At 46.1% G+C, this 115,343-nt stretch carries 69 protein-coding genes and 1 tRNA gene (2 of these 70 only partly in view); 30 read left to right on the top strand and 40 right to left on the bottom strand.

The genetic code is table 11. The features are described from left to right. Positions 1-32 carry the 3' portion of a hypothetical protein gene (locus ACMA1I_RS07610; protein ID WP_337067700.1) on the top strand. Its footprint begins 118 nt before the window's first position, so 32 of the gene's 150 nt are visible here — the last part of the coding sequence; the start codon falls outside the window, past its left edge; the stop codon is at positions 30-32. Between the two features lie 474 nt (positions 33-506). Here the strand turns inward: ACMA1I_RS07610 and ACMA1I_RS07605 are convergent, their stop codons facing one another. Continuing rightward, entirely contained in the window at positions 507-1,580 is a 1,074-nt protein-coding gene (locus ACMA1I_RS07605) for an ATP-binding protein (protein WP_337067699.1), read from the bottom strand. Between the two features lie 1,172 nt (positions 1,581-2,752). On the opposite strand from ACMA1I_RS07605, the gene ACMA1I_RS07600 reads away from it, so the two are divergent. The 4 genes from ACMA1I_RS07600 (at position 2,753) to ACMA1I_RS07585 (ending at position 9,287) form a co-directional block, all read left to right on the top strand. Then, entirely contained in the window at positions 2,753-3,145 is a 393-nt protein-coding gene (locus ACMA1I_RS07600) for a hypothetical protein (RefSeq protein WP_337067698.1), read from the top strand. 136 nt (positions 3,146-3,281) lie between these two features. Further along, positions 3,282-4,412 (top strand): efflux RND transporter periplasmic adaptor subunit, encoded by a 1,131-nt coding sequence (locus ACMA1I_RS07595; protein ID WP_337067697.1) that lies wholly within the window; start codon positions 3,282-3,284, stop codon positions 4,410-4,412. Between the two features lie 249 nt (positions 4,413-4,661). Beyond that, the gene (locus ACMA1I_RS07590) at positions 4,662-7,802 is read left to right on the top strand and encodes an efflux RND transporter permease subunit (RefSeq protein ID WP_337067696.1); all 3,141 of its coding nucleotides are present in this window, start codon (positions 4,662-4,664) and stop codon (positions 7,800-7,802) included. Between the two features lie 36 nt (positions 7,803-7,838). Further along, complete coding sequence (locus ACMA1I_RS07585) at positions 7,839-9,287, top strand: TolC family protein (RefSeq protein ID WP_337067695.1); 1,449 nt, start codon at positions 7,839-7,841, stop codon at positions 9,285-9,287. A gap of 387 nt (positions 9,288-9,674) precedes the next feature. Here ACMA1I_RS07585 and ACMA1I_RS07580 read toward each other — a convergent pair whose 3' ends face one another. The 5 genes from ACMA1I_RS07580 to ACMA1I_RS07560 form a co-directional block, all read right to left on the bottom strand. Continuing rightward, positions 9,675-12,038 (bottom strand): DUF4982 domain-containing protein, encoded by a 2,364-nt coding sequence (locus ACMA1I_RS07580; RefSeq protein ID WP_414703880.1) that lies wholly within the window; start codon positions 12,036-12,038, stop codon positions 9,675-9,677. A 664-nt stretch (positions 12,039-12,702) separates the two neighbouring features. After that, positions 12,703-13,746: an arabinogalactan endo-beta-1,4-galactanase gene (locus ACMA1I_RS07575; protein WP_337067693.1), complete on the bottom strand. Its 1,044-nt coding sequence runs from the start codon at positions 13,744-13,746 to the stop codon at positions 12,703-12,705. 48 nt (positions 13,747-13,794) lie between these two features. Next, on the bottom strand, positions 13,795-15,300 hold the full coding sequence (locus tag ACMA1I_RS07570) for a RagB/SusD family nutrient uptake outer membrane protein (RefSeq protein ID WP_337067692.1): 1,506 nt from the start codon (positions 15,298-15,300) through the stop codon (positions 13,795-13,797). Between the two features lie 10 nt (positions 15,301-15,310). Then, on the bottom strand, positions 15,311-18,382 hold the full coding sequence (locus ACMA1I_RS07565) for a TonB-dependent receptor (RefSeq protein WP_337067691.1): 3,072 nt from the start codon (positions 18,380-18,382) through the stop codon (positions 15,311-15,313). Positions 18,383-19,474: 1,092 nt separating this feature from the next. Continuing rightward, a complete protein-coding gene (locus tag ACMA1I_RS07560; RefSeq protein WP_337067690.1) occupies positions 19,475-23,590 on the bottom strand; it encodes a two-component regulator propeller domain-containing protein in 4,116 nt (1,371 codons plus the stop codon). Positions 23,591-24,696: 1,106 nt separating this feature from the next. Here ACMA1I_RS07560 and ACMA1I_RS07555 point away from each other — a divergent pair. Further along, on the top strand, positions 24,697-27,120 hold the full coding sequence (locus tag ACMA1I_RS07555) for a T9SS type A sorting domain-containing protein (protein WP_337067689.1): 2,424 nt from the start codon (positions 24,697-24,699) through the stop codon (positions 27,118-27,120). A 1,325-nt stretch (positions 27,121-28,445) separates the two neighbouring features. Here the strand turns inward: ACMA1I_RS07555 and ACMA1I_RS07550 are convergent. From ACMA1I_RS07550 to mltG, 4 genes are all read right to left on the bottom strand, one after another. After that, positions 28,446-28,530, bottom strand: a tRNA-Ser gene (locus tag ACMA1I_RS07550). Between the two features lie 167 nt (positions 28,531-28,697). Further along, positions 28,698-29,669 (bottom strand): YihY/virulence factor BrkB family protein, encoded by a 972-nt coding sequence (locus ACMA1I_RS07545; protein ID WP_337067688.1) that lies wholly within the window; start codon positions 29,667-29,669, stop codon positions 28,698-28,700. Then, entirely contained in the window at positions 29,666-30,079 is a 414-nt protein-coding gene (locus ACMA1I_RS07540; protein WP_337067687.1) for a thioesterase family protein, read from the bottom strand. Before ACMA1I_RS07540 ends, ACMA1I_RS07545 begins: the two co-directional genes overlap by 4 nt. Before the next feature lie 177 nt (positions 30,080-30,256). Further along, entirely contained in the window at positions 30,257-31,327 is a 1,071-nt protein-coding gene (gene mltG / locus ACMA1I_RS07535; protein ID WP_337067686.1) for an endolytic transglycosylase MltG, read from the bottom strand. A 395-nt stretch (positions 31,328-31,722) separates the two neighbouring features. Between mltG and ACMA1I_RS07530 the strand changes: the two genes are divergently transcribed. Beyond that, positions 31,723-32,349, top strand: coding sequence for an L-threonylcarbamoyladenylate synthase (locus ACMA1I_RS07530; protein ID WP_337067685.1), 627 nt, complete (start codon positions 31,723-31,725; stop codon positions 32,347-32,349). A gap of 61 nt (positions 32,350-32,410) precedes the next feature. Here the strand turns inward: ACMA1I_RS07530 and ACMA1I_RS07525 are convergent, their stop codons facing one another. Continuing rightward, positions 32,411-33,316, bottom strand: coding sequence for a lysophospholipid acyltransferase family protein (locus ACMA1I_RS07525; protein ID WP_337067684.1), 906 nt, complete (start codon positions 33,314-33,316; stop codon positions 32,411-32,413). A 263-nt stretch (positions 33,317-33,579) separates the two neighbouring features. On the opposite strand from ACMA1I_RS07525, the gene ACMA1I_RS07520 reads away from it, so the two are divergent. The 4 genes from ACMA1I_RS07520 (at position 33,580) to ACMA1I_RS07505 (ending at position 39,782) form a co-directional block, all read left to right on the top strand. Then, positions 33,580-34,182: a WbqC family protein gene (locus tag ACMA1I_RS07520; protein WP_337067683.1), complete on the top strand. Its 603-nt coding sequence runs from the start codon at positions 33,580-33,582 to the stop codon at positions 34,180-34,182. 118 nt (positions 34,183-34,300) lie between these two features. Continuing rightward, complete coding sequence (locus ACMA1I_RS07515) at positions 34,301-36,889, top strand: ATP-dependent Clp protease ATP-binding subunit (RefSeq protein ID WP_337067682.1); 2,589 nt, start codon at positions 34,301-34,303, stop codon at positions 36,887-36,889. A gap of 169 nt (positions 36,890-37,058) precedes the next feature. Beyond that, entirely contained in the window at positions 37,059-38,618 is a 1,560-nt protein-coding gene (locus tag ACMA1I_RS07510) for an acyl-CoA carboxylase subunit beta (protein WP_337067681.1), read from the top strand. Between the two features lie 93 nt (positions 38,619-38,711). Further along, positions 38,712-39,782, top strand: a complete 1,071-nt coding sequence (locus ACMA1I_RS07505) for a M42 family metallopeptidase (RefSeq protein WP_337067680.1) — start codon at positions 38,712-38,714, stop codon at positions 39,780-39,782. Positions 39,783-39,873: 91 nt separating this feature from the next. Here the strand turns inward: ACMA1I_RS07505 and ACMA1I_RS07500 are convergent, their stop codons facing one another. The 5 genes from ACMA1I_RS07500 to ACMA1I_RS07480 form a co-directional block, all read right to left on the bottom strand. Then, the gene (locus tag ACMA1I_RS07500; RefSeq protein WP_337067679.1) at positions 39,874-41,457 is read right to left on the bottom strand and encodes a carboxylesterase/lipase family protein; all 1,584 of its coding nucleotides are present in this window, start codon (positions 41,455-41,457) and stop codon (positions 39,874-39,876) included. A 156-nt stretch (positions 41,458-41,613) separates the two neighbouring features. After that, positions 41,614-42,507, bottom strand: a complete 894-nt coding sequence (locus ACMA1I_RS07495) for a chlorophyllase/cutinase-like alpha/beta fold protein (RefSeq protein WP_337067678.1) — start codon at positions 42,505-42,507, stop codon at positions 41,614-41,616. A gap of 259 nt (positions 42,508-42,766) precedes the next feature. Beyond that, positions 42,767-43,069 (bottom strand): nuclear transport factor 2 family protein, encoded by a 303-nt coding sequence (locus tag ACMA1I_RS07490; protein WP_337067677.1) that lies wholly within the window; start codon positions 43,067-43,069, stop codon positions 42,767-42,769. Between the two features lie 600 nt (positions 43,070-43,669). Further along, the gene (locus ACMA1I_RS07485; protein WP_337067676.1) at positions 43,670-44,185 is read right to left on the bottom strand and encodes a DUF4304 domain-containing protein; all 516 of its coding nucleotides are present in this window, start codon (positions 44,183-44,185) and stop codon (positions 43,670-43,672) included. Positions 44,186-44,339: 154 nt separating this feature from the next. Continuing rightward, entirely contained in the window at positions 44,340-44,579 is a 240-nt protein-coding gene (locus ACMA1I_RS07480; protein WP_337067675.1) for a tyrosine-type recombinase/integrase, read from the bottom strand. Positions 44,580-44,653: 74 nt separating this feature from the next. Here ACMA1I_RS07480 and ACMA1I_RS07475 point away from each other — a divergent pair, with 74 nt between their 5' ends. Beyond that, entirely contained in the window at positions 44,654-45,463 is an 810-nt protein-coding gene (locus ACMA1I_RS07475) for a helical backbone metal receptor (protein ID WP_337067674.1), read from the top strand. 258 nt (positions 45,464-45,721) lie between these two features. Here ACMA1I_RS07475 and ACMA1I_RS07470 read toward each other — a convergent pair whose 3' ends face one another. Next, positions 45,722-46,951 carry a 3-phosphoshikimate 1-carboxyvinyltransferase gene (locus ACMA1I_RS07470; RefSeq protein ID WP_337067673.1) on the bottom strand — a complete coding sequence of 410 codons (1,230 nt, stop codon included), beginning with the start codon at positions 46,949-46,951 and terminating at the stop codon, positions 45,722-45,724. Then, positions 46,948-47,985 (bottom strand): 3-dehydroquinate synthase, encoded by a 1,038-nt coding sequence (aroB, locus tag ACMA1I_RS07465; RefSeq protein WP_337067672.1) that lies wholly within the window; start codon positions 47,983-47,985, stop codon positions 46,948-46,950. The genes ACMA1I_RS07470 and aroB overlap by 4 nt, the downstream gene beginning before the upstream one ends. Before the next feature lie 444 nt (positions 47,986-48,429). Here aroB and ACMA1I_RS07460 point away from each other — a divergent pair, with 444 nt between their 5' ends. Together ACMA1I_RS07460 and ACMA1I_RS07455 are read left to right on the top strand one after the other, a co-directional pair. Then, complete coding sequence (locus tag ACMA1I_RS07460; protein ID WP_337067671.1) at positions 48,430-49,746, top strand: M20/M25/M40 family metallo-hydrolase; 1,317 nt, start codon at positions 48,430-48,432, stop codon at positions 49,744-49,746. Between the two features lie 292 nt (positions 49,747-50,038). Next, complete coding sequence (locus ACMA1I_RS07455; RefSeq protein WP_337067670.1) at positions 50,039-51,499, top strand: hypothetical protein; 1,461 nt, start codon at positions 50,039-50,041, stop codon at positions 51,497-51,499. Between the two features lie 87 nt (positions 51,500-51,586). Here ACMA1I_RS07455 and ACMA1I_RS07450 read toward each other — a convergent pair whose 3' ends face one another. From ACMA1I_RS07450 to ACMA1I_RS07435, 4 genes are all read right to left on the bottom strand, one after another. Next, complete coding sequence (locus tag ACMA1I_RS07450) at positions 51,587-52,348, bottom strand: DUF6503 family protein (RefSeq protein ID WP_337067669.1); 762 nt, start codon at positions 52,346-52,348, stop codon at positions 51,587-51,589. A gap of 235 nt (positions 52,349-52,583) precedes the next feature. Further along, the gene (locus ACMA1I_RS07445) at positions 52,584-53,249 is read right to left on the bottom strand and encodes a YceI family protein (RefSeq protein WP_337067668.1); all 666 of its coding nucleotides are present in this window, start codon (positions 53,247-53,249) and stop codon (positions 52,584-52,586) included. A 222-nt stretch (positions 53,250-53,471) separates the two neighbouring features. Continuing rightward, positions 53,472-54,137, bottom strand: coding sequence for a YceI family protein (locus ACMA1I_RS07440; RefSeq protein WP_337067667.1), 666 nt, complete (start codon positions 54,135-54,137; stop codon positions 53,472-53,474). Between the two features lie 41 nt (positions 54,138-54,178). After that, a complete protein-coding gene (locus ACMA1I_RS07435) occupies positions 54,179-54,628 on the bottom strand; it encodes a MarR family winged helix-turn-helix transcriptional regulator (RefSeq protein ID WP_337067666.1) in 450 nt (149 codons plus the stop codon). Positions 54,629-55,105: 477 nt separating this feature from the next. On the opposite strand from ACMA1I_RS07435, the gene ACMA1I_RS07430 reads away from it, so the two are divergent. From ACMA1I_RS07430 to ACMA1I_RS07395, 8 genes are all read left to right on the top strand, one after another. Beyond that, a complete protein-coding gene (locus ACMA1I_RS07430; protein WP_337067665.1) occupies positions 55,106-56,353 on the top strand; it encodes an ROK family protein in 1,248 nt (415 codons plus the stop codon). Positions 56,354-56,581: 228 nt separating this feature from the next. Further along, a complete protein-coding gene (gene nagB, locus ACMA1I_RS07425) occupies positions 56,582-58,501 on the top strand; it encodes a glucosamine-6-phosphate deaminase (RefSeq protein ID WP_337067664.1) in 1,920 nt (639 codons plus the stop codon). 136 nt (positions 58,502-58,637) lie between these two features. After that, on the top strand, positions 58,638-59,513 hold the full coding sequence (locus tag ACMA1I_RS07420) for an ROK family protein (RefSeq protein ID WP_337067663.1): 876 nt from the start codon (positions 58,638-58,640) through the stop codon (positions 59,511-59,513). A 1-nt stretch (position 59,514) separates the two neighbouring features. Further along, complete coding sequence (locus tag ACMA1I_RS07415; protein ID WP_337067662.1) at positions 59,515-61,866, top strand: family 20 glycosylhydrolase; 2,352 nt, start codon at positions 59,515-59,517, stop codon at positions 61,864-61,866. A 151-nt stretch (positions 61,867-62,017) separates the two neighbouring features. Further along, entirely contained in the window at positions 62,018-63,310 is a 1,293-nt protein-coding gene (locus ACMA1I_RS07410) for a sugar MFS transporter (protein ID WP_337067661.1), read from the top strand. An 87-nt stretch (positions 63,311-63,397) separates the two neighbouring features. Then, positions 63,398-66,055 carry a glycosyl hydrolase 2 galactose-binding domain-containing protein gene (locus ACMA1I_RS07405; RefSeq protein ID WP_337067660.1) on the top strand — a complete coding sequence of 886 codons (2,658 nt, stop codon included), beginning with the start codon at positions 63,398-63,400 and terminating at the stop codon, positions 66,053-66,055. Positions 66,056-66,782: 727 nt separating this feature from the next. Further along, positions 66,783-69,077, top strand: coding sequence for a family 20 glycosylhydrolase (locus ACMA1I_RS07400; protein ID WP_337067659.1), 2,295 nt, complete (start codon positions 66,783-66,785; stop codon positions 69,075-69,077). Positions 69,078-69,712: 635 nt separating this feature from the next. Continuing rightward, on the top strand, positions 69,713-72,013 hold the full coding sequence (locus tag ACMA1I_RS07395; RefSeq protein WP_337067658.1) for a GH92 family glycosyl hydrolase: 2,301 nt from the start codon (positions 69,713-69,715) through the stop codon (positions 72,011-72,013). Positions 72,014-72,764: 751 nt separating this feature from the next. Here the strand turns inward: ACMA1I_RS07395 and ACMA1I_RS07390 are convergent. The 10 genes from ACMA1I_RS07390 to ACMA1I_RS07345 all read right to left on the bottom strand — a co-directional run bounded on the left by ACMA1I_RS07390 (position 72,765) and on the right by ACMA1I_RS07345 (position 92,815). Beyond that, positions 72,765-73,799, bottom strand: a complete 1,035-nt coding sequence (locus tag ACMA1I_RS07390) for a sialidase family protein (RefSeq protein ID WP_337067657.1) — start codon at positions 73,797-73,799, stop codon at positions 72,765-72,767. 31 nt (positions 73,800-73,830) lie between these two features. Beyond that, positions 73,831-74,922, bottom strand: coding sequence for a family 10 glycosylhydrolase (locus tag ACMA1I_RS07385; RefSeq protein ID WP_337067656.1), 1,092 nt, complete (start codon positions 74,920-74,922; stop codon positions 73,831-73,833). Then, positions 74,919-76,091 carry a carbohydrate-binding family 9-like protein gene (locus tag ACMA1I_RS07380; protein ID WP_337067655.1) on the bottom strand — a complete coding sequence of 391 codons (1,173 nt, stop codon included), beginning with the start codon at positions 76,089-76,091 and terminating at the stop codon, positions 74,919-74,921. The genes ACMA1I_RS07385 and ACMA1I_RS07380 overlap by 4 nt, the downstream gene beginning before the upstream one ends. Positions 76,092-76,212: 121 nt before the next feature. Then, positions 76,213-78,609 carry a glycoside hydrolase family 3 N-terminal domain-containing protein gene (locus ACMA1I_RS07375; protein WP_337067654.1) on the bottom strand — a complete coding sequence of 799 codons (2,397 nt, stop codon included), beginning with the start codon at positions 78,607-78,609 and terminating at the stop codon, positions 76,213-76,215. 128 nt (positions 78,610-78,737) lie between these two features. Beyond that, positions 78,738-80,609: a glycoside hydrolase family 35 protein gene (locus tag ACMA1I_RS07370; protein WP_337067653.1), complete on the bottom strand. Its 1,872-nt coding sequence runs from the start codon at positions 80,607-80,609 to the stop codon at positions 78,738-78,740. A 745-nt stretch (positions 80,610-81,354) separates the two neighbouring features. Beyond that, positions 81,355-82,827, bottom strand: a complete 1,473-nt coding sequence (locus tag ACMA1I_RS07365) for an alpha-L-fucosidase (RefSeq protein WP_337067652.1) — start codon at positions 82,825-82,827, stop codon at positions 81,355-81,357. A gap of 235 nt (positions 82,828-83,062) precedes the next feature. After that, the gene (locus ACMA1I_RS07360) at positions 83,063-84,517 is read right to left on the bottom strand and encodes an alpha-L-fucosidase (protein WP_337067651.1); all 1,455 of its coding nucleotides are present in this window, start codon (positions 84,515-84,517) and stop codon (positions 83,063-83,065) included. Between the two features lie 782 nt (positions 84,518-85,299). Further along, a complete protein-coding gene (locus ACMA1I_RS07355; protein WP_337067650.1) occupies positions 85,300-87,768 on the bottom strand; it encodes an alpha/beta hydrolase-fold protein in 2,469 nt (822 codons plus the stop codon). Positions 87,769-87,880: 112 nt separating this feature from the next. Further along, complete coding sequence (locus ACMA1I_RS07350; RefSeq protein ID WP_337067649.1) at positions 87,881-89,443, bottom strand: SusD/RagB family nutrient-binding outer membrane lipoprotein; 1,563 nt, start codon at positions 89,441-89,443, stop codon at positions 87,881-87,883. A gap of 39 nt (positions 89,444-89,482) precedes the next feature. Beyond that, the gene (locus ACMA1I_RS07345) at positions 89,483-92,815 is read right to left on the bottom strand and encodes a SusC/RagA family TonB-linked outer membrane protein (protein ID WP_337067648.1); all 3,333 of its coding nucleotides are present in this window, start codon (positions 92,813-92,815) and stop codon (positions 89,483-89,485) included. Positions 92,816-94,507: 1,692 nt separating this feature from the next. Here ACMA1I_RS07345 and ACMA1I_RS07340 point away from each other — a divergent pair. Continuing rightward, a complete protein-coding gene (locus tag ACMA1I_RS07340; RefSeq protein ID WP_337067647.1) occupies positions 94,508-95,575 on the top strand; it encodes a LacI family DNA-binding transcriptional regulator in 1,068 nt (355 codons plus the stop codon). A gap of 38 nt (positions 95,576-95,613) precedes the next feature. Here the strand turns inward: ACMA1I_RS07340 and ACMA1I_RS07335 are convergent, their stop codons facing one another. From ACMA1I_RS07335 to ACMA1I_RS07320, 4 genes are read right to left on the bottom strand one after another with little or no spacing between them, the layout of a single operon-like run. Continuing rightward, positions 95,614-96,396, bottom strand: coding sequence for a copper homeostasis protein CutC (locus tag ACMA1I_RS07335; RefSeq protein ID WP_337067646.1), 783 nt, complete (start codon positions 96,394-96,396; stop codon positions 95,614-95,616). Beyond that, on the bottom strand, positions 96,377-97,354 hold the full coding sequence (locus tag ACMA1I_RS07330; RefSeq protein ID WP_337067645.1) for a N(4)-(beta-N-acetylglucosaminyl)-L-asparaginase: 978 nt from the start codon (positions 97,352-97,354) through the stop codon (positions 96,377-96,379). Before ACMA1I_RS07330 ends, ACMA1I_RS07335 begins: the two co-directional genes overlap by 20 nt. A 53-nt stretch (positions 97,355-97,407) precedes the next feature. Continuing rightward, complete coding sequence (locus ACMA1I_RS07325) at positions 97,408-99,711, bottom strand: GH92 family glycosyl hydrolase (RefSeq protein WP_337067644.1); 2,304 nt, start codon at positions 99,709-99,711, stop codon at positions 97,408-97,410. 37 nt (positions 99,712-99,748) lie between these two features. Continuing rightward, positions 99,749-101,176 carry a glycoside hydrolase family 125 protein gene (locus ACMA1I_RS07320; protein ID WP_337067643.1) on the bottom strand — a complete coding sequence of 476 codons (1,428 nt, stop codon included), beginning with the start codon at positions 101,174-101,176 and terminating at the stop codon, positions 99,749-99,751. 278 nt (positions 101,177-101,454) lie between these two features. Here ACMA1I_RS07320 and ACMA1I_RS07315 point away from each other — a divergent pair, with 278 nt between their 5' ends. Next, positions 101,455-102,204: a DeoR/GlpR family DNA-binding transcription regulator gene (locus ACMA1I_RS07315; RefSeq protein WP_337067642.1), complete on the top strand. Its 750-nt coding sequence runs from the start codon at positions 101,455-101,457 to the stop codon at positions 102,202-102,204. Positions 102,205-103,001: 797 nt separating this feature from the next. Here the strand turns inward: ACMA1I_RS07315 and ACMA1I_RS07310 are convergent. The 4 genes from ACMA1I_RS07310 to ACMA1I_RS07295 all read right to left on the bottom strand — a co-directional run bounded on the left by ACMA1I_RS07310 (position 103,002) and on the right by ACMA1I_RS07295 (position 108,026). Further along, on the bottom strand, positions 103,002-105,290 hold the full coding sequence (locus tag ACMA1I_RS07310; RefSeq protein ID WP_337067641.1) for a GH92 family glycosyl hydrolase: 2,289 nt from the start codon (positions 105,288-105,290) through the stop codon (positions 103,002-103,004). A gap of 331 nt (positions 105,291-105,621) precedes the next feature. After that, positions 105,622-106,131, bottom strand: a complete 510-nt coding sequence (locus ACMA1I_RS07305; protein WP_337067713.1) for a YceI family protein — start codon at positions 106,129-106,131, stop codon at positions 105,622-105,624. Positions 106,132-106,292: 161 nt separating this feature from the next. Further along, a complete protein-coding gene (locus ACMA1I_RS07300) occupies positions 106,293-106,742 on the bottom strand; it encodes a MarR family winged helix-turn-helix transcriptional regulator (protein ID WP_337067640.1) in 450 nt (149 codons plus the stop codon). Between the two features lie 291 nt (positions 106,743-107,033). Next, a complete protein-coding gene (locus ACMA1I_RS07295) occupies positions 107,034-108,026 on the bottom strand; it encodes a dipeptide epimerase (RefSeq protein WP_337067639.1) in 993 nt (330 codons plus the stop codon). Between the two features lie 1,187 nt (positions 108,027-109,213). Between ACMA1I_RS07295 and ACMA1I_RS07290 the strand changes: the two genes are divergently transcribed. The 6 genes from ACMA1I_RS07290 to mdh all read left to right on the top strand — a co-directional run. Then, entirely contained in the window at positions 109,214-110,569 is a 1,356-nt protein-coding gene (locus ACMA1I_RS07290) for a pitrilysin family protein (protein ID WP_337067638.1), read from the top strand. A 114-nt stretch (positions 110,570-110,683) separates the two neighbouring features. Beyond that, complete coding sequence (locus ACMA1I_RS07285; protein WP_337067637.1) at positions 110,684-112,345, top strand: M16 family metallopeptidase; 1,662 nt, start codon at positions 110,684-110,686, stop codon at positions 112,343-112,345. Between the two features lie 215 nt (positions 112,346-112,560). Further along, positions 112,561-113,565, top strand: a complete 1,005-nt coding sequence (locus ACMA1I_RS07280) for a cytochrome c (RefSeq protein ID WP_337067636.1) — start codon at positions 112,561-112,563, stop codon at positions 113,563-113,565. Positions 113,566-113,861: 296 nt separating this feature from the next. Further along, entirely contained in the window at positions 113,862-114,359 is a 498-nt protein-coding gene (locus ACMA1I_RS07275) for a methylated-DNA--[protein]-cysteine S-methyltransferase (RefSeq protein ID WP_337067635.1), read from the top strand. 90 nt (positions 114,360-114,449) lie between these two features. Beyond that, positions 114,450-114,881, top strand: a complete 432-nt coding sequence (locus ACMA1I_RS07270) for an RDD family protein (RefSeq protein ID WP_337067634.1) — start codon at positions 114,450-114,452, stop codon at positions 114,879-114,881. Positions 114,882-115,029: 148 nt separating this feature from the next. After that, a protein-coding gene (gene mdh, locus ACMA1I_RS07265) for a malate dehydrogenase (RefSeq protein WP_337067633.1) crosses the window boundary here: on the top strand, positions 115,030-115,343 show its 5' end (the start). 628 nt of this gene lie beyond the right edge of the window; only the first 314 of its 942 coding nucleotides appear in the window; its start codon is at positions 115,030-115,032; the stop codon falls past the right edge of the window.

The following is a 115,343-nucleotide window of genomic DNA, read 5'->3' as shown; positions in this document are numbered from 1 at the left end:
GCCACCACACTTACCAACCTCCTCACCAGTAAAGGAAATTGTCTTCTAGATAAAGGAAGGAGAAATGACAGATGAAAAACTCGAGTGGGTGCTATACCAGCTGTTGCCTATTTCGACCTCTTCTTCTCTAAAGAAGCTGGCACATCTAGATACAGATTTAAGCTTAGGCATCCAGGCCTGATGCTGTTTATATAATTGCATTACACTATGGCAGCAATATCGTATTAAAATTAAGTTGAGGTATTCTGATAAAGAAGGAGTCAATGCAGCCACCTTTATTTCTCACTTTTAATCAAGTTGAATTTTAAAGTTTTAGATTAGCTACAGTTGGTTTGATAGGGTGGTCGGTGGCTTTTCTTTTCAAGGGCCCTCTGCAGAGTACTCTATACCCCGTAACCGCCTATTGCCAGCCAAAGCAACGTAAGACTAAGTCAAATAAAAGGCACTGTCTGTGATCATAGCTACGGCCTATAATGATGCACCGCCTTTCATACAGCCAATCCCAGCTATCTGAAGTATACTGTAAAAGTTGTCCCTTCCCCCACCTTGCTCTCCACCTCAATCGTGCCGCCCATGTCCTCTACCATGCCTTTGACGATGAACAAACCGACACCGGTGCCCTCCACATTGTCATGCAGCCTGGTGTAGCGGTTAAAGATGGCCTGTTGCTGGTCTTCCGCTATGCCCACACCATTGTCACAGACTTTCAGCAGGATGTACTCCCCTGCCTTCTCTGTTGTAATGGTAATCTCTGGTTCGACAGCCGGCTTTCTATACTTAATGGCATTTGAGAGCAAATTGTAGAGGATGCTCCTTACCTTCTTTCGGGAGAAGCTGATCTCCGCTTCCCTGATCTGAGTGCTGATCGTTGCCTGGGTCTCCGCTATCTTATCCCTTAGGGCCAGCTTGGCGTCTTCGATCACATTTTCAAAGTTCACGCGCTCAGGCGCTTTGGCAAACTCCGTGTCATTCTCAATGTCAGCCAGTTCTTCCACAGTTCTACGCAGGTTGACCACAGATTCGCTCAACATATCGATGATCAGCCTGTTGTCCTCTTCACTTTTTGGTGTCTCTCTTAGTATTCTGATCAAGCCCTCTATGTTGGAGAGTGGCCCTTTAATGTCGTGGGAGAGGGAATGGATGATGTTCTCGTAGTTCCTGTTTAGCTTCTCGTACCCTTTCAGGATCTGGATACGGTCGTTGATATCGATAAAGGTGATAATGACACCGTTTGTCCTGTTTTCCTTTTTTACGATGTAGGGCAGGATGTTCATCTGATACCATACCTTATCGGTTGTCTGGATCTCCTTCTCTAAATCCTTGCTGCTCTCAATCACCTCTGTGATGTTCTCGACGATGGTCGGGAAGCGGATGTTGCTGGACAACTCTTCTATGTGCCTGCTTACATCGCCGGCTGAAAGCTTGAAGTGCTTCATGGCGGCAGGTGTGAATTTTCGCAGGATCATGTCAGCATCCACAAATAGTTGTGGGATGATTGTATTGTTGAAGTAGTTCTCGAGTTCATCGTTCAGCTCAATAAGCTTTTCGAGTTTACCTTTCTTGTTAGATGGATCTCCCATTTATAATGCCTGAATAATGCCTGTTATCTATTTAATTTTGTAAAGGTACCAATACAGTAGAGTTATGCACTCTAATTTTGAATAAGTAACTATTCAAAGCGAGTTTGTTATGATAATGACCAAAACAGGTAAGCATATAGGTACCCCACTACTACAGTGGCAGCATTCTTTTGCTTGTGATTTACCTGCTGTGATAAAGTGAAGGCGATTGGGACCGCCTGGGGTAAGCGCAGGTCTGAATCACTGTTAAGTACCACTATTGATACTATAGCGTAAATCAACGCAAAGCACTCCAGAAGAACGTAAGGGGGCAAGTTGATAACTAATAGCGTATACGTCTCCACAATTCACTCGGCTTGTCTAAACAACTGCCTCCTTATTTCTCCTCCAATTCTAGCAACGGAAGCGCCAGATTTGCCATTACCTGTGGACCAAGGTGGTAAGCTGCCGGTTGAATCATCCACTTATGGTTTACGTAAACAGTGAAAGTAAAAGCGTCTTAAGAACAGTAAAATGAGTCCGACACCATGGGCAAGAAGAAGGGTATGAGTGACATGAAAAAAGGGGTGCTCCTTTTCGTGGGGGCAATTATCGTGCTGGCGTTGATCCTGTTCGTTGACATATTACAGTGACTTAAGCCCGCTAATAACCGCAACAGCTAATAGACAGTTTATCTCTTGTCTCCTCTATAAGCGTGTACCTAGAGCAATTTTTAATAAAAACCATCGGTAGCCCCGTTACAAACTGCTGAGAAAGAGAAGGGCAATTGCCCTGAGTCGGAAGCGTGAGACACGCCCCAGACTACGCAAGAGGCGATGTACACGCTCGTAGGTACCCAGCCGGCCATCCACGATCCACAGCGGAGGAGCGTAAGATAGCGAAGATAAGCTGTGATTCGTTCAACTTGGTTCTTTTATAAAATTCCATTTTGGTTCTATATGAAAATTAATCATGTCAAGTATAAAATGGTAATAAGCCATGAATATCATTCTCCCGTTTATGTGTATAATCTCTGATTTCACAGTAAGTTAAGGATACCGATGGCATAGAAACCATAATTAACTTTTTATTAATTTAGACATAAGACGCAACCTGTTATTGATTCTGTACCTCAATTTTATTAGTTTTGAGGGATTCACAATACAACCTATCTAATTCTCATACATTTTCCGATGTTCTGGCAAAGGTTTAACTGGCTGATATTATCATTATTCATCATTCAGGCATTCCTACCCGCGAAGCACTTTGTTAACTCGGCTTTTCACTATTCACAGCCTGCCTTCGTTTCGGGTGCTATTGCTCATCAAGAAGAAGATGACGCTTCGCCACTGGAGCTAATGTTCGAGGAGTATCTCGATTTTATTGAAGAATTGCCCAAAAAAGATCTGGGCAGAGTCGGCAAGACCAGGACAGTAAAACTATTGCCCGAGCCTCTCCTCAAACAGGTTTATGCCGCCTCTCTTCAACATTTTATTTCTAAGGCAAGCATACCCCTTGCTTATAAACCTATGGGCTTCCTGCTGTCGGAGTACCATGGCTACCTTTTCCGACTAACGCCTTTTTGATTTCTCCCCCCTCTTCGTCCTAGCGACATCCCTTCTATTTATCAGGTACTTTTGTGCAGTGTAAACTTTTGTTTGCTTTGTGAAGAAGTGCCTCGGATTTCTATTGCCTATTCCTTAAAATTATTCAAGTTAAGATATGAACCTCACTAATATATATTTGGTGGCAGTTAGTTTATTTACCTTAGGCTGCACCGCTCAGGGCCAGACTGAAACTCCATCAAAAGAAACTCCTGCTTTACCTGTTACAAAACTTATCACAAAAGACACCACATTACAGAACGACTATGTATCTGACATTCAAGCAAAAAAGCACGTAGAAATTCGTGCCAGAGTAGATGGTTTTTTGGAACAGGTATATGTAGACGAAGGGCAGGAGGTGAAGAAAGGCCAACCACTTTTCAGGGTAAACTCGGCCGAGTACGAAGCTGAGTTGACTAAAGCAAAAGCTAATTATAACAATGCGGTAGCCGAGGCGCTCGCTGCAGAACTAGAAGTTAAGCGGGTGCGCCTGCTTGTAGACAGTGCCGTAATCTCAAAGTCTGAGCTGGAAGTTGTCAAAGCCAGACACAGAGCAGCAACAGCCAGAATCGAAGAAGCCCGGTCGGCTCAAGACAACGCCGCCACCCGGCTCTCTTATACGTTCATCAAAGCCCCTTTTTCAGGTATCATTGATCGTATTCCGCTAAAAGCCGGAAGCCTTATTAGCGAAGGCACCCTGCTCACTACCTTATCGGACCTGCAGACTGTTTATGCTTATTTCGAGGTTTCGGAGAAAGAATACCTTACTTATGCGAAAGCGCTGCAGAATGGCTCCGATAACAGGAGCAGCCAAGTACAGCTAATATTAGCTGATGGCACTCCCTATCCGCTTATGGGTGAAATTGAAACGATGGAAGGTGTATTCGAACCTAACACAGCCTCTATTGCATTCAGAGCATCCTTCCCAAACCCTCAAAAACTGCTCAAGCACCACTCCAGCGGTAAAGTAAGACTTTCAAGCGCAGTAGACGACGCCCTGCTGGTCCCACAAAAGGCCACATTTGAAATTCAGGACAAGAATTTTGTGTATGTTCTTGATAAAAACAACCAAGTCAGGATCAGGAATTTCGAGCCGCAAGCCAGGCTATCCCATTTCTACATTGTGGCGTCTGGTCTGAAAGAAGGAGAAAGCGTGGTTTACGAAGGCGTGCGCTCGCTTAGAGAAGGAATCAGCATTGAGCCTGAGCTTGTTCAGATGGATAGCCTCCTTGTTGCAAACCCTGGGTAAATCTTCCTCATCCGAAGCATAAACGCGCTCCTATTACATAATCTACTTGTCACCGCCTTTTTCCGGCAGGTTTCTAGAAAGGTATGCCCGGTGCTCTGCTGCTCATCTACGGCAGAGGCTTCAGAGGCATGCCCCTCTGGTCCGGTAGAGAGAAGAGTCTGCAAGAGATGGTGTTTAAACATTTAAATAAAGTCAGAACAAGCCGCCCTGCTCCTATCTGGGCAGCAGGGAAATACAACCTAAGGTTTCATGTTAAAAATATTTATACAAAGGCCGGTTCTTTCACTGGTCATCTCCTTATTTTTTGTCCTTCTGGGCATACTGGCAATCATCCAATTGCCGGTTACACAATTCCCCGAAATTGTGCCACCTTCCGTTACTGTTACAGCTAAGTACACTGGCGCTAACGCCGAAGTCTGCACCAATGCTGTGGCCACTCCCCTGGAGCGAGCCATAAACGGTGTACCCGGCATGACTTATATGTCGTCAGTATCGAGCAACAATGGCGTTACACTTATTCAAGTATTCTTTGAGGTAGGTACAGACCCCGATTTGGCGGCAGTTAACGTGCAGAACCGGGTAACGACTGTACTGGACGAGCTGCCTGAAGAGGTGATCAAGGCTGGCGTAACCACTGAAAAAGAAGTGAACAGCATGCTGCTGTACCTGAACCTGATGAGCGATGACCCAAATGCAGACGAAAAGTTTGTATACAATTTCACCGATATTAACGTGCTGCAGGAGTTAAAGCGGATCGACGGCGTGGGTTTCTGCGAAATTATGGGGTCTCGTGAATACTCGATGCGGGTATGGCTGAAGCCGGATCGGCTGGTAGCCTACGAGGTATCGCCCGACGATGTGATTAACGCCATACGGGCTCAAAACGTGGAAGCTGCCCCCGGCAAAGCCGGAGAGAGCTCTGGCGGCTCCTCGCAGATGCTCCAGTACGTGCTACGGTTCACTGGAAAGTTGTTCGAGCCATCGCAATACGAAGAGATCGTTATCCGCTCTAACCAAGATGGCTCTGGTTCTGTGATCCGCCTGAAAGACGTGGCCGACATTGAGTTCGGCTCCATGGACTATGGCATGATTTCCAAGACAGACGGACGACCTTCCGCCTCCATCATGATCAAGCAACGCCCCGGCTCCAACGCCAAAGAGGTGATCGAGAACGTGAAACTGAAAATGGCGGAACTGAAAGAAGCCTCCTTCCCGCCCAGCATGAAATACAACATTGCCTACGATGTGTCCCGCTTCCTGGATGCCTCTATGGAAGAGGTGCTCTGGACACTGATAGAAGCGTTCCTGCTTGTGTCCATCGTGGTATTTATTTTCCTGCAAGATTTCCGCTCTACCCTGATTCCGGTACTGGCGGTTCCGGTATCGCTGGTAGGCACTTTCTTTTTTATGCAGCTGTTCGGCTTCTCCATCAACCTTCTCACCTTGTTCGCAATGGTGCTTGCCATTGGTATTGTGGTTGATAATGCCATTGTGGTAGTGGAGGCCGTGCATACCAAAATGCATGAGAAACTCATGCCAGCCAGAGAGGCCACCTTGGAAGCTATGGGAGAGATAAGTGGGGCCATTGTGGCTATTACGCTAGTGATGTCGGCGGTGTTCGTTCCCGTTGCCATGATGGACGGACCAGTAGGCGTATTTTACCGGCAGTTCTCCCTTACGCTGGCCATTGCCATTGTGATTTCGGGTATAAATGCCCTTACGCTAACCCCAGCGCTTTGCGCCATCATGTTGAAGAACACGCACACAAACCATAAAAAGAAAAGTTTGCTGCAAAAGTTCTTTGGCAAATTTAACAGCGGCTACAATGCGGTCGAAGGTTCATACAAGGGTATTATCAGTCGTATGGCGGGCCGCAGAGCCGTTACCCTAGGCCTTCTGGTCCTATTCCTGGTTGGCACTTGGGGCATTACCAAGGTGCTTCCAACAGGCTTTATCCCAACAGAGGACCAGGGCATGATCTACGTGAACGTAACCACACCTCCCGGGGCTACCGTGGAGCGAACCGAGTTCGTGCTCGACAAAATTCAGGAAGCGGCACAGAAAATAGATGCCGTGGAGAATGTATCTACACTCGCCGGCTTCAGCCTCCTGACAGATGCTGCAGGCGCCTCTTATGGCATGGGCATGATTAACCTGAAAGCCTGGGATGACCGTACCGCGTCTGTGGAAGCCATTATTGCGGAGTTGGAGAAACAGACTGCTAACTTAAATGATGCCAGCATCGAATACTTCCCTCCTCCAACCGTACCTGGCTTTGGAAACTCGAGCGGCTTTGAGTTACGGGTGCTGGCAAGAGACAAAACGGCAACCCTGGCAGAGACAGCCGAGGCGACCAACAACTTTATAGAGGCTATGCAGGAGGCGCCCGAGGTGAGCACCGCATTTACCAACTTCGACCCGAGCTTCCCGCAATACATGATTCATGTTGACAAAGACATGGCCGCCAAAAATGGCGTGACGATAGACAATGCAATGGGTACCCTCCAAACACTGATGGGAAGCTATTATGCCTCCAACTTTATTCGGTTTGGCCAGATGTACAAAGTGATGGTGCAGGCATCGCCCGGGTACAGAACAAAACCTGACGATGTATTGAAAATGTATGTTAAGAACGAATGGGGTGAGATGGTAGCTTTTTCATCGTTTGTAAGTTTGGAACGGGTATATGGCCCTGAACAGTTAACACGGTACAACATGTATACCTCCGCTATGATTAATGGAAGTGCCGCCGCCGGTTACAGCAGTGGCGATGCCATCAAGGCCATTGAGCGCGTGGCGGAAGAATCACTGCCAAAGGGGTTTACCTACGAGTGGTCTGGCATGACCCGTGAAGAGATTCTTTCCGGAGACCAGGCAATTTATGTTTTCCTTATCTGCCTTATTTTTGTTTACCTGCTGCTAGCAGCGCAATACGAAAGTTTCCTGCTGCCCTTACCAGTGATCTTGTCTTTGCCTACAGGGGTATTTGGTGCCTTCCTGACCTTACAGCTACTGGGGCTGCAGAACAACATTTACGCCCAGGTTGCCCTCGTGATGCTGATTGGTCTGCTTGGCAAAAATGCCATCCTGATCATTGAATTTGCTATTCAGCGCCAGAAGGAGGGACGTACGGTGCTCCAGGCAGCAGTAGACGGAGCGGTTTCCCGTTTCAGACCTATCCTGATGACTTCGTTGGCCTTTGTTGCCGGTTTGATACCACTGTGTATAGCATCTGGTGCGGGCGCCATGGGTAACCGTTCTATTGGCTCGGCAGCGGCAGGTGGGATGCTCTTCGGAACTATCTTCGGAATCCTGCTTATTCCAGGCCTGTATGTGCTGTTCGCCTCTATCGGGCGCAGCAAAAAGGCAAAAACATTACAGTCAGCCTAGTTATCCTCTCAAACCAAAATCTTGATTTTTAGCTTTATGTATTTTAATAGAATTCTATATAGATTAATGGCTGGCCTGGCGCTGGCGGCATTTATGAGTGCCTGCAAGGTGGCCGCTCCGGCACCTTTGCCCGCCACTCCGGCTCTTCCTTCTTTTGGTGCCGGAACTGAATCTACCAGCCTGAGTGACTTGCATTGGAAAGATTTTTTCAAAGATCCCATTCTGATATCCCTTATTGACACGGCCCTGCAACGAAACCCAGATATGCTGGCTGCCGCGCAGCAGATTGAAATAGCAAGAGCCAATGTGCAGATGGCGCAGGGCGCGTTGTTGCCACAGATTTCAGGTGTAGGTGCTATAGGAGTAGAACGATTCGGTAAATATACCATGACAGGCGTGGGTAATTATGACACCAATCTTTCAGAAAATATCAGCGAAGACCAGAAAGTGTCAGACCCGCTGGTGCCAGACTACTTTCTGGGTTTCCGCAGTTCCTGGGAAATAGACCTCTGGGGTAAACTCCGTAAATCAAAGAAGGCAGCGATGGCGCGGTTTCTGGCCTCCGAAAAAGGAAAGCAGTTGGTAGTAACCTCTCTAATTGCGGATGTGGCGCACCTATATTATCACCTGCTGGCCCTCGACATGGAGCTGGAAACGCTAAACCGCCACATAGAACTTCAGCAAATCGGGGTGAAGCTGATTAAGGTTCAAAAAGAAGGTGGCCGGGCCACAGAGCTTGCTGTGCAGCAGTTTATGGCCCAGTTGCTGAATACTAAAGGTCTGAAAGTGGAGAAGGAACAGGAGATTGTGGGGGTAGAGAATCAGCTGAACAGGTTGTTAGGGCGTTTCCCGCAGCCCATCGTACGCGGAGGATCGCTTTATGAACAGGAACTTCCAGAGGAGGCCCGTGCCGGGGTCGCGTCGGAAATATTGCGCAGACGACCTGATATCCGTATGGCAGAATTAGAGTTAGTGGCAGCCAAAGTAGATGTAGAAGCGGCCCGGGCAGCTTTTCTTCCATCACTTACCCTATCTCCGTATGTTGGCTTTAATGCCTTTAACGCTTCGCTGCTGTTTCAGCCTGCTTCCCTGGCGTATGGGGTATTAAGCGGGCTCTCTGCTCCCCTGCTTAACCGGAATCACCTTCAGGCTGCCTATAAGAGCTCTGATGCGAACAGAATACAGGCTTTCTCGGCTTACCAAAATTCGATCTTAAATGGTGTGCAGGAAGTTATGACTAGCCTAAAGGAGATCGAGAACTACAAGAAAGTGGCCGCGCTAAAAGAGGAGGAGGTAAATATGCTGCACAAAGCGGTAAGGGCATCGAACAACCTTTATGCTGTTGGCTACGCCACTTACTTCGAAATTATACTGGCACAACGCAGTGTTCTGGAAGCTGAGCTTAATCTGACTAATACCCGCAAGTCTATTCTTCAGTCTACTGTAAGGCTTTATCGTGCCTTAGGTGGAGGCTGGCAAGAGTAGTATTGTTTGGGTTAAGTAAAGTAATATAGAGCTTGGTTGAGAAGAGTTTCATGTTTTACAGTTGTCCCAAATGTTACTGCCTTTAAAACAGCGAGGAATTGATACAAGCTGGAGCTGTCTGCCCCACCATATTTCTGTCTAATTCCTAATCGACAGGCCCACAAAAGGTCGAAATAATGAGAAAAAGCCTCGAATTATTTCGATAATAAAATAGCTTATTGACAACAAACAAGAAAAGGCTCTTCACAACGGAAAGCCTTTTCTTGTTTTATAACCTGTGCTATGTTCAATAGTGTACCTAAATGAGCAGAGGCCTGAATAGCCTATAGCTTTATTTATCTGGAATTGTTAGAGAGCTAAATGAATCACTATATTCATTAAGTATGATTATTCAGACTTTAACCTAATCTCCGCACCCTTCAGATTTTTGCCTTGAACGGATAATTTTATCGCACCCGGCGTTTCAGAAGATTGAACAAGTACTACCAGTTTCCCACTAAATAACTTCATAGTGGGCAGATGGAACTGCTCCAGAGAAGTGGCATCTCCGTTGCAGGCCGCGCGGTAGCTACCATTGCCACTCACACTAAATTTTAACTGATTGGTGGCAGTAGGGCAAGGGTTACCGTTTTTATCTACAACAGATACGGTAACAAAAGAAATATCTTTCCCATCGGCGGCGATCTGGCTACGGTCTGGTTCTAGTATTATTTTGTAAGGCTCGCCTGCTGTAACCATTGTTTTTTCGGCTGCTGGTTTACCATCTTTGTCGTAAGCTACCACTTTAACAGTGCCTGGTTCGTATTTTACATCCATCCACATCAGGCGGTAATGGTGTAGCAGGCTGGAATCGTTTTTGCTTTGTACGCCCATACTCTTCCCGTTAATAAAGAGCTCCGCTTTATCGTAATTGGTATAAACAAAAATTGGTGTTGTTTGCCCTTCCCTGCCTTTCCAGTTCCAGTGGGGGAGAACATGCAAGGTTTCGTCGGCGGTGTTCCACTGGCTACGGTATAAGTAGTACCTGTCTTTGGGCAACCCAGCGAGGTCGTTAATCCCAAAATAGGAACTGCGCGATGGCCAGAAATTATCGTAAGGTGTAGGCTCTCCCAGGTAATCGAAGCCTGTCCATACAAATTGCCCAATTACCCAAGGCTTGGTGTCCTGCAGTATAAAATCATCTTCCGGAAGGTTCGACCAGCTGCAGTACTCCAAATCGTAAGACGAAGATTGATGATCGTCATAGGCCTTTCCAATTCCTTTTTCTACCGGAAACTTATATACACCTCTTGAACTTACTGTAGAACCAGTTTCAGAACCTAATATGAGCCCCTGCGGAAACGCTTTATAAGCTTCTTCATACAGATGTGTTCTATAGTTTAACCCCGGAATATCCAGTACGGCACCAAATCCAGATTGCATGGTCGCTTTTACCTGGTCCATTCCTACAGTTACCGGGCGGGTCGGGTCTTCGCGATGGAAAATTTCCTGTAACCACCTGGCCCGTTTTGCTCCTTCAGAGCCATGCTGGTCCGGCACCTCGTTACCGGAACTCCACATTACAATGCTCGGGTGGTTGCGGGTGGCATGCACCAAGTTTACAATATCTTTTTCAGCATCGGTTTCGAAGAAGCGGTTGTAGCCATTTCTCACTTTTGGCTTTGCCCATTCATCAAAGGTTTCGGCTAAAAACATAAAGCCCATTTCATCACAAAGCTCGAGCTGTTCGATAGATGGCATGTTGTGTGAACTTCGGATGGCATCACAGCCCAGGTCTTTCAGAATCTGTAGCTGCCTGCGTAAAGCGGCTTTGTTAACGGCTGCTCCAAGCGGGCCCAAGTCGTGGTGCAGGCATACTCCCTTAAATTTGCGGACTTTACCATTCAGGCTGAAACCGACTTCTGCCTTATAATTGATTTCTCGTATGCCAAAGCGTGTAGAGGTTTCATCTTTCAATGTATTATCAACAAACAACTGTGTTACGGCTGTGTACAGGTAAGGTGTTTCGGGGCTCCAAAGTTCAGGCTTATTTACAGCAATGTTCTGCTCAAATTTGTTTCCAAAAGGCATTTGTGTTTTATCAGAGGCAACTGTGTCTCCGGCTGCGTTCAGGATGTGCGTAACAAGGCGCGTATTCGCACCGGATACGCTGGTTTTAATGTTTACTTTGGCGACTTTATCAGAAATAAACGGTGTGGTAATGTACGTACCCCATTGATCGATGCTTTCCTGGTTTTTTACAATAACCTGCACCTTCCGATACAGTCCGGCACCCGGATACCAACGTGACGACAAGCCCTGATTGGATAACTGAACCGCCAGCGTGTTTTCTTTACCGGCAGCTACCTGCTTGCTGATATCGAAGTAGAAGTAATTGTAGCCATAGTTCCATTCACCTACCTTTTCGCCGTTCAAAAATACTTTCGGTTCGCTCATGGCACCTTCAAATACAAGCAATACCTTTTGCCCCGGCTTATAATGTGGCAGTGTAAATTTTTTGCGGTACCAGCCTTCTCCAATATAGGGAAGGGAACCGGTTCTGCCGGTTTTTTCAGTCGCCACCTTCTCGCCATTTTGCTCTATGGCCACTACCTGCTTGTCAATTTCCTTATCAAAGGGTCCGTAAATGGCCCAATCGTGTGGCACTGTAACTGTTTCCCATTTGCGATCATTAAAATCCTGCTGGTGTGCCGTTGTGCTCTGTCCTTTGTAAAACTTCCAGTTGTTACTTAGCTCGGTTGTAACTCTCACCTGGGCTACTGAAGCATGAGCAAGCAAAAAAATGAAGAAAGACAGAACCTTGGGTTTCAAAAACATAATGCGTGTGATTAAATACTTTTGTATAGAGTAGCAGCTCAGAAAGCTGTTTTTATTTCAATAATTTACTATTGTTATGCAAGAGATAAGCTGCTCTTGTTTTTGGTTCCGGCACTCTTGGCTACATCTTTTGCTATGCCTACTTGCTTTGGTTGGTGCATAGCTTTGGCTCTGAGCGCTCACGGCCGCGAGGCCTCGTCCTTGGTCATCGCCGCTGTGTTCCCTCCTCCCTTCGCTCCCGCTAAGGCTGCCTGCGGCACCGGATCTCACAAGGCGGTTCGAGCCAAGAACTGGTTTAAGTGTTCCGAGCAACGGCAGCGCCAGCAAGAGTATGCTTCTATGCTCCGGAAGGCTGTTTTATTTAGAATAATCTTCTTTCAGTTCTGATTCCTGATACATAGTATATCCTCCTCCTGCAAATAGCTGCTTAGCATAAGTTAATCATTCAAGAGCCAACAATTTAACCATTAAACAATTTAACAAACAGCTATAGATTATTTGAATAAAATTAGCCTTCCGGAGGTGTTTTGGGCTAAAAACTTATAAGGCCTTTTGATTGCAACAACTGTTAAAAGTTAGAAGCAGCCGGTATGGGAGGTTACTCCACCAGAAAGGCATCCATGGCTTTCGTTGGTCTTCCGTCTTCGCCCCAGGCACTTAGCGGGTACCTACTCCAGCTTCTTGCGCCTTGTGGTTCCCAGTAAATAACGCCCAGTCCTTTTCCTCCGGGTACTGCTTTTACTTTTTGCTGCACAGCCACCAACATATCATAGGTATTCTGCGGCTTGGTATCTTCACCGCCTACTTCTACCACCATCACATCTTTGCCATACCGGGCTACCAAGTCGTTCATGTTATTGCCCAGGTCATCAATAGAAAGTGTGTAATCAGGTTTTCCGGGTAACCAGAAAGGGTAATATGATAGCCCGATGATATCGTATTTCGCACCGTTTGCCTCGGCATTGTCGAACCATTTCCTAAACCGTGCATTATCATTTCCCCGATCAATATGAAGTATAACTTTTGATTTTGGACTTACGGCTTTTATGGCATCGTAGCCTTTGTTGATGAGCTGTGCCAGCTGAGGCCAGTTATCAGTACTTCCCTCCGGGTATATCATGCCACCTGGCGTTTCGTTGCCTACCTGCACCCACTCCGGCGTTACACCGGCTTTCTTCAGGTCGCTCATGACATCGTGCGTGTAGTCGTACACGTCGTTCAGTAACTGGGGGAAATCATGCCCCTCCCACGCGGCAGGCTTTTTTTGCTTGCTAGGGTCGGCCCAGCTGTCGCTGTAGTGGAAGTTAATCATCACGCGCATGCCCCATTTTTGTGCCCTTACGGCCATCGCAACAGTCTGTTCTTTGCTGTTGTGGCCGCTCGCTTTGTCGTCGGAAGGATTGACCCATGTTCTCAGGCGGATGGTGTTGATACCATGATCCTTTAAAATTTTAAAGCAATCCTGCTCCACCCCGTTATCATCGTAAAACTTATAGCCTGTCTCTTCCATCTGCTGCAGCCAGCCGATATCGGCTCCTTTTACAAAACTGTTCTGCGCTTTGCCTGATTTTAAAACACTGCAGCCACAGAAAACTATTATCAGGAAGAGCCCCAACAAGCCGTTAAACTTTGTCTTTGTCATTTTCTTTCTACTTAAATAAACGTCAGAATATTATTAACCAAGTACTCGCTAATAACCAGGATTTTGCTCTATTATTCCTTTTCCTTCTATCATCACATTGCTTGGAATCGCAAACCGGACCATGTGCGGCTGTGCATTGGTTTTGCCACGGGCAATTGCATTTGAAATAAACTGGCCGTGCCGTATTAAATCCTGCCGCCGAACACCTTCTGCGTAAAGTTCTCGTCCGCGTTCATCTAAAATAGTCTGGCGAAATGCTTCCTGGCTTAAGCCGGAGAACTCTGACACACCTGCTCTTCTCCTGATCGGGTTCACAAATTCATACGCTTCTGCCGGACCTCTCAGCTCGTTTATGGCTTCTGCTACGGACAAATATACTTCGCCTAACCGAAATACCACTAAATCCTGGCTATGCCCTGGCCCTGGCCCCTGTACATCAGTGTATTTCAAAGGAATAGCACCTCTTAAGCCGCTTCTGCCTACTGTTTGTCCGGACGTGTTAATATAACTTTCCAGCATAGTAGTTGTTCTGCGCAAATCGGTTGGTAAAAAGTATTTGTCGTAAAAGCTCCACGGCATCCAGTAAAGATACCAGCCTGTTGACCTTGTAATACTTCCATCTGTTGTGCTGGCAAAATCGGATGGCAGCACCTCTGTTACCCAAAAGCTAGCTTGTGCGGCATTGGTAGGCACGGCATAAATAATCTCTGGATTTGCCTTCTCATTAAATACGTTGGCATAATTATCCAGAAGCCGGTACTCCATGTTGATGATTTCTTTTCCGATGGCCTCCGCTTTGCTCCACTGTTTTGTGTGCATGTACAATTTCAGCAGCAGCATGCGGGCCACTCCTTTGGATACCCTTCCCCAGTTTTGAACATTGCTGTTGTGCATTTCCGCAAAGCCGGGCGTGGCTATGGCCTCCATCAGATCTTTTTCAATCTGGCCGGTATAAGCTTCTTCAGATAATCTCGGCGTAATGGCGTTATCGGTTAGTGTTGCCGGATCCAGTTTCACATTTACAGGCCCGAAGAAGTCGTAAATGTTATACATAATCCAGGCTCTCATCACCTTGGCTTCGGCAATATAATTGCTTTTGATGGTCTCGCTTACACTCGTCGATTTAGTCATTTTATCGATGGCATCTGTAGCCCGGGCAACGTATCTTATTTTAGAATAGGTTGTTTCCGGCGATCCCTGCCAGGTGGCCGGCCCCCAGGTAAAATTCCGAAGGTTTGGTTCGCCATCTGATTCCATGATGTCGGTGCTTAGCATACCACGGAGGAAGTAAGAGGTCTGGTCGGGGGAGTAAAACGAAGAGTACCAGGTATTGGCGCCGGGGTCCGGGTTTCCCCAGGCTGTGGTTAAAACAGAATACAGTGTAACAACAGCACCGTTAAAATCTGCCTCTGACGTAAAAAAATTATCTGGACTTAGCTGGCTGTATACTTTTGTTTCCAGTTCGTCTTTACAGGCTGTAGCTGTAAATAACAGCACGGCAGCCAGTGTCGTCACCTTTATGGTTTTTGATTTAATTTTATTTAAGATTTTCATGACCGGGGATTTAAAAAGTTACATTCAAACCAAAAGTAGTAGAGAGCGCCTGCGGATATGGGTTGGCCTGTGTAAATTCCGGATCATAGCCTCTGTACTTGGTGAATACTGCCACATTCTGCATATCTACAAATACACGTGCTGCGCTTATGGGCCTGCTGGCACCGAAAATGCTTATCGGGATGTTGTAGCCCAGTGTGATGTTCTTCAGCCTGACAAAGCCGCCTTTCTCCAGGTAAAAGTCTGAATTTCCGGATGCGTTCGCTCCTGCATAAGGGTTGTTGGCGATTCCGGGTAGCGTGCCGTTCGGGTTATCTGCCGTCCAGAGGTTTCGTATACCCACCAGTGTGTTGCGTGCATTCTGAATACCCAGTAACATGGGGTCGTAGAAGCCGGAGTAGTTGTTAAAGATTTCGCGGCCTAAGAACCCGTAGAAGAAAAAGTTCAGGTCGAAGTTTTTATAGATAAAGGTGTTGCCCAAACCCAGGTTAAAGCGCGGGTCGTTGCTTCCTAATTTTACCACATCATCAATATCGAGCTTACCATCGTTGTTTACATCTACATACTTCACATTACCCAGTCTGGCGTTTGGCATGTGGGCCGGAATATCTTCCACATTGTTGATGATACCGTCTGTTTTCCATCCGTAAATTTCCCTGATACGATCTCCTTCCTCAATATAGGGCGCTAAAGGAGTAACCGGGTTGCGCTCTACCCAATAGTTTTTGTAAGAAGAAATGTTAAAGGTGGTGGTCCAGGAAAGAGGGCCTTCTATGTTAACAAAGTTCAAGCTGAGTTCCACACCATCGCTGCGGGTGGTGCCCACATTTGCGTACTGAAAACCAACCGCGTTGTTAGATGGCAATGGGATAACATCCAGCAAGTCTTTGGCAGTTTTTCGGAAGATATCGAACGAGCCGGAAATTCTGTTGTTAAAGAAGGCGAAGTCCAGGCCCAGGTTCACGGTAATATCTGTTTCCCAGGATAAATTCGGGTTATCGACCTGGCTCAATGCTACACCGTTGTAAATAGTTTGCCCTATCAAGAAGGGACTTCCTACAGAATACAGAGCAATGGCATTATTTCCAGTAATTTCGTTACCCGAAGTTCCGTAGCCTGCCCGAAACTTGAGATCAGATAAGAAATTAACATCCTTCAAAAACGCTTCTTCGCTCAGTCTCCAGGCAGCTGAGATACCCGGAAAGAAGCCCCATTTTTTGTTTTCTGCGAACGTACTGGCGCCATCGTTACGGCCAGTAAAGGTAAAAATGTATTTATCTGCAATAGAATAATTCATCCGGATGAACTGCGATAGTTTTGTTCGCTCATTTCGGTAAGACTGCATATTGCTTCTTTCTTTGTTGCTGGCAGCACCCACATTGTTATACCCGAAAGCATCTGTAAAGAAATCAACTGCTTCCAGCCCGAAGCCATCGCTAAACGTTTTGTAGTAACCACCGCCCACTACTACCGACAAGTTATTCTGGCCAAAAGTCTTATTGTAAGTCAGGTATCCTTCGCCGCTATAGTTGCCAATTCTGTTTGAATTTATATTCGCCATGCCTTCCGGAAGGTTTGCTCTTCGCACTGCTCTTGGCAGATAAAAGTTACGTTGCGAGGTTTGGTTGTCGATGCCCAACACCACATTTGCTTTTAAATCATCTGTAATTTTAGCTTCTATGTTCGGAGCAGCAAAAAAGCGCTTCGTAGTAGATTTATCCTGAATAATCAAGAAAGCTGCAGGGTTGGTAATTAAAGGATCGTAGCTGGCGGCGTAGGAACCATCTTCGTTAAACACGCCTACTGTAGGAGAATAGGTATAGGCCGTTTGCAGCATGTTGTAAGCCTCAACCCCACCATTGTTAGAGCCGGTCGAGGCGTTATTGCTGTTAATCTGGCTTACGGAAAGGTTTAGATTTGCCTTGATCCTGCTACTGATCTGCTGCTCCAGGTTTATTCTGCCGGTATACCGCTTAAAATCGGAGTTTTGCAGAATGGCTTTATTGTCGAAAAAATTAAAGGAAGTAAATACTTTGGTGTTCTCGTTTCCGCCAGATGCAGAGATATTGTGTTCATGAATATGTCCGTTCCGCATCACCAGGTCGAGCCAATCGGTTCCTTCGCCGGCACCTGCTATAGCTGCTTCCGAAAAACGTGGCGTAAAAGGCGTAACAGTAGCGGGATCGCGTGTACCGTATGGTGCCAGATTATTATCGTGCAGGTACTTGTCTCTGGTGATTCGGTTATGCTCCTGCATAAATTGTGTGGCGTTTAACAGATCGAAGTATTTTTTTGGCGTTTGAAGCGTGTAGCTACCCCGATAGTCAGTAACAATACGCCCGGCCTTTCCTTTTTTAGTAGTAATCAAGATTACACCGTTAGCAGCCGCAGAACCATAAATCGCCGTGGCACTGGCATCTTTTAGAATGTCAATCGCCTCAATATCAGCAGGGTTTAGCGTGCTGAGTGGACTCCTGTCAACGCCGCCACTGTAACCCAGGTTATTGTTTCTGATGCCAGGTTCCGGCGCATTATTAGACAGAATTGGAACGCCATCTATTACGTACAGCGGCTGGTTGTTTCCTCTTGGCGATATGGCACCTCGAATGTTGATGTTCAGGCCACCGCCAGGCTGTGCACTTCGCATACTTAAGTTAAATCCTGCCGCCCTGCCCTGCAACAGGTTATCGATAGAGGCATTGGCTACCTGCGGCAAATCTGCTGTTTTAACAGAGGCAACAGAACCTGTAATATCTCTTTTTGACTGTGTGCCATACCCTACCACCACCACTTCATCTAAGGCTTTCGCATCAGGAACAAGCGACACGTTGATGGTGGTCTGGTTGCCAATGGCTACTTCTTTACTTACATAACCAATAAAAGAGAACACCATGGTGCCAGCCCCTGCAGGTACAGCCAAGGTATAATTACCGTCAATATCTGTAGATGTTCCTATAGTTGTTCCTTTCATTAAAACAGTTACACCAGGCAATCCCTCACCAGTTTCGTTTATAACCCGGCCGCTTACTGTAGTCCCCTGAGCCAGAACTCCTGTAACAGTAAAAAAGAAAAGTAAGAGCATGCAAAAAAGCTCCTTTCTCTTGTGTAAATAGCTATTCATAAATCCTTCTCCTTATTTATAGTAGATCAACTAAATTTCTAAAATCACTTTGTATAGGCATAAAACCTTGTTCTTAACATAAAACTAACATTAGTTATCCGGCTGTTAAAAAAATAAGGCGTCCGGCATCAGCTGGTAGGCCTTATTTTTTTAACAGTATTGTGCTCCGTTTTTGGCACCCTTGCTTTTATTTATAACAAGTAGAAAAACAGGAGGACCATACAAACGAGTAAGATGCCCACCAGATGCCTCTTCCATAAAAGTCGTTTCATCTGTTGTTTCTTTTTGTAAATGTAGGGTTTCAGAGAAAGCAGCAGGGGTAAATTTTCGGTTGAAATGGTATGACGAATTCATCAGAAAAGTGCAGAAGGTGTTTTAAATGGCCTTTTCATCATTCTAATTTCTTCACCTGTCGTTCCCATTTTTTCATCCTGAAAGGATTTTGTGGGCAAGATCCTTTAGCTGTAGCTATAGAACGTTTAGTCTAAGTTCACATAGCTGCTTTTCTTGCTGTGATTTTAGGCTGTAGCTGTTTCATAGCTGAAGTTCTTGTTCTTTTTGTCTTGATACAAAAAGAACCAAAAAAATCAAGACGATTTTGTCTAAAGGGGGTTCCTGCACCCCCACTCGCTGCACGCTCTTTAAAGAGGGCCCCTGCCCCCAACAAAAAATCGTCATTAGCTGCACCTGGCAGAGGTTATTGCTCTGTAGCTTTCTGTCGCAATACATAGTTTACAGTTTGCTACCGCACTAGTCAAATTATTCTAATGAAAATGGCCTTCCAGAGTTATTTTAGGGATTTTAGAGGCTAGACTACAGGTGTTATATTTTCCTGTAGACAAATACTTCCTGGTGCTTATGTTTTACTCAGACACACTCAGGAGCCGTGCACGCTGTGAGGGCTTTTCGATAACTCTCATCCAATCATTTAACCATTAAACCATCAAACAATTTTGCCATTCAACCTTCTAACCATCAGCAGCCAACCTAATTATTCTAATGAAAATACCCTTCCGGAGCATTTTATTGCTATCCTCTATGAGGCTCTTCTTTCTAAATCTGTTTGTTTTCTTCTGTATGCTGCTGCACTTCCAGATTGTTACCATAGGCCGAGGGAGGAACACCATATTTTTTTCGGAACTGTTGGCTGAAATAGCGGCGGTCGGAAAAGCCAACTTTGTAGCAAACATCAGTAACGGATAGGTGATGCTCTTTTAGCAGTTGTGCCGAACGCTTCAGTTTAAAATCGCGGATGAACTCCACCAGCGAGAGGCCTGTAAGCGCTTTCACCTTTTTGTAAACAACAGAATGGCTGATGCCCATTTCCTTTGAAATAAACTCCGCACATAAATTGTCATTGTCGAGGTGCTGGTCGAGTACAGAAGAGAGGTTGCTCAAAAATATCTGATCAGGCGAGGTGAGTGCTGTATTCTTTGGCTGGGTGAGCATTTCCAACTGAAACTTCTCGCGCAGGAGCTGCCGTGTTTTGAGCAGGTTTATAATGCGCGTTTTCAGCAGCACCTCGCTGAACGGTTTGGTCAGGTAATCGTCGGCCCCGGTTTCATAACCTTCTTTTTTATAGATAAAAGAAGTACGAGCCGTTAACAGGATAACTGGTATATGGCTTGTCCGCACATCTTTCTTCAGCTCTCTGGTAAGGGTAATGCCATCTTTTACCGGCATCATAATATCGCTGATTATGAGGTCAGGCATGTGGCTTACAGCCTGTTCAAAAGCTTCGGCACCATTAGCTGCTTCATACACCCGGAACATAGGCTGCAGGAGGCCAATCAGGTAACGCCGTATATCGGCGTTATCTTCTGCCACCAGTACACTTGCCTCGTTCAGGCTCTCCCCTTGTAGCTGCTGTTCGCCTGTAGCCGGAACCAGGTAATGGGCCAGGTTTTCGTGTATCTCCGCCTCCTCTACCTGATGCACCGCAGGCAGGTGCCTGTTGCCCTGCTGCAGCCGTACCGTAAACCTACTGCCTTTGCCTGGCTCGCTCTCTACAAAAACTTTCCCGGCATGCAGTTTTACAATCTTCTTTACAATAGAAAGTCCTATTCCAAATCCGTCTTCCTCTATCTGGGTATTGTTACTACTCTGGTAAAACCGTTGAAAAATCTTGTTCAGCTTTGTTTCTGAAATACCTTTGCCCGTATCGCTTACCTCCAGCACCACATGGTATTCGTGCGCTGCTACCTCTACACGAATAGCACCTCCGGCATCGGTAAATTTGAAGGCGTTGGAAAGCAGGTTGTATACCACTTTCTCCATTTGCTCTTTATCAAACCAAAGAGAAATAGATTCTTGGGTACAGAAGAAATGGTAATGAATGTGCCTGTTTTCGGCGTGGGTGCTAAAAGAGAGGAAGATTTCTTTTACAAAGCTTACAAAGTCGCTTTCAGATGCCCTTAGCTTTATTCCGCTCGCATCTATTTTGCTGAAATCGAGCAGTTCGTTTACCAGTTGCAGCAGATGCGAACTGTTTTTCCGTAATTCCTGGACCACTTGCTGCTTCGGAACAGCTTCGTTTACTGCGGCTATGCGGTTAATACTGCCCATCATCAGGGTAACAGGCGTTCGTATTTCATGCGACACATCGGTAAAGAACTGCAGCTTCAGGTTGTGCAGCTCCTGCTCTTTTTCCCGGTTCAGCCGCTCCAGGTCGAGCCGGCTTTTGAGTTTTTCCAGGTGAATGGTATACCGGTTAAAGAGGTAAAGCAGAAAGCCGAACACCAGACCGTAAAGCAGATAGGCCCACCAGGTTTTCCAGAAGGGGTTTTGCACTACCACCTGCATCTGCTGATATTCCTTGCTCCACTTTCCGCCAGGTACGCGGGCCTTTACCTTCAGCGTATAGCTGCCGGGGCTAAGGTTGGTAAAAGTGGCTTCGTGCTGCCTGCCTATCTCGCGCCAGTCCGTATCAAAGTTTTCTAATTTAATGGTGTACTCATAATCTGCAAACGGAAACCCTAATGCTGCAAACTCAAAGGTAACGAGGGAGTGGTTGTGCCGGAGCTGTATAAAATTCTCCTCTAGTATAGGTTTATCTAATATTTCAGTCTCATCTCCTGCTTTTACCTCTTTGTTAAAAAGTCGTAATCCTGTAAACTTTACCTGCGGTGCCTTTTCTTGAGGACTTATCCTTTTAGGGTCAAACGAAACAACGCCATCGTTGCCACCAAAATACAAGATACCATCTGCTTTATAAACTGCATTTATATGGTAGCTGCCATTTAGCTGGTTAAACTTTCTTAGGCGCTTTGTCTGGTGCTCGTACTGGTAAATGCCGCTCTTGGTGCTCAGCCAGATGTTGCCAGCCTCATCTTCTACCAAAGCAGTAACTACTTTTTCATGCAGGCCATCCAGCTTCTTAAACCGTACGACTTGCTTGGTGTGGGTATCGAGCCGCAGAAGGCCTTGCCCCCAGGTGCCAATCCAGAGGTAGCCGAGTGAGTCTTTTAATAAGCTAATGATGTTAAGCGTGGCCAGCGGTATCTCAGCCTCAGAAGCAGCTTTTAGCCCGTAAAATTTACGAGAACTGGTATCGAAATAATTTAGTCCGCCACCAAAGGTCCCAACCCAGAGGTTTCCTTTCCCATCTTCGGCCAAAGAAATGACATTATCGCTGCTGATGGTGTTGGGCTTGCGGGGCTCCCTGCGGTAGTTCGTGAATTTACCCGTTGCCTGATCAAAGTAGCTCAGCCCTCCGCCCCAGGAAGCTACCCAGAAGTTCCCATTCTCCTCTTCCACCACACTGCGTACATCGTTATAGCTTAATGAAGCAGAGTTATGTGTCTCGTGCCGAAACTGCTGGAGCTTCCCCTCTTCGGGGCTATAGATAGAAAGACCATCGGAGAAGGTACCGATAAAATAGCCTCCTGCTTTACGTTCTTTAATCAGGTGCACATAGTCACCTCCTACCTGTCGTCCTGGAAGCTTCTGAACTGTTGCAGTAGCGAGCTGCAACACATTCAAACCAAAGCCATCGGTTCCAAACCACAGCCGCTCCCTATCTTTAGAAACCGATAGTACCGGAGAAATATCTGTACCTGTAAAATCGCTATAAAAAAAATCCACCGCCTCATCCTTTCGCCTCAGAATATTTATACCATTCCAGACTGTTCCTATCCAGATGTTTCGTTGTTTATCAGCAAAAACAGCATGAATGGCGTTACTGGAAAGTGAATGCTGAATTGTATTGCTTTTAACAAATTGCTCGACCTGGGCTTTACCTGTTCCGGCATTCCTGACTTTGAGCAAGCCACTACCGTCTGTCCCAATCCAGAGTGTGCCATCCGGCTCCTCAAACAGAGCCCTTATGACAGCAATAGATGCCAGCTCCTTATCCTGCTCAAAAAAAGGTTTTATCAGGCCTGACTGACAATCAAAAAGCAGCAAACCTTCGCCAGAGGTTCCGAGCAGCACCTGGTTCTGGCCAAATGGCCGCATCACATAAATATACTTGGCCTTAAGCTCCTTACCAGCCACATTTTTTAGTGCATAAGAAACAAATTCCCGGCTCTTCGTATCGAACAGGTTTAATCCTCCGCCAAACGTACCTACCCACAGATTCTCCTGAGTATCTTCATAAATGGTCTTTACACTATTATGACTTAAGGAGGTAGCCACTGTAGCATCGGCAAGGTAAGATTCAAAAGAGCTGTCTTGCTCAATAAAGCGATTAAGACCATGTTCTGTGCCAATCCAGATTTGGCCGGCTGCATCCTCGTAAATGGTGTTGATTTCGTTTGATGATATGCTCTTCCTGTTTCCAGGCTGATACCTGAATGAGATAAAACTCTCTGACCGCTTATTCAATAGTTGCAGCCCATCCAGCGTACCGGCCCAGATGCGACCTTTTGAGTCAGTAAAAACTGTCGTTACATCGTCTGCTCCCAATCGGCCATTTGCCTGTGTGTAAAGCTTAAAAGTACTCCCGTCGTACCGGCTCAACCCGCTTTTAGTACCTATCCAGATAAATCCGTCCTGATCTTGGGTAATGTTGGAAACAGAACTACTAGGAAGATCCTTAGAATCGTTTATTTTATCAAACCTAGGCTGATTTTGCGCCTGCAGGCAACCAGGCAAAAGGCAAAAAGCGATGCACAAGGCCCATAAAAACCTTACCTGAACTCTTACCTGATTTGTAAAAGATTGATGCATTTGTTAAAGTTACTCGATCTTCAATCCAAATGCTTGCACAAGGTTGATTTATTTTTATAAAGATTAGTAGTTACACATGGTTAAACGAAGACTTTTTCATGAAAAGGAGAGTCTTTCTTTTTGTTATACCTGCCGAGTTAATTGGTATAGTTAGTAGCAGTTGTAGCTGTTACACCGCTTCTATTAAATTAGCCTGTATAATAAAACAAGGAACTCTGCTTTTTCTGTGTTTGTCATCTAAACTTATCTCCAGTTCCCCTGTCCCTGTCTCAGCTCCAGAATGGAAATAATAAGCCTATTTGCCCTGCTGTTAAAGTAAATGAATCAACCACGTCAAAAGAGGTGTTGCAAAATGCCTAAATAAATTTCCATTTACATTGTTGGGAGGATACAGTGACGACCTCTTTCAATTAAGAGGTATAGTGCGTTTAAATGCAAATTTTAATCGGAGGGACCAAAATTAAAGAGTAAGTAAATAACTACCTATACTTAGTTTTGTTGTCTGTGATTTTCTTGCAATTAGAGATATGTAAATGATAATAATTATGAGAAATTAATACAAATACTGTAAGTACCCCATTTTTTGGTCAGATTAACTGAGACATTTCTCTTTCTTTTGACCTCCTCCCTAAAAACTGGACCGTTGGATAGTAGAGGAAATGGGCAATTATCAAATAGTAAAAAAACGAATTGTCATGAAGAAACCAAGGTTCACTCCAGGCACAGATCCTTTTCATCCTAAAGCACTGAGAGAAAGTCGTCTTGGCATCAGATATGTGCCGCAAAGTAGAAGTTTCCTAGGCCTCCTTCTACTTAGAAAGAAGAAATATACGGCGGTTTAGGGTTATCGCAGCTCAGGGAGCCAAGGCAACTGGAGAAGGAGAACCGCCAGTCACCTACTAAGGTTAAATGGTCAAGGTTAATATTCATTTTCCTGGTATTTATTAAACCTTGCACCGAATTCTGTAGTATGAAAATTTATAACCTTGAACTACTATTAGTATTTCACATTAACAACCTCTCCGATCCCGTCCCTGTATTTGAGTAGGCACTCACACCCAAAGCCTATAGTTTCTTAGAAGAATTGTTTACCAAACTATATAGCTATGAGAAACCATTTACACTTTATCCTGCAGCATAGTATGAACAGCTGTATTTCCTGCCATGTTTTTCTAAACTTCAAAACCCAGTTACAGCTACATCTGCTCCTCTTGCTTTTCTTTACATCCTCCTCAGTTTTTGGTCAGTACCAGCAAAACTGGACTAAAACTTACCCCAATGCCCTTGCCCCCTATAAGCTACAAATAGATCATCATCAAAATATGATCGTTGTAGGGAGTACCACTGCAACAAAAATTGATACTGAAGGCCGTGAACTTTGGCAAGTCAACTTTAGTGGCACCACCTATAAAAGCGTGCTGGATGAAAGCGGCAATACCTATGTTCTAACGCGCACACCAGACGTTAATGACAGGCTACTGAAGCTTTCGCCTGAGGGGGAAGAGCTATTGAATTATACCATAAGCGATGGATTTAAGCCAGCTGATTTGATAGTTAATGACCGGGAGGAAATTTTTTTAACCGGCTCTTTATATGAAAAGGCATTAACTATAAAGTTAAACAAAGAGGGAAACTTAGTTTGGAGCAAAAGTTATGAATCGAACTGCGCTGATCTCGCCATGAACACAGCTAGTATTTTAGATACTGATGGGAATCTAATTGTAACAGGTAAGGATTTATACCGAAATAGCAGCATAGATGGCTGTACTATATATCTTGTAAAGTATGCAAGTGTAGATGGCAGTATCGTATTGGAAAAAGAATATGAGTTAAGAGAAACCTATGTCTCTTTAGACCATCCGTCCAGATTACTTATAAACTCAACTGGTATTTACATTATTGGAACAAGGGAATCTTGTTGTCATGGCCATCCAACCATGTTTATACTGAAGACGGATGAAGCTGGAAACCACCAATGGCGTCGTGGGTCATCTGCTCCGGCCGAGCACATCCTCAAAGATGCTGCTTTTGATAAAGAAGGGAATATTATACTACTAGCAGAAGCCTTCATGAATAGTCCCCAAAAGTCCACCATATTTACTGCTAAGTTCAATAGTAACGGTGAGCAGCTATGGGGGGATAATTATGAACCAGTATCTAGTTACCGCTATAGTACAGGGTCACTTGTGCTCCTGGAAAATGGCTCACTAGCTGTTTCCGCTGCTGCTTACAGTGATAGTGGCCTCTCCTTTATTACCGTTCTTGTCTATGATAAAAACGGAACCCGGACCATGACCCTTGGTACACCTCCATCTTATGAGCCTCCATACTCTCATTGGACAAATCTGGTAAAAGATGAAGAGGATAACCTTTACCTTGGTGGAGCCTTTGCTACAGATAATTATTATAACCAAGGGCAACTAAACCTCATCAAGTACTCCCTTAAGCCCTCTTGTCCTGCTCATTTAGTGGATGTGAAGCTTTACCTGCCACCGCAGCCCAGGAGAGTGGGCTGGCAAGTTAGAACAACAGCAGACTTTGGCAGTTACACTGACTTACAGAACAAAGGCATAAAATGGACCTGGGGCGATGGAAGCGACAACTCTGTGTCTTATACCCTCCCTGACTCTCCCCGGATTACAGGCGAACATACTTACCAGCAAGCCGGTATATACACTCTTGGCCTCGACTTCTCTGAGAGCTGCCTTGACGCAACCTCTGATGAATACCGGCAGCAGATTGTGATTTATGACCCAACAGCCGGTTTTACAGCAGGCGTAGGTGAAATATCAAACTGGTCCACAAAATTAAGACATATGGAACCTGGTGCTAAAACAGCTGTTGCGTTTGCTTTAACCTACCCTACCAAAACAGCAGAAAAACCGGTAGGTGCACTGGCTTTGTTCTTAAACAACAAAGACTGGTTCTTTAGTCAAAGCCTGGAATGGCTGGTTATAAAGGGGAACAGGGCAGCATGGCAAGGCTGGGGAAACATTAACGGCAATGGTCAATATAAATTTGTGGCTACTGTAGAGGACAGTGGCGGCCCAGGAACGAATGATCTTTCAGATAAAATGCGCATACGGATCTGGAGTTCCGGCGGAACGCTTGTCTACGACAACCATATGACAGGAACGAACAAGCTTCACCTGGAACAGGAACTACCCGGTATTGGCAGAGGTCAAATATTCATAAATACTGCTCCTTCTCCTGTAATCGCTCTGCAAATAGAGGAGATGATGAATGAGGCCAGCACCATGCCCGAAAACGTAGCGGAGCTGCAGGTTTACCCAAACCCTTTCTCGTCTGTTGCCACGGTTTCCTATACCCCGAAGAGCCTAGGCAGCTACCAGTTAATGTTTTATGACTCTAAGGGTACCCTCATAAGAGAAATAGCGAAAGGAGAAGCACATGCCGGGGAGGTTATTCCGATGGAGGTCGATGCTGGCTCCCTTTCCCAGGGTATATATTACATTAAACTTATAACACCTGATGCTGTTAAGACTACTAGGCTAATGCTCAGACGCTAAAATCAATAGTAGTAAAAAAGGGTTGGGCTGTGAAGGCCCAACCCCTTTTTTAGGTTGTGTTCTACGATGAAAATTATTTCCACAGAAGAAAGCAAGCCTCAGGTGCTGCTTAAACTTTAGTATTGGTTGCGATCCCACTTATTAGTTAGGAAAACGCTCCACGGTCAAAACAGGTGTTATGAAAAAGGCTAGAATAACCGTTGTTAAAATAAATTGACCCTCTACATAAAACCAGGAGGTGTATTGAAAAACCATACCACCCGTGCCTCTCTCAGCCCTATGGTTTTATAAATAACTGATAATTAATATGTTTTAACTATTTATTATTATTATTGTAAGTGTCTAATGGTAAAGTTCCCCAGCAAAGCGACAGGTAAATATACATGTGTCGAATGGAAGCAAAAGCCTTGATAGGAGTGCCAGCATTGTTTGTAGTTTGCGGCTATCGCTTATTCCTCTTCCCTCTGCTATGCAGGACCAAGATAATCCGGGTTTTTGGAATGCCTTAGAGGCATTCTCCTACTCGTCATGCCACTCCTGGTCGCATTCAAAATTTAACTTTTAGTTTTCGGGAAGGGGAAGTAAAGAATTGTGCCTTATTCCACTTGTCTCGCCCGCTCCTGTAAGTGACCTGCTGCTCGAGCATGCAGTAACTGGAGCCGTTGGAGTAGGCAGCTGGCCTTTTCTGGTTCTCAGTGCCTGTTATTAAAAGGTTATTTCCTATAGATGCGGTCTCTTGTTTCAGAACCAAGGCATTGGCTTTGACTGGGGCCTAGTCCATAGCTTGTATAACCCCCTTCACCATGCCCTTCTCCACACACAGGCTGAAGACCCTGTCAAACAGTGACTCAAAAAAGGGCTAAGGGAAAAGCTGTCGGGTGCGAGACACGGTCGAGTGCTTCTTTTGTACCGGATGCGCGTCCGGCGGCGGCATTCCATGTGGTAGGCTTACATTCTCTTCAAGTTGCCACTTCGGCACGCTTTCCGGCAACTGTAATTCCCAGATAAACAGGCACCAGACCTATTCGATAGTTTTTGGGCTTCCTCAGTAGAGGAGAAGGCTGAAATTGACTCTCATAATAGTGACCTTTAAAGTTAAACAAATGTAGCTTTGCAGTCACCTGTAGTCAAGATGCACAGCATCTGTACATATTGTATATTAACTGGTTATATAGAATCTGGCGAGTAAAGAACAACCCAAAAATGACTCACCGAATCATTCACCTTTTCTTTGCGAAAAACTGAAAAATTTGATTCAGTTCTCAAAACAAAAAAACCCGAAATCATAAGATTTACGGGCTTTGCTTTTGTGGTATCGCTACCAGCAGAGAGGGAGGGATTCGAACCCCCGGACCTGTTACAGTCAACGGTTTTCAAGACCGCCGCATTCGACCACTCTGCCACCTCTCTGTGATGTGAAGTAATCGTGCACAAAAGTATACTACTCATTTGAACTTTCAAAGTACTGACTCAAAAAAAATGCACTTTTTAAGACATAAATATATAAACAACTGATTATGAACGAAAAAAAATTACCTAAGCAACGACAACAGAAGCATTAACCAAAAATTTCCAGTTTAGGTTATCAAGTTTTTTCCTTCTACCTTCTTCTGGACGCGTTGCGTTGTACGCCGTACCACCGTATCGATACTTACATTAATTTCAAATCCCAGAATAAGAATCATGGAAATAAAGTCTAACCAAATCATGAGGCCAATGAGCGCCCCAATAGAGCCGTAAAATTTATTGTAGGTATCAAACGCACTGATATAGATGGAGAAAATCATGGAAACAGCGAAGATTAACCCTGTAGCCACCACTGCCCCTGCCGAAAACAGCGGCCATTTATCTTCAATAGCCGGCACATAATAATAGATGAGCGACGTGGCCAGCAGAAACAGCAGGATGATGGCAATGTACTTCAGCATAACAATGAAGGTGTAGGTGTACGACTCAGTTACCACCTCGTAAAACACCAGCACATCAAGAATCCATTGCCCAAAGAAAATAGCTGCCACCGCCAGGAACAGGATGAACATAAGAGCACCTGTAAGGAGTGTGGCAATGGCACGCTTTTTAGGGTAGCTTCGTTTGTAAAAGGTTTTATACTTCTTGTCGAAGGCATCCATGAGCGACATAATGCCATTTGTAGAAAGAATGAGCGCAAACAGGAAACCAAAAGAAAGTAAACCTCCTCGCGGCTTGTTTACAATGTCTTCTATGGTAGTATAAGCGGCAGCGTACATTTCCTCGGGCAATACATCGGCAAGGAAATCGAAAATACTCTCGCCCAGGTCCAGCGACAATACACTTGGCACATAGGGTATGAGCGTGAAAAGGAAGATGATACTCGGGAAAATTGCCAGCGTAAAGTTAAAGGCCATGTACGAGGCTCGCTTGGTAATAGAATCCAGCCGCAGCTCTCCAAGCAGCACATCCACCACCTCGTACACTGAAGACTGCCCGTTGTTAAATCGCCATCTTTTCAGAAAAACGATGAATTTTCGGTATGCTCTCCTGCGCTTTAGGTATTGCTGGTTTATCCTCATTCGCTAAAATAGGAATCGAGCTTTTGATGAATAAGGTCTGGCACGGCTGTAGGTCTCCCCGATTCCATGCTTACAAAGACCATGGTTGTTTCCCCGACATTCAGCAATACCTGCTCCTCGTTGTAAACTTCATATTCAAATAGAATACGTGAGCCTTTTGGTTTATGCCGCAAAATCAGTTTCAGGGTGAGCAGGTCATCGTACTTGGCCGGGCGTATGTATTTGCATTTCAGCTCCAGCACGGGCATCATGGTACCCGTGGCTTCCATCTCCTTGTAGTGTATGCCTAGTCGCCTGAATACCTCTGTACGCGCCACCTCATAGTAAGCAGCATAATTGCCATAATACACATAGCCCATTTGGTCTGTTTCGGCGTACCGCACCCGTATCTGCACTTCTGATTCGAACATCTTTAATTGCTGGTTGTTAATTAATGATTGTTGATTTTATGAATTGTCGAATTATTAGCTTGTTGAACGGTGAATTATTGAATGAAACTAAAAACCTTACATGCTTACACAATACCCTTCAATGTAAGGTCATTATGGATTCAATAAACACCTATTCAGCAATTCAATAATCAAATTTTACCTCATAATATTACGCTCATTCATAGCTTTGTGGAAACGCCTGGCATTGGCCAAATGCTCTGCCTGCGTGGCAGCAAAGGCATGATAGCCTGAAAAATCTTCTTTCGCACAGAAATACAAATAGTTGTGGCTTTCAGGGTTTAGCACGGCATCGATGCTGGCAATATCAGGCACGTTGATAGGACCAGGAGGCAGCCCTTTGTAACGATAGGTATTGTAGGGGGAGTCGTGCTGCAGGTGCACGTTGAGCACCCTGCGTATAGAAAAATCACCTACGCTATACACAACGGTAGGATCTGCCTGTAACAGCATGTCTTTTTTTAGGCGGTTAAGGTACACACCGGCAATGCGAGGCCGTTCATCTGCGTATCTCCCCTGCTCAGCCTGCACAATAGAGGCCAGCACCGACACCTCCTGCTGCGACAGCCCCTGCTTATCTGCTTTGGCTTTTCGCTCTGCTGTCCAGAACTTATCGTACTCCACCTTCATGCGGTCTACAAGTGCTTTGGCCGTTGTAGTCCAATATACCTCATAGGTGTTTGGAATAAACATGCTCACAATGGTAGTACTGTCAAAGCCAAGTGAGCGCAGGTACTCCGGGTCGCGGAGCAGACTGTCAATTTCCGCCTCTCCGGGCTCTACACTAGCAGCCAGTTTGGCAGCCAGGTCTTTGCGGAGCCGGATGTTATTGAAAGTGATCTTAACCGGCGACTGCTCCCCTAGCCGTAGCACACCAATGAGTTGCCGGTTCCCCCAGCCATTTTCTATTTTGTAGCGTCCTGGCTTTACTAGTTCATGATAGTCCATGAGTTTGGCCATAAAGCGCAACGAAAGTTTATCTATGACCACCCCTGTTGCCTCCACTGAGTCCAGAGCTTCGGCATAACCTGCCCCTGTAGGAATGTACACATAGGTATCTTGCCCCTTAGTGTCTACATTGGGCGTGTACACGATCTGGTAAGCGTAATAAGAAAAGCTTACAAAAAGGAACAGAAACAGGACAATAAGTCCCGGAATCACTTTGCCCTTCTCTTTCCTTTTTCTGGTTGTTGTGACTTTCTTAGCCATAGTTTGTATTATAGTGTGCTGCCCGGAATAATGAAAGACAGCATCTCTTGTTATTTAAACCCAAAAATAATATTATTCTTCCGCTTTCCTTCCAAAAAATAACCAAGCCCGTATACAGCTGCTGTTGACACCACCTCATTACCAACAGAAAACAGGGGCAATTTTAGATCGCAACCACCTAGTTTGTGCACATTCTTACATCATTTGCTATGTTACATAAAGCGGCAGCATTAGTTTAAAAAGCCAATGCATCGAATTAAGTTCCGCACACAGTATAGCCTTTGGCAGGCGCTAGCGCAATTTCCAGGTAAAAAATGGTAACCTTTGTGCCGCAAATCCCCTATGTATAACATCATCAGACGAACTATAGTATCATCTAAAAATCAGCAAAAGATATGAGTAATGCCGTTCTACTAAAAATACATCCGGAAAACCCGCAGGAGAAAAAAATAAGAGAAGCTGTAGAAGTGCTCCGGAATGGTGGCATTATTATTTACCCTACCGATACTATTTACGGTATTGGCTGCGACATTCATAACACCCGTGCTGTAGAACGTGTTTGCCAGATTAAAGGGGTGAAACCAGACAAAGTTCATCTATCCTTTATCTGCTCAGACCTTACGCACATTTCTGACTATGGAAAAATTGAAACACCGGTGTACAAGGTGATGAAGAAGGCGCTGCCAGGTCCCTTTACATTTGTACTCGAGTCGAGCAGCAAGGTGCCACGCTATGGCGGCTCCAAAAAGAAAACAGTTGGCATTAGAGTCCCTGACAACAACATTGCCCTAGCGCTGGTGCGTGAGCTTGGTAACCCTATTCTATCTACCTCTATTCGCGATGAAGACGAAGTGCTGGAATATAGCACCGATCCGGAGCTTATTTATGAAAAATACCGAAACCTGGTAGATATGGTGATTGATGGTGGCTATGGCAATAACATTGCCTCTACGGTAGTAGACGCCTCGAATAACTTTGAAGTATTAAGAGAGGGAGCCGGAGACATAGAACAATACCTTTAGGGCTTTGCCAAATTAAAAATTATAAATTGTGATTGGGTGAAATCGTGCACGACCTTAATTTCTAATTGGCCGTAGGCCTCTTGTGCTTCCAGCGGCGGTGCGACCAGAGATAGTCGGCAGGAGATTGTTTAATAGATCTTTCCAGGGCCTGAGCAAAGGCCTCCGTTACAGGGTACTGCCCTTCCGTAGTGGCTGGTTTGGTTTTGCCATCGGTTAGTACCTCAAAGCGGAGCTGGTAATGTCCTCGCTTTATGCGCTGCACATCCAGAAACAGCACCGGATACCCAAAAGAATCTGCCAGTTTCTCGGCACCTACAAAAAAAGGTGTGTCCTGGTTCATAAAGGTAGTCCAGAACTGTATTTCACCGTAGGGCGGAGTTTGGTCAGAAAGCATGGCAATGACGCGTGGCACTTTTCGGTTGCGCACAAAATCGCGCATAGTATCTTTCATTTTAATAAGCCTTGCCCCTAGCCGCCTACGCGTTTGCAGCATAAACTCTTCGAAAAAAGCATTGTGCAAAGGCTTATAAACACCTTCTGCCGGAAACCCAAATTGCACCGCCCCCGCCGACAGCACCCACTCCCAGTTACCAGAGTGCGACCCCATGGTAATAACGGGCGTGCCTTGTTGCACAAAATCATCCAACACCTCCTGGTTCGTAAATACGATTCTGCGCCGCATTTCCTTAGAGCGCATCGACCTGAGCTTTAGTATCTCGACCACCACATCGCAAAAATGCCGGTAAAAAGCTTTGGCAGTTTTCTGAATTTCTTGTTCGCTTTTCTCCGGAAATGAATTGCGCAGGTTTTGCAGAACTACTTTTTTTCGGTAGCCTATAACGTAATAAATTAACAGGTACAGAAAATCGGAGAACAGGTAAAGCACCCGCAGCGGCACCAGCGAGAGCCCTTTCAGCAGTAACCAGAGCGGAAAATAAAGTACCGGGATGTTTAGCTTTTTTATCATGGGCAGTAGTAGCCGTAAAGGTACAACCTGGTTTTGTTAAATTAGAAATTCTGATTTAGAAATTATGAACTTTGAATATTATGTACTAGACTGCCACTAAACCCAAGCCCCAGAAAGCCAAATAGACCTCCGGAAGGCCTTTTTCATTAGAATAATTTGGCTAATGTGTTATTTATAAATGTAATGTTTCTGAGTTGTGTGGAGAAATGACAATTATTTGATTGAACGTAACTCTGAACTTTTAACGCTTAACTAATAAAAATGTGATTCTTCTGACCGAACTACACTACCACCCTCCTATCGAGTACTTCCGGCAGGTACTCCGCGCCGACAGTATAGTGGTGGAACAACACGAAAATTACATAAAGCAGAGTTACCGCAACCGCTGCCACGTGCTCACGGCTCATGGCATGCAAGCGCTTGCCGTTCCTGTACTAAGAGGCAACAGTAAAAACAAAACAAGAATTACCGATATCGAAATTGACTACAGCCAGAAATGGCAGCAAATACATTGGCGTACTCTGCAGTCGGCCTACGGAAAGGCTCCTTATTTCGAATTTTACCAGGATGCCATACAAGCAGTATATCAGCAACATCCAAAGAATTTGTTTGAATTAAATCTTAATTTGTTGCGGCTTTACTTAAAATTTCTTAAAATTAATAAACCACTAGAGCTCTCTCATTCGTACTTGTCTGTAGTGCCCGATAACGTGCTGGATCTGCGAAACCAGATTCATCCTAAAATCAATCCTGACAATTTGCACGTAAAACCTTATTACCAGGTTTTTGGCAACAATTTTGTACCAGAGCTTAGTATAATTGACTTGTTGTTTACACAAGGGCCTGCAGCATCAGCCTACTTGTAATAAGGCTGCATGCAAGGTGAACAATTCATCTAAACCACTTGTTTTATAAGTAAGGCAGCGAGTTAGAGCCTCAATTCAATTATAATTTTGACTTTTTAGAATAATTTTTAGAGTATACATGGAAGCTAAATTCTCAAACAGAGTGAAAGAGGTAATATCACTCAGCCGTGAGGAAGCTATTCGTCTTGGACATGACTACATTGGCACTGAGCATTTGGTGTTGGGCATGATTCGGGAAGGAGAAGGTACCGCCATAGCCTTGCTAAAAAAGCTCGGTGTTTCGATAGATGAATTAAAGTACGCCTTAGAACAGGCTACCCGCAATACAGCTACTCAAAACAGCAACATTACAGGCAGTATCCCGCTTACAAAGCAGACTGAGAAGGTTCTGAAAATAACGTACCTGGAGGCTAAAATCTTCAAAAGTGATGTTATCGGCACCGAGCACCTCTTATTATCCATCCTTCGGGATGAGGACAATATTTCTTCACAAATTTTATCGAAATTTAACGTGAACTACGAAGCAATAAGAGATTCTCTGGATTATCATAGCAATAATCCACTTGCGTCGTCAGATACCGACGATTCTGATGATTCTGACAAATTATTTGGCAGCTCTTCCCGCTCTGGCAGCAGCACGAGTAAGAAAGCCGGCGAAAAATCGCGTACTCCGGTGCTCGATAACTTTGGCCGCGACTTAACTAAGCTGGCCGAAGACGATAAGCTGGACCCGATTGTTGGTCGTGAAAAAGAAATTGAGCGTGTGGCACAGGTACTAAGCCGCCGCAAAAAGAACAACCCGATCCTGATTGGTGAGCCTGGTGTAGGTAAAACTGCCATTGCCGAAGGTCTGGCCCTGCGCATCGTGCAGAAAAAGGTAAGCCGTGTGCTCTTTAACAAGCGCGTAGTTACCCTCGATCTTGCCTCGTTAGTAGCTGGCACCAAATACCGTGGTCAGTTCGAAGAGCGTATGAAAGCCGTGATGAACGAGCTGGAGAAGTCTCCGGACGTAATCCTGTTCATTGATGAGCTGCATACGATTGTAGGTGCTGGTGGCGCTTCTGGCTCTCTGGATGCCTCTAATATGTTCAAACCGGCTCTGGCCCGTGGCGAAATCCAATGCATTGGAGCTACCACGCTAGATGAGTATCGTCAGTATATTGAGAAAGATGGTGCCCTTGCCCGTCGTTTCCAGATTGTGATGGTAGATCCTACCACACCAGAGGAAACCATGGAAATCCTGCACAACATTAAAGATAAGTACCAGGATCACCACCACGTAAACTATACCGATAAGGCTATTGAGGCCTGCGTGAAGTTGAGCGACCGCTACATGAGCGACCGTTTCCTGCCAGATAAAGCCATTGATATTTTGGATGAGGCTGGTGCGCGCGTGCACATCAACAACATAATTGTACCGGAAGATATCCTGAAGCTGGAAGAGCAGATCGAGAATATTAAGGTAGAGAAGAACCGCGTGGTAAAAAGCCAGAAATATGAAGAGGCTGCCCAACTGCGCGACAAGGAGAAAAAGCTGATCGACCAGCTTGACCAGGCCAAAAAGAACTGGGAAGAAGAGACGAAGAAAAAGCGTTACACGGTAAAAGAGGAAAATGTGGCAGAGGTTATTGCCATGATGACAGGTATTCCGGTAAAACGTATCGCGCAGAACGAAGGCGTGAAATTACTGAACATGAACGAAGAGCTCAAAGGCAAAGTAATTGGCCAAGACAAAGCCATCGGTCAGTTAGTAAAAGCCATTCAGCGTACGCGTGTAGGTCTGAAAGATCCGAAAAAGCCTATTGGTTCGTTCGTATTCTTAGGTCCGACTGGTGTAGGTAAAACAGAGCTTGCTAAAGTACTTTCTACTTACCTCTTCGATAAGGAAGATTCGCTGGTGCGTATCGACATGAGTGAGTACATGGAGAAATTCAGTGTATCTCGCTTGGTAGGAGCGCCTCCAGGATACGTTGGTTACGAAGAAGGTGGTCAGCTGACAGAGAAAATCCGTCGTAAGCCATACTCAGTAGTACTCCTCGATGAGATTGAGAAAGCGCACCCGGATGTTTATAACTTGTTACTACAGGTACTCGATGATGGTATTCTGACAGACGGGCTCGGCCGTAAAGTCGACTTCCGTAACACGATTATCATCATGACTTCAAACATCGGTGCCCGCGACTTACAGGACTTTGGAGCCGGTATCGGTTTTATGTCAAAGAGCAAGCAGGAGAACGTAGACGACATCATGAAAGGCACTATCGCCAGCGCCTTACGTAAAACATTCTCTCCTGAGTTCCTGAACCGTCTGGACGATGTGATCGTGTTTAACTCACTAAACCGTGAGGATATGCACAAGATCATCGAGATCTCGCTCAGCAAACTGTTTAAGCGTGTGGAAACTCTTGGTTACACCATCCAACTCACCAATGAAGCCAAAGACTTTGTGGCTGAGAAAGGATACGACCCTAAATATGGTGCCCGTCCGCTGAACCGCGCTATTCAGAAGTACATAGAAGATCCGATTGCGGAGGAAATTCTGAGAGCAGAAGTAAATCAGGGCGACATTATCGTGGTGGAGCACAAAGAGGGAGAAGATAAACTAACGTTCACTTCTAAGAAGTCTGATGGCCCCGGTCCTCAAAGTGCTTCTGACGAAGCTCCAGAACCATCTAAATCTTCTGGCTCTGATAAAGCCGGAGAGTAATCTTCATTAAATAATTTCTTAAAAGGCTGCCTAAAAGGGCAGCCTTTTTTTGTCTCATATTATGGCACTTTTGCAATATTGCAGAACTAACGATGCTTTATATTGTAATTTTACTAAATTGTGAAGAAAACCATAAACCAGATCTACAAACTACTGTAACATACATTGCATGGCCGCAAAAACCAGACAAAGCCAAACAGAAGCACTGGAGCGTAAAAACGCCGAAGCGTTGCTCGGAGGTGGAGAAGACAGAATTAAAGCACAGCACGAAAAGGGCAAATTGACTGCACGTGAACGCCTGCACCTGCTCATGGACGAAGATAGCTTTGAAGAGATAGGAAAATTTGTGATGCACCGCTCCAAAGACTTTGGCCTAGATAAGCAATACTTTTTAGGTGATGGTGTAGTGACAGGTTATGGTACTATACATGGCCGATTGGTGTACGTTTTCTCACAAGACTTTACAGTTTTAGGTGGTTCACTATCAGAAACGCACGCCGAGAAAATAGTAAAAATCATGGAGTTGGCCATGAAAAACGGAGCCCCTGTAATTGGCCTGAACGACTCCGGTGGCGCCCGTATACAAGAAGGTGTTGTTTCGTTGGGAGGCTATGCCGATATATTTTACCGCAACACACTTGCCTCAGGTGTTATACCACAAATCTCTGCCATTATGGGGCCGTGTGCCGGAGAAGCCGTGTATTCGCCAGCTATTACCGACTTTGTGATGATGGTAGAAAATACCTCATATATGTTTGTAACGGGGCCAAACGTGGTAAAAACAGTTACTCACGAAAACGTAACATCCGAAGAGCTAGGCGGTGCCAGCACTCACAGCACCAAAAGCGGCGTTACCCACTTCTCCTGCGCCAACGAGGTAGAATGCATCAATTACATAAAACAACTGCTCAGCTACATTCCGCAAAACTGTGAGGAACTTCCGCCCGCCGTGCCTTATACCAGCAGCGGCAACGAGAGCCGCGAAGTACTGAACTCCATTATTCCGGAAAATCCAAACCAGCCTTATGATATTCGGGAGGTAGTGGAAGGCATTATTGATACCGACACCTTCTTTGAGGTGCATAAAAACTTCGGCGATAATATTGTGGTAGGTTTTGCACGCCTGGCTGGTCGCAGCATTGGCATTGTAGGTAATCAACCAGCCGTACTGGCAGGTGTACTCGATATTAACGCCAGCACCAAAGCAGCCCGTTTTGTCCGCTTCTGCGACAGTTTTAATATTCCGCTGTTGGTGCTCGAAGATGTTCCGGGCTTTTTGCCAGGCACCGATCAGGAATGGCGCGGCATTATTACCAACGGTGCCAAACTGCTCTACGCTTTTTGCGAGGCAACCGTGCCACGCATAACCGTAATTACCCGCAAAGCTTATGGTGGCGCATACGATGTAATGAACTCTAAGCATATTGGCGCCGATATGAACTTTGCCTGGCCAACAGCCGAAATTGCTGTAATGGGTGCACAGGGAGCTGCCGAAATTATTTTTAAGCGCGAAATAGCCATGGCCGAAGATCCGGAAGCTAAATTAGCCGAAAAGGTGGAGGAGTATAAAGACAAATTTGCCACACCTTACCGGGCAGCGCACCGTGGTTTTATAGACGAGGTAATAATGCCTTCAGAAACCCGCACAAAACTTATAAAAGCATTTAAAATGCTTGAGAATAAGGCAGTGCAGCTTCCACGAAAAAAGCACGGCAATATTCCACTCTAGTTAAATTATGAATTAGAAATTAGAAATGGCCCGTATATACTTTCTAATTTTCTACGAATCATAATTTTTAATTTTAATTTCTAATCTATTTATATGCGACAAGAATCTTTCGATTTTCTACAAAAATACCTGAACAATGCCTCCCCTACCGGCTTTGAAGCAGAAGGCCAGAAACTGTGGCTGGAATACATAAAGCCTTACATCGACGAATATTTTGTGGATACCTATGGTACCGTGGTAGGCGTAATAAATCCGGAGGCTGAATACAAAGTTGTAATAGAGGCACATGCCGATGAAATATCCTGGTTCGTGAATTACATCACGAACGAAGGCTACATTTACCTGCGGCGCAACGGTGGGTCCGATGCCGTAATTGCCCCTTCTAAACGTGTAAACATTCATACCAGCAAAGGTGTTGTAAAAGCAATATTTGGTTGGCCCGCCATACACGTTCGCAAACTGGAAAACGAAAAAGCACCTACTGTAGAAACTGTTTTCCTGGACTGTGGTGCCAGCAACAAAGAAGAAGTAGAGGCTATGGGCATACATGTAGGGTCTGTGGTAACATTTGAGGATGAGTTTACTGTAATGAACGAAAAGTTCTACGTAGGCCGCGCCCTCGACAACCGCATTGGCGGTTATATGATTGCTGAAGTAGCGCGCATGCTAAAAGAAAATAACCACAAGCTTCCGTTCGGGCTATACATAGTAAACGCCGTGCAGGAAGAAATTGGCTTACGTGGCGCCGAAATGATTGCGCATCGCATTAATCCAAATGTCGCCATTATTACCGACGTAACCCACGACACGCAGTCGCCGATGTACGACAAAAAAACCAGCGGCGACATACACTGCGGCAAAGGTCCGGTTATATCTTATGGCCCAGCCGTACAGAACAACGTGCGCGACCTGATTATTTCTACAGCACAGCAAAAAGAAATTCCATTCCAGCGAGCAGCCGTTTCACGCGCCACTGGCACCGACACCGATGCTTTTGCATATTCTAATGCTGGTGTGGCCTCTGCACTTATCTCACTCCCACTCAAATACATGCACACTACCGTAGAAACTGTGCACAAAGACGATGTGGATAATGTAACAAAGCTGATCTACGAAACACTTTTAAAGATAGAAGACAAGCAGGATTTCAGATACCTGAAATAGGCTTACTCTTGCAGCAAAAGCCTCACAGTGCTACCAGCCTGTGAGGCTTTTTATAATTTACGGCCATTATTCTAAAATGTGAGCCCTAGGATTATTTCGCCCAGTCCTGACCTTCCTGAGTAAACCTCCATTTAAAATAAGCATCCAAAACCTTAAGTGACTTTTCATCAGGAACTGATGAAGAATGAGGTTCAGCATCCAAATACATAAGCTGTTGGTTCTCTTTGCTAAATTTTGGCCATTGTGGTAAACCACCTGTATTGGGATTTCCATACTTGGCAAAATTTGTCCAATAGCTGCTCATAATTTCGGAAAGTTTAATATCAGCTTCGGTGGTTTGAGGATTATTCTTGTCCAATGTCATAAAAACATATGGTATTTCTTGTCCGTGTGGAGAACCAAACCCATACCTTGGTGAATCTTTGGGAAATTCGGGATGTTGATCGAAATAGTATAAGAAAACGTTCGATTTACCGGTTTGTGATTGTAACCGCGCCCAAGACCAGGTGTGCCAGCCAAAAGCCGCATCGCGCATTAAATCCCGTGCTGTTCTTGGCACATTGTTTTCACCTACAGGATACGCTTCTAACAATGTATCCGCAAACTTGCCAAAGCGTTGCTGAACATTGGCAATATATTCTTCGGGTGTTTTCTCTCGCGAAAAACTAGCGCCTTCATCCGAATTATAGCCAATAAGCACGGCTACATCATTATACTTACCTTCTTCGTACAGTTTGTATTGGTTATCAGGTATTACATAGCCGTCAATAATTGGCCAGGCACCGCCCATGCCTGGTTCCATAGGCAATTCATCCACCTTAAGCTTGCGCAATGCAGCAATGGAGGTAACACCTGCTTTTTGTAAAAATTCTTCTCCATTAGCTTCTGCCTGTTGCAAGGTTTTCATGTTTTCACCAGGATAGGTTGTTGGCCGGGTTGGACCAAATGATCCACCACTTTGAGAAATAGCCCCCCAGAACAATCCTTTAGCCAAAGGTGACGCACATAACATGCTTACCGAAATTCCTCCGGCTGATTCACCGAAAATGGTTATTTTACTAGGATCGCCACCAAATGCAGCAATATTGTTCTGCACCCACTGCAAGCCTGCAATCTGGTCAAGTAATCCATAGTTCCCGGAGACCTTGTTCGAGTTTTCTGCACTCAATTCAGGATGCGCCAGAAACCCTAGTTTTCCTACCCTGTAGGCGATACTTACCACTATAACACCTTTTGTTGCCAGATGCTCTCCGGTACATACTGGTTCGGCAGTTGAACCAAAGCTAAAACCGCCACCATATATCCAGACCAACACAGGTAATTTTTCATCAGATGCTTGGGCCGGAGTCCAGACATTCAGGTAGAGGCAATCTTCGCTTTTACCTGCCGGAGGATTTCCGGCTTGATAAGGTGACGCAGCAAACGCTGTTGCCTGCTTCACTCCCTCCCATTTACCAACAGGTTGTGGAGCTTTCCATCGAAGTTCTCCTACCGGTGGTGCTGCAAAGGGAATTCCTTTGAAAACTGTGAGACCGTTTTCCTTTACTCCCTGAACCAAGCCTCCTTTAACTTTTACTGTATCAATGGACTCTTTAACTATATCAATAGGTCTTTTGGAGCACGATATTGTTAACCATAAACATAGTAATGAGACAACTATTTGTGATAATTTCATTCTGAATGTTTTTAATTAGTAACAATGAGTTCTATCTGGTTAATATCACAAAATTTGGATAATACTATATTCGCCATGAAAAGTAGCTTCTGAAGTCACAGCTTGGTCAATTGTTATGTCCAATTCGAAGGTAAACTCTACTTTGGGTCTACTAAGCTACTGTTTTGTTGAACCTTTACGCTTCGCATCAAAGCCTTTAGATTTCATTGTCCATCCTGGATAGTTTGATAAATCGTTCTTTACAAACACATTAGAACTGTCTTTCTTCTTAAATTGCCAATCAAGCCAATCAAGAGCCATAGAAGCAAACGAACCTCCAAACTCCTCGGCAAATGTACCTCCGTGCCCGGCAGTTGTATGATTAGCAAAAGCAACAGGAACGTTATCAATCCTCTCGTAGTCGAGAATGGCATTTGCATACGCTACATCAGACTCTCCACCAATAATGTAAACGATCTTGCCATGAAGATTTTCTAATGATTTTGCACTTGCCCCTGCCATTGTCATATCTCCCATTCCGGCATTAACTATAATATACGTTTTAATCCGGCTATCATCGGCTACCCGAAGGGTTTGTGCACCTCCACAAGATTGTCCGCCCGCTGCAATCTTTTCTAAATCAACTTTTTTGTAGTAATCACTTCCTTTGGCATTTTCTTCTTTCGAAATCCAGTCTATTGCTTTTAATAACTCATCATCCGGTGTGTGCTCATGCACCCGCTCTTCAACCGTCATCTGTAGTTTACCGATGGCAATAATAATGTACCCATGAGAGGCAACTTCCGAAAGTAATCGTTCATGATGGATAGAAGAATTCATACATCCTCCATTTGCCCAAACTAAAATCGGGAGTTTTCCTTCCTTCTTTACAGCCTCGCTTATGTTTTTAGGACGGTACACCACAAAATCAGGAAGCGATTTTTCTGTTACCGCTCCGGCTTTGTAATTGCCATTACTTCCATTATCGATGGTCTTCGTTTTTACCACTTGGGCATAGCTTCCATCAAGCGTAAATAAAAATGCCAGAACTAATAGAATTTGTCTTATCATCTGATTTATGTTGAGTATGATTATTAATATTGAAAATATTTGAGACACTAATGTGCAAACGGCGGTGAGGCTATTATTTAGCAAAATGAGTTCTTTTTGTATGTAAAGCTTAACTCCCAAAATTCTGCCATCATACTTACATGTGCTTACAAGTACCCAGGTGCTTTTTAAAGATAGTCGGGCATTACTTTTTTAATCTGTGGCTAGTTAATGCAAGGAGTGCTTACTGCCATTAGTGTAAGGTTAGTACTTTTCGCTTTTAGTCAGTTTTAATAACAAAAGCCTTCAATTCAGCCATTTTGCCGTCTCTGTCCTTTAATCTGATTTTGCCGAGGGCTGTAACAAAATCACCTTCAGAGATTAAGTTTTCAACTATAAACTTCGGTGGTTCTATGTACACCATGGCCATGTACTGCCAAATGGCTTCCTTCCCTCGTAAGATAAGGTCACCTACAAAAGTCCATTCTATGTCGTCGGTGCAGAATGATAGAAAACTTTCATTGTCACCTTCAGTAATAGCTTTGTTTGCCTTTTCTAGTATGCCTTTATTATCCTCCACCATGCAGATTTTCTTACTCTTGGTTTAAGTTATGCTATAGATAGGGTAAAATATTTTTAACGGTATTCGTGCAGCTGAAGCCCGAAGCGCAGCAAGGGTTAAAGCTGAGCTTTGTTGGGCAAAGGTTTTCTTTATATGCTTATTATCGGCTCAAGCTTCTGTTTTTGAATCAGGCTTTTTACTTCTTCAAAAGAAGGATGATTTATCAAAGTCCCCGAGACTTCTGGTCTGTAAACGCTGAGGCTAACTGAATGCTGATTCTGATTAACCCAATTATATAAGTCTTTCATACAACCATTCTCTTCCACATAAATTCTGTCAGAGAACTTCTTTATAAATCCTACTCTTTTATTGCTGTCAATAATCAACCTGTTTTGGATTTATAGTAAACACTTTGTAGGTCACCATAATGGTCTTCTATTGCCATTAATTGAAGTCCGTTGACGATTAGGAATGCAACAATAGCTACAACAGCTATAGAAACTCCTAATATTACCTTCATGCGTTTTTTCATAATTCAACTTATGCCCAACGGTGTTAGTGTAGCAGAATGGCGCAGCGTCAGCAAGCCGTACTGCTAAACTTTGTTGTAGGTAAGGCTTTCTATTTTTCTATCTGGTTTAATTCCTCAACTTGTCTCTTAAGGCTTTCTCCCCAAAAGCCAAACTGTTTAAAGAAGATTATGCAATCAAATAGGGTATTTAAGTTTTTCAGTTTGGGCAGAATATATTCTTCAAAGTCTAACTTCAGTTCCTCCGTGAATTCTTCAAGGTCAGTTTCGCTAGATAACAAATATCCGAGCCAACTATCTTTCCTATACTTATGCTTTTTCCTATCTTCTGGCAGAAAGCCCTCTTCTCGAATGTTTGCACCAGCATCATAAAAGGTAGCTTTTTTCTTTGATGGGTCATTTAGCTTCTCAGTCAATGCAACTCCAATATTAAAGCAGAAGCTCAAGCTATCATTACTATTCCATTGTGAATTCTGCAAATTGATGACTAGAAAAAAGTCTCCCTTATTCTTCCACCAGTGTTGGCCGGAAGTATTGAAGCCTTCTTCTTTAAGTCTCGGTTTGAGATAGGCCTTAACAAATTCCTTTTGTTTTTCTTTTGCAGTCATTTTCATTATTTAGCTTACCTACAACTACCAGATAAACCGAATATTCGGTTTATCTGCACTATGTATGGAGTTGCTGCTCTTTGTTTACCTATTGGTGTTTATTCTCTTGGATGCTGCCTTTTCATACGTATCCTAAACCAATATAGAATTTTTATCATAGATTATCCAGCAGACTTGCAATTTTATCAAATGCATTGGTGGTCTTGCTGCTGCGGAGCTCCGGTAGCGGCAGGATGTAGCGCAAACCTGCTCCCTGCTCTACTAAATGAGAGGCAAAGGAGTGCCGGAGCGTGTGTGCCATTACATTTCTTTTTATAACCGCCCGTTCCAGGTAGGCTCTAAAAATGTTCCAAAGGCTGTCTGACTCCCCCTCAAAGAGCCATACCTTTACCATTAAATTATTCTAATGAAAATGGCCTTCCGAAGGAGTTTTATAGAATAATCGATCAGGCCTTCTTAACTTTCCGCATGAGCTACCCCCGCACCTTTACCGACCAAATGGGTTTCCAGGTTACGCTGCCACACCTGCCACAGCGTATTGTGTCGCTGGTGCCGTCGCAAACGGAACTGCTTTTCGATCTAGGGCTTGGCAACCGTATAGTTGGAGTTACCAAATTCTGCACGCACCCACAGGAGCAGGTAAAACAAAAACCTGTTGTTGGCGGCACAAAAAACTTTCATTTCGAGGCCATAGAAAAACTCCGGCCCGACCTGATTATTGGCAACAAAGAAGAAAATTACAAAGAAGGAATACAGCAGCTACAGCAGCAGTACCCAGTCTGGATGAGCGATATTTTTACAATAGAAGATGCCCTGCAGATGATACAGCAGCTCGGAGAAATAACGGCAACCAAGGCAAAAGCGGCAGCACTCATCAGCTCCATCCGTACTTGTTTTGCAGCTCTTGCTCCTGCTTCGCCTGCTGTCTCTACGGCTTACTTTATCTGGCGCAAACCTTATATGGCAGTTGGAGATAACAATATCATAGACCACATGCTGCATCGCTGCGGCTTTAGCAACTGCTTTGCCCACCTCTCCCGCTACCCAGAGATTACAGCAGAACATCTGCAGCAGGCTCACCCAACGTTGATCCTGCTTTCGTCTGAGCCTTATCCTTTCCGGGAGAAGCATATAGCCGAGTTTAAGGAAATGTGCCCGCAAGCAGTGGTAAAGGTAGTGGATGGAGAAATGTTCAGCTGGTATGGCAGCAGGTTGCTGCAGGCGCCAGCTTACCTGCAAAAGGTAATAAATGAGGTGCAGCAGGAGTTAACAAACTAGAACCCCTACTTCCCTCTGACCTTGGTATTGTTTGGCGCTCAACCTACAAACAGGACTTACTCCTGGGCTTAACAGAAATATAGAGGGTGACCTCTCAATAAGAAATCACCCTCTGTTTCGTTACCAAAAGAATAAATTGTAAAGCTGCTACAAAAGTTTTAATCCTTATGATCTGCTAATACTAATTCGGTTTTTCGCCTCGTAGCAAACAAGACGCTCGCAGGTCTTTAAGACGCTGCGAGGTCATACCATGTTTTGTTATTCCTCAAACGTCAGCTCAAACCCAACCTTCTCAAGGTCTTCCCAGAAACGCGGGTATGACTTACGCACTACGCGCGGCTCCTGTATAGTAGTAGGGCGTAGCAGGGCTAGCGGTGCAAAAGCCATGGCCATGCGGTGATCTTCGTATGTTCTGAAGTTAAATTCTTTGTTTTCGATCAGGCCCAGTTCCAGCCGGAACACACCATCTGTTACTTCCTGTAGGGAGCAGCCAAAGCTCAGGACCTCCACCTGCAGCGCCTGTATTCTGTCGGTTTCTTTTATGCGAAGGCTCTCTAAGCCGGTTAGCTCCAGCGAGATGCCTTTTGCCGCACATAGTGCCACAATGGTCTGCGCCAGGTCAGGACAATCAGAAAAGTCGAAGGCGAAGTGGTGGTCGTGTGTGCGCTTAATCAGCTTTACACCGTTTCCAGTAAATTCTGTATATACCCCCAAGTGTTCCATAATACCCACAATCGCGCTATCTCCCTGAAAAGATTGCTCTCTCAGGCCCGGAAGCTCAATTTCGGCCTCCTGTGCCAGCGCCACCAGGCTGTACCAGTAACTCGATGCAGACCAGTCGGGCTCAATGCTGTAGCTGGCTGCTTTGTAGGGCTGATGCGGCACGGTAATCGTATTGCCTGTAAAGTCGGCCTCCACGCCGAAGTGGCGCATAAGCGAGAGTGTCATCTCTATGTAGGGCCGGGAGCCGATCTTTCCTTCCAGTTCCAGCACCAATCCTTCCGGCAGCACCGGTCCAACCATCAGCAACGAAGAAATATATTGGCTGCTGATGTCGCTGCGCACTTTCAGTTTGTTGTTGCCGTTCCCTTTAAAGGCTCCGATCTTCATGGGCGGATAACCTTCTTCACCTAAATATTCGATGCTGGCACCTAGCTCCCGCAGCGCATCTACAAGCACTTTAATGGGGCGCTGGCACATGCGGGGCGTACCGGTAAGTACTTTCTCCTGCCCTGTAACGGCATAGTAACCTGTTAAAAAGCGCATAACAGTACCTGCGTCTTCGGCATTTATTTCTACCGCATCGCTTTTGAGCAGGCGCTGCAGGAGCTGGGTATCGTTTGCCTCAGAAAGATTGTCTAGTTCAGAAGCCTCTCCAGACAAAGCTGCAATAATTAGGGCCCGGTTTGCCTCGCTTTTAGAAGCAGGCAGTTTGATTGATCCTTTCAGGATGCCTGAAGGATGGGTGAGGGTAACAGTTTTGGTCATAGCAATTGGTAGTAACGTAACGACTCCTGTATTTCGGCCAGCGTAACAGGTTGGTCATAAACAGCCTGTCCGATTTTTTTAAGCAAGGTGCAGTTAATTGTTGATTTTGAATTCTTTTTATCCTGAAGTGCCCAGGCCGAAATATCTACCAGATCGGCTTCGTTTAGTTTTACTTTTTCATAAACCGTCATCAGGAAGGTTTCTATCCGCTCCAGCTCCTTCTGCGAGAGCAGGCCTTTTTTTACCGATAGCCAGGTTTCGCAGAGCATACCTACAGCAATAGCCTCGCCATGCAGCAATTCACGACCGGGTTTCTCCATCAGGTAACTTTCTACGGCATGGCCAACGGTGTGCCCAAAGTTGAGCACTTTGCGGTAACCGCCTTCCAGCGGATCGGCTGCCACCACTTTTTCTTTTATAGCCACTGAGTGCGGAATAAGCTCTTCCCAATCGGCAGACAACAGCCCTACATGGCGCTGCTCCTCGAACTTAGCCTCATCTTCTATGAGCCAGTGCTTTACAATTTCAGCGTAACCCGACTTAATTTGTCGGTCTGGCAGGGTTTGCAGAAAGGCAGGTTCTATAATAACAGCACGAGGCTCTTTAAATACGCCGATATGATTTTTGAGGCCATGAAAATCGATGCCGGTTTTGCCGCCTACGCTGGCATCTACCTGCGAGAGCAAAGTAGTGGGCACCTGCACAAAGTAAATACCTCGCTTATATACAGCCGCACAAAAACCGCCCATGTCGCCAATTACTCCACCACCCAGGTTCACCAGCACCGCCCAGCGGTCCAGGTGGAAATTAGTCATTTCCTGCCAGATATGCTCACAGGTTTGCAGTGTTTTGTGTTCTTCGCCGCTTTTAACTTGAATAAGCTGGTGCTCCGGCAAGTATTTTTTCAGCTCAGGATAGCAATGAAGCAGGGTATTTTCGTCTACCAGCACCACCACTTTCGAGAAAGCACGGTTCTGCAGCAACACTTCCAACTGTTGCAAGGCGCCGTGCCCTATATAAATGTTTTCAGTCACGCTTTGGCTACATTAAGGCATTAAAATGGCAAGCTACTCAAAAAGCCGACAATTCTGAAAGTATTCTCGCTGCAAAATAAAAATCCCGAAATTTTTTAAAGGTTTCGCTGCTTATTCTTTAATAGAAACAAAAATTCAAAATCATAAATAAAATAGTCTGCTGATATCCGCCTCCAAGGCAAGCTTAATTGGCAGCGCCTTGTTTAAGGGGCTCAGTAACCATACAACAATGACAGGCCCGCGAAGAACGAATAGCTGAAGGAAACATAAACCAGCCAAACTAAAGCACCACCGAGTGAAGTACCAAGGAAAACAGCAATATTAACTAATTCAGATAGATGCCTCTAATCATAAAGTAAGTATATTGAGCTTGCGTACTACTAGCATAAGCGGGAGGTAGCACTGGACTTATTGAATAAACCTACAACAGAAACATACTTAGCCATGATACACCAACTTAGGTTATTGGCCCTATCCTTTTTGCTAGGCACCGCTTCGCTGGCGCAGGGGCAAAACCTTTCCACCATTAGCCAAAAGGAAACAACACGCCTCGTCAAAACCTTGAGCGCCGACAACATGCAGGGGCGCGCCACCTTTACACCAGGCATAGAAAAAGCAGCTGACTTTATACAACAGGAATTCCAACGCATTGGCCTTACACCACTCTCCCGCGACAAATCGGGCAAAGGCAACTATCGCCAGACGTTCCAGCTCTACCAGTTTACACCAGGCACGCCGCGTGTAGAGGCCGGGGGTACAGCCATTAGTCCGGAGCAGGTGTTTATAAATACCAGTCAGACGGCGCTCAACTGGTCCGCCGACTCCAGTCGCCACGTAACTGTTATCGGAGAGAACAACGATTTCAGAGAAACCTTTTCTACCCTAAACAAGCTTCAGGAAGATGCGCTGGTACTTGTCCATCCTGTGCACAAGGAGCTGTTTAACGCTTATCAGCACCACTTCCAGGGGGTTGGGGCCAGGCAAGAAAAAGACAAAGGCAGCAGCAAGGTATTTGTGCTAACAGAACAATCGAGCTTTCCGGCTTATACTATTTCGGTGCAGAACCGGGTGGAGCAGCTGCCACTTTTTAATGTAGCAGGCATGATAGAGGGTAAAAGAAAAGAAGAGATTGTTGTTTTTTCAGGGCATTACGACCACATTGGCATTACAGCACCTGTTGCCGGCGACAGCATAGCCAACGGTGCCGACGACGATGCCTCTGGCACCACCGCCATGATGATGCTGGCAGCCTATTATGCTAAACAGCCTAAGCCGGAGCGCACTTTAATCTTTGTTGCCTTTACTGCAGAAGAAATAGGAGGTTTCGGCTCCCGTTACTTCTCTGAGCAGCTCAATCCGGATCAGATTGTAGCCATGTTTAACATCGAGATGGTAGGCAAGCCGTCTAAATTTGGCCCGAATACCGCCTACCTCACGGGTTTTGATAAATCTGACCTGGGCACCCTGCTGCAGCAGCAGCTAAAAGGCTCGCCATATGCCATACACCCCGACCCATACCCGGAGCAGAATCTCTTTTATCGCTCCGATAATGCCACCCTTGCCCGCCTGGGCGTACCGGCACATACTATCTCCTCGGTGCAGATAGATCAGGACGAAACCTACCACACTGTAAAAGATGAGTTTGAACTGCTGCACATGAGCCACCTCACCAACATGATAAAGGCCATTGCACTTGCCACACAAGGGGTAGTAAACGGCCGCGATACGCCATCCCGCATCGACAAAACCTTGGTAAAATAATAGCACAGTAAAAAGCACGAGAACGTAAACCCGGATGTTTCAGTACTAAGTAAAGGCTTTGGAGATGGATTTGTTTGTGAAGGTAAAATGGAGGCCTTTGTACCTGGAAGCAGATAAATGAAAGAGTAAATTCTGGAACAAATAGAAGTCCTGGAGCTTGTGCCCTATGCCTTGGGTCTTAAAAAACACCGCCCGAAGTCCTGTTTTATTAGTATAATTTAAACAACAAATTTAGGTAAGGCCCTGGCTTATTACGTAGTATGCTTTAATAACCTGATTCTGCAGACCTAATATGATACGATTAACCCTGTTTCTGTACGCCTTCCTGACTTTAGCTCTTCCATCTCTGGCTCAGGAGCCTACCTTTACCTGGGGGACTGCCATAGACCGGGAACCACGGGAATTCGAGAACATGCATGTTGTGGGCATTAGCCAGGACAGTGGTTTCTATGCTATTTACACAGAAGAAGGAAAAGCTACCTTAGAGCGCTATAACTACGAAAATCAGCGCATGTGGGCAACAGCGCTCCTACCCCGATCAACTGATAACCAGGCTACTGTTTTTCAGGATGCGGTGGTGCTGCAGCACAAGGTCTTTATGATCTCGACACGGCAGCACAAAGGAACTACCACTGTGTTTGCGCAGGAAATTACGGCCAACGGCAATTACGTTCCCCAGGTACACTTGCTCCTGCAGGCAAAGCACGCCGGTAACCTGCTACTCACTACCTCGCGCCAACACAACCTCCTGCTGGCAACCTTGTACGACCCTGCTAAAAAAGTTATCACGGCTTCGCTGCTGTCCCAGGACCTGAAGCCCCAGTGGAGCAAAACATTTGCCACCGCCGCAAGCAGCCTACAGGCACACCTGCTCGACAATGGCACGGCCTATGTACTGGCAAAATCGCTTCCGGCCGCTCCCTCTACCAAAAGTTTTATGCTGTACCGGCTGCACCCCGACAGTGCAAAACCCACCGAAATAGAGCTTGGCCATGAGCAGCACCGCCTACAACAGGCCAGCCTTACCACCACAGCCGCACAAGATGTAGTAGTGGCAGGATATTATAGCTCCGGCACAGAGGCATCAGCTTCAGATCCGGTATTAACCGGTACATTTTATTATCGTTTTCAGAAAGATCAGACAAAGCAACAGGTAGCCACTTATGCTCCTTTCAACAAAGTAGAACTGGCAAAACACAACCGCTACCGGCAAGAGACAGATAGCACTAAATGGCTCCGTAGCCTAAAACTGCGACAGCTGGTGCCGGTGCCGCACGGCGATATAATTATATTAGGAGAAGTAACCTACTCCGAAGGCAGCAAAAACTCACAGGTACAGCACACAAATGATGTGCTGGCCGTAATGCTCGAAACAGATGGTACCCCCTACTACACCACCAGCATCTTTAAAAAACAGGCCAGCCCCGCCAATAACGAAGGCTTAGGCTCTTTTTTAGCCACCAATGCCGGCAACTACCTGCAACTGCTCTACATCGATTTTGAGTATAATTTTACTGACGACAACAAGCTTATTATAGCCGGCGAGAACTCCAATAACCGGGAGCCTGTGCTAATCACCGTCATGTCGAATGGCGAGCAGCAGGTAAAGCCCCTGCACCAAACTAAAACTGGCCGGGAGCAACAGCAGTTTTACCTCAGACCAACTTCGGCCTATCCCGTTTCAGAAAAAGAGTTTATTGTACTGGGCATTGGGTTGGGTTATTACAAATACGGGCGCATCAGGTTTAAATAAATAAACCAGCTTTAGGCAGCATATTCCGGAAAAGACCAATTCTCCTAATAAAAGAACCCTTCCGGAGGCTTTTCAGGCAGTTTGGCACTAAGGGTTAGGCAGGGAGTTTGTCTTTATTTCTGTGAGCGCGATTTCTGACTGCTGCTGCAGCCTTCCTAAATCGAAGGCTTGGTCGAGCCGCTCTATAGAAATGCGGTCGGTAGTAGAATAAGCAGTATAGTCCTGAAAACGGATGCCTCCGATCTTTCGAGGATTTTTAGCTTCCCAAAACTGCACAGCTCCGTCCTTTTCTGGTCTAAAACCTACATAATCGAGGGTGTGCTGCTGTTTATGGAACCAGCCTATAAGCTCCAGTTTCTCTCCGGCTATCTCTCGCTGGGCCGGCAAAGTAAACCTTACCTTATGATACTCCTGCCCTTTAAGCTCAAAGTTGCCCTCGTACTTCTGCTGCACAGAGGGGTTATTCAGGTTGTAAGGCAACAGCGCTAAAAATATTTCTCTCGACACAGCTGCGGCAAGCTCAATATTCAGTTCCGGGCTCAGTTTCTCTTCCTGCTCATTTATGGTGCGGCTAAAGCCACTGTTCTGTACTACATCGTGCACCCGCTGCCCATTAGCATCCTGAAAGGTGCGACTGTAAACAAACGCATCGTGGTGGCGCAACACCCGGTACAGCACCTCACCCGACCGGAAGGAAATGACACCGCCTTTATAATCAGCCTGCCCATGCACTCTTATAGTATTTTCTACCAGCTGCCGCACCTCCGGCTCCGTAGGATCGCAGGCACACAGCAACGACACCAGCAGCACGGCATACAGCCTATAAAAACGTTTGAAAAAAAAGAACATAGCGAACTACATGTTAAGGCAACAAAATGACAACTGTACGCTTATTAACCGCATTCGCCACCAAATTGTTATGGATAAAGCGGCTACCATGCAATTATTCTAATAAAAAATGGCTTCCGGAGGTAAAACTGTTTTGCTTCGGGCATTACCTGCCTTGGCCTGATCGCACAAAAGCAAATCGCCCCGGCTCTTTTGCGGAGCAGGGGCGATTGCAGAAAGTAGTGTAGTTTAAAGACTACTGCTTGGCAGCAATGTTCAGCGACAAGGTAAAGTTGTCGTCTATGGCTTTGTCTCCGAGGCTATCGAAGAAGCTGGTAGAGCCGTAACGGATATCATATTTCGCACGGTTAACCACTACATCTGCCTTGGCAGAGGCTGCACCATTTTTCACAGTAATTACAGCTGGGAATTCAATTGGGTTGGTAATACCTTTAATAGTAAGGTTACCTTTTACGGTATAGTTTGGCTTGCCGGCAGCCGCATTTTTCACAGGCGTCAGGCTGGTGATTTTAAAGGTTGATGTCGGGAATTTATCAACACTAAAAAAATCGTCGTTTTTAAGGTGGCCGATCAGTTTACCATTATACTCTGCGTCGGCAATATCAGTACAGGTAATGGAGTTCATGTCTATTACGAAATTACCTCCGGTTGGCTTGTTGCCATCTACCAGTATCTGTCCTTCTTTGAGTTTGATGTTACCCATGTGCTCGCCAGTTACTTTTTTGGCGTGCCATTTCACTTCGCTTTTACCTGCTTCTACTTTGTAAGAAACGGCTTTAGCGGGGGCTGCTACCTCAGAGGTTGTGTTGGCAGCTGGAGTGGTAGTAATAGTAGTGTTGCCTGTAAATGCAGAGAACATGAACATGGCTGCAAATGACGCTAAAATGGCTGTCTTTTTCATTTTCTGATTGATTGCTGACTCTATTGTCAGTGATTGTTAAATTTTACACTGCAAATATATGTATATACATTTAATGTACAAACATAATTAATGATTTTATTTTTGGCCTGGAAAAAAATCTTCTACCGCCAGCGGTGCACATGGGTAGCACCACTGGTTTATAAAAAAACCCTGGCTCTATAAGAGAGCCAGGGCTACTAAAAATCGAAAACAGGTTACTAATTATTTGCTTGCTGTCAGATCCAGCGATACAGTAAACTCATCAGAAATGGCTTTATCGCCAAGGTTATCGAAGAAGCTGTTAGAGCCGTAACGAACATCGTATTTAGCACGGTCTACTTTCACATCGGCTTTCGCTTTAGCAACACCATTTTCTACTGTAATAGTGGCCGGGAAAGAAACTGGGTTAGTTTTTTCTTTCACGGTAAGGTCGCCTTCTACGTTGTAGTTAGGCTGGCCAGCAGCTGCATTGGCGATTGGCGTAAGGCTTTTGATTTTGAAGGTCGCAGTTGGATATTTCTCCACGCCAAAGAAATCGTCAGACTTCAGGTGCCCTACCAGCTTGCCATTGTTCTCCGCATCTTCAATGTCGGTGTTTTGGATAGAGGCCATGTCGATAACAAACTCACCACCTGTTATCCGGTCATCAGCTACTAAAAGCTCACCGTCTTTAATGTCAATAGTCCCGAAGTGCTCACCAGCTACTTTGGTACCGTGCCACTTGGCTTCGCTTTGGTCAGCTACTACTTTATAAGCTTCGCCTTCGCCTGTGGCAGCAGTTGTTTCGCTGGTAACTGTTTCAGTATCTGCTGTGGTATTAGCAGTTTCGTTACAGGCAGCAAGCGCCAGTACGGCAGCAAATGAAGCTAAAATTGCGGTCTTTTTCATTGGATTTGGTTTTAATTGACTATTATGTTGGGTTGTTTAGGTTACTCTCGTATTTTATCTAATAGGCGGTTAAGCTCCTGCGCTTCCGTCTCCGACAGGTTGTTTATGCCTGTTCGCCCGCTTCCTGCGCACTCGTCCATTTTCTGAAGCAAGGCAAGGGCTTTTTCAGTGATCAGCACATCCACTGTTCTGCGGTCTTCGGGGCACTGCTTTCTGGTAACCAGTTCTTTTGCCTCCAGCCTGTCCACAATTCGCGATGCGTTAGATGTTTTATCCATCATGCGCTCTATGAGCAGGCTAATGGTGGCTGGCTTAGGGTACTGCCCACGCAAAATGCGCAGGATGTTGAACTGCGGCAATGTGAGCCCAAATGGCTTAAACAAAGCCGCCTGCTCTACCTGCAGCCGTGAAGAAGTATACAGCAGGTTAATGTAGGCCTTCTGGTACTCATTTCTGAACTGCTCCTGTTTTATCTCTTCCTCTATTCTCACTCTTTATATTGTCGAATGCGTTGCAAATATATGTATATACATTTAATGTACAAACAAAAGAAGCGGAAAGTTTCAAAGATGGGTATAATAATCTAATAAGCTGTCTTAAGAGCAAAGATTAGACCAGCCAGATTACCGCTAAATTAAGCTATATATAATATTAACAGCAATACAGCAGCACGCTTCTAAAGCAACCATTAAGTTTTAAGAAAAAACTTAATGGCCATTGCCAATTCCAGGAACTGGTACCGGCTGCAGCTTCTCATCAGGTCTGGCAGACAGCTATTTACTGGTATCTGCCATAAACACTTTGAATAAACCTAAATTTCCTCCATAAAATTATAAAATAAAAATAACAACCTTGTTGTTAAAGCACTATTTAGGCTATTCACAAATAGTTTTGTAAAATTTTTACAAAAGTTCTTTTCATTTACATTTTTTTTTATTTATTTAAGGTATCCTTAACAATAGCGCAGCATGAATTCATTAATAGCCCTGGAAGATAGCCACCTCGACAGGCTCAATAACATTGAGCGCAAGAAGCATCTACAGAAGCTTAAGATCATAAAGTACTTGTATGTTAAAGGAGCTAAAACCAATGCCGACATTTGCACCCGCTTTAAAATAAGCTCCCCTACCAGCATGGCCTTGCTAGGTGAGCTTATTGGTGAGGGCTTGATAGAGAAACAAGGCAGAGGTAAGTCTGTGGGCGGCCGTAAGCCAGAGCTATATGGCCTGCGCGACAACTCGTTGTTTGTGATGAGCATCCATATGGATCGCTTTAAAACCCGCATTGCCATTTTCGATAATAACAACAATGCTATAACAGGAGTAAAAACTTATCCAATAGAAATAACCAAAGACCTCCGTGTCTTAGAAGAGCTGTATCAGTACGCAGACCAACTCTTACTTTCATCCGGAATAGACAAAAATAAACTAGTCGGTATCGGGTTTAGCATGCCGGGTTTGGTAGCTTCGAAAGAAGGCAACAACAACACCTATCTGCTTACTTCGCAAACAGCAGATTCGCTACAGCAAATACTGGAACGTCAATTCGAAAAGCCAGTCTATCTTCAGAACGACGTTAAAAGCGCCACCCTGGCAGAGTATCATTTTGGGCTAGCCAACGGCAGAAGAGATGTGTTGGTACTTTCCATGGATTGGGGAATTGGTATGGGCATAATGCTGGATGGCAAATTGCGCAGCGGCACATCTGGGTTTGCAGGTGAGTTTGGACACATCCCCTTAATAGACGAAGGAGCGCTCTGCCATTGCGGAAAGCGGGGTTGCCTGGAAACCGTGGCCTCAGGCATTGCGCTGGTAAAAAAGACCAGAGAAGGCATACAAGCAGGACAAAACTCTTTGTTGAACAAATTATCTGAAGAGGAACTAGAGCACCTTGAACCGCAGCACGTAATTGATGCCGCCAACAACGGCGATCAGTTTGCCATCAACATACTCTCGGAGGTAGGCATGAACCTTGGCAAAGGCATTGCCATTCTCATTCAGTTATTTAACCCGGAGCTAATCATTCTTGGAGGAAAGATAGCGGAAGCAAAACAGTTTATTACTACCCCGATACAGCACTCCATTAATGCCTATTGCATGTCGCAGCTGCGCGAAAAGGTAACCATAGCTGTATCGGAGCTAGGAAAAGACGCAGCAATAATGGGCTCTGTGGCTACGGTAATGGAGAATGTTTTTGAGGGACACCTGGAGTCATAAGGCTGCAAGAAAGCTGCTTGAAAAAGCAAGTAGCTACACTAAATGAGAAGATGTAGCTTAGAACCCTAATCAGAAAAACAAGGAAATGCCTCCGGAAGGCCTTTTTCATTAGCATAATTACTCGTTTCGCCTGGCAAGCGGCAAGCTTCTTTTGCACTTAGCTGGTAGTACATACAGTAGACATACCTAAAGCCAAATGTTTATCATTGAATAATATAAGTATTTAAAATGGCACGATTAAATTTATTAGAGGAGACTCGCTTTGAAAAAGTACCGGTAACGGTATATGAGAATCAACAGATTGCCTCTAAAGCGGTGGCACAGCGCATTGCCTCGCTTATTCGTCAGAAACAAACCAAGGGAGAACTGGCAGTACTGGGCCTGGCTACCGGAGTTACGCCACTAAAGGTGTATGCAGAGCTAGTTAGGCTGCACCGCGAGGAAGGCCTGAGCTTTAAAAATGTGGTTACCTTTAACCTGGACGAATACTATCCGATGCAGGCTACCGCACAGCAAAGCTACGTGACCTTTATGTACGAGAACCTGTTCAACCACATCGACATTTCGCGGGCCAACATCCATATTCCGGACGGCACCCTGCCTCAGGAAGAATTGCACGCTTACTGCCTGGTGTATGAGCGAAAGATAGAACAACTCGGAGGTTTAGACTTGCAAATCTTAGGCATAGGCCGAACCGGGCACATCGGCTTTAACGAGCCAGGCTCCGCACCTAACTCCGGCACAAGGTTGGTAACCTTGAATGATCTCACACGCCGAGATGCCTCCCGTGACTTTGGCGGTAAAGAAAATGTGCCTACCAAGGCCATTACCATGGGCATCGGCACCATTTTTAAGGCCCGGGAAATTATTTTGATGGCCTGGAATGGGAAGAAAGCCCCCATCATTAAAAAAGCGGTAGAAGGCGAAATTTCCAGCGAAGTACCTGCTACTTACCTGCAGCTCTCCGAAAACGTTGAGTTTGTACTAGATAAAGATGCAGCCTCTGAACTGACTCGCTTTAATACGCCGTGGCTTGTTAAGGATTGCGAATGGGACGAACAGCTAATTAAGAAAGCAGTAATCTGGTTATCGAACACGGTGAAAAGGCCTATTCTGAAACTCACCGACGAAGACTATAACAACCATGGCATGGCCCAACTGGCCACTGAAAAAGGACCTGCCTACAACATTAACATCGACGTATTTAATAAGCTGCAGCGTACCATTACAGGCTGGCCTGGCGGCAAGCCCGGATCAGACAACCAGCAACGTCCGGAACGCGCCCAGCCTGAGAAAAAACGTGTTATCATATTCTCTCCCCACCCCGACGATGATGTAATCTCAATGGGTGGCACTTTTATCAGGTTGGCCGACCAGGGGCACGATGTACATGTAGCTTACCAAACCTCCGGCAACACCGCCGTTTGGGACGACGATGTACTGCGCTACATGGAATTTGCCATCGATTTTAACGAAAGCATAGGCAAAGACAGTAGCCATTTACAAAAGATCTACGGCGATATGCGCAGCTTTATAGAAACAAAGCAGCCTAACCAGGTCGACACCCAGGAGATACGGAATGTAAAAGGCTTTATCCGTAAAACCGAAGCGATAGCAGGTGCACGTTATGCCGGCCTGGCCGACGACCATATTCACTTTATGGCGCTCCCCTTCTACGAAACAGGCAAAACACAAAAGAACACCGTTACGGATGAAGATGTGGAACTGACCATGGAGCTTTTGCAGAAGGTACAACCGCACCAAATATTTGCTGCCGGCGACTTTGCCGATCCGCACGGAACACACATAGTTTGCTTCAATATTATTTTAGAAGCCATGAACAGGTTGCGCCAGACCGAGAAATGGACAAACGACTGCTGGCTCTGGATGTACCGTGGCGCCTGGCACGAATTTGAAACACATGAAATAGAAATGGCCGTGCCACTTTCGCCACAGGAGGTGGAAAGAAAACGAAATGCGATCTTTAAGCACCAATCCCAGAAAGATACACCTGTTTTTCCTGGAGAAGATGCCCGGGAGTTCTGGATGAGGGCCGAAGACCGGAACAGAGAAACAGCCGCCATGTACGATAATTTAGGTCTGGCAAATTACGAAGCCATGGAGGCTTTTGTACGGTGGAAGTTCTAACACTTCGGCAGCTTCCGCTTATTTAAAAGGCCATAGGTAAGAAGGCACTTGCAGAAACAAGTAGCGATACCGAATTAACACTATTATTTATTATTCCTCTGCCACTTCTAAACTCATGGCACGGAGGCAAAATTTTATGGGAAAGCAAAAACTTATTGGGATAGACATTGGAGGCACCAAAATGCATATTGGTGTGGTTCAGGACGAGTGCATACTGGATGAAATACGGCTCGAAACATCTGCGCATGCTCCCAAAGAGCAGATATTGGCTGAATTGGCAGAAAACATAGAAAAGCTGTTAGATCAGGATGTGGCAAGTATTGGCATAGGTGTACCAGGCTTAGTTGATGAGCCGAATGGCATTGTGCTAAATGTTCAGAACATACCATCTTGGAGAGAAGTGCACCTAAAGCAATTCCTGGAAAGCAGGCTGGGAAAGCCTGTTTTTATTACGAACGATGCTAATTCTTTTGTACTCGGGGAGAAAATTTACGGGAAAGCAAAAGAGTTTAGTAACGTAGTCGGCATTACACTCGGGACCGGCTTTGGGGCAGGCATTATTCTCAATAACAGACTCTACACGGGAACCCTCTCCAGCGCCGGGGAGTTTGGCGGCATACCTTACCTCGACCAAACGATAGAAGACTACTGCAGCGGCAAGTTCTTCATGAAACAGTACGGTATACCGGGCCACAAAATGCAAGTTCTCGCCAGAAACGGAGATACCAAAGCACTCGAAGCTTTTGCCCAATTTGGCAGACATTTAGGCGATGCCATAAAGATTATTTTGTATGCCATTTCGCCTGAGGCTATCTTTTTAGGAGGTTCGGCAAGTAGCGGTTACCTCTATTATAAGGAGGCCATGCATGCCAGCATAGAGCAGTTTCCATTTAAATCTATAACAGACCGGCTTGTGGTAGCGCCTTCTTCTTTAAAAAATGTAGCCATCCTAGGAGCTGCAGCTCTCTGCCACATGAGACAAAAAAACAGATCCGAACTTCAAAATGTATAGCATGTCAATCAGAAAAGCTTTCGCATCGCTGGCCACCATTTTAAGTGTTGCACATTTTTTTAGTAGCGCTGTACCGGCTACATACGCTCAGCAAAGCAGTGCCAGGCAGCAAACAATATCCGTTATTCCTAAACCAGTGAAGCTTACACAGCAAAACGGGAATTTTGTGGTTAAAAGCACCACCAAAATTTATGTTGATCCTAAAAACGATCAGCTAAAGGCTATTGGTTTGGCGTTGGCAGAGGAGTTTAAAAAAGTGTCGGCCATTGCGCCGGAGGTGCTGCAGAAAAAACCGGACGAAAAGAGCGAGAACTATATTTACCTGACACTTACCCAGCCTATAGATACCTTAGGTCAGGAAGGTTATAGCCTAAAGGTACAGCCGTCGCAGGTGGTTTTGGTGGCTAATACCCCACAAGGGGTATTTCTGGGAACGCAAACTATACGACAGCTCATGCCCACCATGGGAGCTGCTACCATGGTGAGCCTACCAGCCGTGGAAATTGCAGACAAGCCACGATATTCCTGGCGCGGCATGCACCTCGATGTGACGCGTCATTTCTTCCCCATGGAGTTCGTTAAAAAATACATCGACTACCTGGCGATGCACAAGATGAACACCTTCCACTGGCACCTGACCGATGACCAGGGCTGGCGCATCGAGATCAAAAAGTATCCGAAGCTAACGGAAGTTGGTGGCTGGCGCGATGGCACCTTGATAGGCCACTACAGCGACCAACCACACCAGTTCGATAACAAGCGCTACGGCGGCTTCTACACCCAGGAGCAAATAAAAGAAGTAGTAAAATATGCCCAGGACCGCTATATAACTGTTGTTCCTGAAATAGAAATGCCGGGCCACGCAGTAGCTGCGCTTACTGCTTACCCTGAGCTTTCGTGCACAGGCGGGCCATTTAAAGTAGAGCAGCTGTGGGGTGTATTCGACGATGTGTTTTGTGCCGGCAACGAGCAAACATTTCATTTTCTGGAAGATGTACTGACAGAGGTAATCGCTTTGTTCCCAAGCAAGATCATTCATATAGGCGGCGATGAGTCACCGAAAGTGCGCTGGGAAGAATGCCCTAAATGCCAGAAACGCATCGCCGATGAAAACCTGAAGGACGAGCACGAGCTGCAGAGTTACTTTGTGCAACGCATGGAGAAATTCCTGAACTCAAAAGGAAGAACCATTATAGGCTGGGACGAAATTTTGGAGGGTGGGCTAGCACCAAATGCTTACGTTATGTCGTGGCGAGGTACCGAAGGCGGTATAGCAGCAGCTAAGCAAAAGCATTATGTAGTCATGACACCCGGCTCACATGTTTACTTCGATCATTACCAAGGCGAAGCCAGTTTAGAGCCGGTATCTATAGGCGGATATACTCCCCTCCGAAAAGTATATGCATTTGAACCCACTCCTGCAGACCTTTCAGAAAGCGAGAAGAAATACATACTCGGAGCCCAGGCCAACCTCTGGACTGAATACATTCCTACCACAGATCATGTGGAGTATATGGTGCTACCACGTATGTCAGCGCTTTCTGAAGTATTATGGACACCTGCCAAGCAGAAAAACTGGGACGATTTTACAGTAAGGATGCAGCAGCAGTACAAGCGCTACGATGCCATGGGCGCTAACTACGCCAAAAGCTCCTTCAACGTAAGGCAGAAAATAACGACGGATACTACCCAACAAGCTGCTATTGTTAGCTTCCAAACAGATGTTGCTAGTCCGCAAATATTTTACACCTTAGATGGCTCTGAGCCAACACCTAAATCGCAGCCTTACACAGCGCCTTTCCCGCTCAAAACTTCTGCTGTGGTAAAAGCGGCTACCTTTGCCGATGGCAAGGTAGCGGGCAAAGTAAGTACCTCCACCTTTGAGGTGCACAAGGCTTTTGCCAAACCGGTAAAGCTAAAGAACCAGCCATACCAGGCCTACCAGGGAGAAGGACCAGTAACACTGGTAAACGGACTATCCGGCTCTAAAAGCCATACCGATGGCCAATGGCTCGGATTCTTAGGCTCCGATCTCGAAGTAGTGATAGACCTGCAGAAAGAGATGCCCATTACGAGCATCAGCAGCTCTTACCTACAATACGATTTCGATAAAATATTTTTACCAACTACCATCACCTATGAGATTTCCAGAAACGGAAAGAAGTACAAGAAGCTCAAAACAATAACTACGGGTGCAGACACTGAACAAAAAGGATCTTTTATAAAAGAATACACGGCAGACGCGCCTAAAACAAAAGCTAGATTTGTGAAAGTAACTGCCAAAAACGCGCAGGCACCAGACACTGAAACTCCAAGCACCTGGCTGTTTATTGATGAAATTGTAGTGAAGTAAAAGCAATTTCCTGCAGGAGAAAATCATGATTATTTTCTCCTGCAGGAAACTGAAAAATGTATCATAAAGTCGTTTCTCATACCTGTTATGGTTGAGAAAGAACACTTCCCTATTGTATGCAAATTAATTGCTGACTTAAGAAAATTAAATTATGTTAAAAAGAGCTCCATCTGCACAAGACAAGTCACCAGAAACGACTACCTCTACTACTCAAATCCGGTCGATTATTATTATCGGCGCACTTTTCTTCATATTTGGTTTTGTCACCTGGCTCAACTCTGTTTTAATTCCCTACCTCAAAATTGCGTGCGAATTAAACAACTTTGAGTCTTATATGGTGGCCTTCGCCTTTTACATTTCTTACTTAGTTATGGCCATTCCCTCAGCCTGGGTACTTAAAGTTACAGGCTTTAAAAAGGGCATGTCGGCAGGTTTGGTGGTAATGGCAATAGGCGCGTTGGTGTTTTTACCTGCCGCCATGACGCGGACCTACAGCTTATTTTTGCTGGGTCTGTTTATACAAGGCACTGGCCTTGCTGTTTTGCAAACAGCTGCTAACCCATACATTACCATTCTGGGGCCGCGGGAAAGTGCCGCCCGGCGCATCAGCATTATGGGTATCTGCAACAAAATAGCCGGAGCACTTGCCCCTATCATTTTAGGAGCCATTGCCTTAAAAGATGCTGATGCCCTGGTAGACCGACTGGCTCATATGGACTTGGCTCAGAAAGCAATGGAACTGAACGCACTTGCTGAACGCGTTATTACACCTTATATCATTATGACAGCTGTGCTGGTACTATTGGCTGTGCTAATTTACCTTTCTTCGCTACCCGAAATCGATACCGACCACGAAGATGAAACTGTGGCGGCAGCGAATACCAGCAAAACCAGCATTCTCCAGTTTCCTCAGTTAATGTTGGGTGCTTTGGCTATGTTCCTATATGTAGGTGTGGAAGTAATGGCAGGCGATACAATCATAAGCTATGGTGCCTCTCAAGGCATTGCCTTGTCTACGGCTAAGTTCTTTACCTCGCTTACACTTGGAGCCATGATTGTGGGTTACCTTATCGGCATTGTTACTATCCCGAAGTACATAACACAAGAAAGAGCTTTGCAGATATCGGCAATCACAGGTGCACTATTTGGTTTGGGAGCCATTTTTACCACTGGCTACACCTCTGTTCTTTTTATCTCACTACTGGGCTTGGCTAACTCACTTGTTTTTCCTGCCATCTGGCCACTTGCCATTGCGGGCTTGGGCAGGTTTACCAAAATCGGTTCTTCCTTCCTGATCATGGCCATTGCAGGCGGTGCTGTTTTACCACTTATCTATGGCTACCTGGCAGATGAATTTAACCCGCAACAGGCTTACTGGCTTGTAATACCCTGCTACTTATTTTTATGGTTTTACGGAAGTGTAGGACATAAAATAAGAAGATAGAGGCGAAGGTCCTGTTTACGGGTATGCCTCTTTTACCGTCTGCTCACCTAAATGAAGTAACAAAGCTTTTGTCAAACTTTTTACCTTATGAAGTTTAAACTTTCCATTCTTTTTGTCTTTCTTTTTTCTATAGCCGGTCCTGTAGCCGCTCAAAATACTTATGAGCTTAATACAGACTGGAAGTGTATGCCAAAAACAAAAGTGACTGTAAACGGGCAGAGCCTCTCACAACCTTCACATAATTTAGCTGGCTGGCAACCTGCCGTTGTTCCGGGTACTGTGTTAACCACCCAACTGGAAAACAAGGAAATTCCAGACCCGTTTTACGGGATGAACAATAAGCGCATTCCGGACATTTACCACACGGGCAGAGACTACTACACCTATTGGTTCGTGAAAGATTTTAAAGAAGCAACTCCTTCTGATGATGAGCAGGTGTGGCTGCACTTAAGGGGCGTAAACTACAGCTGCGAGGTATTTCTGAACGGGCAGAAGCTAAACGATAAAACGCATTACGGCATGTTTCTGCGGCAAACCTACAACGTTACGCCTCACCTGTCCAAAGATGGCAATAACAGGCTCGCCGTAATTGTTTACCCGCCCGACCCGGTTGGCAACCCCAATGGCGGACAAGCCGGCGATGGCACCATAGCCAAAAATGTTTCGCACCAGTATGTGGCTGGCTGGGATTGGATTCAGCCTATCCGTGACCGCAACACTGGTATTTGGGACAAGGTGACTATCGAAAAAACAAAACAGGTTAACCTGAAGAACCCGCACGTTATTACTCTGGTGCCCGGCGTTCGAAAACCAGAAGGGCCGCAACAACCTGCCACCATCAAAGTATCTGCCGAATTAGAAAATCCTACTTCAAAAACAGTAAGCGGTACACTCCAATATACGCTGGACGGGCAAACAGTATCGCAGAAAGTGAGTATACCGGCACGCTCTACACAACAGATCAGCTTAAAAGATTTAACCTTACAAAACCCGAAGCTATGGTGGCCAAACGGCTACGGACCGCAAAACCTGTATCAACTGAAGCTACAGTTCCTGGTGAAAGGCAAAACGATATCGGATGAGGAAACGGTGCAGGTAGGTGTTAGAGAAATTCAAACTGAATGGAACGACAAAACCCAAAGCAAGCAGGTAAAGGTTAACGGGCAAAAGGTATTTATAAAAGGCGGCAACTGGATTATATCGGATGCCATGCTCCGCTTTACAGATGCCCGTTACGATGCCGAAATTCGCTACCACCGCGACATGAACCTGAACCTGATCCGGATTTGGGGAGGTGCTCTGGTGGAGCGCCCGGAGTTTTACCTTGCCTGCGATAAGTATGGTTTGCTCGTGATTCAGGACTTCTGGATGTCGGGCGATGCCAACGGCCGCTGGATCGATCCACTAAAGTTGGAGGACCAGTGGACACGCCGCCAGTACCCGGACGATCATCAACTGTTTATAAAATCTGCGGCCGACCAGGTAAAAATGGTTCGTAATTTTGCCTCGCTGGCCATGTGGTGCGGCGGCAACGAAATTACACCTCCCAAAGATATTCTCACAGCTTTAGAAGATTCTATCCTGCCAAGCCTCGACGGAACCCGTTGGTTTATCCCCTACTCCAACTCCGACAGCATGTCTTACAATACGTTGGGCGGCAACGGCGACGGGCCTTATACTATACAACCTATTGATAAATTCTGGGCCTTTAAAACTTATCCTTTTAACTCTGAGGTGGGTTCAGTAGGTGTGGGCGACTACGAATCTCTGGTGCGTTTCATTCCAAAAGAGAACCTGGTGGCACCGCAATTCCTGGGTGCTGACAAAAAACCTTCTGAGAAAGTGGATTCTGTTTGGGAATACCACACCTACACCGGCGTTGGCTACGAACACCACATACTCCCCTATGGTGCGCCCAAAGATGTAAAAGACTTTGCCACCAAAGCACAGTTAGTAAACTACGACCAGTACAGAGCCCTGATGGAAGGCTTCAGCTCGCACATGTGGGACTGGTACACCGGCACCATCATCTGGAAAACGCAAAACCCCTGGACTGCCATGCGCGGGCAGATGTACGATTACTACCTCGACCCGAATGCCTGCCTCTACGGATTGCGTACTGGAGGTGAACCGCTTCATGTGATGTACGACCCCGTAGACAGTATGGTGATGATGGTGAACAACACCTTTGAGATGAAACGGGACATGATGCTGGTGGTAAACGCTTACGACATGGCAGGTAAAAAAACATCGATGGGCCAGGTAATTTCCGAGATCAATCCCTCTATGGCCAAGAAATACATACCTGTAAATGCTGCCATCAAAAAACTGGCTCAAGACAAAGGTATGTTCCTGTCGTTGCAGCTGCTGGACCTGAACAAGCAGGTGATTAGCGATAACTTTTACTGGCTACCAGATGCCAAAGGAGAATATAGCGGCTTAAAGGAAATGCCCAAAGCAACTATAAAGTTGGAGGCGCAGCAAACTGCAAAAGGCAAAATAGAGGTAACCGTTACCAACCCAGCCACCAACACAGTAGCCTTCTTCAACAGGCTTGCTCTTGTCGATGCTAAAACGCAGCAGCGCCTACTGCCCGTGTTCTACAGCGACAATTACATTTCAGTAGTTCCAGGCGAAAAGAAAGTGATCACTATGGAATACACACCTGCCGCCGATGGCTCCCTACCAGCCGTTACCATAGAAGGCTGGAACGTGGAGAAACAGGTGATCAGTACGAAGCAGTAATTCTTGGGAGACACAGGACTTTGGACACAGGACGCATGACTTTTCTTTTATGATTGATTGCTAGGTTATTAGTTGTTGATTTCTAACTGTTGATTGCTAAAAGGTTTAGTTGTTTAATGGTTGTTTTAGTAGATTTAGAATGGAAGATTAAGAAAAAGGTGTCTTAACCCTTAGATCACTTAACCTCAAAAAGTCTCCGGAAGACAAAAATCATTAGAATAATTACACCGAAAGAAAGGAAAGCTAATATCAAACAATGTATTGCTGCAAGTAGCTACAGAGCGAACACCTTTGCCAGGTGCACCCGTTGACGATTTTTTGTTTGAGCGTTCAGCGAGTTCAAAATCGTCTTGATTTTTTTGGTTCTTTTTGTATCAAGACAAAAAGAACAAGAAAGCAGGCAATGAAACAGCTACAGTCTCAAAAAAGCAAGAAAAGCAGCTATGCGAACTTAAACAACAAAAAATATTGCTTTCGGATCTCGCCCACAAGATTCTTTCAGGATGACAAAGTTGGGAAAGTTGAAGAATTGGGTAAAAGCTAAAGAAACTAGATTGAGATTGGCCTGAGACATAAGTGGAAATTCTTAATTTACCCTTCACTCTCAAATTAACCATTAAACAATAAAACCATCACTAACCAGCAATTATTCTAATAAAAATACCCTTCCAAAGCATATTAGACTTGAAAAGAGTCAAGGCTTTGGTTAACCAAAACAAACTCCTTTATGAAAAGCCTTTATTGCCTGCTCCTGCTGTTTGCCTGTAGTTTTGCTGCCGTTGCACAGCAACAAGCACCAACAGCCCAACATGCACTTATCCCCTATCCTGAATCGCTGGTTCCGCAGGCGGGAAGCTTTATGATTACAGGCAGCACAAAATTAGCCTTACCAAAAGAAGCTGGCCTATTTCAGAAAGAAGCGGGGCAGTTGCAGGAGCTGCTAAGCAATGGACTTGGCAAAAAATTAACAACCACAAAAAAGGCAAGCAACAACAGCATTTTGCTGCAGTACGACAAAACTATTACAGCGCCGGAAGGCTACCATTTAACGGTAACACCAGCACAAGTTACACTAGCCGCCAAAGAACCTGCAGGCATGTTCCGGGCCATCCAGACGCTGCGGCAATTGCTGCCAAGTACTATCGAAAAAAAGCAGCAGCAACAGCTTGTGCTACCTGCTTTACAAATAAAAGATCAGCCGGCATTTGACTGGCGCGGCATGCATTTAGATGTTTCCCGCCATTTCTTTTCTACCGATTACCTGCGGAAATATATCGACCTGCTGGCGCTCTACAAGTTCAATAAGCTTCACCTACACCTGACCGATGACCAGGGCTGGCGCATTGAAATCAAAAAATACCCGAAGCTGACAGAGGAAGGTGCCTGGCGCACGTTCAACAACCACGATTCTGTTGTGATTGCCAAATCGAAAGAGAACCCCGATTTTGCCTTGGAGGAGAAGCACCTGGTGCAGCGCAATGGCAAAATCATGTATGGTGGCTTTTACACGCAGGCAGAGATGAAGGAGATCATCAGCTACGCTGCTTCTAAACACATCGAAATTATTCCGGAAATAGATATGCCGGGCCACATGATGGCTGCCATAAATGCCTATCCGTTTCTGGCTTGCGATGAAAAAACAGGTTGGGGCAAAGATTTTTCTATTCCCGTTTGCCCGTGCAACGAGAGCACCTTTACGTTTGCAGAAGCTGTACTTACTGAAATAGCTGATCTGTTCCCAAGCCAGTACCTGCACATAGGAGCCGATGAAGTTGAAAAAACAACCTGGACACAATCGGCAGCTTGCAAAGAGCTGATGCAGAAAGAAGGTTTAAAAGATGTAAATGAATTGCAGAGTTATTTTGTGCACCGCATCGAAAAATTTCTGCAGTCGAAAAACAAAAAGCTCATTGGCTGGGACGAAATGCTGGATGGCGGCGTAAATCCTTCGGCAGTAGTAATGTACTGGCGCAGTTGGGAAGCAGATGCCCCACTCAAAGCCGCTAAAAACGGCAACCAAATCATCATGACACCAGTGAACACACTTTACTTCGATGCCTTGCCAGACAAAAACTCACTCGCAAAGGTTTATGATTTTCAGGTAATTCCAGATGGTTTAAACACAGCAGAAGCAAAACTGGTGCTTGGAGCCCAGGCCAATATCTGGACCGAATATATCCCATCCGAAAACAGGGCCGAGTACATGTATATGCCCCGCATGACAGCGCTGGCCGAAGTAGTCTGGACCAACAAAAAAGACTACCTCGGTTACCAGGCCAGGCTAAAGGAGCATTACAAACGATTAGCCGCGCTGGATGTACACTACCGCGTGCCAGACCTGACTGGTTTTTCAGAAGAAAGTGTGTTTGTAGACCAGGCAACGTTGCAGGTAGAAAAGCCACTCGATAACCTTACTATCCGCTACACCACCGATGGCAGCTTACCAGGCAACACTTCTCCAGTGCTCGACAAGCCACTCCCGATTACGCAGACAGCCACTATCAAACTCGCAGCCTTTACGCCGGAAGGTTTAAAAGGAGATACTTACACTGTCAATTACAAAAAGCAAAACTATGCCGCACCAGCTAAAGCCACTGCCACAAAAGCTGGTTTACAGGCCACCTATGTAGCTGGCTCCTTTAAATCGGCCGACGATATATCCAAGACAGCAGGCAACAAGAATACGGTTACGGTAAAAACAGTGCAGGTGCCACCACAGGCAAAAGCTGATAAATTTGGCGTGCAGTTCCGCGGCTACCTAGATATACCGGAAACAGGCATCTACACCTTCTACCTGACCTGTGACGATGGCGGCATCTTACGCATAGCAGACCGCATGGTCGTAGACAACGACGGCCTGCACTCCGCCATAGAAAAAAGCGGACAAGTGGCGCTCACAAAAGGCTTGCAACCCATCGCCTTAGACTTTATAGAAGGAGGCGGCGGTTACACCCTAAAACTTACCTACAGCAAAGACGGCAGTACTCCACAGGAACTACCAGAAAGCTGGCTAAAACACTAGAGGCGCAGCAACTGGCTTAGGAGGTTTAAAACTCCTAAAAGGCCTCTGGATGACCAAATTCATCAGTAGAGATAATGAGCCGCGCCAAATTAAAAATTAGAAATTTAAAATTATGATTGACTTGTTGTAAGAACAAACTACGAAAAAGCCTTGATCCTTTAACTGTGAAAAAGCCTCCAAAAGGCTAAAATCATTGAAATAATTTCACCGAAAGTTTACTCAAAAAAATGTATTGCGGCAGGAGGCAATGAAGAGAGCACAAATGCCAGGTGCACCCACTGACGATTTTTTGTTTGAGCGTTCAGCGAGTTCAAAATCGTCTTGATTTTTTGGTTCTTTTTGTAGCAAGACAAAAAGAACAAGTAAGCAGGCAATGAAACAGCTACAGTCTCAATAAAGCAAGAAAAGCAGCTATGCGAACTTAAACAACAAAAAATATTGCTTAAAGGATCTCGCCCACAAGATCCTTTAAGGATGACAGAGTGGAGAAGATTACATACTGGAAAAACAGGAGAGGAAAAAAGGCTGAGTGAATAGTTGAGTAAAAAGCCTCTGGAAGACCATTTTCATTAGAATAATTTGATTCATAAAGACAACGCAACGGCATCAGCCATTAAGAAATAACATCATTCTTCATGAAGAAAAACATACCATCCTATATTAAAACTGTGGCACTCGTAGCACTGGCAGCCAGCATGATTTCAGCCTGCAAAAGCCTGAAAGAAGATGCTGCCGATACTTCTGCTGTCAGCCTAACCCAATACGTCGACCCCTATATCGGCACCGGTTTTCATGGCCACGTGTTTATGGGAGCCAACGTGCCGTTTGGGGCGGTACAACTGGGGCCAACCAACATGTCGGAAGGTTGGGACTGGAGTTCCGGCTACCATTACTCCGACTCCACCATCGTGGGTTTTGCACACACGCACTTAAGCGGCACCGGCATCGGCGACTTAGGCGACATTTCGGTTATGCCAACCACAGGTACACTGAAGCTGATAAAGGGACCACTGAAAAACCCGGAACTAGGGTACTACTCACTCTTCTCGCACGAGCAAGAAACAGCCGTTCCGGGTTACTATGCGGTGCAGCTGCAGCGCTACGACATAAAAGCCGAACTGACAGCTTCCGAACGGGTTGGCTTCCATCAGTATACTTTTCCTGCCTCAGATACTTCGCATATCATTTTTGATCTGGAGGAAGGCATTGGCTGGGATCAGGCCACCGACACGTTTATAGAACAAGTAAACGACAGCACATTGGCAGGCTACCGCCACTCCAAAGGCTGGGCACCCGATCAGCGCTTGTATTTTGCTGCTGTTTTCTCCAAGCCGATGAAAAACTTCGCCAGCTACCAGGTCACCGATACGTTGGGTACTGCAGTGGCTGCCTCCAAAGGAAACAAGATAAAAGGCGTGGTTAGCTTTTCAACAAAGGCAGGTGAACAGTTAAAGCTGAAGGTTGGCCTTTCGCCGGTGAGTTCAGAAAATGCTTTAAAGAATATTAGAGCAGAAATTCCGCATTGGGACTTCGGTAAAGTAGCAGCAGCAGCCGATGTCGCCTGGAACCAGGAACTGCAGAAGGTGCGCATCCAAACAAAAGACGAAGCGCAGCTGAAAACCTTCTACACCGCCCTCTACCACACCATGATCGCTCCTTCCATTTTCAACGATCATAACGGCGATTACCGGGGAACCGACAAAAAAGTGTATACCGATGCCCCCTTCACCAACCTCACCACCTTCTCGCTCTGGGATACCTACCGGGCGGCTCACCCGCTGTTTACCCTGCTGCAGCCAGACCGCGTTAACGACATGATCAGTTCGATGCTGGCCATTTACCAACAGCAAGGCAAACTGCCTGTGTGGCACCTGATGGGCAACGAAACCAACACCATGGTAGGCTACAGTGCCGTGCCAGTGGTGGTAGATGCCTACTTGAAAGGTTTCACCGGGTTCGATGCGGAGTTGGCCTACGAGGCCATTAAAACCACCGCCATGCGCGACGATTTCGGGCTGAAGCACGTGAAGGAGCTTGGTTTTATACCGGCCGATAGCGAAGTAGAAACCGTAGCAAAAGGGCTGGAATACGCCATTGACGATTGGTGCATTGCCCAGATGGCTAAAAAAATGGGCAAAAAAGAAGACTACAACTACTTCAGCAAGCGCGCTAAAAACTACGAGAACTACTTCGATAAGCAGACGCGTTTTATGCGTGGCAGGATCTCGAAAACAGAGTGGCGCACACCTTTCAATCCGTTTGTATCGCGCCACATGAAAGACGATTTTACCGAAGGGAATGCTTGGCAATATACCTGGCTGGTTCCGCAGGATGTGGAAGGGCTGGTAACTTTACTCGGCGGAGAAGCACCGTTTATTCAAAAGCTTGATTCTTTGTTTGTAGCTGAAGGCGACATGGGAGAAGAAGCCTCTAACGACATCACCGGCCTTATCGGGCAGTACGCCCACGGCAACGAACCCAGTCACCACATCACCTACCTCTACGCCTACGTAGGCCAGCCCTGGAAAACAGCGGAGAAAGTAAGGTTTATTCTGGATAACTTCTACACCGCTAAACCAGATGGCATTATTGGCAATGAAGATGTAGGCCAGATGTCGGCCTGGTATATTTTTTCCACGCTGGGTTTTTACCCGTTAAACCCTGCCAACGGTGCCTATGTATTCGGCAGTCCTGCCATAGACCAGGCCACGTTAACACTGGCAAACGGAAAAGCCCTTACCATTGAAGCGAAGAACAACAGCTCTGAGAACAAGTATATTCAAAGCATTTCTTTCAACGGCAAACCGTACAGCAAATCCTACATCCTGCACCAGGACTTGGTGCAGGGCGGCAGCTTAGTTTTTGAAATGGGCAGCAAGCCTAGCACCACATGGGGTGTGGCAAAAGGAGATAGGCCAGCTTCAGTTGTAAAGTAATTTTCTATTTGAATGGAGAAGGCTCCTTTGCTGTTATGGCGGAGGAGCCTTTTGTTTTTATAGCTTTTTGGTATCGTAACTTTAAAGTTTACAGCCTTTTTCTTCCACCACTCCAACTAATCTTCTTGAAACTCCTCCAACTTATTTTTCAATTTACCGCTAAGTTGTTTTCACCTTGTCATCCTGAAAGGATCTTGTGGGCGAGAACCGTTAGCTGCTGTTTACCTCTTCATCAGGCTGAAGCTATTGCATTGCTGGAGTCTTTGTTCTTTTTGTCTTGATACAAAAAGAACCAAAAAAATCAAGAAAACAGAAACTCGCTGACCGCTCAGACAGTCTGTTTTCAATTGGTGCACCTGGTTAAAGCTGTTGCACCGTTGTTGACTGCCGCAAAACATTTTTTTAGGTTATCTTTCGGTGAAATTATTCTAATGATTTTGGCCTTCCAGAGCCATTTTAAGCTTTTTACTTAAGGGTTAACAGAATTCTTTTCTCGCTAGTGCGAGCTTGTAGCTCGTACTTTCATTCTTATGATTAATGAATATGAGCAAGATCAGACTGTCAGGATTAAAAGTAGTACGAGTTACAAGCTCTTACCAGCAATATATAAGATCTGCTCCCACTAAATTATTCTAATGAAAAAGCCCTTCCAGAGCTTTTATTGGTTCCAGAAGGGCTAGGGTTTTCTGGCATCTAGTGCCGGATGCACTGGTTATATAAACTAAACTATCCAAAAAACGAAAAAAATATCTTACGGCCGAAACACAACATGTTTGATGTTGCGCCGGTTGTAGGTGTAGGTAATGTGCACGAGGCCGTCGCTGGTTTGAAGAACGGCGGGGTAACTGTATTCTTCCTTGTCACCGTTTTCGAGTACCGCTACATCTTTCCAGGTTCTGCCGTTAGCGGAGGTGGCAACGTAGAGCTTTCCGCGGCCGTTAAACCAGTCATTGCCGGGCACATCCGGGTTGTAAACGATTACCTGCGTGCCATCTATTAGCGTTACGGCATCCGTACCTGAATTAGGATTAAGTAAAGGCGTTTTGAAGAGTGGCCCCCAGGTGTTACCTGCATCTGCCGACCAGGCCTGCATCACACTGCCATGCTTGCTGCGGCACAAGAGCTGCAGGCGGTTACCCGGGTGGAACAAAACACTTGGCTGAATCACCTCCACACCGGAGCTGGTATCGACCGGAATATGTTGCCAGGTCATGCCGCCGTCAGTCGATTTTTCAATATGAGCTTTCCAGCGCTCTGTGCTTTCTTCTATGCTCGAAGGGGATATAATAGAACCATCTGCAAGCTGTACCGGCTTGTTTTTGATCGGACCCAGTATGCCATCCGGCAACCTTCTGGCCTCCGACCAGGTTAGCCCTTCGTTCTCTGATGTTTTTACCATGCCCCACCACTCTCTGGGGTTAGGCCCGACTTTGTAAAAAAGAAACAGTGTTCCTTCACGCGACTTAAACAGCACCGGGTTCCAGGTCGGGTAACGCAGCGTATCATTTATAATGCCATTGGCTACAGCTACAGGTGAAGAAACTCCCGATTGATCGAGCGTACTCAGCCAGATATCCACATCGTTTCTACCTTCTGCCGATCCGCCAAAACACGATAACAACAGCTTCCCTCCTGTTACCTCCACTATAGTAGAGGCATGGCATTGCTTAAAGGGTGCGTCTTCAAAAACAAGCTCCTCCTTTACCTTTGTCCAGGCAGTTTGTGCATGTGCGGCACCAGCCAGGTTCAGCAACAGCAAGAGCAGGATAGCAGAATATCGATTCAAATGAAATTCAATTTAAATTTGACACTAAACATTACACTTTAACAGCTGCAGAAGCACGTTTCAAGGCTGCAAGTACATCATCCGTTACTTCGCCGAATAAAGATATTCCGCCTGCACCGTTTTGCATGGCATATTCCATGCCTTGCTGCAATTCTGTGTTGCTCTTGAAATCCGGAAGGAAAAGACCAGCGTAAAGCGGGAACCGGCCCGCCAGAAAATGAACTCCTTCTGTTACAGCATCGCCAATCCAGCGAACGTCTTCTTTGTAAAAGCCATGGTAGATCATGGGGCAAACGCCGGTCAGGTTCCAGTTCGTCCAGTCTTGCCGCACAATGCGCCTGGCTACTTCCGGCGTAGGAAACACAGCTGCGGTTATCGCTTTTTTATGTTCTTTGGCAACAGCAGCCAGCTTGTTTACAATGTTATTCACGGCGTTGTAGCGGAACAACCGCCACGATAAGCTCTCTTCAGGGTATTGTATTTTGGTGATGTCATCGCCGCGCCATGCTTTAAACTTTGTCTGGCACACCTCGCAGTAGCAGTAGTCGTACTCCGGCAGTTCTTTTGTCTGCTCAATTTTGTAGTTATCCCAGAGGTTCACCGGCAGAATTACATCGCAGAAACGAATGTAGTCCAGGTGTATGCCGTCTACATAATCCTTTTTTAATGTATTGCGCACATCCGCCTCCAGGTACTGCTGCACCTCTTCGCGGGACGGGCACAGCCAGCGATAATAATTTACGTAAGGCGGCTGGTCGGCACAGGACTCTCCCTTGCGGTTGCGGGCATACCACTCCGGGTGCGCCTGCAGCAGCTCTTTTTCGCCCCGGTTCATGATCCACATCCAGCGGTGTGCTTCCAGTTTCTGTTTTTTAGCAGCCCGAAAATGGACCTCACTGTCAGCCTCGAAAAAAATGCCCCTTATACCGGCATCGTAATACTGCTTGTATTTTTTCTGAAGCGTTTCATCTGTCTCGTCGTGTTTCGGGTTGATCCATACCCAATGTTTCCAGCTTTTCTTTTTGCTGGCAGGGGCGGCCAGCGATGTAGCAGGCAAACTGGCGGCCATACCGGCAGCACCTGCCAGTAAACTGGTTTTCAGGAAAGTTCTTCTGGTTTTCATAAGGTATTTTTTAGCTTTTGAATGAGTCCCTCCTGGTTAATGCTCCACACAGCATTATTGGGACCTTGTATGGTGGCCATAAACTGATGCCGGGTGGCATCGAGTTGCAATTGGTTTGGCTGGTTTTCTATAACAACCCGCTCCTCTTCCTCAAAGCCTAGCTGCGCCAGAGAGGTAGCATAGAGCTTATGTTTCTCGTAATACTCCTGTTGCCGGTAGTAAACCAGCCACAGGTACTTCTTTTGCTTTTCGGCGTATGGCAGGTTAAAGGCCACTGCTTTGCCTCCTGCTTTCTGACGTGTAAAATGCAGGTAGCCCCAGCGCTCCGGGTAATGCATGTTCACAACTCCCTGCGGCGACCACACCCAGTTATGTTCGGGCAAGGGCTGTCCGTTTTTGTCTTTCTTCTTTACATATTTTCCGTTCTTCACCTCCACATCCCACTCTACTCTCGAAAAGTTAATGCGCCACATGCTTCCTTCATCGGGCACTTTGGTGTCGTTGCCCATAGAGACAGAACGGAACGGAATGGCCATTTCTACTGTCCAGCCTTGGTCGGTATCTTTCGGGTTATTGAGCGTACCCTGCACCTGCACCGCCGACTGCAGCTTATGCAGGTTCCACGGAATCATGGCACTCCCGCCATTGCGGTAAGGCTTGGGCAGGAACAGATCGAAAATAGTATTAAGAGCGTTTACTTCGACTTCGTAATACCCATGCGTGGTATTTTCAGGATCCAGGAAAACCTCAAAATCGTTGTCGTGAAAAATGATTTCGTCGTGCTGCTTTAGCGTAGCCCACACATGTGGTTCTTTTAATTCAGCGGCTATAAATAAATGGGTGTCATTCCAAACCATTTTCACGCGCGTTTCGAAAGTTGGTTTGGGCTTGGCGTCTCCTTCAATGTCTTCAAAACGCTCGCTCCAGCTGACCTTTTTCCACACCTCGTCGTTGATATTGCCATCTATAACGGGGGCTTTCTCAGCAAAGTAAGCGGTGTAGCTTTTTGGTTGTGTAAACAACGGTTCCAGTCCGGCAAAAGGCGATTGCGCCCTCCCCGCTGTTGTTGTCAACAGCAGCAGAAACAGCACAAAACAAAGCAAACCTTTGGCATTGAATATCTCCTTACCTGCTCTCATAAATCCTTTGTAAGTAATAGTAGTAATCATATTTTAATTCGCAGCAAAACGCGTAAGGCTAACAGTGGTGAGACATCGCCCTTTCTGGGTGTGATATGCCCAGGCTACTGCTTTTCGGCAACAACCCGAGCAACTTTTCCTGTTTGAATTCTTATTTCCCTGCAACCGATATTTGAATGGCATTTTGCACGTCAAATTCAGTTGTAAGCCGGATATCTTCTGAGGAAGCTCCTACCATGACGGTAAACTTACCTGGCTCCACGACCCACTGCATCTTTGTGTCGAGCAGCATCAGGTCCTCTGCATTCAGTTCCAGTTCTACTGTTTTTTGCTCCCCAGCCTTCAGGTGCACCCGCTGAAATTTTTTGAGTTGTTTCACTGGCGTAACGGTAGAGCTTACATTGTCGCGCAGGTAGAGCTGCACCACCTCATCGCCATCGCGGGAGCCGCTGTTTTTTACCATAACCTGCACCTTTACTTGAATTGCACCTTGTTGCTCGGTTGCATTTACCTGAACATTGCTGTACTCAAATTTGGTATAGCTCAGGCCGTGGCCAAAGCTGTAGAGCGGCTTTGCATCGGTCTCCACATAATCGTGAGGAGCAGGTCGCTTGGCGTTGTAGTACACCGGCAGCTGCCCCACGTGCTTTGGCACCGATATAGGCAAGCGTCCGGCAGGGTTATAGTCGCCGAACAGCACATCGGCTATGGCGTTGCCACCTTCCTGGCCCGGGTACCAGGCATCCAGAATGGCAGGCACATGGGCAGCCAGCCAGTTCAGGTTAAGCGGACGGCCTTTGATGAGCACCACCACCACCGGCGTTCCGGTTTTTACAACTGCCTGCAACAGCTCCAGTTGCTTGCCCAGCAGGTCCAGCGTGGCACGGTCGTAGCCTTCGCCACTTTCCATATCGCTGATGGCCTCGGCACCGGCAGCTGCTGTAACGGTAGCAGCACCGGTGCTCTGGTATTCTGTTTTGAAATCGCGGGCACTCGATCCACCGAGTACCACCACAGCTACCTCGGCATTTTTAGCTGCTGCAACGGCTTCTGCTATGTTGGCAGCCGTTGTATCGCGGATGGCGCAACCTTTTACATAAGTTACTTTGGTGTTGGAGCCGACTTTGTTTTGGATGCCTTTCAGCACCGTTACAACGTTGCTCTCCGGCTGCGGCGCGGTATAGTCGCCGAGTTGGTTATACATATTATCTGCATTCGGCCCGATAACAGCAATACTTTTCAGGCTCTTGCTCAGCGGCAGCACCTCCTTCTCATTTTTCAGCAATACAACAGACTCCTGCGCTACCTGTCGCGCCAGCTGCACATGGCTCGTGTTTCTGACCAGCTTCGCCGCTTTTTTGGCATCTACGTAAGGGTTTTCGAACAAGCCCATCTCGAACTTCAGGCGGAGCACCCGGCTTACCGCCTCGTTCAGCACCTCCTCCTTTACCTGGCCTGCTTTTAGCGCATCGAGTAAAGCTTTGTCGTAGCCGTAGCCGCTCAGGTCGGCATCCAAGCCAGCATTTATCGCCAGGGCAGCAGCATCGGCAGGCGTAGCGGCTACTTTGTGGCTGCTCACCAGACCAGAGATGCTGCCCAAATCTGACACAGTAAATCCGTTGAAGCCCCACTGATTCCGGAGCAGGTCACTCAGCAAATACTCGTTTGAAGAACATGGCACGCCATCGATGGAGTTATAAGCTGTCATGACAGAAAGTGCACCTGCCTTTACAGCCGCCTGGAAAGGAGGCAGAAAGCTCTGGTGTAGTTCCCGATGCCCCGTGCTGATGCTGCCTCCGTTATGCCCTCCCTCCGGCACTCCATAAGCTGTAAAGTGTTTCAGTGTGGAAATAACATTTGCGCCGCTTTTCAGGTTATCGCCCTGAAAGCCTTTTACCATGGCTATGCCCATCTGGCTGTTCAGCACCGGGTCTTCGCCGTACGTTTCTTCTACTCGTGACCAGCGTGGCTCCCGTGCCAGGTCCAGCACCGGACCGTAGCCGATGTGTGCTCCCTGCACGCGGGCTTCAGCGGCAATAGCGGTGGCCATGCGCTGAATCAGGGCGGGGTTCCAGGTGCTGCTTTGTCCGATAGAGGTCGGGAAAACAGTTGTCCCAATGGCCATGTGCCCGTGCGGACATTCTTCGGCAAGCAGCAGCGGTATGCCCAGGCGGGTTTTCTCTACCAAATACTTCTGCAGTGCATTGGTAGCCTCGGCTGCCAGTGTCGGGTTCAGGCCAGTCGACAGGGTTTTCCTTGTCCAGGGGTCGGCTCGTAAGGTAGCCCATAACATACCAATATGCCGTTCGTCCACCGCTTTTCTGAAGGCGGCACTGGTGGTTACTTTTTTTGCCTGCTTGTCATACATTTCCCAGCCGAGCAAGGTAGAGAGCTGGCCCACTTTTTCCTCCACAGTCATGCGGCCCAGCAGGTCGTTTATTCTGTCGGAAGTGGCAGCTTTGCTGTTTTTGTACAGTGGCTTTGCCTGCTGTGCAACTACTGATGTACTGCAGGTAACGCTGATAAAGAGTAAGAGGTATTTAATCATGTAAAGTAAAATTTAACAGCGGGAACAAAGGCTAATCTGGCAAACAGGAAGTTTCCCAGAGCCAATAACTCTCCTCCGGCTTTCCCTGCTCCTGCTTGTTGAGAAGGAGCAGGGGAAAATGAATACCGTTATTGAAGTTCTTCTAAAATGGGTTTGTCTACAGTCCGAAGCTCTTTCTGCAGCACGTCGTTTTGCTGATCGAGCACCACCACCTCGTTTTTACCTTTGTTGAGCCAGCAGCCCGGCAGGTATAGCGTTTGCTGCGGACCAATTTTCCAGTAGCGCCCCAGGTTGTGTCCGTTTACAAACACAATGCCTTTGCCCCAGCCGCGCATATCCAGGAACACATCGCCGCCGGTTTGTTTTAGCTCAAAAGAGCCAGTGTAAAGCGTTGGTTTGCCTTCTTTGTTTTTGGAAGTATATTTTGTTAGGTCAGGCACCTTGTCGAAGGGCATTTTGTACATGTTCCAGTCGCCGGTTATCTCAAAATCGTTGATCAGGATCGGAGAGATAATGCCTTTGGTATTGTGCACAATTTCGGAGCCGTAGTTAATGCGGCCCATGTTCTCTACCAGCAACTCCAGCATGCCGTTAAATGGAATTTGAATATCCAGTTCGTACTTGTTCTCCTGCCGGTTCAGCTCTCCTACCTTTTTTCCGTTTACATACACCGTGGCATAATCGCGGAGGCCCTTTACCTGCAGCTTGCCCTGCACCGGCTGGTTGAAACGTTTGCTGTACAGCACGTAGCCATGGCCCTGGTTCAGGTCTTCAAAAGAAAGTGGCGTGTCGTTGTTGACAGGCTTTATATCCTTCTTCAGATCAAATAAATCTACTGTTTTGGTAAACTTAACAGCAGGTACCGTAATAACCGGAATCGGAGCAGGTACTTCCGGAACGGCATAGGCCACATGCTTTTTCATCAGCTCCCGGATGGCGGTATATTTTGGTGTTGCCCAACCTGCCTCGCTGATGGGGGCATCGTAGTCGTAGCTGGTGATGTCTGGCTGAATATCGTGTTCTTCGTTGTAGTTTGCGCCGGAGGTGAAGCCAAAGTTGGTACCACCGTGCACCATGTAGTAATTAAAGTGCACTTTGTTTTTGAGGTACACCTCCGTCTGTTTTGTAATCTGATCGGAGCCGATGCGCACGAAAGGCTCTCCCCAATGGTCTAACCAGCCTGGATAAAACTCAGCGACCATGTAAGGACCTTTGCCACCGTTGTACTCGTTCACTGCTTTTTTCAGGTTATCAATATTGCCTTCGCCGTTGGCTGTTGGCAAGGCTCCTTCTATCGCTCCTCCTTCAAATAACCAAGTGCCGTCTGAGGTAAAGAATGGTCCTTCGAAACCGGCCTGGGTCAGGAGATTTTTAATGGCCGCATTGTATTTCTTGTGTTCTTCCAGCGGAATATCCTCGCGCTGCGACACGTAAGAGCCAAATTCGTTCTCGACCTGCGTCATGATAATGGGGCCGCCTTTGCTTACCTGCAGCCCTTTCACCTGCTCTGCCAGCTTGTTAATGTACACTTTGCAGGAGTCCAGGAAAGGCTGGTTATTAGCCCGAATTACCAGGTCAGGGTTTTTCTGCAGCCACCACGGGTAGCCGCCAAACTCCCATTCGGCACAGGCATATGGCCCCGGCCGAAGAATGACGTACAAACCTTCTTCCTGCGCTGTTTTGATGTACTCCGCCAGGTTTCGGTTGCCGGTTTTAAAATCCCAGACACCGGGGGCGGTGTTGTGATAGTTCCAGAACACATAGGTTGCCACGGTATTCAGTCCCATGGCCTTCATCATTTTTAGCCGATGCCGCCAGTATTCTTTCGGAATGCGGGCATAATGCATTTCGCCCGAATGAATCTGCACCGGCTTTGCGTTGACCAGGAACTCTCCGTTCTTAATTTCAAATGTTTGCTTTTTCTGAGCGTTAACGCCAAGTGCCAGCAAAAAAATGCAGCTACAGAAGCCTAGTAAAAATCTTAATTTATGTTGTAACATAAGTAAACTTTGTAATGAGACACAGGACGTATTCATTGGTCTGTTTATTTCCTGCTGTTTAATTTTAATTTCAGGTAATCTGTTTCATTACCAAATAATAGAACTCAGCTTTTGCGGTAGCAAACATTTCTAATTACTTTTTTCACCGCCCCGTTTGTCATCCTGAAAGGATCTTGTGGGCGAGATCCGATAGTTTCGGCTATTGTTGATGAAGTCTAAGTTCGCATAGCTGCTTTCCTTGCTTCTTCAAACTGAAGCTATTGCATAGCTGGCTTTCTTGTTCTTTTTGTCTTGATACAAAAAGAACCAAAAAAATCAAGACGATTTTGAACTCGCTGAACGCTCAAACAAAAAATCGTCAATAGGTGCACCTGGCTAATGCTGTTGCTCCTTGCCGCAATACATTAATTTAGGTTAGCCTTTTGCTAAATTATTCTAATGATTTTGGCCTTCCGGAGGTGTTCTGTTGCAAAATAGTCAAGGGTTGAAAGAATAATTATCTCGCTGGTGCGAGCTTGTAGCTCGTACTTCCATTCCACGATTCTTCGGCATAAACAAAATAAGATTGCTTAAAATGGCACGAGCTACAAGCTCGCACCAGCGGCAGATTCTCGCAACCTCTTAAAGTTTGACCAGATCAACCATTTAACAATTCAACCATTTAATGACCAACAATCAACAGACCCAATTATTCTAATAAAAAAGCCCTTCCAGAGCTATTTTACTTCCGTAAAGCTAAGGGCTATTAATATACCTCTATAGCCGAAATAACAGGACTGGCTTTGGCATCCTGAATTGTGATGCGGATTTTGCTGGTGCTTACCGGATCATCGAGTTTTAGAATGCGCTTGTACCCGATGGTTGTAGCTGTAGCTACAGGTTTCCAGGTGTTTTCCTGCCACACATCTACTGAGAAAGATTTTACACGCTGCCCCAGCTTGATGTACTCCTGCAGGAGCACATACTTTACGGGCTGCACCTTGCCTAAATCGATCTCCAGACTTCCTGAGGTGGTGTTATCGTCGGTAGTCCAGTAGGTTTCTTTGTCGCCGTCGGTTAGGTTGGCTGCTGCGAATGCTTTGGCGTTGCCTCTGTAGGTGTCAGCTTTTGCTTTTGCAGCCAGGTTTGTTTTAAATTCCTGGTCGAGCAGCTTTCGCCAGCCTTGCAGCGCCTTCACATCATTTTCGTGAATAAGGCCACGTTTATCTGGAGGCAGATTCAGGAGCAGCGTAGAGCCACGGCCAACCGATGTCAGGTACAAGTCGAACAGCTGTTCCGGCGTTTTTACTTGTGAGTCTTCTTTCTCATGATAAAACCAGCCGGGCCGAATAGAGGTGTTCACTTCTGCTGGTATCCACTTGTCTCCATCCTCAGAACCTGTGTTCAGCAGCTCTTCCACACCGAATTTACCGGCATACAAAGTATCGTTGCTGATGGTGTTCCAGTTCGTTTCTCCGCCTATCCCCTGCTCGTTGCCGCACCAGCGCAGGTCGGGTCCGCCATCGCTGAAAAACAAGACTTTGGGATTTGGCTGCACCTGACTGACCATCGCTAAGGTCGTAGGCCAGTCGTAGTAAGTGGCGCGGTCTATTGTGCGTTTCTCGCGGGCACCGCCGTAGTAACCGTCTCCTCCGTTTGCGCCATCAAACCACATCTCGAAAGCAGGTCCGTAAGCGTTGAATATTTCTTTTAGTTGGTTCCGGTAATATTCTATATAAGAGGCCTGCCCGTAATCAGCCCGATTCCTGTCCCAAGGCGAAAGGTAAACCCCGAACTTCAGGCCGTGTGCTTTACAGGCGTCCGCTACTTCTTTTACCACATCGCCTTCTCCATTTTTATACGGACTGTTCTTTACCGAATGCTCTGTGAATTTGCTCGGCCACAAGGCAAAGCCATCGTGATGCTTACAGGTAAGAATGACACCCTTAAAACCGGCGTCCTTTAGCGTGCGCACCCACTGGTCCGCGTCCAGAGCGGTAGGGTTAAAAATAGTTGGACTCTCGTCGCCGTAGCCCCACTCCAGGTCGGTAAAGGTATTGGTAGTGAAGTGTACAAATGCATTCATTTCCATTTCGTGCCAGGCCATCTGTGCCTCTGTAGGCACAGGCAACACAGGCTGAGGAGGAGCAACGGCTTGTGGTGCCGTGCTACTCGTTGAGCAGGAAAACAGGGTGCTAGCCAAGGCAGTGGCAAGGGCCAACTGTCTGTATTTTTTCATGAAGTATGTTTTAGCATTTCATTATTAAAAATGTACTTGCTGCTGAAAGAAGTCTCTTTGTCTGCTTCTCTTAATAGAGCCTGAAGGCCGCTGGTGCGAGCTTGTAGCTCGTACCTTATTTCAGATGAAAGTACAAGCTACAAGCTCGCACCAGCGTACAATACCTGCAAGATCAGCTTCAAAAGGGGGACTTTTCCTCCCTTAGTAATTGCTGCGCGGACTCAGCTACTTGCTACTACTCAGCTGTAAAGGCAAAAGCCAGAGCAGGCGAAACGGCCATAGAAGCGGGGAGGAACACTTTTACTTTATCGCCTTCTTTAACCCATTTTACTTGTTTGTTCGTCTGTAGCAGTTTCATTTTGCTTCCTTTTTTTGGCGTATTGCCGGTCCATTCTATAACACTTGGTGCAGCTGCATTTTCTGGTAGCAGGGCTATGGCATAGCGTGTGCCTTTCTTGCCTTGCGTGAAATAAGTTGTACCATCTTGGAAGCGGTCGGTGGCTCGGGTGTTGTAGATGGCTTCTCCGTTCGCATCTAACCACTTACCTATTTCTGCGAGGCGCGTCACAGCTTCTTCAGGCAGTGTACCATCTGGTTTCGGACCTACTCCCAACAGCATGCTACCTCCTTTGGCCACTACTTCTACTAAAGAGTGAATCACTTTTGCAGATGACTTAAATTTATCGTTCGGCACATAGCCCCAGTTGTTGGCCAGGGTCAGGCAGCTTTCCCAAGGGTTATCTATTTTATTTTCAGGAACGCGCTGCTCCGGCGTTTGGTAATTCTCATAAGGACCATGAACCGTTCTGTCTACGATGAGCAAACCCGGCTGCGCCTCCCGTGCCATGGTGGCGATGCGTGGCATGTCTACTTCCTGGCTAAATTCAGGAATAGCTGCGCCCCAGGAGCGGACTTCATCGTTTACGGTTTCAGAAGGTCTTACCCAGCCGCCGTCGAGCCACAGGATATCCATGGAGCCGTAGTCGTGCATCAGTTCGCTGATCTGGTTGTAAGTAAACTGTTTGTACTGGTTCCAGCGCCACTCATGCTTGCGGATGTCGTAGTTGGCGTTCCGGTCTGGCGTAGCGTATTTTGGCCACCAGAAATACTCGGAGTGCCAGTCGGGTTTGGAGAAGTAAGCACCGATCATGAAGCCTTCTTTCCGGAAAGCATTGAACACATGCTTGGCAACGTTAGCCTTTGGATGATCTTTAAAAGGGCCGTTCGTAATCTTGAAATCAGTCTCTTTGGTATCGAACATGTTAAAGCCATCGTGGTGTTTGGTCGTGAACACCAGGTAACGCATGCCTGCTTTTTTAGCCACACTTGCCCACTGCTCTGGGTTAAAATTCACCGGATTAAAGTCTTTGCTGAGGCCCCAGTACCACTTTTTGTAGTCTTCGTAGGCGATGGTGCTGTCGCGTTCAATCCAGTCTTCGGAGCACAGTTGCCACGATTCTATAATGCCTGGCACTGCGTACAGTCCCCAGTGAATAATCATCCCAAATTTCTGGTCCTGCCACTTCTCCAGCTTTTTTTTCACCAGCGGATCGGTAGGCGCTTCGTATTCCGCGGACTGATGATGAACTCCTTGCTCTTGCGCCAGGGCAGGCACTGCTAAGGCTGCACTGAGGAGCGAAAGGGTCAGAAGTCGTTTTAGTGTGGGTTGTTTAATGTATTGGTAAAGCATGTAATAGTTTTTTATAATGGTAAAGATCTTCAAGCTGAGTGTTTTTGAAGATCTGAAATCAATTATTTTAACTTAAGTTGTGCGGAAGCAAATGGCATTTACTTTTCTTTTGTTATTTTATTTAATCTATCTTCTACTTTAGGTTATCTCCTACTTTTTCTCTTTTTAATTTCCTCCTCTTTTGTCATCCTGAAAGGATCTTTTGGACGAGATCCGTTAGCTTCGGCTACTGGGGGTTTAGTCCAAGTTTGCATTGCTGCTACTAAGGTGTTAACTGCTGCAATTTGTTCTATAGCTGAAGTTCTTGTTCTTTTTGTCTTGATACAAAAAGAACAAAAAAAATCAAGATGCTCCAAATCGAGGGCCCCTACCCCCACTCGCCGAACGCTCAAACAGTGGAGCCTCATTAAGTTCACCTGGCTGATGTATTCGCTTCGTTGCTACCTGCCGCAATACATTGTTTTAGGTTAGCCTTCTGTTAAATTATTCTAATGATTTTGGCCTTCAGGAGGTGTTCAGTTACAAATATGGTCAAGGGCTGAAAGAGCAATCTTCTTGCTGGTGCGAGCTTGTAGCTCGTACTTTACTAAAATAGTACGAGCTACAAGCTCGCACCAGTGGCTACTTTCATTAATCTAAGATCATCCATTTAACAGCTAAACCTTTTGACAATTCAGCAATCAACAACTAATCCAATTATTCTAATAAAATAGCCTTCTGGAGCTGTTTTCCTGTTTTTAATCCAAGCGTCAAACTTTGCTTTAAAGCTGCCTCTCTTTCGGCTACTGCACTACCTGCTGGCCTTTTTCTATACTCCAGTCGTTGCCGTAGAAGCCGGCTGTTTTCATTCCTTTGGCACCATCGCGGAGCATATCGAGCGAGAATACCATGTAATCAGGAAAACCGCTGCCACCGGCAAAGTACTGGTTTGCGTCAGCTGCCTGCATGCCTTTTAATCCGGTTCCGGTAATAACTGCTACAGAAGCTACTTCACTGTCGGCACGTGGCCACATAAAGTAAGCCCCCAGGTCATCGCCCTGGTAGGTTTTGTCACCAACCTTAATATTTCCGCGTTGCACTTGTATAGGGCACTTTGCTAGTAATTTCTTGTAAGCACTGTTAGTGGTGGCATTGCCGTAAATAATAACACCACGGTCGGCATAAGCAGCAGCTTTGAAATCTTTGTCTGCTACCATATCTACTGCTCCGTTGCCACGATAATACCATACTTCTGCATCGTAACGCGCTTTATTATACGCCCATTCGTTTTCTGCCTGGTTGCCAGCCGTGCCATACACAAATACCATCCGGTGATTGAATGGCTCCTTTAACGTACCGTTTCTGCCTGCTCCTTTTTGCTTGCTTAGTTGCGGCTTCGTTCCTGTGTTCCAGGTGTTACCGTTGTAGTGCAGGTACAGGATATCTCCTTCTGATTTAACTTCGTAGATAATAGGTGCTTGCTTATCCAGAGTAATCGTTAGCTTCTCCCCTTTCTGAAAATCACCTAGAGCAAAACTCAGTATACTTATGTTTTCGGTACTGCCGGTGATGGTTTTCAGCTTTTTATTGCGTTCGAGCTGCACGCGGCTGTACTTAAGCGCTTGTTGCTGCTGCAATACAGATACCCAATGGTACGATGAGGAAATGGCAGGACTAGCTGTGCTGAAGTTCACTTTGTTCACAGCGCTGTCGCTGGGAATGGTATGCCACTTAAAATAGTCGAAGATGGGTTTCCAGTCTACACTCTCATCGCCGAACCAATGCGAACCGCCCGGATACTCGTAATAGCTGAAGTCTTTATGGAAACCAGCCAGCAAAACTTTCATTTGCCTGGCATAATCTACTGACACTACTTTATCGCTGTCGCCGTGGTGGATGTAAATACCGCCTGCATTATAGTTCTGCGCCAACTCCAGCACATTGCTTGGGTTGCTGGCCTGTAGCAGCAAGCTTTCCATCCCTGTTCTACCAGCTTCCGGAATTTTGCCATCGGCAGATCCATACTCGCGCAGCGTTGGGTAACCGGCACAAGGCGCAATAGCAGCCCATTTGCCCGGGTACGTCGCACCCAGATACCAGGTACCGTGCCCGCCCATGGAGTGGCCGGTGAGATAGATTTGTTTTGGGTCGGGTTTGAATTTGGTTTTAGCTAGTTCAAAAACTTCCAGGGCATCGAGTCTGCCCCAGTCTTCCCAGTTAAAGCCGCGTGGCCTCCGGTTGGTTGGTGTAACCACTACTCCCCAGTCTTTTGGCTTATAAGCTCTGGCCTGTCCGCTGGCTTCTACACCGGCTCCGTGTACAGAAAGGAATAAGGCTGATGCACCACCTGTTGTTTTCTGGCTTTGCGGTGCTACCCCATAGTATTGAATACTGCCATCAATATCGCTCACAAAGGTGTTGCTATAGTGTTCTTGTGGTGCTACAGCAGTCAGTTTTATTTGCTGCGCATCCAGCACTTTTCCTTTTTGCAGGATGCTGATAGCAGCAGTCTGATCTCCTTTTTGCTGCACACCCGAAGGATCTAGCTTAAACCCAACTTTTCGGATGGCCATGGCAGGAATAGTGGGTGCGGTTGTTACAAGTTCTTTGCCAGCCAGTTGGCTTTTTAGTTGCAGGTTAGTTAAGGGTTGGGCTGTAGCATTAATTACTACCACGGCTCCCCACACTGGCTGTTGCTGCTCCCCTATTATCACGTTTGGCAGTGTCGGATCTTCTACATTTAGAAGTACTGGCTTGGCCGTGAATGCTAATTTAGCTGATATACCGTTCCAGGCCGAAAACCTGGACCCTCTTATATAAAGTTCGTTTGTTCCTTTTCTGAGTTGCACCGGCAGTTGCAACCACCCATCGCTGTAGATGTCGCCGGTGCGGGGCTGGCCGTTAAAGTATAGCATATTATGGCCGGCAACCTGTAGCAAAGCTGTTCTCTCAAGGTCAGACTCATACGTGAGATACAAGTAGCCATTTGCAAGTTCTTTGCCTTTGAATTTTGTGGTACTATCTACTACCATGGTGCGCCAGATGGCTTCACTCCCGGCAGTTCCATTAAATGCGGCTTTTCCTTCCGCTGGTTTTTTCAGGGTGTTACCATACAAGTGGTAAGCCAATTGATCTGTGTAAAGCGCCTCCCGCCCATATTGGTGGCTGTTTTCTACGACAAGACCTTTTGTAAATTGGTGCGAAGACTGTGCCTTGGCATGAATGTAAAAAGTAAAGAATAGGAAGACTAGTAACCAGCTGTTTTTTCTCATGTTAGGTAGTAAGGCGCTACTGCTCTAGGTTTTGATTTATGTATAAGCGTGTGATGTAAGAAAAAAGAGATTGCCAAGCAGCCAGCTTAGCAATCTCTTCTGACCATATTTATTAGTTTACATCCCAGAAAATTTTCCCGGTACGGATGTCTTTGCTTCTAACCTTCTGATAGTTGTCGCTGTTGTAGGCGTTCTCGCTGCTTGGGTACATTAAGCGAGTCGGAGGGGTTTCGAAGCCGGCTAACGTTGCAGGTCTGAATGTTAGCTGCGGATAACCTGTTCTTCTGTACTCAGACCAGCTTTGTACAGCCTGAAGGAAACCAAAGTGTACCCATTTCTGAGTCCAGATCTTAGCTAGTTTCTCCTGTGCAGTACCTGTGTAGGCAATAGCTGCACCTTCCAGGAAGGCCGTGATTTCCTCAGCAGTTGGTGCTGTCTCGTTTGCAATTGTGCTCAGGCTGTGCAGGTAGTAGTAAAATTCTACAGATTGACGAATACCCATTTTGTATGCCGTTTCTGCCTCTCCTCCTCCCCAGCGCTCAAAGGCTTCAGCCTTCAGGAAGTTAACTTCTGCAGCTGTCATTACTATTCCAGGCAAGCTGGTGTTATTCAGGAAAGTAGCTGAATCCAGAATGGCAAATTCTTCTCTACGTTGTACCTGCTCTTCTGCACCAAGGCTCATCGGCATAGCTTTGAACTCTGGGTTCGGCACAAAATTACCGTTAACAGTTCTGCCATATTTATCGAACAGCACATCTATACGCGGATCGTTAGCAGGCTTTAATACTGTTTCCAGCATGTATTCCGGTGCCGAGAAGCTATTGATCTCTGTCAAGGCGTTATTCAGGTTGTCAGTATAGTTTGTGAGCGGTGCCAAAAGGATGTTATGGCTTGTCTCATCAACCAGCGGATACTGAGCAGGATTGCTCAGCATGGCCATAATTTTAGTTTGAGAAGTTCCCTCATCTACAAAAGAAGTACGCATGTACAAACGCAGCAACAGCGAGTTGGTATAGCGTCTCCACTTGTCTACGTTGCCGCTCAGCATGATGTCCTGCTTCTGAAAAGAAGGGTTGGTTTGGGCAGTGGCGAAGTAAGTGGATGCTTCTTCTAGCCCAGCAAAGATAGCGGCATACACTTCTTCGGCTGTGTCGAATTTAGGTCGCACAATTGTTCCGGTCGCGGCCAAGCTACCAGCTTCGCTAAACGGAATGTCACCCCACATATCAACCATTTCAGACGCTTCGTCGAGCATAATTACCTTAGCAGCCTGCACGAAAATGTCTGCAGTGGCTTTGTCGGCTTCAGGTAATTTTGCATAAGCGGCTTCTATGGCGCGGTAATGCACCATGGCACCACCGCCATCGCCACCTGGTCTGTAAAAATCGTCCCAACGGTTCTGGATATAACCAGGGTTTTGCTGGTACATGGTGTTGGAGTTTTGGAAAGACAGCGACTGGGTATACACACCAGGCTGCTGGGCTATAAACGTACGAACATCCCAATAAGAAGGGCGAACCCGGTTGTTGTCCAGCATCTCTGTAAAGAAACCACCTATCGACGCATTGGTTGTTTGGTCGGGGTTGATGAAGTTCTCCTCCAGTTGGTCTTTACAAGCCGTTAAGCTGGTAAAGGCAGTTGTTAACGTAACTATATAAATGAAAATTCTCTTCATAACTAAATTCTAATTAAGTTTTAAGTCCCTTACCAGTAATTAAAAGCTAGCATTAATCTGGAAACCAATGCTACGGGTAGCAGCGCTGGAACCTTCGTCTATACCTTGGCGGTACCACTGCGAACCAATTGGAGCTTCAGGGTCAAGGTTCTCAAGCGTTCTCCAGAAGTAGAACAAGTTTCTACCAACTAACGACACACGCAGGTTCTGGAACTTCATTTTCTGTGCAAAACTTTGTGGCAGGTTATAACCTAACACCAGCTCGCGCATTTTAACATAGCTGTTATCATACACAGAGCCTTTCGCATTCCAGGCATCTGCACCCCAGTAGAAAGTATTCATGTAGTAGTAAGCAGCATCTACAACAGTTGTGTTGGTCTCACCCTCAGCAGTTACACCTTCCAGCAGCACACCATCGTGGTAAACAGTACTGCCATTTGGAGCGGTAGCGTTGTGGCTAGGCAACAGCACTTTGGTAGTACCATCCATGTAGTAAGGCAAACCACCATTGGCTTCGTCGCGGTATTGCATAGTGTTTTCGAACATACCGGCACCATAAGCATATTTCAGCGGAGTAGATACGATTTGGCCACCTAAGCGGTAATCCACCAGGAAGTCAAGAGAGAAATTTTTGAAAGACATGGTGTTAGAGAAACCACCAACTACTTTTGGCAGAATGTTACCTGCTTTCTCGTAACGTGTTTTGTCGATTACATACAAGCCGTTTGAGCCAATTATATGGTTTCCGTTAGCATCTGTTGCACGCGGGAAAACATAGATGTCGCCGATTGTTTCGCCAACTCTGGCTACCACACGTACAGCGCTCTGCTCAGCATCGTAAAACACAATCTCTTCCAGACCGTCGGTCAGGCTATTTACCTTGCTGCGGTTAATGGCAAAATTGAAGCGGGTAGTCCAGTTAAATGCGGCGGAGGTGATAGGCTCGGCGTTCAGAGCAAGTTCCCAGCCATAGCTTTGTATTTCACCAATGTTAGATATTCGGTTTCCGGCACCCACACTGGTTGGCAGCGCCAAAGGAAGAATCTGATTTTTTACACGACTAGTATAGTACGAAAGGTCAACGCCAATCAGGCCGTTCAGAATCTTGGTATCTAAACCAAATTCCTTTTCATACTTATTCTCTGCTACCAACGACTCGTTTCCATATTCTCTATTTGAGCTCAATGATGGAACCGGACCATTTATCGTTTGCAATGGTGTTTGGCTATAGGTAATGTTAGCTCTATAATAAGGAGGAGCATTACCTACCACACCATAAGAAGCTCTTAATTTACCGTAGCTTAAGAATTGTGGTAACGCAATAGCATCTGTGAAAACAAAACCAGCGTTCACTGATGGGTAGAAGTAACTGTTGTTAGCAGTAGGTAGCGTAGAGGTGTACTCCTGACGGCCTGTACCTTCAACAAAGAGGAAGTCTTTGTAGTTAAAGCTCATAGTACCCAAATAGGCATACTTGGTAACTTCTGCACGCGAAGCCGTTGTAGTTGGCAAGTTGAATGAGTTGTTTAAGCTAAACCAGTTAGCCGTAGTCAAACCGTCTCTGGTGCCGGAAGACTGGTCGCTGTAGTTTTCTGTTCTACCCTGGAAACCACCGTTTACTGTAAATTCAAAGTCTTCAGTTATATCTTTTGAATAAGAGAGCAAGGCATCGCCGTAGAAAGTAGCATAGCGGCCTTTTGAAGTACCATAATACCCGGTACTGTTGCTTTGGTTAAAGGCTATAGGATACTCGTTGTACTGGAAGCTTTCGATAGCGCGGTTGGTAAAGTCGTTACCTACACGACCTCTCAGGCGGAAGCCTTTTCCAATTTCATAATTCAAGGTAGCACTGGTGATAATTCTGTCCTCAAATTCCTCTTCTCTGTTACGCAGCTGGCTCCAAAGGAAATTCAGTATTTCAGGTCGAATATTGTATGCCAGGGCCTCTTGTGGGTTACGCTCGCGTTGTGCTGGTAACACGTATTTATAACCTTCTGATGTTTGGTATTTATCTAACCAAACTGACATATCTTCTGAACGACCTAAAAATCCGTCGTAAGAAGCAGTGAGCCTGTTTATCTGCATCGGGCGGTTTTTAACATAGCTGTTTACATAATTCGCTACGATGTCAGCAGTCAGTTTATTAGATATTTTGAGCGTGCTGTTCAGGTTAAAGGTATTGCGGGTCATGCTACCACCACGCTGCACACCTTCGTAATCGTTGCGGGTGTAAGAGAGGCGGTAAGTTGCCTTATCCGTTTGGTTAGAAAGCGCTGCATTTATAATAGAGTTAAAGCCTGTCTGGTAAAACTCTTTATAGTTATCTGGCTGGGCATTGAAGTTTCTTCTGGAACCATCCCACCAGTAAACTTCCTGCCCTTCCATTTTAGGGCCAAACTGCGCCCAGGATCTAAAGTTCGGACGGATACCGTCAGGTGTTCCATCACCGTTTGAGTCAACCGGAATCCAACCTTCTTCTGTAGCACCTACTGATGCGTTTGTAGCTCTGTCGTAACCAGGTCCGTAGATGTTCTGGTATTTAGGCGTAAAAGCAACATTCTCTACATTGTACGTGTAGTTCACATCTACTCCTAAACCTTGTCTGGATGATCCTTTTTTAGTTGTAATTACAATTACACCACTTGCCGCATCAGAACCATAAAGTGCTGTGGCACTGGCACCTTTCAACACGGTCAAAGACTCGATATCAGAAGGGTTTATATCTAAAATACCATTGCCTCTAATTCTTTGGTCATCCCAGTAACCGCCGTTGTTACTACCACTGGCACCACGCTCGTTGTTGTTCCGGATAAGCACCCCATCTACCACATAAAGTGGTTGTGTATTATAAGAAAGTGAGTTAATACCCCTGATCTGCACGTTTACCCCACTGGTGGCACCACCTGGCGCAGTGGTAATTTTAACACCGGCAGCTTTACCGTACAATGCAGAAGCAAAGTTGGTGTTACCAGCCTGAGTTATTTCCTGGGCGCTCACCGTGCTGGTGGCATAACCAAGCGCACGTTGGTCTTTAGAAATACCTAAAGCGGTTACAACCACTTCGTTAAGTGTTTTTGAATCGGAAACAAGGACAACATCTATAATCGCACGATTACTGACAGGCACCTCTTTTGCAAGAAAACCTATAAATGAAAAAACAAGCGTACCGCTTCCATTGGGTACTTGCAACGAATATGCACCATCTATATCAGTAGATGTTCCGGTAGTCGTACCTTTTAGCAAAACTGTAACGCCAGGTAACGGTTGCTGCTTCTCATCGGTAACCTTTCCTGTAATGACTTGCTGAGCCCATGCCATCTGGAACGAAAACACCAACAAGACACTAAAAAACAGTGTAATGTATTTTCTCATATTGGTTTAGATTAAGTAAATAATTAGAGTTAAATGTGCATTATGTTAGGTAAGTGTGGATATATTAAAATCGTTAGTTTATAAATAATTTAGGATGAACGGAATGCCCGCACCTGTTGCCTCGAAGCAAAATATTAACTTACAAATATAAATTATCCTAAAACAAAGAAGTTAACTTTGTTCTGGAGAGTGGCGAATAAGATACTGTACAATTGCCTGAATTAATAAACATCTGCACATATCCAGTACAAGATACGCCAGTTATTACTCTTACTAATTGGGATTTATTGCTACACTACAACCGTATAAAGCACAATTTTTAAGTACCTCAACAAGTTCTCAAGAAACTCAAAAATCTAACTTGGATTAGACTTTACACATTGGCCGGAAAGTACAATAGCTATTATGATAATAGATCTCTATTGATGTACCTAAGGTAGAGAACTAAATTCAGAAAAACAAATTAAAAATAACAAATGTGTGCGGTAACACATTACCTGTGTGCGGAAACACTAACGAGTGCACGTTGTTTAAAAAGCCTGATCTATTCCTCTGTTACAATAGAGTAAACTTAGGTAAAACTCAAAAATATTTCTATTTAGGCCATTTGCCGGCTAAGAAAGCAGATTTATTTTTAAAAGGTTTAACAACTATGTTTTAACAATGTCTTTGATGCTGAAAATTTCTATAACTGCTATCCTATTTGAACAAGGCCAAAAAGAAACATTTTTCCGAAAAATAAATTTTACAAAAAAATAATGTGTCCGGCAACACCACCCTTGTGCACGGAAACATGGGAAAGGAAAAGTTGCAAAATAATTTTGTTTTTTGGAAAATTGGTATCATCTTTATAAGGGTGAGTACCTTTAGCCACATACCCTTATAATGTAATAAAGGCAGCTGGGTTGCAAAATACACAGCAGTTAAAAGCATTTGCCGGGAATCAAGATGCCAAAACGAGCATATTAACCTCAGGAAGTACAGTTTTATTAGAGTAATTTAAATATCAAGTCAGCAGCAGTGTTTTCTGTAAACAACACACAGGAACCTCCTAAGTTGTAAGTTGAAATTATTCTAATCAAAACAGCCTTCCAGATATGTTCTGTATAAAACAGGACTCGCTATAAAGATTTCTTTTCTGGATAACAACACCAACTGCTCACTACATCAGGCAAAGCGGCACTAGGGGCGGGATTAGCAAAAATGTGTCCCCTCAGGATGCGTGGTGGCTTCTAAGAAAGAATTTATTTCCTAAAAAGCTACTGGATGTTTAAAACATGGTATGAGGAAATTGATACTTTCTCAACGTAGCTGGCAAAGAAACATGAATTTTAAAAAGAAGCTTTACCTTTACTCCAATAGCAGTACTGGTGTGTAGTAAAAGCAAGCTTCAAATCTCTGCTTTTCCCAAAGGAGGCCTTAATAAGGATGGACACTGATACAAAAGGTTTACTTTTTGCATGTAATTTTTCAACCCACCTCAGAAACTTTTTTCGTACACTGTTTTCAGAAACAGCATACTACTAAGTTCACTTTGGCTAAAAAAGAAGCAGGGCTGGTAAAAAAGAAAAGATCAGTTTGCTAAAATTGATAATGTTACTTAGTTAATCCGATAGGGTAGCAGGTTAAATAGTTATAAACCTTACATTTAAACACAGCAAAGATACCTGAACATTTGCTACATACGATTAAATGGAAAAGAAGAAAATTAGGATCAAGGATATTGCCCAGCTGGCAGGTGTTTCTATTGGCACTGTAGATCGTGTATTGCATAACAGAGGCAGGGTCTCTGACGAAGCGATGCAGAAAGTGCTGGAAACATTGCACCAAATGGACTATAAACCTAACCTGATCGCACGCACCCTCGGCTCAAAAAAGACATACCGAATAGCTGTGTTAATTCCAGATCCCTCATTAGATGAATATTGGGCTCAATCTGTACAAGGCATCAAACAGGCAGAAGCCGAGTGGGCGCAGTACGAATTCTCTATAGAACCTTTCTATTTCAACTTATACGAAAAAGAATCATTCAGAAGCGTAGCAGAAAAACTAACGGAAGCAAACCCCGACGGTATTTTGGTTGCACCCATTTTTTACCATGAGGCCCTCCCCTATTTCCAAAAATTTAAGGATCTAGGCATTCCTTATATTCTGTTTAACACGAATATACCTGAAGTAGAACCCTTAAGCTTTATTGGCCAGAATTTATATAGCAGCGGAAAAGTTGGAGCGGAACTGATGTGCCTAGGCCAAGGAGGTTCGGGCAATTTTGTTGTGCTGCACATAAACGAAGACAGCCATAACTCCATACACTTGCTGGAAAAAGAAAGAGGATTTAAAGAGTACTTTGCTGAGCATAACGGAGCCGATTACAACATCAAAACGCTGGACTTAGGCAGTTTAAAAGAAACAGCTATAGAAAAGGAAGTAGAGCATCTGCTCTCAGACCCAATGCTGAAGGGTATTTTGGTTTCCACCTCCAAAGGCACTTCTCTGATTTCATCTATATTAGAGAAGAGCGGAAAAAAAGATATCAGGTTAGTTGGTTACGATTTGCTCAAGGAAAATATACATTACCTAAGGTCTGGCATTATCGACTTTTTGATAAACCAGAATCCGAAACGCCAGGCTTTTTTAGGAATAAACTATCTGGCAAACCATTTATTGCTTAAAAAGGCGCCGCCACACTTCGACCTTTTTCCGTTAGAAATTATAACGCAACAGAACCTGGAGTCTTACCTGGAATCGACTTTCCATTAGGCCTGAACGCCTGGCAAAACCAGCCAGGTACAGCGTAGTTAAATCTCAGCTTCTGCCAACCTACAAATAGTCGTTATCTTTTGTTCGTCTGCCACTAAGCTCTCATACTCAGAGAGTTGCTGCATTCCTGCCATGGGCAGGTTATCTCTACGAAACAGCATGTCACTAGCAATCTTTTTCCGGGCAGAGGTATGAAGCTCTGTTGCCCCGGTTAACTTTAGAAGCTCCTGCATGTTGCGCTCATTTACGCCGCTGCCCGGCATAACTGTTAAGTTATTTCCTGCACGCTCTATTAATTCACTTATCAAAGCTGCTCCTTCCAAAGCCGTACCTTGCTGTCCTGAAGTAAGTAATCGGTCTACATTTAATTCTATCAGGTCGTTTAAGGCTTTGTAGGGGTCGGGGGTAACATCAAAAGCCCTATGAAAGGTAACGGAAAGTGGTTTGGCCACAGCCATAAAGGACTGCATCAGTTCAACATCTACTTGCCCATCTGGTTTCAAAGCTCCCACCACCACACCGTCTGCACCCAATTCTTTGGCAACTTCAATATCTCTTTTCATGATTTCTACCTCAAGCTCAGAGTACAAGAAGTCACCCCTTCTGGGCCTGATGAGCACATGCAATCCAATATTAATGCTTTTCCTGACTATTTTGATTAAGCCATAGCTGGGCGTCAGACCGCCTTCTGACAAACCGCTGCACAGTTCCACGCGCTGTGCTCCCCCCTTTTCAGCTGCCACAGCAGAGAGTATAGAATCTACGCAAACCTCCAGCACTGGCTTCTTTCTGGCAGAAAAACTAAAGTTTGTACTTTCCATCTATCAGTTGTTTACCCGAGTTTGTGTGCACCGCATAGTTAAATCCTTTGTGAATGCAATACCCACCATACTCGCCCCGCTTGTTTAAGGCAATAAAGCCCACCTGCAGGTCTGACACATCTTTATGCTTGGCTATAATGCGTTCTACTGCCAGCTTACAGGCTTTTTCAGGTGAGTTACCCTGTCGCATCAGTTCTACCACTAAATGGCTCCCAACCATCCGGATAACCGCCTCGCCTAAACCTGTTGCTGTAGCTGCCCCTACCTCGTTATCCACAAACAATCCGGCCCCAATAATAGGAGAATCGCCTACCCGACCGTGCATTTTATAGGAGGCGCCACTTGTTGTGCAGGCTCCTGCCAGGTCACCATTCGCATCCAGCGCCAGCATTCCAATGGTATCGTGGTTTTCTATGTTGATAACTGGTTTGTACTTCGATTCCTTCATCCATTCTTTCCAGTCCTTTTCAGACTCCGGCGTAAGCAGGTTTTCTTTTGCAAAACCTTTGGATAGTGCAAACTGTAAGGCTCCCTCTCCTACCAGCATCACGTGCGGCGTGTCTTCCATTACTTTGCGGGCAACAGAAATGGGGTGCTTAATGTGCTGCAAAAAAGCGACTGCGCCACAATTGCTATCCTTGTCCATAATGCAGGCATCTAAGGTTACCTTGCCTTCTCTGTCGGGGTAGCCACCGTAGCCAACGGTTCTGATGTGCGGATCTCCCTCCGGCACCCGCACACCAGCCTCTACTGCATCAAGGGCATTTCCTTTCTGCGACAGTACTTTCCAGGCAGCATCGTTGGCCGGCATACCGTGGTCCCAGGTAGAAATTACAACAGGTTTATTTACTGCTTTTTTGCCTAACGATCCGGCAAACGCTTGTTCTATTGGGTACAGGCCACTCAAAAAAGTAGTGCCCAAGGCAGATAATTTCAGGAATTTCCTTCTGCTACTCATGCTGTTATGTTTGTGGTGCTTTTGTTGGTTAGTAAATCGGTTGTTTGGGTGTGTTACCGCCTGCTCATGGAAGGCGGATAACTTTCCGTAGCAGTGGCCCATGTTTTATTTGGTTGGCTGCCCATTTCAAATGTTAAAGTTCCACCCTCTGTAATCTCTTTATGCGAAATAAAAGAGCGGTTAAGCGGCTTGCCGTTCAAAGTGGCTGACTGGATGTACATGTTCTTGTCTGATACTTGATTGGCCACCACTTTAAAGCGCTTGCCATCTTTCAGATTTATGTTGACTTCCTCAAAAAGGGGGCTCCCAATCACGTAGATGCCTTCAGCGGGATTAACCGGGTAAAACCCCATGGCGCTAAATACATACCAGGCCGACATTTGTCCGCAGTCTTCGTTACCGCTTATGCCATCGGGTGTAGCCTGGTACATTTGCTGCATAATCTGCCGCACCGTCTGCTGTGTTTTCCAGGGTGCGCCGGCGTAGTTATACAGATAGGCAATATGGTGGCTCGGCTCATTACCATGCGCATACTGCCCGATCAGACCCGATATATCAGGAGAAGTATTGTCGCCGGTAATTTCGGAGTCTTCGTTAAAAAGGTCATCCAGCTTTGCTATAAATTTCTGGTTACCGCCGTGGAGGTTTATAAGCCCTTGCACATCGTGGGGTACAAACCAGCTGTGTTGCCAGGCGTTCCCTTCTGTGTAATCGGTGCCTTCGCGGTGTGCCGAGTGCTTTGGGTCGAAGGTAGGGTTCCAGGTTCCGTTGGCATTTTTTCCTCTCATAAACCCAACCGAAGCATCGAACAGCAGGTTATAGCTGCCTGCCCTTCTCGTGAAGTAAGCATAATCTTCTGTTTTACCTAAATCTTTGGCTACCTGCGCTATGCACCAATCATCGTAAGCATACTCAAGGTTTTTGGTCACAGACTCATCTTCTAAATCAGAAGGGATATAGCCATACTGTTTGTAGAAGTTCACGCCTCTTATGTCCTGCATGGCGCTTTTCTTCATGGCCTCATAAGCTTCGGCTACATTGTAATTGCGGTATCCTTTAAAATAAGCATCGGCTATAACCGGAATGGCATGATACCCGGTCATGGTGTTGGTTTCGTTGCCATGCAATTCCCACACTGGCAGTAGCCCGTGTTGCCGGTAATGTGTCAGCATAGAGTTTATGATATCGTTCACTCGGTCGGCCTCTACAAGCGTTAGCAAAGGGTTGGCGGCACGAAAAGTATCCCACAACGAGAAGGTAGTGTACTTGGTAAAGTCCTGCGCCCGGTGCACCTGTCCGTCTGCGCCTTTGTAGTTACGTTGCACATCGCTGAAAATGACCGGCGCAAGCTTGGTATGGTACAAGGCGGTGTAAAAGATTTCTTTAAGGGTATCGTTTGGGCTTGTAACCTGTATGGAGGCTAAGGCATTGTTCCAGGCAGTATTTGCTTCATTTTTCACCTGCTCAAAATTCCAATGAGGCAACTCCTTTTCCAGGTTAGCTCTGGCACCCTCCACACTTGCAGACGAGATAGCTACTTTCAGATAAATAACTTCGTCTTGCGCAGTGCTGAAATCAAATTTAGCCTTAACGATTCTACCTTTTGCTTCGGCTGTGTTTGTCTGCACCACACTGTCCATGGCTGTACTGTAGCTTTTAAATGGTTTAGAAAACCTGGCCACAAAATAAACCCGCTGGTCTTCTGCCCAGCCTTTGGACAAGCGATAGCCTGACACCGTGGAATCATTCTCTACCTTCAGGAAGGCATCAGTTGGGCTGTCCCAGTTAATGGCGAACCCCAGGTTAAAGACAACCGATGCTTTATCAGACTGAGGAAAAGTGTATTTATGAAAACCGGCTCTCTCGGTAGCTGTTAGCTCTACCCGAATGTTATAATCCTGCAGTTTTACAGCATAATAGCCTGGGCTGGCAACTTCATCGGCATGCGAGAAGGTAGAGGCATAGGCGGGTTTTGCCTCTTTAACAGGACCTTTACTTAAATCTACATCCCCTGTTACGGGTATTACAGAAATGTCGCATAAATCGCCGATGCCAGTGCCGCTCAGGTGTGTATGACTAAAACCGGAAATAGTATTTTCGGAGTAGTGGTAGCCGGAGCACCAATCCCAGCCTTGTGCTCCGTTATCAGGACTCAGTTGCACCATACCAAATGGCACTGTTGCACCCGGATAGGTATGGCCATGTGCGCCGGTGCCTATAAAGGGATTTACAAAAGTGGTAAGCTCGTTGCTGCTTTTGCTCTCCTTATGCGTAGTAGTACATGCCTGCACCAGGCCAAGCACCGGAAGGTAAACCAATAACGTCCACTTCAGAAGATATGATGATACTAGCTTCATGCGAAAGAAAAAAGTCTGACAGGTATATTTCGGAGGACTAGGCGCGCAACAGGTGCGGGCGTTCCTTGTGCAGCTTCAGTATTAGCTCACCGAAAAGTGTATTTGCCCAGGCAAACCACTTTCTGGTAAAGTTGGTAGCATCATCTTTATGAAAAGTTTCGTGCATAAAGCCTGTTCCAGCATGGGTTGTTTTCAGTATGCGCAGGCAATCTTTTATCTCCGCATCAGAGCTACTGGTAAGCGCCCGCATGATAATGCTCATGGGCCAGATCATTTCTATGCCCACATGTGGACCACCTATACCCTCTCCCGCTTTTCCTTTGTAGAAGAAGGGGTTGTTAGCGCTCAGCACAAACTTGCGGGTATTTTGGTAAATAGGGTCTGTTATAGGCATAACTCCGAGGTAAGGAAGACCCAGCAAGCTTGGCACGTTAGCATCGTCCATAAAAAGTTTGTTGCCGAAGCCATCTACTTCGAACGGAAATATTTTCCCGAAATCGAGATGTTCTGCTACGGCATATTTCTGCAGGGCCTGCTCCACCTCATCTGCCAGGCTAGTGCATTCTCGCGCAAAAGCGGCATCTTTTAAAATAGTCTGGCTCATTTCGGCAAGTTGCCGCAACGATACCACCGCAAAGAAATTAGACGGCACCAGGAACAGGTAAATAGTGGCATCGTCAGATGGCCGGAAGGTAGAGCAGATGAGGCCGACAGGGTTGATAGGGTAGCCAAAACCGGCACCGGCAACCGTATCGGTCTGCTTTTCTGTTACGCGCTGAAAGCTGTAAGGGCCGCTCCCCTCTTTTCGTTGCTGCTCTTTGAAGGTTTTGAGCGTAAGCGCCATGGCTTTTGCCCAGTCAGCATCAAAACAGGAGGTATCGCCAGTCGTTTTCCAGTAGCCATATGCTAACCGTATGGGGTAGCACAACGAATCGATCTCCCACTTCCGCTCATGTAGCTCCGGCTTCATGTCGGTCAGGTCCTTTTCCCATTCGCTGCCCGTAGGACCCATGTTAAAGGCATTTGCGTAAGGGTCAATCAGGATACATTTTACCTGCCGGTTAATAACTCCCGCCAACATATCCTGCAGCTTCTTGTCTTCGTTTGCCAGGGGCAGGTAAGGCCACACCTGCGCTGTTGAATCCCGGAGCCACATCGCCTCTATATCGCCGGTAATTACAAAAGTATCGGGCTTTCCGTTGAGCACCTGGTAGTGCACGGTAGTGTCTAGGGTATTGGGCAGACAATTTTCAAACAGCCAGGCCAGCTCCTTATCTCCAATCTTTTTCTTTACCTCCTTTATAGTTTTCTCTACTGCTTTGCTGGTAAAGTTGCGGGCTGAGGGGGCTGGGCGTTTGGTAGTGAAGGGATCTGCCACTACATATGAGGGCACAGCTGTAAAGCCTGACGCGACTCCGGCTACCGCCAATCCTGTTGCTTTTATAAAATTTCTTCTTGTAGTCATCTAAGCTATAGTTTCTGGAAAAGCTGTTTGAAACTGACAGCTTAAATATTCAAACAAAAATTGTCAAATCAAAACAAACACGCAAAAATTCCGCAAAAACAAGCATAAACACTGCCGATATTTGCGCCAATGCGGCTAACAATTAAGGTTAATTAATAAATTTGCTAAATTGAAGCTCTATTTTACTAGAAATCAGAATTAGTACAGACAACTCAAGTGATCGTTGCTAGATTTAAGATAGTATTGCAGCAGCCATTCATGCAGAAAACCGAAAGAACATGCTTAAACAAGAAAGGCAAAATTTCATTCTAGAAGAAATAAGGAAGCACAACAGGGTGCTATCTTCGGAACTAAGCCTGAACCTGAATGTATCGGAAGACACCATTCGTAGGGATCTGAAAGAGCTTTCTGATAGCGGCCAGATAAAGAAGGTGCACGGAGGAGCCGTGCAGAATGCCTATATCCCATTTAGTCACAAAGACCGCGAAATTTATGCTCACGATGAGAAAGTAATCATCGTGCGAAAAGCCGTACCGCTAATACAAGACGATTTTGTGGTGGTGATGGATGGCGGCACTACCAACCTGGAGCTGGCCCGCCAGTTGCCGCTCGACTTACAGGCAACTGTTTTCACCAACAGCCTGCCCATTGCCTTGCAATTATCTGAGCACCCCAAAGTGGAAACCATTTTTATTGGCGGCAAGATTCTGAAAAATGCGCAGGTAGCTGTGGGGCTGGATGTTATTAGTTTTGTGCGGGACCTGCATGCCGATATTTGCTTTATAGGCACCCGCAGCATGCACCACGACCTGGGCATTACAGATTTTGACCGGGAAGAAAGCCTTACGAAGCAGGCATTGCTAGCATGTGCCAAACATGTAGTGTCTTTGCCCTTAGCAGAAAAGCTAAACACCACACAGCCTTACAAGGTAGCGCACATCGAAAACGTGCATACCATTATTACAGAACTAGCCCCCGATGATGCGCTGCTGAGCGAGTACCGACGGAAAGGCCTGCAGGTGTTGTAAGCGGCAACAAATTGCAACTGGCTACCCTTGAGCTTTTTTAAGAAAAAAAACCTCTTGAAGGGGTTTTTCATTAGAATAATTCCTTCAGAAGGCTTTTTATTTTTTTATGTAACTGCTGCTACACTTTCGATGCTTTCTTCTATAGCCATATGGGGCTCCGTTTTTCTTGGTAGCTACTTTATCCGGTGCCTTTATCTAATGTGTTGCATTGCTGGGGCTCTGAGCGTTCACGGCCGCGGGGCCTCGTCCTTGGGCATCGGCGCTGCACATCTTTCCTGCCCTTGCGGGCTGCCGCTCCCGCGGCACCGGAAACCCGTGACAGAGGGCCCCTCCCCCCGGCGCCTCAACCCAAGGAATGGTTTAGCTTTGATAGTAGCTGCCTACTCTTCCAATTTATTATACGACAGCAAGCTACAGAAAAAACACCTTTGCCAGGTGCACCTATTGAGCCGGCACTGTTTGAGCGTTCAGCGAGTTTGGCGGGTCTTGATTTTTTTTGTTCTTTTTGTATCAAGACAAAAAGAACAAAGATTCAGGCAATGAAATAGCTTCACTCTGCTGTCACAGCAGGAACAGCAGCTATGCTAACTTAAACAAAAAAATAGCAGAAGCTGATGCATCTCGCCCACAAGATCCTTTCAAGATGACAATGGGCGGGGGACTGAAAGCTGCAACGATCTTCTATTAGCTACCCTTGAGCACTTCTAATAAAAAAAACCTTTGGAAGAGGTTTTTCATTAGAAAAATTCCTACCAAAGGTTCTAGTTAATTCCTCAGAGCAGAAGTACTGAAAAGCTTTATTTCTCCCGCGACAGCGAATAAGGAAAAGCATCTGGTTTTGTTCCTCTTTCCAGATTCGGTTTGGCAGACATGTCAAAGTCCAGCACGGCTCCCTTCAGCAGTTCAGAATGGCTCAGCCAGTTTTTTGGGTAAGGCTTGCCATTTAATTGCATGCTGCTGATGTACTTCTTCTCGGCGCTGTTACCAGGGGCGTTTATAACGAGCTGCTTGCCACTTTCGAGCTGTAGGGTCACTTTTTTGAATAAAGGAGCACCCAGCACATACTGGTCGGTAGCTGGTGTAACAGGGTAAAATCCTAGAGCTGAGAACACGTACCAGGCAGATGTCTGCCCGTTGTCTTCATCACCACAATAGCCATCCGGGGTTGGCAGGTACATCCGGTTCATGGTTTCCCGCACCCAGTGCTGCGCTTTCCAGGGTTCACCGGCATAGTTGTAGAGGTAGATCATGTGCTGAATGGGTTGGTTTCCGTGCGCATACTGGCCCATGTTGGCAATCTGCATTTCGCGTATTTCGTGTATTACCGAGCCGTAATAACTTTCGTCGTAAACAGGTGGCAGCGAAAACACAGAATCCAGCTTGGCTACAAATTTTTGATTTCCTCCCATCAGCTCTATCAGCCCCTGCACATCATGGAAAACAGACCAGGTGTAATGCCAGCTATTTCCTTCGGTAAAAGCATCGCCCCACTTAAAAGGATTGAACGGAGCCTGAAAACTGCCGTCTTTGTTTTTCCCGCGCATGAGGCCGGTGGCGGGATCATAAAGGTGGCGGTAATTCAAGGCTCGTTGCGCAAACAGCTTTACCTCTTTTTTAGGTCGCTTAAGCGCCTTGGCTAGTTGATAAATAGCAAAATCGTCGTAAGCGTACTCCAAGGTGCGGGCGGCGTTTTCGTTTATGTTTACATCGTAAGGTACGTACCCCAGCTTAGTGTAATAGTCTGCTCCGGCACGACCTACAGCCGTTAAAGGCCCCTCCTTTTCGGCACCTTTCAGCACGGCTTTGTAGAGGGTGTTGATGTCGTAGCCGCGCATTCCTTTGAGGTAAGCATCTGCTACCACCGAGGCAGAGTTGTTGCCCACCATCACATTGCGGTAACCAGGGCTTGCCCACTCCGGCAGCCACCCACCTTCTTTAAACGTGTTTGCCAGGCCTTCCTGAATCTGCGCGCTCACGGTAGGGTACATCAGGTTCAGGAACGGGAAAAGTGCCCGAAAGGTATCCCAGAAGCCGGTATCTGTAAACATGTAACCAGGTAGTACCTTACCGTTGTAGGGGCTGTAGTGTACTACTTTCCCGTTGGAATCCAGCTCATAAAACTTCCTCGGAAAAAGCAGGGAGCGGTACAGGCAGGAGTAGAAGGTCTGCATTTGTTCTACGGTGCCGCCTTCAGCCGCTACTTTACCTAGTTCCTTGTTCCAGATCTGCTTTCCTTTCTCCTTCACGGTATCGAAATTGTCATTCCCAATCTCGTTCAGGTTAAGAGTTGCCTGCTCGTGGCTGATAAAGGAGGAGGCAATACGCGCAGTCACCTGCTCTCCTTTGCTGGTTTTGAACCCAACTACTGCGCCGGTATGATCTGCCTGCAGCTCCAGCTTATTCCCTTGCAGTCCGTTGCCATTCCAGACATTGGTGGAGGCAAAAGGCCTGTCGAACTGAATGACAAAGTAATTTTTGAAATTATCGGGTACGCCGCCACTGTTCTTGGTGGTGTAGCCAATAATCTTGTTCTCCTGCGGCACAATCTTTACATAAGAGCCCTTGTCCAGGGCATCGATTACCACATAGGCGCTGTCTGTTTTGGGGAATGTAAACCGGAAGCTAACGGCACGCTCTGTGGGAGCCATTTCAGTGGTTACATCGTGGTCGGCCAGATACACGCTGTAGTAGTAGGGCTTTACAACTTCTGCTTTGTGCGAAAACCAGCTGGCACGGTCGTCTTCGTTGAACCGAAGTTTGCCGGTAACTGGCATAATGGCAAATTGCCCGTAATCATTCATCCATGGCGATGGCTGGTGCGTTTGTTTAAAGCCTCTGATTTTGTCGGCGCTGTACATATAGGCCCAGCCATCGCCCATTTTACCTGTTTGAGGTGTCCAGAAGTTCATGCCCCATGGCAGGGCAATGGCCGGGTACGTGTTCCCATTCGACAAACTGTGCTTCGAGTCCGTTCCCATTAGTGGGTTCACCCATTCCACCGGTTCTGCTACGCGGTTAACCACAGTTGTTTGAGCAGATACGGAGAGAGAAAACAAAGCAAAAAGTGTAACAAGTGCTTTTTTCATGTTGGCTGGAAATTGTTTTTTGCCAGTGCACCAGCAGGTAACAGGTATCGGAGCTAAACCCAATTATTCTAATAAAAATGCCCTTCCGGAGCAATTCTAGACATAATCGGGCCAGGGCTAAAGCACGACAACTTTACCTTGGCAGACACTAAACGATGAGGTGATATTTATGAGTTACGGACAAACAATGACCCGCTCCTTAAACAGAACAAACTCAGAAGGCAGCAATATTATAATTCTTAAGGAGAAAAACTTCTAATTTAAAAAATAAAAAGCTGCCCCGCATCAGAAACCGGCGCAGGGCAGCTTTGAAAACATTTAGCGGCAGATTTTACATAGCTGCTGCCTGTGCCACCACATCCAGCGCCACGGTAAATTCGTCTAATATGGCTTTATCGCCCAGGCCTCCGAAAAAATTGCTGGAGCGGTACTTAATGTCGAACTTGGTGCGGTCTAGTACCACATCTGCCTTGGCCGTAACCAGCCCGTCCTTTACCGTTATGATGGCCGGAAAGGTAACAGTGTTTGTTATACCCTTAATGGTCAAGTTGCCAGTCACATTGTAGTTTAACTTACTTGCCACGGCATTGGTTACTGGCTTTAGGCCAGTAATAACAAACACAGCCGTAGGATGCTTTGCAACATCAAAAAAATCGCCGTTTAAGAGGTGCGCCCCTACCTTAGCATTGTCGGTGCAGGTAATGCTGGTCATGTCTATTACAAAGTTCCCTGCTGTTACTTTGCTTTTATCAGCGGTAAGCTGGCCACTCTTTAGTTTGAGGGTGCCATAATGCTCGCCTACTACTTTTTTAGCGTTCCATTTTAGCTCGCTTCTTTCTATTACTGCCTGGTAGGTTTTACCTTTGGCAAGGGTGGCTACTTCGGTTGCATAGGCCGTGGCAGTGTGGGCAGTAGCGGTTTTGTAGGCCGAAAAATTACGGCTGCAGCAACGGCAGTCAGAACAGCAAACTTTTTCATAGGCGGCTGAGGGTGGTTATTTTGTTAATCTCTTATCTTGTCGAGTAAGCGGTTTAGCTCCTTCGCCTCCTCCACCGTAAGGCTCTGGAACCCTTTCTGTCCGCTTACCTCCAGGCCATCCATTTCTTTGAGCAGGGCCAATCCCTTTTCAGTAATCAGTACATCTACGGTGCGGCGGTCGTGTTGGCATTGGCTGCGGGTTACCAGCTTTTTAGCTTCCAGCTTATCTACAATGCGCGAAGCGTTAGATGTTTTGTCGAGCATGCGCTCTATGAGCAGGCTAACAGTGGCAGGCTTTGGGTGCTGCCCCCGGAGTATGCGCATGATGTTGTACTGCGGCAGCGTGAGTCCGTATTTTTTAAATAAATTACTCTGTGCCAGCTGTAGCCACCCTGAGGTATACACCAGGTTAATATAAGCTTTATGATGCTCGTCTTTAAAAGTCGGCTGTTTAATCTCTTCCTCTATCCTCATACTAGGTTAGGTAGTTGTTTAGATGGTAAAGTAGCCTTGGTGCTGTTGTTCCCGCTGCTACAATTATTTATATTCCATTTAAGATAAAGCAAATAACTGAAAATGAAAGAAATATTTTAGTTACAGCCTCAAAAATAATTTTGTAGCTATTGTGGCAAAAGCTTCTGAATACGGCAACAGCAGCGTTCTTTCTTTTCAGAATTACTTATAAAAACACAAATTCAATACATTTTACCAAGTACCAAGGCAGGAGCCTCAGGTTAATTTCTCTGACTGAGCCGCTCCGGGCACTTACTGTTTAAGATACAACATCCCGTCTTTTTCTCTTATCAGGTCGAATGGCTCCTCCTCCAGAATCAAAAAACCGTCGAGATCGGCAAAATCGAAGGAGCTGCTCATTTGCATAGCCGACCAGATGCCAAGGGTTGTTTCTACCATACAGCCCATCATGGTCATCAGGCCATACTTACGGGCCTCCTTAAGCAGGCGCACCGCATTCAGGTAGCCGCCTGCCTTCATCAGCTTTATGTTTACACCATGGAACTGGCTCCGGATCAGCTCCATATCCACCTGGTCTGTTACAGATTCATCGGCAACGAGCGGCAGCGGACTTTTGTCTTTGATATGAGCATAGGCCGCCACATGCGAAGCGGGCATCGGCTGCTCTACAAACAAAACACGTCGCTTATCCAGCTTCTCCAGAAAGTGCATCAGGTCATCGGGCTCGTGCCAGCCTTCGTTGGCATCTACCACCAAAGGGCGGTCGGTAATACGAAGCACTTCCTGCACCAGGTCGAGCCCCTGCTCCCTGTTTACCTTCAGCTTGAGGCTCTGGAACCGGTACAACTGGTTTTGATCAATAAACTGCTGCACCTCTCCTACCTCCATTATCGGAAGCGAAAAACAGGTAGCCTGCTGGCGCGGTGCCTCCTGCCCTAGCAGCGCGTGCACCGCAATGCCTTTGTGCTGGCAAAAGTAGTGCAGATAAGCCGACTCCACGGCAAAGCGCAACGCATTAACCGGGGTGTGCTCAGTTAGTAGCTCCAGCAGTTCCTCCATAGAGCGCACATTAGCCAGCCCTGCCATCAGCAGCACCTGGTATTGCTTCAGCAAAAGCTCTGGCGTTTCGCCGTAGCGGATGTTAGGTGCCGCTTCACCAAACCCATTAAAAGTGCCATCCGACACCTGCACCAGAAAATTGGTTTTCTCGTTGCTGGCGTTCCTGGCTATTTTCCAGGTATACTTCAGTTTCAGGTGCAGGGCTTCTATGCGCCAGTATAACATAAGAGTACGCTTTTAAAAGGGTGGTTTCAGTTATTTCAATCTGCCATAAGGTAAGACAATTACCTATAAGAACCAGTGACAGGAACTGGTGATTTTTGCAATACGTAGCTTTCCTGTTTTACGCTTCCCGTTCAGGAAAAATTAACCAAGTAAATGCTCGCTGAGCTGCGCCTAATTAAAAATAAGAAATTAAAAATTATGGCTGTTTTACCAGAGGAGCTAATATCAGGCAAAGCCCTGGACGTTTTGATTCAAAAAACCCTCCGGAAGGCCAAAATCATTAGCATAATTTAATAATCACGGATTTAACAGATTCATCTGATGACACCAATTATAGGTTAAGTACAAATGTACCGTAGCTATTCTATTGCGGCAGGAGGCTACAGTGAGAACACCTGAGCCATGTGCACCATTTGACATTTTTTTGTTGGGGGAAGGGGCCCTCTTTAAAGAGCGTTCAGCGAGTGGGGGTGCAGGGGGCAATGCCGTCAACTTAAGCAAAACATCAGGTCATTCTGTGCTTGTCGAAGAATCTATTTCGTACCGTCTTTTACTTGATAGTTCCCTCGGCAAGCTCGGGATGACGGTTTAAATCCTTAAGCTGAAGGTATTGGGTGCAGGGGCCCCTTTAGACAAAATCGTCTTGTTTTTTTTGGTTCTTTTTGTATCAAGACAAAAAGAACAAAGACTCCAGCAATGCCACAACTCAATTCCGCTATCACAGCGAAAAAGCTACTATGCGAACTTAAACCCTGATCTGTCAATGATTTTGCCCCTGGCCCACAAGATCCTTTCAGGATGACAAAAAGAGATTGACATAAAAAGAGGATTCGGTATCGCATCAACTGTCGAATAAATGAATTTATTCGAATGGAAAAGCCCTTCCGGAGGCATTTTGGTAATGTTAGCTGCTAGACACTAGACTATCTCCGGAACTAGTATTCTCAAGCCTCGAACTGCTTTTCCCAGACGCTCGCAGAAGCTACACACACTACGAAGTATCCCATGCTTACAAAGCAACCACATCACAATCAGTAAGAATTATATTATCCAGAAGAAAACACCCTTCTGGAACTGGCACTTAACAGAACCCGCATCTTAACCGTAGCAAATTGAGTACAACATTTGCTACTTTTATAGCCTTAAACCAAAGCATAACCCTAACTAACATCTAATTTTACAGCTTTATGAAATGTAGATTGCTCGCCATGCTGCTGCTCCTGGCCTTTGCTGCTCCGGCAGTAGTTGCACAGACCAGCACAAACACGAAAATCCTGCCTTACCCAATCCACCAGAAGAAACTGGACAACGGCCTCAACATTGTAACGGTACCCTATAACAGCCCCGGCCTAGCGGCATTTTACCTACTGGTAAGAGCCGGCTCGCGGGAGGAGGTAGAGCAAGGCAAAACCGGCTTTGCGCACTTTTTTGAGCACATGATGTTCCGCGGCACCGAAAAGTACCCCACTGAAGCCTACAGCGATATAATGAAGGCCATGGGAGCCTCTGCCAACGCCAACACCTCCCTGGACCGCACACTTTACCACATGACGGGCAATGGCGAAATGCTCGACAAAATGTTTGAACTGGAAGCCGATCGTTTTCAGAACCTGCAGTACTCGGTGCACGACTTTAAAACAGAAGCCGGAGCTGTAAAAGGCGAATACACGAAAAACTCTGCCAGCCCCTACCAGCAGCTCTACGAAAAAACCGTTAGCACCGCCTTTACCAAACATACTTACGCCCACACCACCATGGGCTTTTTTGAAGATGTGGTAGATATGCCAAACCAGTACGATTACTCGTTAGAGTTTTTCGATCGTTTTTACCGCCCCGAGTACACAACCATTATTGTGGTGGGCGATGTAACGCCGGAGCGCGTGAATGCCTTGTCGGAACAATACTTTGGCAGCTGGAAACGCGGCAGCTATGTGCCTAAAATACCAACAGAACCAAAGCAGACCAGCACGCGCTACGCACATGTAAAGCAAGCAGGTTTTCCGCCTTACCTGAGCCTGAACTACAAAGGCCCCGCCTTCTCCGATAAAAACAAAGACCTGCCTGCGCTGCACATTCTGACCACTATCTTGTTTGCCGAAAACTCCGACCTCTACCGCAAGCTCGTGGTAAACGAGCAGAAGGCACGCTTTATAGGTGGCAATGCCCAATTTACCCGCGACCCAAACCTTATTACTATTTCGGCTTCTGTAGCGAAACCCGAAGACCTGCAGTATGTAAAAAACGAGCTGACACGGGCGCTGAACGCTGCTAAAACCAAGCCCATAGGAAGCCGCAAGATAGAGGAAACCAAGTCGCGCATTAAATACGGTTTCGCCATGAGCATGGACAGCCCCGATGCCATAGCCAACTCACTGGCACGTTTTATCTGGCTCAGCGGCGACCCCGAATCGCTGAACAACACCTACAGCCTCTACGACTCCATTACGGCCAAAGACCTGATGGAAGTGGCTAAGAAGTATTTCACAAGCCAAACCCTGACCGTGGGCACCATTTCTCCATCCGAAAAATCTCCTGTAAAGTAATCGCCTCCGGAAATGATTATAAAGACTATTGAATAAAATAGCCTGGTATTATTCCAGATCACAACCCTAGATTATTCACTCATCCACTCAATCACTAATTCAGTCATTATTATAATGAGCTATAGCATAAAAAAATTAGCTGCCTATATTGTTCCGGTTGTTTTTGCGGCTTTTTCCTGCGCTAAACAACCTCAGGCAACACAAACCAAGGCTACACCGGCCACTCCTGCACCAGGTACTACTACTTTCTCATCGCCGCGCACCTACGATGCCAACCTGGCATTTGGCCCTGATAAAGTAGTGGAGCTGCAGCGTCCAGAATCGAACAAGGTAATCATAAAACTGATGTTCAAAAATGGCTCTGTGTCTGATCCTGCAGGCAAGGAAGGCCTCACCTACACCACCGCCCAGCTTCTGACAGAGAGCGGTACCCAAACCCTTACCCAGGCCCAGATCAAAGATAAGCTCTACCCCATGGCTGCCCACTACGGGGTGCATGTAGACAAAGAAGTAACCACCATGACCTTTGCCGTGCACCAGGATTTTCTGAAGGAATTTTACGAAGTAGTGCGTGGCATCATCCTGACGCCTGCCTTTGCCGAAGAAGACTTTAAGCGTGTTATATCGAACCAGCAGAATTATGTAGACCAAGTTATCCGGGCCTCTTCCGATGAAGAGTACAGCAAAAAGGCGCTCGAAGACCTTTTGTTCAGGGGCACCAATTACCAGCACACACCGGAAGGAACCTCAGCAGGCGTAAAAAACATTACACTGGAAGATGTGAAGAATCATTATCGCAATTTCTTTACGCGCCATAATGTAATGCTCGGCATTGCCGGTAACTACAGCTCCGAATTTTTAAACCAGCTGAAACAGGATGTAGCCCAGCTACCCGACACACGGCCAAACCTACCGGCAGCAGGCCGACCTAACCAGCCCAATGGTATCCAGGTAGAGATTATTAAAAAGAGTGATGCCCTTGGCTCCGCTATCTTTACAGGATCTCCGATGCCGATTACCCGCACTGCCGACGAATTTGCAGCCCTGATGGTGGCCAACTCATACCTGGGCGAGCACCGTAAAAGCTACGGCAAGCTCTACGACAAAATCCGAAGCACCCGATCCATGAACTACGGCGACTACTCCTATATAGAGTGGTACGACAATGGCGGCAGCAACATGCTCCCAAACCCGGGCGTTCCCCGCACCTCTAACTACTTTGCCCTCTGGATTCGACCGGTGCAGATTGCCGAAGGACTACGCAAGCAATACCCCGAGCTGAAAGATGTAACTGTGGGACACGCGCACTTTGCCCTGCGCCTGGCCATCAGGGAAGTTGATAACCTGATCCGGAACGGCATGACACCCGAAGACTTTGAACTGACGCGTAAATTTCTACGCTCCTACATGAAGCTTTACATCCAGACAGAGGAAAAACAGCTTGGCTTCCTGATGGACTCTAAGTTCTATGGCCGTGAAGATTACCTGCAGGAAATGGATGCACTACTGGAAAAACTGACGGTAGACGATGTAAACAACACCATAAAAAAATACTGGCAGGTAAATAACATCTTTGTAACCATTGTAACAGACGATAGTGAGGCGGAGCCGCTGGCAGAGGCACTCCGCAAGAACACTCCTTCGCCTATGAGCTACTCTAACCTCGTAAAAGAAGGCCTGCCCGAAGAGGTAGTAGCTGAAGACAACATAATTGCCAATTACCAGCTAAATATAAAAGATGTGAAAGTAGTAGACAGTCAGGATACCTTTCAATAAACCATCTTACATCATACTCAAAGCCGCAGAGGACCTCCTCCTGCGGCTTTTGTTGTTTATATCTGATTATCAAGGTTATAACACATAAATTTATACTACTAAAGAGGCTCGTTTACTTGTATATATTATATTTTTTTTTGAAATTAGATAATAAATAATTTCAAATCTGCCAATATAATAAGTCTATATAAGTATGTATTTATTTCGCCTACTCTATGAAAAAAGTATTTAAGATTATTGGATTTACATTAGTTGCTCTGGTGGTTGTAGCTGCTGCGGGTGTGCTGTATGTACGGTTTGCCTTACCGAACGTAGATCCTGCCCCGGCACTCACTGTCGACAAAACATCGGCCTTGGTGGCACGTGGCAAGTACCTGGCAAACCATGTAACTGTCTGCATCGATTGCCACTCGGAACGCGATTGGACGCGGTTCTCAGGACCTGTTAAACCACATACAGAAGGTAAAGGAGGCGAACAGTTCAACCAGGAAATGGGCTTTCCGGGAACCTTCTACGCCCGCAACATTACCTCAGATCCACAAACAGGGATTGGCAACTGGACGGACGGCGAAATATATCGCGCCATTACTACAGGCGTGAGCCGAAACGGAGAACCCTTTTTTCCGGTGATGCCTTACCAGTCGTACGGCAAAATGACAGATGCTGATGTTCGTGCTCTTATTGCTTACATACGCACGCTCCCTCCTATTAAAAATGAAGTACCTGCCTCTAAAGCAGATTTCCCTATGAACCTGATTTTGCGCACCATGCCAGCCAACAACACACCTACTCCGGAAACAGCCCTGAACAGTATCGAATCTAAAGGTAAATACCTTACTACCATTGGTGCCTGCGCCGACTGCCATACGCCCCGTGAAAAAGGTACTCCCATAGAAGGCATGGAGTTTGCCGGTGGCATGGAATTCAAAATGCCAAATGGCGTATTGCGCTCTGCCAACATTACTCCTGACAAAAACACAGGTATTGGCTCCTGGACAGAAGAGGCCTTTGTAAAACGCTTTAAAGACGCTGCCAGCCCCGAAGCCATGGCCACCACCCTCGATGAAGGCTCCTTTAATACCATTATGCCCTGGAGCATGTACGGCGGCATGGAAGAAAACGACCTGCGGGCAATCTACAGATACCTGATGACCGTTGAGCCAAAAGCCAGTAAAATAGAGAAATTTACACCAGTCGAAAAAACCATCGCAAAAAATTAACAGCAACAACCAACCTTGCAACAGGCTGTTGGAACACACCAATGGCCGTTGCTCTTGCAGGCAATGCCTCAGGTTAAATGGTTTTGCAAGGACTGGCTAAGTAGTGCGAATTATTCTAATGAAATGGCCTTTCCGGAGGCTTTTTGCGCATACAAAAGTAAGGGGCTGCATTATCCGATCAGAAATTCACAGCATAGCAGCGACTCCCCTCTTACTCCCTGACTGTTTAAATGTTCACCAGTACCAGGCCCTTGGCCCCGGCTTTTTGTTCTGGTAAAAAGCACTATCTTGCCTGTATGGAAGCAACAGTTTATACCACCTCCTACCACTCACCGTTGGGCTGGATAAGAATAACAGGCACATCGCAGGGCATAATATCGGTGCTATTTACAGAGGCAGAAGCTCCAGGAACGACTGAATTGCCGGCCTGTATGCAAGGGTGTGTAAACCAACTCGTACAGTATTTCAATGGAGAGCGGCAGCAGTTCGACTTGCCCCTTGCCCCTGCTGGCACTGCTTTTCAGCAGCAGGTATGGCAGCACCTCCAAACCATTCCGTATGGTAAAACAGCCTCTTACCTGCAGGTAGCCAGAGCTACTTCCGGAGAAAAAGCCATTAGGGCGGTTGGTGCTGCAAACGGTAAAAATCCATTGTGTATTGTAGTGCCCTGCCACAGAGTTATAGGCAGCGATGGGAGCCTGACTGGCTATGCCGGCGGCCTCTGGCGCAAAGAGTGGTTACTCCGGCACGAAGGAGTGTTAAAACCAGAGCAGCAGCTTGCGCTTTTCGGCTGAAGAAGAATTCGAAATAACCTGCAACCCGTTTGCCTGCTGGCAGTATAAAAGAAGACGCTAAACTCACAGCTTCATTTTATCTAACCCCTTATGCAGCTCGTTTACAACAACTCCAGCCACAAACCCCGAACGGCAGACGCAGGATCACGTGTTGTGGCGCTGTTAATCGACTGTCTGCTGCTTTTCACAATTATTGGTCTGGCCGATTACTATACGATTAGCAGCGATGAATCTGCTTTGTTCTTCAAACCGGAACGATTGCTTCATGTACTGCTGGGCTGGCTGTACTTTGCCGGAGCCGAGAGTGCGCCCTGGCAGGCAACCTTAGGCAAGTACCTGCTGGGCCTGAAGGTAACCTCCACCACCGGAGATCGCATTTCGTTTAAGTGCGCCTCCATCCGCTATTTTACCAGGCCCTTTACCATTGTGGCCTGGGCTATCCGGCTGCTTATAACGGCCCCTGCTTACCTTTCTAAATACCTGCACGATAAGCTAACCAGCACTAAAGTGGTTGCCCTTTAACAGATCCTGCGGTTTACGAGTGCTAGTTATTCCGGTGGCCGAAAGAACTCCCGGAAAGAAACTTCTTTTATTTGCCTCAAATGTGAATAGTTTTTATATTTTTACCATAGTTAATTGAATCTCAAACCCAAATAAAGTATATCCTGCAATGAAAGTAACCGTAGTTGGAGCCGGAAACGTTGGAGCAACATGCGCTGATGTGTTGGCTTACCGCGAAATAGCGAACGAAGTAGTTCTATTGGATATTAGAGAAGGTTTTGCTGAGGGCAAGGCACTTGATATCTGGCAAAAGTCGCCTATAAATCTATACGACACACGCACAGTCGGCGTAACAAACGATTACACCCGCACTGCTGACTCTGATGTTGTCGTAATTACCTCCGGGCTTCCGCGCAAGCCTGGAATGACCAGAGATGATCTTATTTCCACAAACGCTGGCATTGTGCAATCGGTAACCGAGAA

The organism is Pontibacter sp. 13R65 (assembly GCF_047525655.1).
GTDB lineage: Bacteria > Bacteroidota > Bacteroidia > Cytophagales > Hymenobacteraceae > Pontibacter.
This window is presented reverse-complemented; position numbering and strand designations above follow the sequence as displayed.

Excerpts from the sequence above, each read along its gene's own strand:
- ACMA1I_RS07325 (WP_337067644.1), bottom strand. The coding sequence starts at position 99,711 with ATGAAGCTAGTATCATCATATCTTCTGAAGTGGACGTTATTGGTTTAC.
- ACMA1I_RS07445 (WP_337067668.1), bottom strand. The coding sequence starts at position 53,249 with ATGAAAAAGACAGCCATTTTAGCGTCATTTGCAGCCATGTTCATGTTC.
- ACMA1I_RS07330 (WP_337067645.1), bottom strand. The coding sequence starts at position 97,354 with ATGAGTAGCAGAAGGAAATTCCTGAAATTATCTGCCTTGGGCACTACT.
- ACMA1I_RS07385 (WP_337067656.1), bottom strand. The coding sequence starts at position 74,922 with ATGAAAACCAGAAGAACTTTCCTGAAAACCAGTTTACTGGCAGGTGCT.
- ACMA1I_RS07300 (WP_337067640.1), bottom strand. The coding sequence starts at position 106,742 with ATGAGGATAGAGGAAGAGATTAAACAGCCGACTTTTAAAGACGAGCAT.
- ACMA1I_RS07475 (WP_337067674.1), top strand. The coding sequence starts at position 44,654 with ATGAGCTACCCCCGCACCTTTACCGACCAAATGGGTTTCCAGGTTACG.
- ACMA1I_RS07400 (WP_337067659.1), top strand. The coding sequence starts at position 66,783 with ATGAAAAGCCTTTATTGCCTGCTCCTGCTGTTTGCCTGTAGTTTTGCT.
- ACMA1I_RS07420 (WP_337067663.1), top strand. The coding sequence starts at position 58,638 with ATGGGAAAGCAAAAACTTATTGGGATAGACATTGGAGGCACCAAAATG.
- ACMA1I_RS07335 (WP_337067646.1), bottom strand. The coding sequence starts at position 96,396 with ATGGAAAGTACAAACTTTAGTTTTTCTGCCAGAAAGAAGCCAGTGCTG.
- ACMA1I_RS07405 (WP_337067660.1), top strand. The coding sequence starts at position 63,398 with ATGAAGTTTAAACTTTCCATTCTTTTTGTCTTTCTTTTTTCTATAGCC.
- ACMA1I_RS07495 (WP_337067678.1), bottom strand. The coding sequence starts at position 42,507 with ATGATAAGACAAATTCTATTAGTTCTGGCATTTTTATTTACGCTTGAT.
- ACMA1I_RS07500 (WP_337067679.1), bottom strand. The coding sequence starts at position 41,457 with ATGAAATTATCACAAATAGTTGTCTCATTACTATGTTTATGGTTAACA.
- ACMA1I_RS07395 (WP_337067658.1), top strand. The coding sequence starts at position 69,713 with ATGAAGAAAAACATACCATCCTATATTAAAACTGTGGCACTCGTAGCA.
- ACMA1I_RS07350 (WP_337067649.1), bottom strand. The coding sequence starts at position 89,443 with ATGAAGAGAATTTTCATTTATATAGTTACGTTAACAACTGCCTTTACC.
- ACMA1I_RS07290 (WP_337067638.1), top strand. The coding sequence starts at position 109,214 with ATGAAATGTAGATTGCTCGCCATGCTGCTGCTCCTGGCCTTTGCTGCT.
- ACMA1I_RS07370 (WP_337067653.1), bottom strand. The coding sequence starts at position 80,609 with ATGTTACAACATAAATTAAGATTTTTACTAGGCTTCTGTAGCTGCATT.
- ACMA1I_RS07570 (WP_337067692.1), bottom strand. The coding sequence starts at position 15,300 with ATGAAAATCTTAAATAAAATTAAATCAAAAACCATAAAGGTGACGACA.
- ACMA1I_RS07605 (WP_337067699.1), bottom strand. The coding sequence starts at position 1,580 with ATGGGAGATCCATCTAACAAGAAAGGTAAACTCGAAAAGCTTATTGAG.
- ACMA1I_RS07470 (WP_337067673.1), bottom strand. The coding sequence starts at position 46,951 with ATGACCAAAACTGTTACCCTCACCCATCCTTCAGGCATCCTGAAAGGA.
- ACMA1I_RS07595 (WP_337067697.1), top strand. The coding sequence starts at position 3,282 with ATGAACCTCACTAATATATATTTGGTGGCAGTTAGTTTATTTACCTTA.
- ACMA1I_RS07285 (WP_337067637.1), top strand. The coding sequence starts at position 110,684 with ATGAGCTATAGCATAAAAAAATTAGCTGCCTATATTGTTCCGGTTGTT.
- ACMA1I_RS07280 (WP_337067636.1), top strand. The coding sequence starts at position 112,561 with ATGAAAAAAGTATTTAAGATTATTGGATTTACATTAGTTGCTCTGGTG.
- ACMA1I_RS07355 (WP_337067650.1), bottom strand. The coding sequence starts at position 87,768 with ATGAGAAAAAACAGCTGGTTACTAGTCTTCCTATTCTTTACTTTTTAC.
- ACMA1I_RS07585 (WP_337067695.1), top strand. The coding sequence starts at position 7,839 with ATGTATTTTAATAGAATTCTATATAGATTAATGGCTGGCCTGGCGCTG.
- ACMA1I_RS07295 (WP_337067639.1), bottom strand. The coding sequence starts at position 108,026 with ATGTTATACTGGCGCATAGAAGCCCTGCACCTGAAACTGAAGTATACC.
- ACMA1I_RS07490 (WP_337067677.1), bottom strand. The coding sequence starts at position 43,069 with ATGGTGGAGGATAATAAAGGCATACTAGAAAAGGCAAACAAAGCTATT.
- ACMA1I_RS07480 (WP_337067675.1), bottom strand. The coding sequence starts at position 44,579 with ATGGTAAAGGTATGGCTCTTTGAGGGGGAGTCAGACAGCCTTTGGAAC.
- nagB (WP_337067664.1), top strand. The coding sequence starts at position 56,582 with ATGGCACGATTAAATTTATTAGAGGAGACTCGCTTTGAAAAAGTACCG.
- ACMA1I_RS07410 (WP_337067661.1), top strand. The coding sequence starts at position 62,018 with ATGTTAAAAAGAGCTCCATCTGCACAAGACAAGTCACCAGAAACGACT.
- ACMA1I_RS07440 (WP_337067667.1), bottom strand. The coding sequence starts at position 54,137 with ATGAAAAAGACCGCAATTTTAGCTTCATTTGCTGCCGTACTGGCGCTT.
- ACMA1I_RS07600 (WP_337067698.1), top strand. The coding sequence starts at position 2,753 with ATGTTCTGGCAAAGGTTTAACTGGCTGATATTATCATTATTCATCATT.
- ACMA1I_RS07455 (WP_337067670.1), top strand. The coding sequence starts at position 50,039 with ATGATACGATTAACCCTGTTTCTGTACGCCTTCCTGACTTTAGCTCTT.
- ACMA1I_RS07510 (WP_337067681.1), top strand. The coding sequence starts at position 37,059 with ATGGCCGCAAAAACCAGACAAAGCCAAACAGAAGCACTGGAGCGTAAA.
- mltG (WP_337067686.1), bottom strand. The coding sequence starts at position 31,327 with ATGGCTAAGAAAGTCACAACAACCAGAAAAAGGAAAGAGAAGGGCAAA.
- ACMA1I_RS07430 (WP_337067665.1), top strand. The coding sequence starts at position 55,106 with ATGAATTCATTAATAGCCCTGGAAGATAGCCACCTCGACAGGCTCAAT.
- ACMA1I_RS07590 (WP_337067696.1), top strand. The coding sequence starts at position 4,662 with ATGTTAAAAATATTTATACAAAGGCCGGTTCTTTCACTGGTCATCTCC.
- ACMA1I_RS07505 (WP_337067680.1), top strand. The coding sequence starts at position 38,712 with ATGCGACAAGAATCTTTCGATTTTCTACAAAAATACCTGAACAATGCC.
- ACMA1I_RS07315 (WP_337067642.1), top strand. The coding sequence starts at position 101,455 with ATGCTTAAACAAGAAAGGCAAAATTTCATTCTAGAAGAAATAAGGAAG.
- ACMA1I_RS07545 (WP_337067688.1), bottom strand. The coding sequence starts at position 29,669 with ATGAGGATAAACCAGCAATACCTAAAGCGCAGGAGAGCATACCGAAAA.
- ACMA1I_RS07415 (WP_337067662.1), top strand. The coding sequence starts at position 59,515 with ATGTCAATCAGAAAAGCTTTCGCATCGCTGGCCACCATTTTAAGTGTT.
- ACMA1I_RS07375 (WP_337067654.1), bottom strand. The coding sequence starts at position 78,609 with ATGATTAAATACCTCTTACTCTTTATCAGCGTTACCTGCAGTACATCA.
- ACMA1I_RS07310 (WP_337067641.1), bottom strand. The coding sequence starts at position 105,290 with ATGAAAAAAGCACTTGTTACACTTTTTGCTTTGTTTTCTCTCTCCGTA.
- ACMA1I_RS07485 (WP_337067676.1), bottom strand. The coding sequence starts at position 44,185 with ATGACTGCAAAAGAAAAACAAAAGGAATTTGTTAAGGCCTATCTCAAA.
- ACMA1I_RS07270 (WP_337067634.1), top strand. The coding sequence starts at position 114,450 with ATGCAGCTCGTTTACAACAACTCCAGCCACAAACCCCGAACGGCAGAC.
- ACMA1I_RS07320 (WP_337067643.1), bottom strand. The coding sequence starts at position 101,176 with ATGACTACAAGAAGAAATTTTATAAAAGCAACAGGATTGGCGGTAGCC.
- ACMA1I_RS07515 (WP_337067682.1), top strand. The coding sequence starts at position 34,301 with ATGGAAGCTAAATTCTCAAACAGAGTGAAAGAGGTAATATCACTCAGC.
- ACMA1I_RS07565 (WP_337067691.1), bottom strand. The coding sequence starts at position 18,382 with ATGCTCTTACTTTTCTTTTTTACTGTTACAGGAGTTCTGGCTCAGGGG.
- ACMA1I_RS07525 (WP_337067684.1), bottom strand. The coding sequence starts at position 33,316 with ATGATAAAAAAGCTAAACATCCCGGTACTTTATTTTCCGCTCTGGTTA.
- ACMA1I_RS07450 (WP_337067669.1), bottom strand. The coding sequence starts at position 52,348 with ATGTTCTTTTTTTTCAAACGTTTTTATAGGCTGTATGCCGTGCTGCTG.
- ACMA1I_RS07365 (WP_337067652.1), bottom strand. The coding sequence starts at position 82,827 with ATGAAAAAATACAGACAGTTGGCCCTTGCCACTGCCTTGGCTAGCACC.
- ACMA1I_RS07380 (WP_337067655.1), bottom strand. The coding sequence starts at position 76,091 with ATGATTACTACTATTACTTACAAAGGATTTATGAGAGCAGGTAAGGAG.
- ACMA1I_RS07360 (WP_337067651.1), bottom strand. The coding sequence starts at position 84,517 with ATGCTTTACCAATACATTAAACAACCCACACTAAAACGACTTCTGACC.
- ACMA1I_RS07555 (WP_337067689.1), top strand. The coding sequence starts at position 24,697 with ATGAGAAACCATTTACACTTTATCCTGCAGCATAGTATGAACAGCTGT.
- ACMA1I_RS07460 (WP_337067671.1), top strand. The coding sequence starts at position 48,430 with ATGATACACCAACTTAGGTTATTGGCCCTATCCTTTTTGCTAGGCACC.
- ACMA1I_RS07340 (WP_337067647.1), top strand. The coding sequence starts at position 94,508 with ATGGAAAAGAAGAAAATTAGGATCAAGGATATTGCCCAGCTGGCAGGT.
- ACMA1I_RS07560 (WP_337067690.1), bottom strand. The coding sequence starts at position 23,590 with ATGCATCAATCTTTTACAAATCAGGTAAGAGTTCAGGTAAGGTTTTTA.
- ACMA1I_RS07540 (WP_337067687.1), bottom strand. The coding sequence starts at position 30,079 with ATGTTCGAATCAGAAGTGCAGATACGGGTGCGGTACGCCGAAACAGAC.
- ACMA1I_RS07575 (WP_337067693.1), bottom strand. The coding sequence starts at position 13,746 with ATGACAAAGACAAAGTTTAACGGCTTGTTGGGGCTCTTCCTGATAATA.
- ACMA1I_RS07345 (WP_337067648.1), bottom strand. The coding sequence starts at position 92,815 with ATGAGAAAATACATTACACTGTTTTTTAGTGTCTTGTTGGTGTTTTCG.
- ACMA1I_RS07530 (WP_337067685.1), top strand. The coding sequence starts at position 31,723 with ATGAGTAATGCCGTTCTACTAAAAATACATCCGGAAAACCCGCAGGAG.
- ACMA1I_RS07275 (WP_337067635.1), top strand. The coding sequence starts at position 113,862 with ATGGAAGCAACAGTTTATACCACCTCCTACCACTCACCGTTGGGCTGG.